104 protein-coding genes, 1 pseudogene and 1 riboswitch (1 of these 106 cut by a window edge) are annotated in these 113,403 nt (G+C 70.7%); of the genes and pseudogenes, 76 read left to right on the forward strand and 29 right to left on the reverse strand.

Going from position 1 to position 113,403, the window contains the following annotated elements:
* The first annotated feature begins 45 nt into the window (after nt 1–45).
* Nucleotides 46–651, forward strand: a complete 606-nt coding sequence (locus ACIBUY_RS29800) for a flavodoxin family protein (RefSeq protein WP_365572675.1) — start codon at nt 46–48, stop codon at nt 649–651.
* 27 nt (nt 652–678) lie between these two features.
* Here the strand turns inward: ACIBUY_RS29800 and ACIBUY_RS29805 are convergent, their stop codons facing one another.
* Nucleotides 679–1,812: a CAP domain-containing protein gene (locus tag ACIBUY_RS29805; RefSeq protein ID WP_365580501.1), complete on the reverse strand. Its 1,134-nt coding sequence runs from the start codon at nt 1,810–1,812 to the stop codon at nt 679–681.
* 134 nt (nt 1,813–1,946) lie between these two features.
* Here ACIBUY_RS29805 and ACIBUY_RS29810 point away from each other — a divergent pair, with 134 nt between their 5' ends.
* The 4 genes from ACIBUY_RS29810 (at nt 1,947) to ACIBUY_RS29825 (ending at nt 8,271) form a co-directional block, all read left to right on the forward strand.
* A complete protein-coding gene (locus ACIBUY_RS29810) occupies nt 1,947–2,228 on the forward strand; it encodes an acylphosphatase (protein WP_365580504.1) in 282 nt (93 codons plus the stop codon).
* Between the two features lie 391 nt (nt 2,229–2,619).
* Complete coding sequence (locus ACIBUY_RS29815) at nt 2,620–2,823, forward strand: hypothetical protein (protein ID WP_055551056.1); 204 nt, start codon at nt 2,620–2,622, stop codon at nt 2,821–2,823.
* 222 nt (nt 2,824–3,045) lie between these two features.
* Nucleotides 3,046–6,609, forward strand: a complete 3,564-nt coding sequence (smc, locus tag ACIBUY_RS29820; protein WP_399154259.1) for a chromosome segregation protein SMC — start codon at nt 3,046–3,048, stop codon at nt 6,607–6,609.
* A gap of 237 nt (nt 6,610–6,846) precedes the next feature.
* Nucleotides 6,847–8,271, forward strand: coding sequence for a sugar porter family MFS transporter (locus ACIBUY_RS29825; RefSeq protein ID WP_365580509.1), 1,425 nt, complete (start codon nt 6,847–6,849; stop codon nt 8,269–8,271).
* 119 nt (nt 8,272–8,390) lie between these two features.
* Here ACIBUY_RS29825 and ACIBUY_RS29830 read toward each other — a convergent pair whose 3' ends face one another.
* Both ACIBUY_RS29830 and ACIBUY_RS29835 read right to left on the reverse strand, forming a co-directional pair.
* Nucleotides 8,391–9,419, reverse strand: a complete 1,029-nt coding sequence (locus ACIBUY_RS29830) for an LLM class flavin-dependent oxidoreductase (RefSeq protein WP_399154260.1) — start codon at nt 9,417–9,419, stop codon at nt 8,391–8,393.
* 100 nt (nt 9,420–9,519) lie between these two features.
* A pseudogene (locus ACIBUY_RS29835) lies at nt 9,520–10,926 on the reverse strand (cytosine permease); the annotation flags it as partial.
* A gap of 184 nt (nt 10,927–11,110) precedes the next feature.
* On the opposite strand from ACIBUY_RS29835, the gene ftsY reads away from it, so the two are divergent.
* Nucleotides 11,111–12,334 carry a signal recognition particle-docking protein FtsY gene (ftsY, locus tag ACIBUY_RS29840; RefSeq protein ID WP_365580517.1) on the forward strand — a complete coding sequence of 408 codons (1,224 nt, stop codon included), beginning with the start codon at nt 11,111–11,113 and terminating at the stop codon, nt 12,332–12,334.
* 117 nt (nt 12,335–12,451) lie between these two features.
* On the opposite strand, the gene ACIBUY_RS29845 is transcribed toward ftsY, so the two are convergent.
* A complete protein-coding gene (locus ACIBUY_RS29845; protein WP_365575397.1) occupies nt 12,452–13,120 on the reverse strand; it encodes a bifunctional DNA primase/polymerase in 669 nt (222 codons plus the stop codon).
* Nucleotides 13,121–13,594: 474 nt separating this feature from the next.
* Here ACIBUY_RS29845 and ACIBUY_RS29850 point away from each other — a divergent pair, with 474 nt between their 5' ends.
* From ACIBUY_RS29850 to ftsH, 6 genes are all read left to right on the forward strand, one after another.
* Nucleotides 13,595–15,076: a hypothetical protein gene (locus tag ACIBUY_RS29850; RefSeq protein WP_399154261.1), complete on the forward strand. Its 1,482-nt coding sequence runs from the start codon at nt 13,595–13,597 to the stop codon at nt 15,074–15,076.
* Nucleotides 15,077–15,418: 342 nt separating this feature from the next.
* The gene (locus ACIBUY_RS29855) at nt 15,419–16,777 is read left to right on the forward strand and encodes an ammonium transporter (protein ID WP_365575403.1); all 1,359 of its coding nucleotides are present in this window, start codon (nt 15,419–15,421) and stop codon (nt 16,775–16,777) included.
* The gene (locus ACIBUY_RS29860; protein WP_116509391.1) at nt 16,774–17,112 is read left to right on the forward strand and encodes a P-II family nitrogen regulator; all 339 of its coding nucleotides are present in this window, start codon (nt 16,774–16,776) and stop codon (nt 17,110–17,112) included. Before ACIBUY_RS29855 ends, ACIBUY_RS29860 begins: the two co-directional genes overlap by 4 nt.
* A 32-nt stretch (nt 17,113–17,144) precedes the next feature.
* Entirely contained in the window at nt 17,145–19,601 is a 2,457-nt protein-coding gene (locus ACIBUY_RS29865) for a [protein-PII] uridylyltransferase (RefSeq protein WP_399154262.1), read from the forward strand.
* A 190-nt stretch (nt 19,602–19,791) separates the two neighbouring features.
* Nucleotides 19,792–21,351 (forward strand): signal recognition particle protein, encoded by a 1,560-nt coding sequence (gene ffh, locus ACIBUY_RS29870; RefSeq protein ID WP_365575409.1) that lies wholly within the window; start codon nt 19,792–19,794, stop codon nt 21,349–21,351.
* Nucleotides 21,352–21,494: 143 nt separating this feature from the next.
* Nucleotides 21,495–23,435, forward strand: coding sequence for an ATP-dependent zinc metalloprotease FtsH (ftsH, locus tag ACIBUY_RS29875; RefSeq protein WP_365575412.1), 1,941 nt, complete (start codon nt 21,495–21,497; stop codon nt 23,433–23,435).
* Nucleotides 23,436–23,466: 31 nt separating this feature from the next.
* On the opposite strand, the gene ACIBUY_RS29880 is transcribed toward ftsH, so the two are convergent.
* Nucleotides 23,467–24,330 (reverse strand): SAM-dependent methyltransferase, encoded by an 864-nt coding sequence (locus tag ACIBUY_RS29880; protein ID WP_365575415.1) that lies wholly within the window; start codon nt 24,328–24,330, stop codon nt 23,467–23,469.
* A 306-nt stretch (nt 24,331–24,636) separates the two neighbouring features.
* Between ACIBUY_RS29880 and proS the strand changes: the two genes are divergently transcribed.
* The 18 genes from proS to ACIBUY_RS29970 all read left to right on the forward strand — a co-directional run bounded on the left by proS (nt 24,637) and on the right by ACIBUY_RS29970 (nt 39,303).
* Entirely contained in the window at nt 24,637–26,052 is a 1,416-nt protein-coding gene (gene proS, locus ACIBUY_RS29885) for a proline--tRNA ligase (RefSeq protein WP_399154263.1), read from the forward strand.
* Nucleotides 26,053–26,277: 225 nt separating this feature from the next.
* The gene (locus ACIBUY_RS29890; RefSeq protein WP_365575421.1) at nt 26,278–26,874 is read left to right on the forward strand and encodes a hypothetical protein; all 597 of its coding nucleotides are present in this window, start codon (nt 26,278–26,280) and stop codon (nt 26,872–26,874) included.
* Nucleotides 26,875–27,073: 199 nt separating this feature from the next.
* Nucleotides 27,074–27,499 (forward strand): 30S ribosomal protein S16, encoded by a 426-nt coding sequence (gene rpsP / locus ACIBUY_RS29895; protein WP_365575424.1) that lies wholly within the window; start codon nt 27,074–27,076, stop codon nt 27,497–27,499.
* A gap of 2 nt (nt 27,500–27,501) precedes the next feature.
* Nucleotides 27,502–27,741 (forward strand): RNA-binding protein, encoded by a 240-nt coding sequence (locus ACIBUY_RS29900; protein WP_014176063.1) that lies wholly within the window; start codon nt 27,502–27,504, stop codon nt 27,739–27,741.
* Between the two features lie 80 nt (nt 27,742–27,821).
* The gene (rimM, locus tag ACIBUY_RS29905) at nt 27,822–28,379 is read left to right on the forward strand and encodes a ribosome maturation factor RimM (protein WP_365575427.1); all 558 of its coding nucleotides are present in this window, start codon (nt 27,822–27,824) and stop codon (nt 28,377–28,379) included.
* Nucleotides 28,376–29,197 (forward strand): tRNA (guanosine(37)-N1)-methyltransferase TrmD, encoded by an 822-nt coding sequence (gene trmD / locus ACIBUY_RS29910; RefSeq protein WP_365575430.1) that lies wholly within the window; start codon nt 28,376–28,378, stop codon nt 29,195–29,197. The genes rimM and trmD overlap by 4 nt, the downstream gene beginning before the upstream one ends.
* Before the next feature lie 132 nt (nt 29,198–29,329).
* The gene (gene rplS / locus ACIBUY_RS29915; protein ID WP_365575433.1) at nt 29,330–29,680 is read left to right on the forward strand and encodes a 50S ribosomal protein L19; all 351 of its coding nucleotides are present in this window, start codon (nt 29,330–29,332) and stop codon (nt 29,678–29,680) included.
* Nucleotides 29,681–29,725: 45 nt separating this feature from the next.
* On the forward strand, nt 29,726–30,430 hold the full coding sequence (lepB, locus tag ACIBUY_RS29920; protein WP_399154264.1) for a signal peptidase I: 705 nt from the start codon (nt 29,726–29,728) through the stop codon (nt 30,428–30,430).
* Nucleotides 30,423–31,538, forward strand: coding sequence for a signal peptidase I (lepB, locus tag ACIBUY_RS29925; protein ID WP_365575608.1), 1,116 nt, complete (start codon nt 30,423–30,425; stop codon nt 31,536–31,538). Before lepB (ACIBUY_RS29920) ends, lepB (ACIBUY_RS29925) begins: the two co-directional genes overlap by 8 nt.
* Entirely contained in the window at nt 31,426–32,400 is a 975-nt protein-coding gene (gene lepB / locus ACIBUY_RS29930) for a signal peptidase I (RefSeq protein WP_365575439.1), read from the forward strand. Before lepB (ACIBUY_RS29925) ends, lepB (ACIBUY_RS29930) begins: the two co-directional genes overlap by 113 nt.
* Before the next feature lie 90 nt (nt 32,401–32,490).
* Nucleotides 32,491–33,231, forward strand: coding sequence for a signal peptidase I (lepB, locus tag ACIBUY_RS29935; protein WP_365575442.1), 741 nt, complete (start codon nt 32,491–32,493; stop codon nt 33,229–33,231).
* Nucleotides 33,224–33,733, forward strand: coding sequence for an NUDIX hydrolase (locus tag ACIBUY_RS29940; protein WP_365575445.1), 510 nt, complete (start codon nt 33,224–33,226; stop codon nt 33,731–33,733). The genes lepB (ACIBUY_RS29935) and ACIBUY_RS29940 overlap by 8 nt, the downstream gene beginning before the upstream one ends.
* A 55-nt stretch (nt 33,734–33,788) precedes the next feature.
* Nucleotides 33,789–34,097, forward strand: a complete 309-nt coding sequence (locus ACIBUY_RS29945; RefSeq protein WP_005311352.1) for a DUF2469 domain-containing protein — start codon at nt 33,789–33,791, stop codon at nt 34,095–34,097.
* 148 nt (nt 34,098–34,245) lie between these two features.
* Nucleotides 34,246–34,620 (forward strand): YraN family protein, encoded by a 375-nt coding sequence (locus ACIBUY_RS29950; protein WP_365575448.1) that lies wholly within the window; start codon nt 34,246–34,248, stop codon nt 34,618–34,620.
* Entirely contained in the window at nt 34,620–36,239 is a 1,620-nt protein-coding gene (locus ACIBUY_RS29955) for a YifB family Mg chelatase-like AAA ATPase (protein ID WP_399154265.1), read from the forward strand. The genes ACIBUY_RS29950 and ACIBUY_RS29955 overlap by 1 nt, the downstream gene beginning before the upstream one ends.
* A complete protein-coding gene (gene dprA, locus ACIBUY_RS29960) occupies nt 36,236–37,441 on the forward strand; it encodes a DNA-processing protein DprA (protein WP_399154266.1) in 1,206 nt (401 codons plus the stop codon). The genes ACIBUY_RS29955 and dprA overlap by 4 nt, the downstream gene beginning before the upstream one ends.
* A gap of 361 nt (nt 37,442–37,802) precedes the next feature.
* On the forward strand, nt 37,803–38,642 hold the full coding sequence (gene whiG / locus ACIBUY_RS29965; RefSeq protein ID WP_365575472.1) for an RNA polymerase sigma factor WhiG: 840 nt from the start codon (nt 37,803–37,805) through the stop codon (nt 38,640–38,642).
* A 103-nt stretch (nt 38,643–38,745) separates the two neighbouring features.
* Complete coding sequence (locus ACIBUY_RS29970; RefSeq protein WP_365575611.1) at nt 38,746–39,303, forward strand: helix-turn-helix domain-containing protein; 558 nt, start codon at nt 38,746–38,748, stop codon at nt 39,301–39,303.
* On the opposite strand, the gene ACIBUY_RS29975 is transcribed toward ACIBUY_RS29970, so the two are convergent.
* Entirely contained in the window at nt 39,294–39,929 is a 636-nt protein-coding gene (locus tag ACIBUY_RS29975) for a M23 family metallopeptidase (protein ID WP_399154267.1), read from the reverse strand. The two genes, ACIBUY_RS29970 and ACIBUY_RS29975, sit on opposite strands and share 10 nt — an antisense overlap.
* A gap of 274 nt (nt 39,930–40,203) precedes the next feature.
* On the opposite strand from ACIBUY_RS29975, the gene rpsB reads away from it, so the two are divergent.
* The 11 genes from rpsB (at nt 40,204) to ACIBUY_RS30030 (ending at nt 51,353) form a co-directional block, all read left to right on the forward strand.
* Nucleotides 40,204–41,124, forward strand: coding sequence for a 30S ribosomal protein S2 (rpsB, locus tag ACIBUY_RS29980; RefSeq protein WP_365575478.1), 921 nt, complete (start codon nt 40,204–40,206; stop codon nt 41,122–41,124).
* Nucleotides 41,125–41,244: 120 nt separating this feature from the next.
* Nucleotides 41,245–42,081 carry a translation elongation factor Ts gene (tsf, locus tag ACIBUY_RS29985; RefSeq protein ID WP_365575481.1) on the forward strand — a complete coding sequence of 279 codons (837 nt, stop codon included), beginning with the start codon at nt 41,245–41,247 and terminating at the stop codon, nt 42,079–42,081.
* Between the two features lie 170 nt (nt 42,082–42,251).
* Nucleotides 42,252–43,022, forward strand: a complete 771-nt coding sequence (gene pyrH, locus ACIBUY_RS29990) for a UMP kinase (protein ID WP_365575484.1) — start codon at nt 42,252–42,254, stop codon at nt 43,020–43,022.
* 212 nt (nt 43,023–43,234) lie between these two features.
* Complete coding sequence (gene frr, locus ACIBUY_RS29995; RefSeq protein ID WP_255982473.1) at nt 43,235–43,792, forward strand: ribosome recycling factor; 558 nt, start codon at nt 43,235–43,237, stop codon at nt 43,790–43,792.
* Between the two features lie 32 nt (nt 43,793–43,824).
* Entirely contained in the window at nt 43,825–44,994 is a 1,170-nt protein-coding gene (locus ACIBUY_RS30000; protein WP_365575488.1) for a phosphatidate cytidylyltransferase, read from the forward strand.
* A gap of 105 nt (nt 44,995–45,099) precedes the next feature.
* A complete protein-coding gene (locus ACIBUY_RS30005) occupies nt 45,100–45,279 on the forward strand; it encodes a hypothetical protein (protein WP_365575491.1) in 180 nt (59 codons plus the stop codon).
* Nucleotides 45,280–45,317: 38 nt separating this feature from the next.
* Entirely contained in the window at nt 45,318–46,424 is a 1,107-nt protein-coding gene (gene rlmN / locus ACIBUY_RS30010; protein WP_365575494.1) for a 23S rRNA (adenine(2503)-C(2))-methyltransferase RlmN, read from the forward strand.
* A gap of 23 nt (nt 46,425–46,447) precedes the next feature.
* Nucleotides 46,448–46,565: riboswitch (TPP riboswitch) on the forward strand.
* A gap of 85 nt (nt 46,566–46,650) precedes the next feature.
* Nucleotides 46,651–47,742 (forward strand): thiamine ABC transporter substrate binding subunit, encoded by a 1,092-nt coding sequence (locus ACIBUY_RS30015; protein WP_399154268.1) that lies wholly within the window; start codon nt 46,651–46,653, stop codon nt 47,740–47,742.
* Nucleotides 47,718–49,442 carry an ABC transporter permease gene (locus ACIBUY_RS30020; protein WP_399154269.1) on the forward strand — a complete coding sequence of 575 codons (1,725 nt, stop codon included), beginning with the start codon at nt 47,718–47,720 and terminating at the stop codon, nt 49,440–49,442. The genes ACIBUY_RS30015 and ACIBUY_RS30020 overlap by 25 nt, the downstream gene beginning before the upstream one ends.
* Complete coding sequence (locus ACIBUY_RS30025; RefSeq protein ID WP_399154270.1) at nt 49,442–50,485, forward strand: ABC transporter ATP-binding protein; 1,044 nt, start codon at nt 49,442–49,444, stop codon at nt 50,483–50,485. The genes ACIBUY_RS30020 and ACIBUY_RS30025 overlap by 1 nt, the downstream gene beginning before the upstream one ends.
* A 10-nt stretch (nt 50,486–50,495) precedes the next feature.
* The gene (locus tag ACIBUY_RS30030; RefSeq protein ID WP_399154271.1) at nt 50,496–51,353 is read left to right on the forward strand and encodes a maleylpyruvate isomerase N-terminal domain-containing protein; all 858 of its coding nucleotides are present in this window, start codon (nt 50,496–50,498) and stop codon (nt 51,351–51,353) included.
* A gap of 87 nt (nt 51,354–51,440) precedes the next feature.
* On the opposite strand, the gene ACIBUY_RS30035 is transcribed toward ACIBUY_RS30030, so the two are convergent.
* The 7 genes from ACIBUY_RS30035 to ACIBUY_RS30065 all read right to left on the reverse strand — a co-directional run bounded on the left by ACIBUY_RS30035 (nt 51,441) and on the right by ACIBUY_RS30065 (nt 57,902).
* On the reverse strand, nt 51,441–52,094 hold the full coding sequence (locus ACIBUY_RS30035) for an LAETG motif-containing sortase-dependent surface protein (protein WP_365575503.1): 654 nt from the start codon (nt 52,092–52,094) through the stop codon (nt 51,441–51,443).
* A 186-nt stretch (nt 52,095–52,280) separates the two neighbouring features.
* Nucleotides 52,281–53,405, reverse strand: coding sequence for an LOG family protein (locus ACIBUY_RS30040; RefSeq protein WP_399154272.1), 1,125 nt, complete (start codon nt 53,403–53,405; stop codon nt 52,281–52,283).
* 36 nt (nt 53,406–53,441) lie between these two features.
* Entirely contained in the window at nt 53,442–53,849 is a 408-nt protein-coding gene (locus ACIBUY_RS30045; protein ID WP_365575509.1) for a VOC family protein, read from the reverse strand.
* A gap of 80 nt (nt 53,850–53,929) precedes the next feature.
* Complete coding sequence (locus ACIBUY_RS30050; RefSeq protein ID WP_399154273.1) at nt 53,930–55,090, reverse strand: hypothetical protein; 1,161 nt, start codon at nt 55,088–55,090, stop codon at nt 53,930–53,932.
* The gene (locus tag ACIBUY_RS30055) at nt 55,072–55,824 is read right to left on the reverse strand and encodes an ATP-binding cassette domain-containing protein (RefSeq protein WP_365575515.1); all 753 of its coding nucleotides are present in this window, start codon (nt 55,822–55,824) and stop codon (nt 55,072–55,074) included. Before ACIBUY_RS30055 ends, ACIBUY_RS30050 begins: the two co-directional genes overlap by 19 nt.
* A 195-nt stretch (nt 55,825–56,019) precedes the next feature.
* Nucleotides 56,020–57,399 carry an aspartate aminotransferase family protein gene (locus tag ACIBUY_RS30060; RefSeq protein WP_365575518.1) on the reverse strand — a complete coding sequence of 460 codons (1,380 nt, stop codon included), beginning with the start codon at nt 57,397–57,399 and terminating at the stop codon, nt 56,020–56,022.
* Nucleotides 57,384–57,902, reverse strand: a complete 519-nt coding sequence (locus tag ACIBUY_RS30065) for an Lrp/AsnC family transcriptional regulator (RefSeq protein ID WP_365575521.1) — start codon at nt 57,900–57,902, stop codon at nt 57,384–57,386. Before ACIBUY_RS30065 ends, ACIBUY_RS30060 begins: the two co-directional genes overlap by 16 nt.
* A gap of 189 nt (nt 57,903–58,091) precedes the next feature.
* On the opposite strand from ACIBUY_RS30065, the gene ACIBUY_RS30070 reads away from it, so the two are divergent.
* Nucleotides 58,092–59,543 (forward strand): gamma-aminobutyraldehyde dehydrogenase, encoded by a 1,452-nt coding sequence (locus tag ACIBUY_RS30070; RefSeq protein WP_365575524.1) that lies wholly within the window; start codon nt 58,092–58,094, stop codon nt 59,541–59,543.
* Nucleotides 59,540–60,025: a DUF1990 family protein gene (locus ACIBUY_RS30075; protein WP_399154274.1), complete on the forward strand. Its 486-nt coding sequence runs from the start codon at nt 59,540–59,542 to the stop codon at nt 60,023–60,025. Before ACIBUY_RS30070 ends, ACIBUY_RS30075 begins: the two co-directional genes overlap by 4 nt.
* A gap of 67 nt (nt 60,026–60,092) precedes the next feature.
* On the opposite strand, the gene ACIBUY_RS30080 is transcribed toward ACIBUY_RS30075, so the two are convergent.
* On the reverse strand, nt 60,093–60,719 hold the full coding sequence (locus tag ACIBUY_RS30080) for a hypothetical protein (protein ID WP_399154275.1): 627 nt from the start codon (nt 60,717–60,719) through the stop codon (nt 60,093–60,095).
* Between the two features lie 43 nt (nt 60,720–60,762).
* Nucleotides 60,763–61,167, reverse strand: coding sequence for a hypothetical protein (locus ACIBUY_RS30085; protein ID WP_399154276.1), 405 nt, complete (start codon nt 61,165–61,167; stop codon nt 60,763–60,765).
* A 152-nt stretch (nt 61,168–61,319) separates the two neighbouring features.
* Here ACIBUY_RS30085 and ACIBUY_RS30090 point away from each other — a divergent pair, with 152 nt between their 5' ends.
* Both ACIBUY_RS30090 and ACIBUY_RS30095 read left to right on the forward strand, forming a co-directional pair.
* Entirely contained in the window at nt 61,320–61,973 is a 654-nt protein-coding gene (locus ACIBUY_RS30090) for a response regulator transcription factor (RefSeq protein WP_365575536.1), read from the forward strand.
* A 5-nt stretch (nt 61,974–61,978) separates the two neighbouring features.
* Entirely contained in the window at nt 61,979–63,115 is a 1,137-nt protein-coding gene (locus tag ACIBUY_RS30095; RefSeq protein WP_365575539.1) for an ATP-binding protein, read from the forward strand.
* A 44-nt stretch (nt 63,116–63,159) separates the two neighbouring features.
* On the opposite strand, the gene ACIBUY_RS30100 is transcribed toward ACIBUY_RS30095, so the two are convergent.
* Nucleotides 63,160–64,170: an aldo/keto reductase gene (locus ACIBUY_RS30100; RefSeq protein WP_365575542.1), complete on the reverse strand. Its 1,011-nt coding sequence runs from the start codon at nt 64,168–64,170 to the stop codon at nt 63,160–63,162.
* A 201-nt stretch (nt 64,171–64,371) separates the two neighbouring features.
* On the opposite strand from ACIBUY_RS30100, the gene ACIBUY_RS30105 reads away from it, so the two are divergent.
* Together ACIBUY_RS30105 and ACIBUY_RS30110 are read left to right on the forward strand one after the other, a co-directional pair.
* The gene (locus tag ACIBUY_RS30105) at nt 64,372–65,253 is read left to right on the forward strand and encodes a helix-turn-helix transcriptional regulator (RefSeq protein ID WP_399154277.1); all 882 of its coding nucleotides are present in this window, start codon (nt 64,372–64,374) and stop codon (nt 65,251–65,253) included.
* Nucleotides 65,254–65,355: 102 nt separating this feature from the next.
* Nucleotides 65,356–66,558 (forward strand): PotD/PotF family extracellular solute-binding protein, encoded by a 1,203-nt coding sequence (locus tag ACIBUY_RS30110; RefSeq protein ID WP_399154278.1) that lies wholly within the window; start codon nt 65,356–65,358, stop codon nt 66,556–66,558.
* Here the strand turns inward: ACIBUY_RS30110 and ACIBUY_RS30115 are convergent.
* The 4 genes from ACIBUY_RS30115 to ACIBUY_RS30130 form a co-directional block, all read right to left on the reverse strand.
* Complete coding sequence (locus ACIBUY_RS30115) at nt 66,500–66,778, reverse strand: hypothetical protein (RefSeq protein ID WP_399154279.1); 279 nt, start codon at nt 66,776–66,778, stop codon at nt 66,500–66,502. The two genes, ACIBUY_RS30110 and ACIBUY_RS30115, sit on opposite strands and share 59 nt — an antisense overlap.
* Before the next feature lie 133 nt (nt 66,779–66,911).
* Nucleotides 66,912–68,060 (reverse strand): serine hydrolase domain-containing protein, encoded by a 1,149-nt coding sequence (locus ACIBUY_RS30120; RefSeq protein WP_365575554.1) that lies wholly within the window; start codon nt 68,058–68,060, stop codon nt 66,912–66,914.
* Between the two features lie 140 nt (nt 68,061–68,200).
* The gene (locus ACIBUY_RS30125) at nt 68,201–68,887 is read right to left on the reverse strand and encodes a glycerophosphodiester phosphodiesterase (RefSeq protein WP_365575558.1); all 687 of its coding nucleotides are present in this window, start codon (nt 68,885–68,887) and stop codon (nt 68,201–68,203) included.
* Nucleotides 68,888–68,930: 43 nt separating this feature from the next.
* Nucleotides 68,931–69,974 carry an adenosine deaminase gene (locus tag ACIBUY_RS30130; RefSeq protein ID WP_399154280.1) on the reverse strand — a complete coding sequence of 348 codons (1,044 nt, stop codon included), beginning with the start codon at nt 69,972–69,974 and terminating at the stop codon, nt 68,931–68,933.
* Between the two features lie 125 nt (nt 69,975–70,099).
* On the opposite strand from ACIBUY_RS30130, the gene ACIBUY_RS30135 reads away from it, so the two are divergent.
* Nucleotides 70,100–70,642 carry a DUF4190 domain-containing protein gene (locus ACIBUY_RS30135; protein ID WP_399154281.1) on the forward strand — a complete coding sequence of 181 codons (543 nt, stop codon included), beginning with the start codon at nt 70,100–70,102 and terminating at the stop codon, nt 70,640–70,642.
* A gap of 12 nt (nt 70,643–70,654) precedes the next feature.
* Here ACIBUY_RS30135 and ACIBUY_RS30140 read toward each other — a convergent pair whose 3' ends face one another.
* Nucleotides 70,655–71,203, reverse strand: coding sequence for an NADAR family protein (locus ACIBUY_RS30140; protein WP_399154282.1), 549 nt, complete (start codon nt 71,201–71,203; stop codon nt 70,655–70,657).
* Nucleotides 71,204–71,421: 218 nt separating this feature from the next.
* Between ACIBUY_RS30140 and ACIBUY_RS30145 the strand changes: the two genes are divergently transcribed.
* The 6 genes from ACIBUY_RS30145 to ACIBUY_RS30170 all read left to right on the forward strand — a co-directional run bounded on the left by ACIBUY_RS30145 (nt 71,422) and on the right by ACIBUY_RS30170 (nt 78,662).
* Nucleotides 71,422–72,927, forward strand: coding sequence for a gamma-aminobutyraldehyde dehydrogenase (locus ACIBUY_RS30145; RefSeq protein WP_399154283.1), 1,506 nt, complete (start codon nt 71,422–71,424; stop codon nt 72,925–72,927).
* Between the two features lie 78 nt (nt 72,928–73,005).
* Nucleotides 73,006–74,259 carry a spermidine/putrescine ABC transporter substrate-binding protein gene (locus ACIBUY_RS30150; RefSeq protein ID WP_365575572.1) on the forward strand — a complete coding sequence of 418 codons (1,254 nt, stop codon included), beginning with the start codon at nt 73,006–73,008 and terminating at the stop codon, nt 74,257–74,259.
* Between the two features lie 66 nt (nt 74,260–74,325).
* A complete protein-coding gene (locus ACIBUY_RS30155) occupies nt 74,326–75,489 on the forward strand; it encodes an ABC transporter ATP-binding protein (RefSeq protein ID WP_365575575.1) in 1,164 nt (387 codons plus the stop codon).
* Nucleotides 75,486–76,415: an ABC transporter permease gene (locus ACIBUY_RS30160; protein WP_365575578.1), complete on the forward strand. Its 930-nt coding sequence runs from the start codon at nt 75,486–75,488 to the stop codon at nt 76,413–76,415. Before ACIBUY_RS30155 ends, ACIBUY_RS30160 begins: the two co-directional genes overlap by 4 nt.
* Nucleotides 76,415–77,212, forward strand: a complete 798-nt coding sequence (locus ACIBUY_RS30165; protein WP_399154284.1) for an ABC transporter permease — start codon at nt 76,415–76,417, stop codon at nt 77,210–77,212. Before ACIBUY_RS30160 ends, ACIBUY_RS30165 begins: the two co-directional genes overlap by 1 nt.
* Before the next feature lie 22 nt (nt 77,213–77,234).
* Nucleotides 77,235–78,662: an NAD(P)/FAD-dependent oxidoreductase gene (locus ACIBUY_RS30170; protein WP_399154285.1), complete on the forward strand. Its 1,428-nt coding sequence runs from the start codon at nt 77,235–77,237 to the stop codon at nt 78,660–78,662.
* Between the two features lie 4 nt (nt 78,663–78,666).
* On the opposite strand, the gene ACIBUY_RS30175 is transcribed toward ACIBUY_RS30170, so the two are convergent.
* Nucleotides 78,667–79,038 carry a DUF4440 domain-containing protein gene (locus ACIBUY_RS30175; RefSeq protein ID WP_399154286.1) on the reverse strand — a complete coding sequence of 124 codons (372 nt, stop codon included), beginning with the start codon at nt 79,036–79,038 and terminating at the stop codon, nt 78,667–78,669.
* 170 nt (nt 79,039–79,208) lie between these two features.
* On the opposite strand from ACIBUY_RS30175, the gene ACIBUY_RS30180 reads away from it, so the two are divergent.
* Both ACIBUY_RS30180 and ACIBUY_RS30185 read left to right on the forward strand, forming a co-directional pair.
* A complete protein-coding gene (locus tag ACIBUY_RS30180) occupies nt 79,209–79,667 on the forward strand; it encodes a hypothetical protein (RefSeq protein ID WP_365575587.1) in 459 nt (152 codons plus the stop codon).
* A gap of 125 nt (nt 79,668–79,792) precedes the next feature.
* Nucleotides 79,793–81,622: a chitinase gene (locus tag ACIBUY_RS30185; RefSeq protein ID WP_399154287.1), complete on the forward strand. Its 1,830-nt coding sequence runs from the start codon at nt 79,793–79,795 to the stop codon at nt 81,620–81,622.
* Between the two features lie 62 nt (nt 81,623–81,684).
* On the opposite strand, the gene ACIBUY_RS30190 is transcribed toward ACIBUY_RS30185, so the two are convergent.
* From ACIBUY_RS30190 to gabT, 3 genes are all read right to left on the reverse strand, one after another.
* The gene (locus ACIBUY_RS30190) at nt 81,685–83,472 is read right to left on the reverse strand and encodes a DUF262 domain-containing protein (protein ID WP_365575593.1); all 1,788 of its coding nucleotides are present in this window, start codon (nt 83,470–83,472) and stop codon (nt 81,685–81,687) included.
* Nucleotides 83,473–83,559: 87 nt separating this feature from the next.
* A complete protein-coding gene (locus ACIBUY_RS30195) occupies nt 83,560–84,108 on the reverse strand; it encodes a phosphatase PAP2 family protein (RefSeq protein ID WP_399154288.1) in 549 nt (182 codons plus the stop codon).
* A 375-nt stretch (nt 84,109–84,483) separates the two neighbouring features.
* Entirely contained in the window at nt 84,484–85,818 is a 1,335-nt protein-coding gene (gabT, locus tag ACIBUY_RS30200) for a 4-aminobutyrate--2-oxoglutarate transaminase (protein ID WP_365575599.1), read from the reverse strand.
* Nucleotides 85,819–86,068: 250 nt separating this feature from the next.
* Between gabT and ACIBUY_RS30205 the strand changes: the two genes are divergently transcribed.
* From ACIBUY_RS30205 to ACIBUY_RS30220, 4 genes are all read left to right on the forward strand, one after another.
* The gene (locus tag ACIBUY_RS30205; RefSeq protein WP_399154289.1) at nt 86,069–88,180 is read left to right on the forward strand and encodes an ATP-binding protein; all 2,112 of its coding nucleotides are present in this window, start codon (nt 86,069–86,071) and stop codon (nt 88,178–88,180) included.
* A 138-nt stretch (nt 88,181–88,318) separates the two neighbouring features.
* Nucleotides 88,319–90,007 (forward strand): PucR family transcriptional regulator, encoded by a 1,689-nt coding sequence (locus tag ACIBUY_RS30210; RefSeq protein WP_399154290.1) that lies wholly within the window; start codon nt 88,319–88,321, stop codon nt 90,005–90,007.
* 240 nt (nt 90,008–90,247) lie between these two features.
* Complete coding sequence (locus tag ACIBUY_RS30215; protein WP_399154291.1) at nt 90,248–91,693, forward strand: aldehyde dehydrogenase family protein; 1,446 nt, start codon at nt 90,248–90,250, stop codon at nt 91,691–91,693.
* Nucleotides 91,694–91,941: 248 nt separating this feature from the next.
* Complete coding sequence (locus tag ACIBUY_RS30220; RefSeq protein WP_399154292.1) at nt 91,942–93,882, forward strand: acyl-CoA dehydrogenase family protein; 1,941 nt, start codon at nt 91,942–91,944, stop codon at nt 93,880–93,882.
* A gap of 1 nt (nt 93,883) precedes the next feature.
* Here ACIBUY_RS30220 and ACIBUY_RS30225 read toward each other — a convergent pair whose 3' ends face one another.
* Nucleotides 93,884–94,783 carry a LysR substrate-binding domain-containing protein gene (locus ACIBUY_RS30225; protein WP_365580612.1) on the reverse strand — a complete coding sequence of 300 codons (900 nt, stop codon included), beginning with the start codon at nt 94,781–94,783 and terminating at the stop codon, nt 93,884–93,886.
* Between the two features lie 178 nt (nt 94,784–94,961).
* Here ACIBUY_RS30225 and ACIBUY_RS30230 point away from each other — a divergent pair, with 178 nt between their 5' ends.
* The 9 genes from ACIBUY_RS30230 (at nt 94,962) to ACIBUY_RS30270 (ending at nt 104,572) form a co-directional block, all read left to right on the forward strand.
* Nucleotides 94,962–95,855 (forward strand): SDR family oxidoreductase, encoded by an 894-nt coding sequence (locus tag ACIBUY_RS30230; protein WP_399154293.1) that lies wholly within the window; start codon nt 94,962–94,964, stop codon nt 95,853–95,855.
* 24 nt (nt 95,856–95,879) lie between these two features.
* Nucleotides 95,880–96,245, forward strand: coding sequence for a hypothetical protein (locus tag ACIBUY_RS30235; protein ID WP_365580617.1), 366 nt, complete (start codon nt 95,880–95,882; stop codon nt 96,243–96,245).
* Nucleotides 96,246–96,280: 35 nt separating this feature from the next.
* Entirely contained in the window at nt 96,281–97,561 is a 1,281-nt protein-coding gene (gene dxr, locus ACIBUY_RS30240) for a 1-deoxy-D-xylulose-5-phosphate reductoisomerase (RefSeq protein ID WP_399154294.1), read from the forward strand.
* The gene (locus ACIBUY_RS30245; RefSeq protein ID WP_365580623.1) at nt 97,558–98,859 is read left to right on the forward strand and encodes a site-2 protease family protein; all 1,302 of its coding nucleotides are present in this window, start codon (nt 97,558–97,560) and stop codon (nt 98,857–98,859) included. Before dxr ends, ACIBUY_RS30245 begins: the two co-directional genes overlap by 4 nt.
* Before the next feature lie 149 nt (nt 98,860–99,008).
* The gene (ispG, locus tag ACIBUY_RS30250) at nt 99,009–100,166 is read left to right on the forward strand and encodes a flavodoxin-dependent (E)-4-hydroxy-3-methylbut-2-enyl-diphosphate synthase (protein WP_399154295.1); all 1,158 of its coding nucleotides are present in this window, start codon (nt 99,009–99,011) and stop codon (nt 100,164–100,166) included.
* A gap of 291 nt (nt 100,167–100,457) precedes the next feature.
* On the forward strand, nt 100,458–101,306 hold the full coding sequence (locus tag ACIBUY_RS30255; protein WP_399154296.1) for a GNAT family N-acetyltransferase: 849 nt from the start codon (nt 100,458–100,460) through the stop codon (nt 101,304–101,306).
* A 53-nt stretch (nt 101,307–101,359) separates the two neighbouring features.
* Complete coding sequence (locus ACIBUY_RS30260; RefSeq protein ID WP_365579128.1) at nt 101,360–101,929, forward strand: GNAT family N-acetyltransferase; 570 nt, start codon at nt 101,360–101,362, stop codon at nt 101,927–101,929.
* A gap of 89 nt (nt 101,930–102,018) precedes the next feature.
* The gene (locus ACIBUY_RS30265) at nt 102,019–103,719 is read left to right on the forward strand and encodes a proline--tRNA ligase (RefSeq protein WP_399154297.1); all 1,701 of its coding nucleotides are present in this window, start codon (nt 102,019–102,021) and stop codon (nt 103,717–103,719) included.
* Between the two features lie 343 nt (nt 103,720–104,062).
* Nucleotides 104,063–104,572 carry a GNAT family N-acetyltransferase gene (locus ACIBUY_RS30270; protein ID WP_399154298.1) on the forward strand — a complete coding sequence of 170 codons (510 nt, stop codon included), beginning with the start codon at nt 104,063–104,065 and terminating at the stop codon, nt 104,570–104,572.
* Here ACIBUY_RS30270 and ACIBUY_RS30275 read toward each other — a convergent pair.
* The 3 genes from ACIBUY_RS30275 to ACIBUY_RS30285 are packed head-to-tail and all read right to left on the reverse strand — an operon-like array spanning nt 104,569 to nt 106,504.
* Complete coding sequence (locus ACIBUY_RS30275; RefSeq protein WP_365579123.1) at nt 104,569–105,480, reverse strand: aminoglycoside phosphotransferase family protein; 912 nt, start codon at nt 105,478–105,480, stop codon at nt 104,569–104,571. The genes ACIBUY_RS30270 and ACIBUY_RS30275 overlap by 4 nt on opposite strands.
* A gap of 16 nt (nt 105,481–105,496) precedes the next feature.
* Nucleotides 105,497–105,982 carry a ferritin-like domain-containing protein gene (locus ACIBUY_RS30280; protein ID WP_399154299.1) on the reverse strand — a complete coding sequence of 162 codons (486 nt, stop codon included), beginning with the start codon at nt 105,980–105,982 and terminating at the stop codon, nt 105,497–105,499.
* Nucleotides 105,983–105,985: 3 nt separating this feature from the next.
* Nucleotides 105,986–106,504 carry a hypothetical protein gene (locus tag ACIBUY_RS30285; protein ID WP_399154323.1) on the reverse strand — a complete coding sequence of 173 codons (519 nt, stop codon included), beginning with the start codon at nt 106,502–106,504 and terminating at the stop codon, nt 105,986–105,988.
* 122 nt (nt 106,505–106,626) lie between these two features.
* On the opposite strand from ACIBUY_RS30285, the gene rimP reads away from it, so the two are divergent.
* The 7 genes from rimP to truB form a co-directional block, all read left to right on the forward strand.
* Nucleotides 106,627–107,148: a ribosome maturation factor RimP gene (gene rimP / locus ACIBUY_RS30290; protein WP_365579117.1), complete on the forward strand. Its 522-nt coding sequence runs from the start codon at nt 106,627–106,629 to the stop codon at nt 107,146–107,148.
* Nucleotides 107,149–107,150: 2 nt separating this feature from the next.
* Nucleotides 107,151–108,149 (forward strand): transcription termination factor NusA, encoded by a 999-nt coding sequence (gene nusA / locus ACIBUY_RS30295; RefSeq protein ID WP_365579115.1) that lies wholly within the window; start codon nt 107,151–107,153, stop codon nt 108,147–108,149.
* Nucleotides 108,150–108,251: 102 nt separating this feature from the next.
* The gene (locus ACIBUY_RS30300) at nt 108,252–108,530 is read left to right on the forward strand and encodes a YlxR family protein (RefSeq protein WP_365579113.1); all 279 of its coding nucleotides are present in this window, start codon (nt 108,252–108,254) and stop codon (nt 108,528–108,530) included.
* A gap of 146 nt (nt 108,531–108,676) precedes the next feature.
* A complete protein-coding gene (gene infB, locus ACIBUY_RS30305; RefSeq protein ID WP_399154300.1) occupies nt 108,677–111,778 on the forward strand; it encodes a translation initiation factor IF-2 in 3,102 nt (1,033 codons plus the stop codon).
* A gap of 141 nt (nt 111,779–111,919) precedes the next feature.
* Entirely contained in the window at nt 111,920–112,213 is a 294-nt protein-coding gene (locus tag ACIBUY_RS30310; RefSeq protein WP_019064765.1) for a DUF503 domain-containing protein, read from the forward strand.
* A gap of 47 nt (nt 112,214–112,260) precedes the next feature.
* Entirely contained in the window at nt 112,261–112,719 is a 459-nt protein-coding gene (gene rbfA / locus ACIBUY_RS30315; RefSeq protein ID WP_365579109.1) for a 30S ribosome-binding factor RbfA, read from the forward strand.
* A 2-nt stretch (nt 112,720–112,721) separates the two neighbouring features.
* Nucleotides 112,722–113,403 carry the 5' portion of a tRNA pseudouridine(55) synthase TruB gene (gene truB, locus ACIBUY_RS30320; protein ID WP_399154301.1) on the forward strand. Its footprint extends 224 nt past the window's final position, so 682 of the gene's 906 nt are visible here — the first part of the coding sequence; it begins with the start codon at nt 112,722–112,724; its stop codon lies beyond the right edge, outside the window.

Here is a 113,403-nt window from a genome sequence, read left to right on the forward strand (position 1 = left end):
GCTGCCGTCCCGCAGCGGTTCCCACCGATTCAGGAGTACGTCCCCATGACCACGTCCGCGTCCGTTCCCGCTCCCGTCGTGTCCATCGCCTACCACTCCGGCTACGGCCACACCGCCGTCGTCGCCGAGGCCGTCCGCACCGGCGCCGTCCAGGCCGGGGCCGAGGTGCACCTGATCAACGTCGACGAGATCACGGAGGAGGAGTGGGCGCGGCTGGACGCGTCCGACGCCATCGTGTTCGGATCGCCGACCTACATGGGCACCGCGTCGGGCGCCTTCCACGTCTTCGCGGAGGCCACGTCGAAGCGCTGGTTCGGCCACGCCTGGAAGGACAAGCTCGCCGCCGGGTTCACCAACTCCGCGTCCAAGAGCGGCGACAAGCTGCACACGCTGCAGTTCTTCCAGACGCTCGCCGCCCAGCACGGCATGACCTGGGTCAACCTCGGCCTGCACCCGGGCTGGAACAGCAGCCAGGGCTCCGAGGACGACCTCAACCGGCTCGGGTTCTTCTCCGGCGCCGCCGCGCAGACCAACAGCGACGAGGGCCCGGACGCGGTCCACAAGGCGGACGTCGCCACCGCCGAGCACCTGGGCCGCCGCGTCACCGAGACGGCGCGCGTGTTCCTCGCGGGGCGTGCGGCAGCGGCCTAGGGCCTGTCCGGGGCCCCCAGGCAGGCCCTAGTAACCGAAGTCCTGCGTCCACCAGGGGCCGCCGGAGCCGAAGTGCACGCCGACGCCGAGGGTCTTGAAGTCGCAGTTCAGGATGTTCGCCTTGTGCCCGGCGCTGTTCATCCAGGCGTCCATCACCGCCTGGGCGTCGGCCTGGCCGCGGGCGATGTTCTCGCCGCCGAGGTTGGTGATGCCGGCCTTCTTGGCGCGGTCCCACGGCGTCGCCCCGTCGGGGTCCGTGTGATCGAAGAAGTCGCGCGCGGCCATGTCCTCGCTGAACGAGGTCGCCAGTGCGGCGAGGCCGCTGTCGGCGGTCACGGGAGAGCAACCCACCTTGGCGCGCTCCTGGTTGACCAGCGTGAGGACCTGGGCGGCGGCCGCGCTCTCCGACGACGTGGCGGGCGCCTTGGACACCGGCGCCTGCGTCTTCTGGGGGGCCTTCGTGGCGGGGCTCGCGCTCTTCGTCCTGGCACTGTCGGCCGAGGACTTCGGGGCCGACGGCTTCTTCGAGGGCGCCTTGGACGGCGTCGCCGACGCGGACTTCGAGGGCGGGGCCGACGGGGTGGCACGGTCGGAGCCGCGGCTCGCGGCGGACGGTGCGCGGTCGTCGACCGCGCCGTCCGTACCGCCCTGCGCCTCGACGGTGGGCGAGCCGGCGGCCTGCACCTTGTTGCCGCCGTTGTCGCCGCCGAGCTTGAAGTTGTCACCGCCGGGGAGCAGCCCGGAGGCCACCGCGACCGCGCCCATGGCGACGGCGGCGGACACGCCGAGCAGTCCGGTGCGGACCGGGACGCCGCCGCGCTTCTTGCGGCGGTGGGTCCTGCCGTGCGACTGCCCGCCCGAACCACCGGCCGGGGATATGGAGCCGTACACCCCGGTCACGGTCTCGTCGTACGAGTGCTGCGTCTCGTCGTACGCGTACCTCTGACCCGGGTACGAGCCCGCCGGGCCCGCGCCGTAGAGGTCTGCATAGGCGTCGTCGTCCGCTTCGGAGCGGACGGAGGGCGAGTGCTCCAAGTACTCCGCGTACGCGGAGTTCGGGGCGTATCCGCCGTACGACGGGCCTTCGGGGCAGGTCTCGTGCGTGTCCGCGGCGCGGCCCGTGGCGGCGCGGCCGGCGGCGGAGCGTCGGTGGCGTCCCATGTCCTGGCCTTCCTCGTCCTCGCGGTCGTCCCTGTGACTCACCCATACGGGTGAGGCTCATCGGTCCGCGACGGTACCCCAAGACGCAAGGGGACGAAGTGCTCCGAGTGCAATTGGCCGGTTAGCGTGCACCCATGAACGAAGACGTACGGCTGGTCGCGTGGGTGCGAGGACGCGTCCAACGTGTGGGTTTCCGCTGGTTCACCCGCGCGAGGGCGCTGGAGATCGGCGGCCTGAGTGGTTTTGCTCTCAATTTGGAAGACGGTCGCGTACAAGTGGTCGCCGAAGGACCGCGTCCGGCGTGCCAGCAACTGCTCGACTGGCTGCACGGCGACGACACACCCGGCCGCGTCGACGGCGTCACCGAGATCTGGGACACACCCCGCGGCGGCTACGACGGGTTTGCCATCCGCTGAACCGTCACTGCAGGCGAGGCCCGGTGACGCCGCGCAAGAGGTGCCGCAGGCAACTGCGCGGGGCAGAAATGCCCTGGTGGTTGCCAACGCGGGGGACTCGTGGCAGGCTCCGAAGGAGCGGATGATCGCTACGCCCCCAGGGCCCCGAAGGTCAGGCCGCGCCGGACGATTCACGGCGCAGAGCCCCCGGGTTGCCCGCCAATACGGGGCGTGATCGTGTTGACCGTCAAACTTTTTGGTGAGACTCTGGAAGCCCCGCGCACCTTAGCTGTTTGGCATGTATGAACGGCAGCAAGACCACAGCAAAACAAGAGTGCCAAGCACCGCGGGTGCGATTCCCTCACGACCCACACCGCTTCGGTCGGTCACTCAGTGTGGAGGACCATCCATCATGGCAAAGGCGCTTCTCGGTTACGTCGGCGGCAGCGACCCGCGACTCCTCGCCGAGATGCGACGGCTCCAGCAGCGCGTCCAGGATCTTGAATCCGAGCTCGGCCGGATCCAGGCCGAGAACGACGCACTCGCGGCTGCCGCTTCTCACGAATCTCTCCTGGAGAGCATCGACGTACCCCAGGCGGAGCCTGCGCTCACCTGACCACATCCAGCGACGTACGTGGTCGGGCCGCTGCTCGTAACAGCCGCTTGATACAGATATGCAAGGGACGCTTCGGCGTCCCTTCTTTCTTCTGGCCGTGCTCCGGTCTCGACGCCCCCGCGCACCGAAGCGCTTTCTTAACGTCTGATGTGCCCTGCACCTTCATGGGTGAAACCGTGGGTTCATGGAGTGAGACAGGGGTGCCGGGTAGAGTCCGACGGCGTGCACCTCAAGGCTCTGACCCTGCGCGGGTTCAAATCGTTCGCCTCGGCCACCACCCTGCGGTTCGAGCCGGGCATCACCTGCGTCGTGGGTCCCAACGGTTCGGGCAAGTCCAATGTCGTGGACGCCCTGAGCTGGGTCATGGGCGAACAGGGCGCCAAGTCGCTGCGCGGCGGCAAGATGGAGGACGTCATCTTCGCCGGGACGACCGGGCGCCCGCCGCTCGGCCGCGCCGAGGTGTCCCTCACCATCGACAACTCCGACGGCGCGCTGCCCATCGAGTACGCCGAGGTCACCATCACGCGGATCATGTTCCGCAACGGCGGCAGCGAGTACCAGATCAACGGCGACACCTGCCGCCTCCTCGACATCCAGGACCTGCTCTCCGACTCCGGCATCGGCCGCGAGATGCACGTCATCGTCGGCCAGGGGCAGCTCGACGGCGTCCTGCACGCCGATCCGATGGGCCGCCGTGCCTTCATCGAGGAGGCCGCCGGTGTCCTCAAGCACCGCAAGCGCAAGGAGAAGGCGCTGCGGAAGCTGGACGCGATGCAGGCCAACCTCGCCCGCGTACAGGACCTGACCGACGAGCTGAGGCGGCAGTTGAAGCCGCTGGGCAGACAGGCCGCCGTCGCGCGCCGGGCCGCCGTCATCCAGGCCGACCTGCGCGACGCACGGCTGCGGCTGCTCGCGGACGATCTGGTACGGCTGCGGGAGGCGCTCAGCGCCGAGGTCGCCGACGAGGCGGAGCTGAAGCGGCGCAAGGAAGCGGCCGAGGCGGAGCTGAAGAAGGCCCTGTTGCGCGAGGGGCATCTGGAGGACGAGGTCCGGCAGCTCACCCCGCGGCTGCAGCGGGCGCAGCAGAGCTGGGTCGAGCTGTCGCAGCTCGCCGAGCGGGTGCGCGGCACCGTCTCGCTCGCCGACGCCCGGGTCAAGAGCGCGACGTCCGCGCCCGCCGAGGAGCGGCGCGGGCGTGACCCCGAGGACCTGGAGCGCGAGGCCGCCCGGGTGCGGGAGCAGGAGGCCGAGCTGGCGGCCGCGCTCGAAGCGGCGCAGACCGCGCTCGACGAGACCGTGGCCCACCGTGCCGAGCTCGAGCGGGAGTTGGCGGTCGAGGAGCGCCGGCTCAAGGACCTCGCCCGCGCCATCGCGGACCGGCGCGAGGGCCTGGCCCGGCTGCAGGGGCAGGCGAACGCCGCGCGTTCCCGGGCCGCGTCCGCGCAGGCCGAGATCGACCGCCTTGCCCTGGCCAGCGACGAGGCGCAGCAGCGGGCCGTCGCCGCGCAGGAGGAGTACGAGCAGCTCAAGGCCGAGGTCGACGGGCTCGATGCCGGGGACGAGGAACTCGTAGGACAGCTGGAGGGTGCCAAGAGTGCCCTCGCCGAGGCCGAGGCGGCGCTGTCGGGTGCGCGCGAGGCCGCGACGTCCGCGGAGCGCAAGCGGGCCGCGGTCGCCGCCCGGCACGAGGCGCTCGCGCTCGGCCTGCGCCGCAAGGACGGCACGGGCGCGCTCCTCGGGGCCAAGGAGCGGTTGACCGGGGTGCTCGGTCCTGCCGCCGAGCTGCTGTCGGTGGCGCCCGGGTTCGAGGTACCGGTGGCGGCCGCGTTCGGCGCCGCCGCTGATGCGATCGCCGTGGCCACCCCCGCCTCCGCCGCCGAGGCGATGCGCCTGCTGCGCAAGCAGGACGCGGGGCGGGCGGCGCTGCTGCTGGCGTCCGATGCCGCAGAGGCGCCGGCCGAGGTGACCCCGGGCAGTCCTCCGTACGCGGCCGAACTGGTGCGCGGGCCCGCCGAGTTGATGCCCGCGGTGCGGCACCTGCTGCGCGGCATCGTGGTCGTCGGGACGCTCGAGGACGCCGAGGACCTGGTGTACGCGCGGCCCGAGTTGACCGCGGTGACCGCCGAGGGCGATCTGCTCGGGGCGCACTTCGCGCAGGGCGGGTCGGCCGGCGCGCCGAGCCTCCTCGAAGTGCAGGCGTCCGTCGACGAGGCCGCCGCCGAACTGGAGCAACTGGCCGCCCAGTGCGAGGAGTTGGCCGAGGCGCAGCACTCCGCCGGGGACCGGCGCAAGGAATGTGCCGCGCTCGTCGAGGAGTTGGGGCAGCGGCAGCGGGCCATAGAGCGGGAGCGGTCCGGCCGTGCTCAGCAGCTGGGGCGGCTCGCCGGGCAGGCGCGGGGCGCCGCGGGCGAGGCCGAGCGCAGCGCCGCCGCCGCGGCCAAGGCGCAGGACGCCCTGGAGCAGGCCGCCATGGACGCGGAGGAGCTGGCCGAGCGGCTCGCCGTGGCCGAGGAGCAGACCCCTTACGGGGAAGACGAAGAGCCGGACACCTCCGTGCGCGACCGTCTCAACGCGGACGGCGCCAACGCGCGCCAGACCGAGATGGAGGCCCGGCTTCAAGTACGTACGCATGAAGAGCGGGTCAAGGGGCTTGCCGGGCGCGCCGACTCGCTGGACCGGGCCGCGCGCGCCGAACGCGAGGCACGCGCGCGTGCCGAGCGGCAGCGGGCCCGCCGCGTGTACGAGGCCGCCGTCGCCGAGGCCGTGGCGTCCGGTGCCCGGCAGCTGCTCGCGCACGTCGAGGTGTCCATCGCGCGGGCCGACGAGGAGCGCACCCTCGCCGAGCGGGCCAAGGCGCTCAGGGAGCAGGAGCTCGTCGCCGAGCGCGGGCGCGGCCGGGACCTGAAGGCGGAACTCGACAAGCTGACGGATTCGGTCCACCGCGGCGAGGTACTCGGTGCCGAGAAGCGGCTGCGCATCGAGCAGCTGGAGACCAAGGCGCTGGAGGAGCTGGGTGTCGAACCGGCCGGGCTCGTTGCGGACTACGGTCCGGGTCAGCTCGTGCCGCCCTCGCTCGCCGCCGAGGGGGAGGAGCTGCCGGACGACCCGGAGCACCCGCGGAACCAGCCGCGGCCGTTCGTCCGTTCGGAGCAGGAGAAGCGGCTGAAGGCCGCCGAGCGCGCCTACCAGCAGCTCGGCAAGGTCAATCCGCTGGCCCTGGAGGAGTTCGCGGCGCTGGAAGAGCGGCACAAGTTCCTCAGCGAGCAGTTGGAGGACCTGAAGAAGACCCGCGCCGACCTGCTTCAAGTGGTGAAGGAGGTCGACGAGCGCGTCGAGCAGGTCTTCACCGAGGCGTACCGGGACACGGCCCGCGAGTTCGAGGGCGTGTTCAGCCGCCTCTTCCCGGGCGGCGAGGGGCGGCTGATCCTGACCGACCCGGACAACATGCTCACCACGGGCGTGGACGTCGAGGCGCGTCCGCCGGGCAAGAAGGTCAAGCGGCTCAGTCTGCTCTCCGGCGGCGAGCGGTCGCTGACCGCCGTGGCGCTGCTCGTCTCCATCTTCAAGGCGCGGCCCAGCCCGTTCTACGTGATGGACGAGGTCGAGGCGGCCCTCGACGACACCAATCTGCAGCGGCTCATCCGCATCATGCAGGAGCTGCAGGAGGCCTCGCAGCTCATCGTGATCACGCACCAGAAGCGCACGATGGAGGTCGCCGACGCGCTGTACGGCGTCTCCATGCAGGGCGACGGGGTGTCGAAGGTGATCAGCCAGCGGCTGCGCTAGACCCCGGCCTCAACCGTGGCCTCCTAGTTGCATTCAAGACTTGAACGCAGGTCTCCACGCCCATGCCGGGAAATCCACACCAGGCCCCCTGTTGACTTCGAAACTTGAAGGCATAGTCTCTGCAACGTTGCTTTTACCTTCAGGTGGTGGGCGGCGTGAAGTTGTGCGCCACTGGAATCACTACTGAAGGGCTCGCCCCCACCCCCGGCAGCGAAGCCGGTGGCCCGAGGAGTACACGTGACCAGCACTTCGGCACCTTCGTCAGGAGCCAGGGACGCCCAGCCCGACCACCTCGGGCACGTCATCTTCATCACGGCGGCGGCCGCGATGGGCGGTTTCCTGTTCGGCTACGACAGTTCCGTGATCAACGGCGCCACCGTCGCGATCCAGCACAAGTTCGACGTCAGTGCCGACACCCTGGGCTGGATCATCGCGTCCGCGCTCCTCGGCTGTGCCGTCGGTGCGGCCATCGCCGGCCGGATCGCCGACCGGATCGGCCGTATCCGCGTCATGCAGATCGCCGCCGCGCTCTTCGCCATCAGCGCCGTCGGTTCCTCGCTGCCCTTCGCCGCCTGGGACCTGACGATGTGGCGCGTCATCGGTGGTCTCGGCATCGGCATGGCCTCCGTGATCGGCCCGGCCTACATCGCCGAGGTGGCCCCGCCCGCGTACCGCGGCCGGCTCGCCTCGTTCCAGCAGGCCGCGATCGTCATCGGCATCGCCATCTCCCAGCTCGTCAACTGGGGCATCCTGAACATGGCCGACGGCGACCAGCGCGGCAAGCTGGGCGGCCTCGAGGCCTGGCAGTGGATGCTCGGCGTCATGGTCATCCCCGCCCTGCTCTACGGGCTGCTGTCCTTCGCGATCCCCGAGTCGCCGCGCTTCCTGATCTCCGCGGGCCGCGAGGAGCAGGCCAAGAAGGTCCTCGCCGAGGTGGAGGGCGCCGGCATCGACGCCGACGCGCGCGTCCGCGAGATCGAGGCGGGCATGCGCAGCGAGCACAAGTCGTCCTTCAAGGACCTGCTCGGCAGCAAGGCCGGCTTCCTGCCGATCGTCTGGATCGGCATCGGCCTCTCCGTCTTCCAGCAGCTCGTCGGCATCAACGTCATCTTCTACTACTCGAACCAGCTGTGGCAGTCCATCGGCAAGGACCCCTCCAGCTCGTTCCTGTACTCGTTCGAGACGTCGATCGTGAACATCATCGGTACCGTCATCGCGATGGTCTTCGTCGACCGCATCGGCCGCAAGCCGCTCGCGATCATCGGCTCCGTCGGCATGGCCGCCGCCCTGTTCACCTGCGCCTGGGCCTTCTCGTACAAGACCGGCTCCGGTGACACCGTCTCGCTCCCCAACGCCCAGGGCCTGACCGCGATCATCGCCGCCAACGCCTTCGTCCTCTTCTTCGCCCTCTCCTGGGGCGTGGTGGTCTGGGTGCTCCTCGGCGAGATCTTCCCGGGCCGGATCCGCGCCGCGGCGCTCGGTGTGGCGGCCTCGGCCCAGTGGCTGGCCAACTTCGCCATCACCAAGACCTTCCCGAGCATGTCGGAGTGGAGCCTGAGCGGCTCGTACATCATCTACGGCGCCTTCGCCGCGCTCTCCATCCCGTTCGTCATGAAGTTCGTGAAGGAGACCAAGGGCAAGTCCTTGGAGGAGATGGGCTAGGCCCGAACTCCCCGCAAGACCCGGGGAGATGGAAACAAGACCCCGCTGCCATCTCCCCGTACATCCCCGTCGCCCCCGGCCCGGCACCCGCCCGGACCGGGGGCGACGTCGTGTCCGGCTCAGCCCTTCAGCGCGGGCACGACCCGCTCCGCGAACAGCTGCAGGCTGCGTTGGCCCTCCTCGATCGGCATGCCGCCGGACAGGGGGTGCAGTACGTAGTTGTCGAGGCCCTGGGCCAGGCACTCCTCGGGCGTGACGATGCGGTAGACGCCCTCGGCGCGCAGTTCCGCCACGGTCGAAGCCCCGGAGCGCACCGCCGACTTGATGTCCCCCGACTGCCAGGACGCGTACGTCCGCGCCTCGTGCAGGAAGTGCTCGCCGTACTCGGCCCAGGTGCGGTCCGGGTCCTCGGACAGGTGCAGGAGCGGCGTGGTCTTCGCGGGCATCATGGTCCAGCCCTCGGTGCCGTACTCGGCGAGCTTCTCCTTGTAGTACGCGTCCAGCTCCGGCAGGTGAGCGCTCGGGAAGAAGGGCAGGCCGAGCCGGGCCGCCCGGCGTGCGGCCGCCTGTGAGGAGCCGCCGACCAGGAGCAGGGGGTGCGGCTGGGTGAACGGGCGCGGGGTGACCCGCACCCGGCGGCCGCGGTAGGTGAACTCCTCGCCCGTCCAGGCCTTCAGCAACGTGTCGAGCAGCTCGTCCTGGAGCTTGCCGCGCCGCTTCCACTCCACGTCGAACTGGGCGTACTCCTCGGGCCGGTAGCCGATCCCGGCCACGGTCACCAGGCGGCCGCCGCTCACCAGGTCGAGGACGGCGATGTCCTCGGCCAGGCGCAGCGGATCGTACAGCGGGCCGATGATCGCGGAGACGGTGACGGCGATCCGCCCGCCCGTCGCCCGACCACCGCCCCTCAACGAGGCGCTTCGCGCCGCAGAATTTCCTTGAGTGGCGCCGAAGACCGCGCCCGCGAAGGTGAACGGCGAGGACAGCCAGTTGTTGGCGACGCCGTGGTGCTCCTCGATCTGGATCGTGTCGATGCCGCGCTCGTCGGCGTACGCCGACATCTCCACGGCCGCCTTGTAGCGGGCGCTGAGCGACTCGGGAGTGCCGGCCGGATCGACCAGATTGAACCGTACGACGGACACGGGCATACGACAGTCCCCCTTCGCGCGGGCCAGGGCTCGGGTGAAGGGGGACGGTAGCTGACGGAGCGTCAGACAGCCAGGGCTGCGGCCTCTTCGGCTTCCTCGGGGCCTTCGTGGTGTCCGCCGGCTTGGGCAGCGCCAGGTACAGCAGGCCCGAGACGACGATCGTGACGATCCAGCCGAGCCCGTACTCACCGATGAAGTTGTTCGAGGCGAGCGGGCCGCTGAACCAGGTCGAGGACGTGAACAGCAGGCCCGCGCCGAGGCCGACCGCCCAGGCGACGACGGCGGCGGGGGAGAAGCCGCCCTTGTACCAGTAGGCGCTGGTCCGGGTCGTGTCGAGCATGGCCTCGGCGTCGTAGTGCTTGCGCTTCAGCATGTCCGCGCCGAAGACGCCGACCCAGGCGGAGAAGGCGACCGCGAGCAGCGACAGGAATGCGATGAACGAGCTCATGAAGCTGGTGGCGACGAGCATCAGGATGCCGCCGAAGATCAGCGAGATCAGCGCGTTGATGGAGACCGCCCAGTGACGCGGCACCTTGAAGCCGAGGGTCTGCGCGGTGAAGCCGGCCGAGTACATCGACATCGCGTTGATCAGCAGCATGCCGACCAGGGCGATGAGGAGGTACGGCACCGCGATCCACATCGGCAGCAGGTCGCCGAGGAAGGAGACCGGGTCGGCGGCCGAGGCCAGGTCCGGGACGGAGACGGCCATGACCGCGCCCATCAGGACCATCGGCAGGACGACGATGCCGGCGCCGCCGACGGAGTTGCGCACGATCGCCCTGGAGGAGGCGGTGCGCGGCAGGTAGCGCGTGAAGTCGGGGGAGGAGGGGATCCAGCTGACGCCGCCCGCGGCGATCATGCCGATGCCCGCGACCATCAGCGACATCTTGCCCGCGGGCTGGTCGAAGACCTTGGACCAGTCGGTGTCGACGATCAGGTAGATCAGCACCATCAGCGTGAAGAGGCCGAAGAGGTAGGTCGCGTACTTGTTGCACTTCTGTACGGCGTTGATCCCGAGACCCGAGATCGCGAACGTGGCGACCACGAAGCAGAGCAGCGTGACGATCACCAGGAAGTCGTTCTGCTTGATGCCGAACAGGATGTCCAGGACGGTGAGCACGGCGTACGCACCCGTCACCGCGTTGATCGTCTCCCAGCCCCAGCGAGCGACCCAGATCAGCGAGCCGGGCAGCAGATTGCCGCGCTGGCCGAAGACCGCGCGGGACAGCGCCATGCCGGGGGCGCCGCCGCGCTTGCCCGCGATGCCGATCAGGCCGACCAGGCCGTACGACAGGACGGGCGCCGCGATCGCGACGACGATCGCCTGCCAGAAGTTGAGCTTGTACGCCACGACGAGGCTCGCGCCCATCGTGAGCAGCAGCACGCTGATGTTGGCGGCGACCCAGGTGGGGAAGAGCTCCCGGGTCCTGGCGGTGCGCTCGGCATCGGGGACGGGCTCGATGCCACGCGTCTCCAGAGCGCCTTCGGTTTCGGCGGTCTTGCTCATGCGGTGGGGTTCCGTGCCTCTGTGGGGTGGGGCGGGAAGAGGGGACGCGCTGGACTCTACGCGCGTTGATGCAACCTCCTCCATCGTACTTTAGTCCGAGTAGTTCCCTCCAGAGGCCTTTGTCCTTCGGAGGAAGCTACGAGAACGGCCTTGTCCGGGGCCCATGACTGATACTGGACGGGTTATGGAAATCGTCATCCTTGCTGTAGTCATCGCCGTGGTCCTGATCGGCGCGGTCAGCGGGCTGGTGGTCAGCGGTCGCAAGAAGAAGCAGCTGCCGCCGGCGCCCCCGTCGACCCCCGACATCACCGCCGCCCCGCCCACCGAGCCGCACGTCGGCGACGAGGCCGAGACGCCGCGCGACGAAGCGCGGCGCACGATCGAGGAGGTCGACCTTCCGGCCGCCGAGCCGGTCACCGAAGAGGAGCCCCCGGCCCCGGTCGTCGAGGAGCCCGCCGCTCCCGAGGTCGAGGTGCCGGAGCCGACCGCGGGCCGCCTGGTGCGGCTGCGCGCCCGGCTCTCCCGGTCGCAGAACGCGCTCGGCAAGGGGCTCCTCACGCTCCTGTCGCGCGAGCACCTCGACGACGACACCTGGGAGGAGATCGAGGACACGCTGCTCACCGCCGACGTCGGCGTGCAGCCCACCCAGGAGCTGGTCGAGCGCCTGCGCGAGCGCGTCAAGGTGCTCGGCACGCGCACCCCGGACGAACTGCGCGGCCTGCTGCGCGAGGAGCTGCTGACGCTGCTCGTCCCCGAGTTCGACCGCTCCGTGAAGACGGACGGGAACGTCAACGGGGCCACCCCGGGCATCGTGATGGTCGTCGGGGTCAACGGCACCGGCAAGACCACCACCACCGGCAAGCTCGCCCGAGTCCTCGTCGCCGACGGGAAGAACGTGCTGCTCGGTGCGGCCGACACCTTCCGTGCCGCCGCCGCCGACCAGCTGCAGACGTGGGGCGACCGCGTCGGTGCGCGTACGGTGCGCGGGCCCGAGGGCGGCGACCCGGCGTCCATCGCCTTCGACGCCGTGAAGGAGGGCATCGAGGCCGGCGCGGACGTCGTGCTCATCGACACCGCGGGCCGGCTGCACACCAAGACCGGTCTGATGGACGAGCTCGGCAAGGTCAAGCGCGTCGTGGAGAAGCACGCGCCGCTGGACGAGGTGCTCCTCGTGCTCGACGCGACGACCGGACAGAACGGCCTGGTGCAGGCCCGCGTCTTCGCCGAGGTCGTCGACATCACCGGCATCGTGCTGACCAAGCTCGACGGCACGGCCAAGGGCGGCATCGTCGTCGCGGTCCAGCGGGAGCTGGGCGTGCCGGTGAAGCTCGTCGGCCTGGGCGAGGGACCGGACGACCTGGCGCCGTTCGAGCCCGAGGCGTTCGTGGACGCGTTGATCGGCGAGTAGTCGTACGGGCAGGCGTCTCAGGCGTCGCAGGAGTCGCAGAAGTGCGGGGAACCGGAGCCGGTTCCCCGCACTTCTTTGCGTACGGGTGGCTTACGCGCTTCCTTGTCTGCGGGCGGCTTACGCGCCGGGCGACCGGTGCGCCACGTACGCCAGCGTCCCCAACAGCAGCCGCGCCTGCGGCGGTTGGGTCGCCGTGTCCAGGCACGGGGGGCGCAGCCAGGTCGCCGGGCCCAGGCCCGCGCGGTCCGACGGCGGGGCCGTGACGTGGGCGCCGGGACCGAGGGCGTGCAGGTCGAGGGAGGCGTCGTCCCAGCCCGTGCGGTAGAGCAGGGCGGGCAGTTCGGCCGCGGCCCCCGGTGCCACGAAGAAGTGGGCGCGGCCCTCGGGGGTGGCGATCACCGGGCCGAGCGGGAGGCCCATGCGCTCCATCCGGGTCAGCGCGCGGCGACCCGCGGCCTGCGGCACGTCGATGACGTCGAAGGCGCGGCCGACCGGGAGCAGGACCGCGGCACCGGGGAACCGGCCCCAGGACTCGGTCACTTCGTCGAGCGTGGCGCCGGCCGGGACCACCGCCGACGGGTCGAGCGGATGGGCGCCCGGCGCCGGGCAGTCGGCCCGGCCGCAGGAGCAGACCCCGCTCACCGCGCGGGCGCCGGGCACCACGTCCCAGCCCCACAGCCCGGTGAACTCCGCCACCGTGGTGCAGTCCGAAGCGCGGCCGGACGTGCGGCCGCGGCGACGTGAGCCGGAGCGCATCTCCCGGATGCCGCCGATCGTGAAGCCCATGCCCCCTCCAACGGGTCCTGCGCGCCGGTGGTTACGAGACGGAATCGGATCGTGACGTGGCGTGCCTGTCGCCCGGACGAGGCGGCGCCGCGTCGCGCCCGGGGGTGGTGCGCCCGGTGATGCACGCCCCGTCGCACACCGTTCCGCCCACTTCCGGCTGTCCTATGTCAAGTGAATCGTGTGTGGCCGTACCTGAGTTCATTCGAAGGGGTGGCGAATGGTGGCGTTTCCAGGTTCGCCCTCGCCGGAGGGGTGATCGTAGGATTACTTTCAGTGCACGAACCCTGAGGGTGTGTGCACCCGTGGGTATGCCGCAGGCAAGTCGGTTTCCTGTTCGAGGAGTGACAACTGCCGGACGGGAGGCCCTAGTTGACGGCATCCTGATAGGGCTTGCGGGCAACCCGGGCAAGTAAGAGTGGCCGACAGGACCGGACATTGAGTGTCTTAGATGGCTTCAGGGATGGGGGCGTTCCAGTGGGCGGCAGCGGCGGAAGCGTGACGAACGCTGAGAAGCGCCCGAACGAACTGCTCGGCTCGTGGTTCGTGCGCAGTGGCTGGTCGAAGGGCGAGCTGGCGCGTCAAGTGAACCGACGGGCACGGCAGTTGGGTGCGAACCACATCTCCACCGACACCTCACGGGTGCGGCGCTGGCTCGACGGGGAGAACCCGCGCGAGCCGATCCCGCGCATCCTCAGCGAGCTGTTCTCCGAGCGGTTCGGCTGTGTGGTCGCCGTCGAGGACCTCGGCCTGCGGGCCGCGCACCAGGCGCCCTCGGTGTCCGGTGTCGACCTGCCGTGGACGGGCCCGCAGACGGTGGCCCTCATCGGCGAGTTCTCGCGCAGCGACCTGATGCTGGCGCGCCGCGGCTTCCTCGGCAGCTCCCTCGCGCTCGCCGCGGGGCCCTCGCTGATCGAGCCCATGCAGCGCTGGCTGGTGCCGACGCCGGGCGGCGCGGCCCCCAGGGCGGAGGTCGACGCCGCGGCACAGCGCCGGGGGAACCGGCTGTCCAGGCCCGAGTTGGACCTGCTCGAGTCCACCACCGTCATGTTCCGCCAGTGGGACGCCCAGTGCGGGGGAGGCCTGCGCCGCAAGGCGGTCGTCGGCCAGCTGCACGAGGTCACCGACCTGCTGCAGGAGCCGCAGCCCGAGTCCACCACCAGGCGCCTGTTCAAGGTCGCGGCCGAACTGGCGGAGCTGGCCGGGTGGATGAGCTACGACGTGGGCCTGCAGCCCACCGCCCAGAAGTACTTCGTGCTCGCCCTGCACGCCGCGAAAGAAGCCGGGGACAAGCCGCTCGGCTCGTACATCCTCAGCAGCATGAGCCGGCAGATGATCCACCTCGGCCGCCCGGACGACGCCCTGGAGCTCATCCACCTCGCGCAGTACGGCAGTCGTGACTGCGCCAGCCCGCGCACCCAGTCCATGCTGTATGCGATGGAGGCCCGCGCGTACGCGAACATGGGGCAGCCCGGCAAGTGCAAGCGGGCCGTGCGCATGGCCGAGGACACCTTCACCGACGCCGACGACTGGGACGACCCGGATCCCGACTGGATCCGCTTCTTCTCCGAGGCCGAACTGCACGGGGAGAACAGCCACTCGTTCCGTGACCTCGCCTATGTCGCCGGCCGCAGTCCCACGTACGCGTCGATGGCCGAGCCCGTGATGCAGCGCGCCGTCGAGCTGTTCTCCAAGGACGCCGAGCACCAGCGTTCGTACGCACTGAACCTGATCGGGATGGCCACGGTGCACCTGCTCCAGCGGGAGCCGGAGCAGTGCACGGTCCTGGCGCAGGAGGCGCTGTCGATCGCCAGGAAGGTGCGCTCCGAGCGGGTCAACACCCGTATCCGCAAGACCGTCGACACCGCGGTCCGCGACTTCGGGGACGTGGCCCAAGTCATCCAGCTGACCGAGCAGTTGGCCCTTCACCTGCCCGAGACCGCGGAGGCCGCGGTCTGACACCGGTCCGTACGGACCCCCACTGCGCCGGCCGCGGCCGGTCGTCCCGAACAGCCCGACTCGGCTCCCCCACGCCAGGTCATCGCGGACGACCGTCGCGGCCGGTCTGCTGTGTCCCGGCCGTGTCGCCGCTTGGTTGCGCCACGATAACGATCGGCGGCCGCCCCATCCGGCAGTTCATGGACGCGTAACACCCACGACCTCTTCGTCACTGCGGCGAAACATCGAGGGGCACCCACGGAAACCGCGCTGCGCCAATCTCTTGGCGCATAACCGGCCCACCCCTCATGACCGCTTCAGGCTTCGCCCGCACGGGGCCGTACCAATGACGAGGAGACGCCGATGGCACCAGCCGCCATCACGCTTGCCGCAGAAGCGCCCAAGCTTTCTGCCGCGAACACAGGCTTCATGCTGATCTGTTCCGCCCTGGTGATGCTCATGACGCCGGGTCTTGCCTTCTTCTACGGAGGCATGGTCCGCGTCAAGAGCACCCTGAACATGCTGATGATGAGCTTCATCAGCCTCGGGATCGTCACGATCCTGTGGGTGCTGTACGGCTTCTCGCTCGCGTTCGGCACCGACAAGGGGTCGCTGATCGGCTGGGACGGCGACTACGTCGGTCTCAGCGGGATCGGCCTGACCCAGCTCTGGGACGGCTACACCATCCCGATCTACGTCTTCGCCGTCTTCCAGCTGATGTTCGCCATCATCACGCCCGCCCTGATAAGCGGTGCCCTGGCGGACCGCGTGAAGTTCTCGGCGTGGGCCCTGTTCATCGCCCTGTGGGCCACGGTCGTCTACTTCCCGGTCGCGCACTGGGTGTGGGGGACCGGCGGCTGGGCCTTCGACCTCGGCGTCATCGACTTCGCCGGCGGTACGGCCGTGCACATCAACGCCGGTGCCGCCGCCCTCGGCGTGATCCTCGTCATCGGCAAGCGCGTCGGCTTCAAGAAGGACCCGATGCGGCCGCACTCGCTGCCGTGGACGATGCTCGGCGCGGGCCTCCTGTGGTTCGGCTGGTTCGGATTCAACGCCGGTTCGTGGCTGGGCAACGACGACGGCGTCGGCGCGCTGATGTTCATCAACACGCAGGTCGCCACCGCCGCCGCGATGCTCGCCTGGCTGGCCTACGAGAAGCTGCGGCACGGCGCGTTCACCTCGCTCGGCGCGGCCTCCGGTGCCGTCGCGGGTCTCGTCGCGATCACCCCGTCCGGCGGCTCCTGCTCGCCGCTCGGCGCGATCGCCATCGGTGCCATCGCCGGTGTGCTGTGCGCCATGGCCGTCGGCCTCAAGTACAAGTTCGGCTACGACGACTCGCTCGACGTCGTCGGTGTCCACCTCGTCGGCGGTGTCGTCGGCTCCCTGCTCATCGGCTTCTTCGCCACGGGCGGCGGCCAGTCCGACGCGGCCGGTGTCCTCTACGGCGACCACACCTTCGACCAGCTGTGGAAGCAGTGCGCCGGTGTCGGTGCCGTCCTCGGCTACTCGCTGGTCGCCTCCGCGATCCTCGCCTTCCTCATCGACAAGACGATGGGCATGCGGGTCAGCGAGGACGACGAGGTGTCCGGCATCGACCAGGTCGAGCACGCCGAGACCGCGTACGACTTCAGCGGCGCGGGCGGCGGCACGGCGTCCCGCACGGCGGTGCCATCGCCGGTCGCCACGGGTACGGCTACGGACACGAAGAAGGTCGACGCATGAAGCTCATCACCGCGGTCGTCAAGCCGCACCGGCTCGACGAGATCAAGGAAGCCCTCCAGGCCTTCGGCGTCCAGGGCCTGACCGTGACCGAGGCCAGCGGCTACGGCCGCCAGCGCGGCCACACGGAGGTCTACCGTGGGGCCGAGTACACGGTCGACCTCGTGCCCAAGATCCGTATCGAGGTGCTGGTCGAGGACGACGACGCCGAGCAGCTGATCGACGTCGTCGTGAAGGCCGCGCGGACCGGCAAGATCGGGGACGGCAAGGTGTGGGCGGTTCCCGTCGAGACGGCCGTACGGGTCCGTACGGGCGAGCGCGGACCGGACGCGCTGTAACGAACTGCCTTGCAAGGGACGGGAGTCGCTGGGTGACGAGTGTGAACGACGTACGGACCGAAGCAGCGGACGAACCCAGCGGCTACGCGGCGGCCCGGCTGCGCCTCCTCCAAGGAGAGGCGCAGTCCGGGCCGCCGCGCCGTTCCGCCCTCGCGGAACTGACCGACGACTGGCTCACCGAGCTGTTCGGGGCGGGTGCGCCGGGCGTCTCCCTGATCGCCGTCGGCGGCTACGGGCGCGGCGAGCTCTCCCCGCGCAGCGACCTGGACCTGCTCCTCCTGCACGACGGCTCCGCCGACGCCGGGGAGGTCGCCGCCCTCGCCGACCGCATCTGGTACCCGGTGTGGGACCTCGGCCTCGCCCTCGACCACTCCGTGCGCACCCCCGTCGAGGCCCGCAAGACGGCGGGCGACGACCTCAAGGTGCAGCTGGGCCTGCTGGACGCGCGGCACATCGCGGGCGACCTCGGCCTGACGGCGGGACTGCGCACCGCCGTTCTCGCGGACTGGCGCAACCAGGCCCCCAAGCGGCTCCCCGAACTGCACGAGCTGTGCGAGGAACGGGCCGAGCGGCAGGGCGAGTTGCAGTTCCTGCTCGAACCCGACCTGAAGGAAGCGCGCGGCGGACTGCGGGACGCCACGGCACTGCGGGCCGTCGCCGCGTCCTGGCTGGCCGACGCGCCGCGCGAGGGCCTCGCCGACGCGCGCCGCCGCCTCCTCGACGTGCGCGACGCCCTGCACCTGACGACCGGCCGCGCCACCGACCGCCTCGCGCTCCAGGAACAGGACCAGGTCGCCGCGGAACTCGGCCTGCTGGACGCCGACACACTGCTGCGCCAGGTGTACGAGGCCGCGCGCACCGTCTCGTACGCCAGCGATGTCACCTGGCGCGAGGTGGGCCGGGTCCTCAAATCCCGTGCCGTACGCCCCCGGCTGCGCGCCATGCTGGGCGGCAGGCCCGCGCCCGCGGAGCGCTCGCCGCTCGCCGAGGGCGTCGTCGAGATGGACGGCGAGGTCGTGCTCGCCCGTGCGGCCCGGCCCGAGCGCGACCCCGTCCTCCCGCTGCGCGCCGCCGCCGCTGCCGCCCAGGCCGGGCTCCCGCTGTCGCTGCACGCGGTACGCAGGATGGCCTCGGCCGCCCGGCCGCTGCCCACGCCCTGGCCCGCCGAGGCCCGCGAACAGCTCGTGACGCTGCTCGGTGCGGGCCGCCCCACGGTCGAGGTGTGGGAGGCCCTGGAGGCCGAGGGGCTGATCACCCGGCTGCTGCCGGACTGGGAGCGGGTGCGGTGCCGGCCCCAGCGCAACGCCGTGCACACCTGGACCGTCGACCGGCACCTGGTCGAAACCGCCGTCCAGGCAGCCGAGTTGACCCGCCGCGTCGGCCGTCCCGACCTGCTGCTCGTCGCCGCGCTGCTGCACGACATCGGCAAGGGCTGGCCCGGCGACCACTCGGTCGCGGGCGAGATCATCGCGCGGGACGTCGCGGCCCGGATCGGCTTCGACCGGGCGGACGTGACGGTGCTCGCCTGTCTCGTACGCCATCACCTGCTGCTCATCGAGACGGCGACCCGGCGCGACCTGGAGGACCCGGCGACCGTACGGGCCGTCGCGGACGCGGTCGGCTCGGTCGGCACGCTCGAGCTGCTGCACGCCCTCACCGAGGCGGACGCGCTCGCCACCGGGCCCGCCGCCTGGTCGACCTGGCGCGGCTCGCTCGTCGCCGATCTGGTCAAGCGGGTCGCGGCGGTGCTCGCCGGGGACGAACCCGTCGACGCGGTGGCCTCCGTCACCGCCGAGCCCACCGCCGAGCAGGAGCGGCTCGCCCTGGAGGCGCTGCGCACGGGCGGCCCGGTGCTCGCGCTGCGCGCGCAGACGGAAGCGGTGCCGGACGGCTCCGCCGGCGAGGCGGGCGACCCGGAGCCGCTCGGCGTCGAGCTGCTGATCGCCGTGCCCGACCAGCCGGGGGTGCTGCCCGCGGTGGCCGGGGTGCTCGCCGTGCACCGGCTCGCGGTGCGCGCGGCCGAGCTGCGGGCCCTGACGTTCCCGGAGGCGGGGGAGGGCGCCGTCCTGCTGCTCGACTGGCGGGTCGCAGCCGAGTACGGGTCCCTGCCGCAGGCCGCCCGGCTCCGCGCCGATCTCGTACGCGCCCTCGACGGATCGCTCGACATCACCGCCCGCCTCGCCGAGCGGGACGCGGCCTATCCGCGCCGGCGCGGCGTGGTGGCACCGCCGCCCCGGGTCACCGTGGCCTCGGCCGCGTCCCGCCTCGCGACGGTCATCGAAGTGCGGGCCCAGGATGCGCCGGGCCTGCTGCACCGGATCGGGCGCGCCCTGGAGGCCGCCGACGTACGGGTGCGCTCCGCGCACGTGTCGACGCTGGGGGCGAACGCGGTGGACGCGTTCTACGTCACCGGGCCCGAGGGGGCACCGCTGCCGTCGGCGGAGGCGGTGTCGGTGGCCAGGGCGGTGGAAGGGGCGTTGCAGGTCTGAGTGGCGTGCGCCTGCGCAGCGTTGCTCGTCGTGCGGCCGGCGCCGAGGTTTCGCACGCGTCGTCCCCGCCTGCGCGGGGCGCTGTCCCCCGCCTGCCGGATCCGGCAGGCGGGGGCGCTTTGTTTCGCGCGCCAGATACCCTGGGGGGCGACTGCCCACCATCCGACGAACCTGAGGACCGACGAGCGCCGTGTTCGACACTCTCTCCGACCGCTTGGCGAATACCTTCAAGACCCTCCGGGGGAAAGGCCGTCTCTCTGAGGCGGACATCGACGCCACGGCACGCGAGATTCGAATCGCGTTGCTGGAAGCCGATGTCGCGCTGCCGGTCGTCCGGGCATTCATCAAGCAGATCAAGACCAGGGCTGCCGGCGTCGAGGTCTCCCAGGCGCTGAACCCGGCCCAGCAGGTCATCAAGATCGTCAACGAGGAGCTCATCGGCATCCTCGGTGGCGAGACCCGCCGTCTGCGCTTCGCCAAGACCGGCCCGACCGTGATCATGCTCGCGGGTCTGCAGGGTGCCGGTAAGACGACCCTCGCCGGAAAGCTCGGCAGCTGGCTCAAGGGCCAGGGGCACTCGCCGCTGCTCGTCGCCTGTGACCTCCAGCGCCCGAACGCGGTGAACCAGCTGAGCGTGGTCGCCGAGCGCGCCGGCGTCGGCATCTACGCGCCGGAGCCGGGCAACGGGGTGGGCGACCCGGTGCAGGTCGCCAAGGACTCCATCGAGTACGCCAAGTCCAAGGTGTACGACGTGGTCATCGTCGACACCGCGGGCCGCCTCGGCATCGACGCCGAGCTGATGCAGCAGGCCGCCGACATCCGCGACGCGGTCTCGCCCGACGAGGTCCTCTTCGTCGTCGACGCCATGATCGGTCAGGACGCGGTCAACACGGCCGAGGCGTTCCGCGACGGCGTCGGCTTCGACGGCGTCGTCCTGTCGAAGCTCGACGGTGACGCCCGAGGCGGTGCGGCGCTGTCGATCGCGCACGTCACCGGCCGCCAGATCATGTTCGCCTCGAACGGCGAGAAGCTGGACGACTTCGACGCGTTCCACCCGGACCGCATGGCGTCCCGCATCCTCGGCATGGGCGACATGCTCACGCTGATCGAGAAGGCCGAGCAGACCTTCTCGCAGCAAGAGGCCGAGAAGATGGCCTCGAAGCTGGCCTCCAAGAAGGGCCAGGACTTCACGCTCGACGACTTCCTGGCGCAGATGGAGCAGGTCAGGAAGATGGGCTCCATCTCCAAGCTGCTCGGCATGCTGCCGGGGATGGGTCAGATCAAGGACCAGATCAACAACCTCGACGAGCGCGACGTCGACCGCACCGCCGCGATCATCAAGTCGATGACCCCGGCCGAGCGCGCCGACGCCACGATCATCAACGGCTCGCGCCGCGCCCGTATCGCCAAGGGTTCCGGCGTCGAGGTCAGCGCCGTCAAGAACCTGGTCGAGCGGTTCTTCGAGGCCCGCAAGATGATGTCCCGCATGGCCCAGGGCGGCGGCATGCCGGGGATGCCGGGCATGCCCGGGATGGGCGGCGGCGCCGGCCGGACGAAGAAGCAGCCGAAGAAGGCCAAGGGCAAGCAGCGCTCCGGCAACCCGATGAAGCGCAAGCAGCAGGAGCAGGAGGAGGCGGCCCGGCGCGAGGCGGCCGCTCAGGCGGGCGGCGCGCTCGGCCTGCCCGGCGCGGACCAGCAGGCGGGCAAGGACTTCGAGCTCCCCGACGAGTTCAAGAAGTTCATGGGCTGACCTGCCCGGACACTGTCCGCGTACGTTTTTGAAGGGCCCGGGACCGATGCGGTTCCGGGCCCTTCGCGCGTCTCTTCCCCGGTGGCGGGCCCCCGTGATGTGTGCGCTGATGGGCCCAGGACCGGCGGCGAAGGAGAGAAGGCGTGGCGAACCCCGTACCCCCGCGCGATCGCACCGATCAGCCGTGGCGCTCCGAGGGTGCGCCGCCGCCCCCGCCCCCGCAGGCGCCCAAGCGCAAGATGCCCGGCGGCTGGGGCAGCCTCATCCTCACGGCGCTGATCGTCTACCTCATCGCCAACCTGGTCCTGTCCTTCTTCAACGAGGGCGACGAGCCGACGATCTCGTACACCGAGTTCAGCAAGCAGGTCGCCAACGACAACGTCTCCAAGATCTACTCCAAGGGCGACGCGATCCAGGGCCAGCTCAAGAAGGAGCAGCCCACTCCCGGCGACAGCGACAGCAGCAGCGACAACTACACCAAGTTCACGACGCAGCGGCCGTCCTTCGCCGACGACCAGCTGTGGGAGAACCTGGAGAAGCACGACGTGACGGTGACGGCCGAACCGGTCGTCCAGGAGCGCAGCTTCCTGTCCAACCTGCTCATCTCGCTCGCCCCGATGCTGCTCCTCGTCGTCCTGTGGATCTTCATCGCGCGCCGGATGAGCCAGGGCATGGGCGGGGCGGGCGGCATGCTGGGCCGCAAACAGCCGCCGAAACCGGTCGAGTTGGAGCCCGGCAAGAAGCGCACCACCTTCGAGGACGTCGCCGGCATCGACGAGGTCGAGGGCGAGCTCAACGACGTCGTCGACTTCCTCAAGAACCCCGACGAGTACCGCAAGATGGGCGCCAAGATGCCGCGCGGCGTGCTCCTCGCGGGCCCGCCCGGCACCGGCAAGACGCTGCTCGCGCGCGCGGTCGCGGGTGAAGCCGGGGTTCCGTTCTTCTCGGCCTCGGCCTCCGAGTTCATCGAGATGATCGTCGGCGTCGGTGCCTCGCGCGTACGGGAACTGTTCGCCGAAGCCCGCAAGGTCGCGCCCTCCATCATCTTCATCGACGAGATCGACACCATCGGCCGGGCCCGCGGTGGCGGCTCCGGCATGGGCGGCCACGACGAGCGCGAACAGACCCTGAACCAGATCCTCACCGAGATGGACGGCTTCACCGGCTCCGAGGGCGTCATCGTCATCGCCGCCACCAACCGCGCCGACGTCCTCGACCCTGCCCTGACCCGGCCTGGCCGCTTCGACCGCGTCGTCAACGTCTCGCCGCCCGACCGCGGCGGCCGCGAGGCCATCCTCAAGATCCACTCCAGGGAGATCCCGCTCGCCCAGGACGTCGACCTCGCCCAAGTCGCCCGTACGACACCGGGCATGACCGGCGCCGAACTGGCCAACCTCACCAACGAGGCAGCCCTCCTCGCCGTCAAGCGCAAGCAGAAGGAGGTCACGCAGACCGACCTCTCCGAGGCGCTCGAGAAGGTCCAGCTGGGCGCCGAGCGGCCCCTGGTGATGCCCGAGGAGGAGCGCCGCCGCACCGCCTTCCACGAGAGCGGTCACGCCCTCCTTGGCATGCTCCAGCCCGGCGCCGACCCGGTCCGCAAGATCACCATCGTGCCGCGCGGCAGGGCCCTCGGCGTGACGCTGTCCACCCCGGATGCAGACAAGTACGCGTACACGGAGGAGTACCTGCGCGGGCGCATCATCGGGGCACTGGGCGGCATGGCAGCCGAGCAGGTCGTCTACGGAGTCATCACCACCGGAGCCGAGAACGACCTCGAACAGGTCACCAACATCGCCCGCGGCATGGTCGCCCGCTGGGGCATGAGCGAGAAGGTCGGCCGTCTGTCGGCGCTGCCGAACGATGCGCAGCAGGCGTACGGACTCGCCGCCGCCCCGGACACCCTGGACACGATCGACGGCGAGATGCGCCGCATCGTGGACGAGTGCTACGCGGAGGCGTGCGACAAGCTGCGCGAGAACCGCGACAAGCTGGACGCGCTCGCTGCCGCGCTGATGGAGAGCGAGACCCTGGAGGAGGCCGACGCGTACCGGGTCGCTGGCATCACGCGCCTCACCAAGGACTGAGCGGGCGGCTCGTGCCTCACACCGTCCGGCCTCACACCGTCCGCGCGATCAGGTACCGGAAGACATTGGACATCCAGACCGTGCCGTCGCCGCGTACGTACGGCTGCAGCGCCTCCGTCACTTCCTTGTCCACCTGTGCCAGGTCGGTCGCCCCCACTGCCGCGTCGAACAGCCCGGTGGAGAGCAGGCCGCGCACCGCGCTCTCCGTGTCCGCGTACCCGAAGGGGCAGGCCACGCGCCCCGATCCGTCGGGCCGCAGCCCCGCTCGCTGAGCCACCTCTTCGAGGTCGTCCCGCAGGGCGGGCCGCCAACTGCCCGTACTACGGAGGGGGTCGGCGAGTTTCGCGGCCACCCGTAGGACGGACGACGTGGTGCAGCGCTCCGGAGGGCCCCATCCGACGAGCACCACGGCAGCGCCCCGCTGCGCCAGCGGCGCGGCCTCCGCCAGCAGCGTCGACAGACCGTCCGCGTCGCCGGCCGTGCAGCCGATCGGCTGGAAGGCGGTGATCAGGTCGTACGGGGTCCCGCCCGGGCCCGTGGGCGCCGTGCCGTCGTCGCCGCCGTCGGACAGGCGGGTGCCCGTGGGCCCGCGCTCCTTCCAGGCGGTGGGCAGCAGCCGCTCACGGGCCAGTGCCAGCCGCTCGGGCCGCTCGGCCTCGACGCCGGTCACCGAGGCGCCGCGCGAGGCCGCCATGAGCAGGGCGAGCCCGGAGCCGCAGCCGAGCGCCAGGAGGCGGGTGCCGGAACCGACCTCGAGCCGTTGGTAGACCGCTTCGTAGACGGGCACCAGCATCCGCTCCTGGATCTCTGCCCAGTCACGCGCGCGTGCGTCCCGGTCCGCGCGCGGTGCCGGTGCCGCGAGGGGGAGGTGTCGCCGCACGAGCGTAGGTGTCATCGAAAGTGCCCCAATCCACCGAGAGATGCCGAGAGTTGCCGAGATTCTTCGAGAGATGTCGCTCTGCCGTGCGATGTCGCTCTGCCGTGCCGACCGTGTCCGCGCGCTGCCCGCACGCCCCCCGTATGCCAGGGAACTCCGCATCGTCCGTCACGTCTAGGGGGTGTTTGGCAGGCGTGCCGACAATGCCCGCGCACACCGTCGTGCGCCCTCGGAGCGTCATATGACGGGCGCACGACGGTGCGCACGGGCATCCGGGCGAAAAGGATTCGGGGCACGTACGCCTCGCGCCGTAGCATGCGCGCCATGGCCAAAGCACCTGTTCTCACGCCCCAGGCGGAAGACTTCCCGCGCTGGTACCAGGACCTGATCTCCAAGGCCGAACTGGCCGACAACGGGCCGGTGCGCGGCACGATGGTCATCCGGCCGTACGGCTACGGCCTGTGGGAGCGGATGCAGCAGGACATGGACGCGCGCATCAAGGAGACGGGCACGCAGAACGCGTACTTCCCCCTCCTGATCCCGCAGTCCTACCTCGCGCGCGAAGCCGACCACGTCGAGGGTTTCGCGCCCGAGCTGGCCGTGGTCACGCACGGCGGCGGCAAGGAGCTCGAGGAGCCCGCCGTCGTCCGCCCCACCTCCGAGATGATCGTCAACGAGTACTTCGCCAAGTGGGTGCAGAGCTACCGCGACCTTCCCCTCCTCATCAACCAATGGGCCAATGTGGTGCGTTGGGAGCTGCGGCCCCGGCTCTTCCTTCGTACGACGGAGTTCCTGTGGCAGGAGGGCCACACGGCGCACGCGACCTACGAAGAGGCGCGCGACTTCGCGGCACGCATCCACCGGCACGTGTACGCGGACTTCATGGAGAACGTCCTCGCCATGGACGTCCTCCTGGGACGCAAGACCCCCAAGGAGCGCTTCGCGGGCGCCATCAACACCCTCACCCTCGAAGGGATGATGGGCGACGGCAAGGCCCTCCAGATGGGCACGAGCCACGAACTCGGCCAGAACTTCGCCAGGGCGTTCGGCACGCAGTACCTGTCGAAGGAAGGCAAGCAGGAGCTGGTCTGGCAGACGTCCTGGGGCTCGACGACCCGCATGATCGGCGCCCTCGTGATGATGCACGGCGACGACAACGGCCTGCGCGTGCCGCCCCGCCTCGCCCCCACACAGGTCGTCGTCCTCGCCATCAAGGGCGACGAGGCGGTGCTCCAGAAGGTGCGCGAGATCGGCGACGTATTGAAGGCGGCCGGAATCCGCGTGCACGTGGACGACCGTACGGACGTCCCCTTCGGGAGGCGGGCCGTCGACTGGGAGCTGAAGGGCGTCCCCGTACGGGTGGAGATCGGACCGCGCGACCTGGAGAACGGCACCGCGATGCTCGCCCGGCGCATCCCCGGCGGCAAGGAGGCCGTGTCCGTCGACTCCCTGGCCGGGCTGCTGCCGACGGTCCTGGAGGAGGATCAGGCACTGCTCCTGAAGCAGTCGCGCGAGCGCCGCACGTCCCGTACGAGCGACGTCACCACCGTCGACGAGGCCGTCGAGGCGGCCACTGCCGGAGGCTGGGCGCGCATCCCGTGGGCCGCCCTCGGCGAGCAGGGCGAGGCCAAGCTCGCGGAGCACGCGGTGTCCGTACGGTGTCTGCTCGCCGCGGACGGGTCGGTGCCCGACGCGGATGACGCACCCGGTAACGTCGCCGTGGTGGCCCGCGCGTACTGAGGCCGAAAACAGGACTTGTGCAACGGACGCCCCGGCGCGCGGCTCGCGTACACGCCGGGGCGTACGTGTTACTACGCACCACCTTGGTGTGAGCTGTGAAGCTTCTCCGCAGATCAGCGCACCCGCCCTCGTCAGGACGCATGAGCGGCAACTGACTGGTACGTGCAAAATATTTGGGATGCCCCGGAATAGGAACACAGAGGCACCCCGGCTCGTTGTCACGACGTGAGCACGACACCACCTGTTCTCGCCGCAGAGCTGGCAGGGGCGTGGGCCGACATTCAGCGGCACCACCCCGAACTGCCGGATCTTGCCGCGCCCGAATCCCTGATCGGGGAGTCGTCGTCCGCCTGCGGACACGAGCTCTCCTTCGAGCGACTGCTTCACGAGGCAGTCCATGGCATCGCAGCAGCGCGCGGAGTCCGCGACACCTCGCGCGCCGGCCGGTACCACAACCGCAGATTCCTCGCCATCGCCGAGGAGTTGGGCCTGGACCATCCCGATGAGCCGCACCCCAGCAGCGGCTTCTCGCTGGTCACGCTCAACCCGGAGGCCAAGCAGCGCTACCGGCAGACGATCGAGCGGCTCCAGCGCGCCCTCAAGGCGCACACCGTGGCGACCGCCGCGGACACCAAGCGCAGTTTCCGCGGCCCGGCCGCGCGCCACGGCTCCTCCGGGGGCGGCGTCCGCGTCAAGGCCGTCTGTGACTGCGGCCGCAATGTCCGCGTCGTGCCGTCGGTGCTCGCGCAGGCGCCGATCGTGTGCGGCGGATGCGGCAAGCCGTTCCGCATCCCGGAGGTCGTCGGCGTGGCGGCGGGGTGAGCGCTCAGCGCCTGGTGGGGTGGCCGGACGCGGGGTCGGTCGTCCCACCGGCGTATGGCACAATGGACAGCTGTACTCGACAGTCGCACAGGACCCCTCTCTCCTCCGGCTGACGCGTCCATCGGGCACTCGGGTACCGCAACCCCACGCGGCAATCTCGCCGTGCCCACCCACGTCAAGACCAGGAGACACCACTCCAGTGGCAGTCAAGATCAAGCTGAAGCGTCTGGGCAAGATCCGTTCGCCTCACTACCGCATCGTCGTCGCCGACTCCCGTACCCGCCGTGACGGCCGGGCCATCGAGGAGATCGGTCTGTACCACCCGGTGCAGAACCCCTCGCGCATCGAGGTCGACTCGGAGCGCGCGCAGTACTGGCTGGGTGTCGGCGCGCAGCCGACCGAGCCGGTTCTCGCCATCCTGAAGCTCACCGGCGACTGGCAGAAGCACAAGGGCCTGCCGGCTCCGGAGCCGCTGAAGGTCGCCGAGCCCAAGAAGGCTCGCCCGTCCTTCGAGGCGCTGGCCACGGCCGACGAGCCCAAGGGTGAGGCCATCACCCAGAAGAAGAAGGCTGAGAAGAAGGACGACACGGCCGAGGCCGCTGCGTCCGAGTCGACCGAGGCCTGAGCATGCTCGAGGAGGCTCTTGAGCACCTCGTGAAGGGCATTGTCGACAACCCCGACGACGTGCAGGTCGCCTCGCGCAACCTGCGTCGTGGGCGCGTGCTCGAGGTCCGGGTCCACCCCGACGACCTCGGCAAGGTGATCGGCCGCAACGGCCGCACCGCGCGTGCCCTGCGCACCGTCGTGGGCGCCATCGGCGGCCGCGGAGTCCGCGTCGACCTCGTCGACGTCGACCAGGTTCGCTGACAAGTTGAACACCGGCTCGGGCCGGGGAGGGCTTACGGGCCGTCCCCGGCCCTAGTCGTATGACAGGAGAGTTTCGCACCGTGCAGTTGGTAGTGGGGCGCATCGGCCGCGCCCATGGCATCAAGGGTGAAGTCACCATCGAGGTGCGCACCGACGAGCCCGAGCTGCGGCTCGGCCCCGGCGCGGTGCTCGCCACCGACCCCGCCTCCACGGGACCGCTGACCATCGAGTCCGGCCGGGTGCACAGCGGGCGCCTGCTGCTGCGCTTCGCGGGCGTACGCGACCGCACCGGCGCGGAGGCGCTGCGCAACACCCTCCTGATCGCCGAGGTCGACCCGGAGGAGCTGCCGGAGGACGAGGACGAGTTCTACGACCACCAGCTCATGGACCTCGACGTCGTCACCGTCGACGGCACCGAGGTGGGACGCATCACCGAGATCTCGCACCTGCCCTCGCAGGACCTGTTCATCGTGGAGCGCCCCGACGGCAGCGAGGTCATGATCCCGTTCGTCGAGGAGATCGTCACCGAGATCGACCTCGAGGAGCAGAAGGCGGTCATCGACCCGCCGCCGGGCCTGATCGACGACCGCGCGGAGGTCGCCTCCTCCCGCGACGCCTCGGAGGAAGAGTCCGCATGAGGCTCGACGTCGTCACGATCTTCCCCGAGTACCTCGAGCCGCTGAACGTCTCGCTCGTCGGCAAGGCACGCGCGCGTGGTCAACTCGACGTCCACGCGCACGACTTGAGGCAGTGGACGTACGACCGTCACAACACGGTCGACGACACCCCCTACGGCGGCGGCCCCGGCATGGTCATGAAGACCGAGCCGTGGGGCGACTGCCTCGACGACGTCCTCGCCGACGGGTACGAGAGCGGGGCGCACGGGCCCGTCCTGGTCGTCCCCACGCCCTCCGGGCGCCCCTTCACCCAGGAACTCGCGGTCGAGCTCTCCGAGCGCCCCTGGCTGGTCTTCACGCCCGCGCGCTACGAGGGCATCGACCGACGCGTCATCGACGAGTACGCGACCCGCATGCCGGTCTACGAGGTCTCGATCGGCGACTACGTACTCGCCGGCGGGGAAGCCGCGGTGCTCGTGATCACGGAGGCCGTGGCGCGCCTGCTGCCGGGCGTCCTCGGCAACGCCGCCTCCCACCAGGACGACTCCTTCGCGCCGGGGGCCATGGCGAACCTCCTGGAAGGGCCCGTCTACACCAAGCCGCCCGAGTGGCGCGGCCGGGACATCCCCGAGGTGCTGCTCAGCGGCCACCACGGCAAGATCGCCCGCTGGCGCCGGGACGAGGCGTTGCGCCGCACCGTGCGCCACCGGCCGGACCTGATCGGGCGCACGGACCCCAAGGCCTTCGACAAGAAGGACCGGGAAATGCTCTCGATCCTGGGCTGGGGCCCCGGCCCCGACGGGCGATTTGGGCCAACGCCCATGGCCGTGGAAGAATAGGCCGCTGCTGTACGTCCAGCCTGCGCCCCTGCCACAGGGGGAACGACGCAAGGCCCGACGCGATCAGCTACCGAATCTCATCGCATACCTCCCGCCGATGACCTGTGGCATCGGTGAAGAAAGCAGACGATCATGACTCACCTGCTCGACTCCGTCGACTCCGCGTCGCTGCGCAGCGACGTCCCGGCCTTCCGCCCGGGTGACACCGTCAACGTCCACGTCCGCGTCATCGAGGGCAACCGCTCCCGTGTGCAGCAGTTCAAGGGCGTAGTCATCCGCCGCCAGGGCGCCGGTGTCCGCGAGACCTTCACGGTCCGCAAGGTCTCCTTCTCCGTGGGCGTCGAGCGCACCTTCCCGGTGCACACCCCGATCGTCGAGAAGATCGAGCTCGTCACCAAGGGTGACGTGCGTCGCGCCAAGCTGTACTACCTGCGCGACCTGCGCGGCAAGGCCGCGAAGATCAAGGAGAAGCGCGAGAACTGATCTCGCGTTCGGGGTCACGAAGTCGCCGGATAGCATCTGGCCTCGATGGACACCGAAGCACAGCCTCTGGAGCGCGACCGCTCCTCCGAGCCCCCCGAGCACACCTCAGCGGGCGAGGAGGACCGGTCGCGCTCCTCTGTGCTGTCCGGGGTCGTCTCCTGGCTGCCCGGCGGCCGCATCACGCTCGCCCTGCTCCTGTGCATGGCGTTCCTGCTGGCGTTCAGCGTCTTCGTGATGCAGCCGTTCCAGATCCCCAGCAGCTCGATGGAGTCGACATTGAGGATCGGGGACCGCGTTCTCGTAAATAAGTTGGCGTACCGTTTCGGTGCCGAGCCGAAGCGGGGGGACGTCGTCGTCTTTGACGGCAGCGGCTACTTCGGCGACGCCGACTACATCAAGCGCGTCGTGGGCACCGGGGGAGACCACGTGGTCTGCTGCGACAGCAAGGGGAGGATCGCGGTGAACGGGCAGTCCGTCGACGAGCGCTCCGTGCTGCACGCCGGGGACGCCCCTTCGGAGGTGCCCTTCGACATCGAGGTTCCCGAAGGCTCCCTCTTCCTGCTCGGCGACCACCGCAGCGACTCCCGCGACTCCCGTGACTATCTGGGCGCGCCCGGCGGCGGGTTTGTCCCCGTCGGCCACGTGATCGGCAGGGCACAGTGGATCGCCTGGCCCGCCGGACACTGGCACTCCTTGTCGCGTGAAGACGTCTACGCGCGCGTGCCCGCACCCGGCGGTGCCCATGGGTAGGCGCGGCAAGATCCGCTCCGGCCATCGCGCGGACGACCGGCTGCCCACCGGGAGCCGGCCCACCAGCGGACCGCCGCTGCCCGGCCGCGCCGAGCGGCGCAGGCTCGCGCGCAAGGTGAAGCGACGCAGAAGGCGTTCCGCGATCAAGGAGATACCCCTCCTGATCGGCGTCGCCCTGCTCATAGCCCTCGTCCTCAAGACGTTCCTGATCCAGGCGTTCGTGATCCCCTCGGGTTCCATGGAGCAGACGATCAAGATCGGCGACCGGGTCGTCGTCGACAAGCTCACCCCCTGGTTCGGCGCGAAGGTGCACCGCGGCGACGTCGTCGTCTTCCAGGACCCGGGCAAGTGGCTCGAGCAGGAGACCGGCCAGAAGAAGGACGACCCCGTCGGGGTCAAGCAGATCAAGGAAGGCCTGACCTGGATCGGGCTGCTGCCGTCCGACAACGAGCGCGATCTCATCAAGCGTGTCGTCGGGGTCGGCGGCGACACCGTGAAGTGCTGCGACGCGCAGGGCCGCGTCACGGTCAACGGAACCCCGCTGAACGAGACGGCGTACATCCACCCCGGAAACGCCCCCTCCAAGTTCGACTTCTCGGTGAAGGTGCCCGAAGGGCGGCTCTTCGTGATGGGCGACCACCGGGCCAACTCCGCAGACTCGCGGTACCACTTGACGGAGAAGTTCAACGGAACGGTCTCCGAGAAGTCGGTCGTGGGCCGTGCCCGGTGGATCGTGTGGCCGATCGGGCACTGGACCGGGCTCGGCGAACCGGACACGTTCTCCGCAGTGTCCGACGCGCATGGCGACGGGTCGACCGCGGCTCCCGCCGCGTCGCATAGGCTGGCCACCGCGAACAGTGCCGTACCGGGTTCGAGCGCGTCGGATCCGGACGGATTGATCCCCCTCCCGAGCCCTGCGGAACTCCCGCTCGTTATGGGAGTGGTGGGCCTGCATCGCGTAGGGATCAGGCAGCGGCACGGACTGAGGAGTGGATGTGGGGGACTTGGCGGTCGGCGCACGGTCGGGGCACGAGCCCGAGAAGCAGCCCGGGCGATCCGACGACGCGGCGAGTCCCGCCGCGACGGACCACGTGCCCGAAGACGGTGAGGCCACGGCGCCGCCGCCCGGTGGCGACGCGGACTTGGGCGAGACGGCCGGGAGCAAGCCGAAGAAGCCCCGCTCCTTCTGGAAGGAGCTGCCGCTCCTCGTCGTCATCGCGCTCGTTCTCGCCCTGGTGATCAAGACGTTCCTGGTCCAGGCGTTCTCGATCCCGTCGGCGTCCATGGAGAACACGCTGCAGATCGGCGACCGCGTGCTCGTCGACAAGCTGACCCCGTGGTTCGGCTCCGAGCCCGAGCGCGGCGAGGTCATCGTCTTCCACGACCCCGACAAGTGGCTGGAGGGCGAGCCGACGGCGGAGCCGAACGCGGTGCAGCAGGTCCTCAGCTGGATCGGCCTGATGCCGTCGGCCAACGAGAAGGACCTCATCAAGCGCGTCATCGGCGTCGGTGGCGACACCATCGAGTGCAAGGGCACGGGCCCGCTCAAGGTCAACGGCAAGGCGCTCAACGAGCCGTACGTGTACGCGGGCAACACCCCGTGCACGGCGGACAATGCGGGCGGAACGTTCAAGGTGACGGTACCCAAGGGCAAAGTTTGGGTCATGGGTGACCACCGCCAGGACTCGATGGACTCCCGCTACCACCAGAGCGACAAGAACCACGGCTTCGTGCCGGTGGACAACGTCGTGGGCCGCGCCATCGTCGTCGCCTGGCCGCCCACGCACTGGTCGACCCTGCCGGTGCCGGACACCTTCGACCAGCCGGGCATCAACGCGGCGGCAAGCGCGGCTCCGGGCGCGCTCGGGCTCGCGGGCGCGGTACCGCTGGTCCTGTGGCGCAGGCGCAAGATCAACCGGCGTCTTACCGAGGGGAACACCAGGGTTTCTGCGACCGGTACCGCCGGGTAGGGTGCCGTCCCAGATCGCCGATCTTCCGTGGTCCGAGCCATGTCGGGCCGGGCCGCGAGATCGATTTCTCCGACGCGGGGAGCAACTGGGATGAGCAGGACACGTCGTGCGGCCGAGGGCCACGGCAAGGTCGGCAGCGTGCTGTCGGGCATAGCCGTGGCCCTCGGCTGTGTGCTGTTCCTCGGCGGGTTCGCATGGGGTGCCGTCGTCTACCAGCCGTACACGGTGCCCACCGACTCGATGACACCGACGATCGGCGCGGGCGACCGGGTCCTCGCGCAGCGCATCGACGGCAGCGAGGTCAAGCGCGGCGACGTCGTCGTCTTCCAGGACAAGACCTGGGGCGACATGCCGATGGTCAAGCGCATCGTGGGCATCGGCGGCGACAAGATCGCCTGCTGCACGGACGGCAAGCTGACCGTCAACGGCAAGGTGATCGAGGAACCGTATCTGCCGGCCGGCAAGAACGCCTCGCTCACCGGCATCAAGTCCACGACCGTGCCCGCCGGACGGATCTTCCTCCTCGGCGACGAGCGCATGGGCTCCCTCGACTCCAGCGTCCACCTCGGCGACGCCGAGCACGGCTCGGTGGCCCGCGACGCCGTGAAGGCCCGTGTGGACGCCGTGGCCTGGCCCATGGACGGCATGCTGGCCAAGCCCACCGGCTTCGAGGCGCTGCCCGGCGGGATCTCCCGGCCCGGGCCGCTCAGGCTGCTGGTGACCGCCGTGGTCGCGGGCGCCGTCCTGGTGCTGGCGGGGGCGGCCTACGGGCCGATCGCCGGGCGTCTTCGCCGACCGCGCACCAAGGCCGCGGAGCCGGCCCGTGCCTGAGACGGGGCGAGTACTGCGCAAAGTGGCCCGGGTCGTCCTGCTCGACCAGGAGAGCCGCATCCTGCTGCTGCACGGACACGAGCCGGGCGACAGCGCGGACGACTGGTGGTTCACTCCGGGTGGCGGCCTCGAGGGCGACGAGACGCGTGAGCAGGCGGCCCTGCGGGAACTCGCGGAGGAGACCGGCATCACGGAGGTGGAGCTGGGCCCGGTGCTGTGGCAGCGCGTCTGCTCGTTCCCGTTCGACGGGCGGCGCTGGGACCAGGACGAGTGGTACTTCCTGGCCCGCACGACGTCCTCCGCGGCGCTGCCCGAGATCAACGAGAAGGGCCTGACCGACCTGGAACGACGCAGCGTCGCCGGAGCGCGCTGGTGGACGTACCGGGAACTGGCCGAGGCGCATGAGACGGTGTATCCGACCAGACTCGCCGAGCTGCTGAACCGGCTGCTCGACGAAGGTCCCCCGAGCCGGCCTTTGGTCCTCGACACGGAAATCGTCTAGAGGTCCCAGAGGCTGGCGCACAATAGGGGGACGCACGGCTGAAGGGGAACATGCCATGAGCGCCGAGGACCTCGAGAAGTACGAGACCGAGATGGAGCTGAAGCTCTACCGGGAGTACCGCGACGTCGTCGGGCTGTTCAAATACGTGATCGAGACCGAGCGGCGTTTCTACCTCACCAATGACTACGAGATGCAGGTGCACTCGGTCCAGGGCGAGGTGTTCTTCGAGGTGTCGATGGCGGACGCGTGGGTGTGGGACATGTACCGGCCCGCGCGATTCGTGAAGCAGGTGCGCGTCCTGACCTTCAAGGACGTGAACATCGAGGAGCTCAACAAGAGCGACCTGGAGCTTCCGGGCAGCTGAGCCTGCCTCAGTCGTCTCGTCGTCTCGCCGTCTCGCCGGCTCCTGTCGCCCTGTGGGTGACGGGGTTTTCCACAACCCGTGAGTAGTTCACCAAGATCCACTTCGTGTGCGTCCGTGCGTCAGCGTGGACGTCGGAGGTGGTGCCGACGTGAACGCACGGGGCGCGATGGGGAAGTACGGCGAGGATCTGGCCGCGAGGCGGCTGACCGACGCCGGGATGACGGTGCTCGCGAGGAACTGGCGCGCGGGCAGGTCCGGTGAGATCGACATCGTGGCGCGGGACGGCGACGCGATCGTCGTGTGCGAGGTCAAGACCCGCAGGGGACAGCGCGGCGGTGGGGCCTTCGAGCACCCCATGGCCGCGATCACCCCGGTCAAGGCCCGGCGGCTGCGCGATCTCGCGGAGCGCTGGGTGCAGGAGCACGGGGGAGCGCCACCGGGCGGCGTCCGGATCGACCTGGTGGGAGTGGTGCTGCCGGAGCGCGGAGCGCCCCGTGTCGAGCATGTGCGGGGGGTGTCCTGATGGGATTCGCGCGTACGTGTTCCGTGGCCCTGGTGGGTGTCGAGGGCGTCGTCGTCGAGGTACAGGCGGACCTGGAGCCGGGCATCGCCGCGTTCACGCTCGTGGGCCTGCCCGACAAGAGCCTCGTGGAGAGCCGCGACCGGGTCAGGGCCGCGGTGGTCAACTCGGGGGCGGACTGGCCGCAGAAGAAGCTCACGGTGGGGCTCAGCCCGGCGTCGGTGCCCAAGGGCGGCTCGGGATTTGATCTTGCTGTCGCGTGTGCCGTGCTCGGTGCGGCCGAGCGGATCGATCCGAAGGTCCTCGCCGACATCGTGATGATCGGGGAGTTGGGGCTCGACGGGCGGGTGCGGCCCGTGCGGGGCGTGCTCCCGGCTGTCCTCGCCGCGGCCGACGCCGGGTACGAGCAGGTCGTGGTGCCCGAGTGCACGGCCGGCGAGGCGGCCCTGGTGCCGGGCGTCTCCGTCCTCGGGGTCCGCAGCCTGCGCCAGCTCATCGCCGTGCTCACCGACGAACCGGTCCCGGACGAGGACCCGCAGGAGCTCGGGCGCCCCGACCCGATGCTCGCCGGGCTGAGCATGCCCGGCAGCGGAGCGGGGACGGGGCTCGGCGGATCGCTGCACGACGGGCACGGGCTCGACCTGGCCGATGTCGTCGGGCAGCTCTCGGCCCGCACCGCGATCGAGGTCGCCGCGGCGGGCGGCCACCACGTGATGCTCTCCGGGCCCCCGGGCGCGGGCAAGACGATGCTCGCCGAGCGGCTGCCGGCCATCCTGCCGCCGCTCACCCGCGAGGAATCCCTGGAGGTGACGGCCATCCACTCGGTGGCGGGCATGCTGCCCCCGGGCAAGTCGATGATCGACACCGCTCCGTACTGCGCCCCGCACCACTCGGCGACCATGCAGTCGCTCGTCGGGGGCGGCCCCGGAGTGGCCCGGCCGGGCGCCGTGTCCTTGTCCCACCGGGGCGTGCTGTTCCTCGACGAGGCACCCGAATTCAGCAGCCAGGCGCTCGACGCCCTGCGTCAGCCGCTGGAGGCGGGGCACGTCGTGATCGCCCGCAGCGCCGGGGTGGTGAGGCTGCCCGCGCGCTTCCTGATGGCGCTCGCTGCGAACCCGTGCCCCTGTGGGCAGTACCGGGTGCACGGTGGGGAGTGCGACTGCCCGCCGGCCACCGTGCGGCGCTATCAGGCCCGGCTCTCAGGGCCGCTGCTCGACCGGGTGGACCTGAGGGTCGAGGTGGACCCCGTCACGCGCAACGAACTGTCGGGGTACGGGCCGAGGGGCGAGAGCACCCAGGTCGTCGCCGACCGGGTGCGCGAGGCGCGGGCGCGAGCGGCGGCGCGGCTCGCCGACACCCCGTGGCGGACCAACAGCGAAGTGCCGGGCCACGCCCTGCGGACCCGGTGGCCCGCGGCCCCGGGCGCCCTGGACGAGGCCGAACTGGACCTGGAGCGGGGCTTCTTGACCGCGCGCGGCCTCGACCGGGTGCTGCGGGTGGCGTGGACGGTGGCCGACCTCAGCGGGCGTGAGCGGCCCTTCGCGCAGGACGTGGCGCTCGCGCTGCAGCTGCGGACGGGGATCTCGCGCGGGGTGCCGATGACCATCGGGGCCGGATCGTGACAGCGGCCGGTGGGCCCGCGGCGGGGGTGCCGGACGCGGTGCGGCTTGCGCGGGCGCGGCTGACCCGGATCGTGGAGCCGGGCTGGGAGGTGGCGGGACGCTGGCTGTGCGAGTTCGGGGCCGTGGAGACGGTGCGGCGGATCGACGGGGCCACGGGGGACGCGGGGGGCGCGGAGGAGCCGTTGCCGTTGCCCGGGGTGCGGCCCGAGCGATGGGCGGGACTGGTCGCGCGGGCCCGTGAAGCGCCGCCGCCGGAGCGGGACTTGGACCGGGTGGCGAAGCTCGGGGCGCGGTTCGTCTGCCCCGGGGACGCCGAGTGGCCGGGGCAGTTGGACGACCTGGGGGATGCGCGGCCCCTGGGGCTGTGGGTGCGGGGCGGGACGAACCTGCGGATGTGGGCGCTGCGCTCGGTCGCCGTGGTCGGCGCGCGGGCCTGCACGGACTACGGGGTACGGATGGGCGCGACCCTCGGGTCCGGCCTTGCCGAGCGCGGCTGGGTCGTCGTCTCGGGCGGTGCCTACGGGGTCGACGCGGCGGCGCACCGGGGTGCGCTCGGGGCCAGGGGAGCCACGGTCGCCGTACTCGCCTGCGGGGTGGACCGCGTCTACCCGCGAGGGCACGCCCAGTTGATCGACCGCGTCGTGGAACAGGGGCTCGTGGTGGGCGAGTTGCCGCCCGGCGACCATCCGACTCCCAGCCGCTTCATCCTGCGGAACCGGGTGATCGCCGCGCTCACCAGAGGCACCGTTGTCGTGGAGGCGGCGTATCGGAGCGGGGCGCTGGGCACGGCCCGTTGGGCGGTGCGCCTGGGGCGGCATGTGATGGGGGTGCCGGGGCCGGTGACCAGCGCCGTCTCCGCCGGGGTGCACGAACTGCTGCGCAAGGAAGGGGTGCTGGTGACCGACGCGGAGGAAGTCGTCGAACTGGTCGGGGACATGGGGGAGCTGGCACCGGAGCGGCGTGGTCCCGTGCTGCCGCGCGATCTGCTGCCGCCGGACGCGGCACGGGTCCTGGCGGCGCTGCCCGCACAAGGGGCGCACGGCGTCGGGGAGATCGCGGTGGCGGCGGGGGCGGGGACGGACGAGACGATCGGGAGGTTGTACGAACTGCGCTCTTTGGGGTTCGTCGAACGACACGGCGATGGCTGGCAGTTGACACGCCAGGCGATCCGGTCGGTGTTTTCGGAAGGGGAGGTTCCCTGACGCGAGACGTTCCGCCGTCCGGATGACCCCCGATGACCTTGGCAATTCCGGTAGTTGGCGCTCCGGTCCGGTCATGTATGGGGCCGGAGGAGTCCGCGCAAGTCGCCCAAGGGAACGTATCTGCGCGCGTACGATCCCATACCCTTCGCACACCGCGACACTCCAGTCACGCTACGCTCACCAGGATTCGGGTTCGTCCCCACAATCCGGAATCAGGCAGGCGGCTCGGTACCAGTCACCACCAGACGGGCAACACGGCATCTTCACCAGCAAAGCGATCCCAGCGACCACGACGTCAGGCACCCTCTCCGATTCACTTTCCGAATCCCTCGGTGCGCAGCAGAACGGCACAAGGCGGCGCATGCCACAGCACACCTCCGGGTCCGACCGGGCGGCGGTCCCTCCCGCAGCCCGCGGCTCCAGCGTGCGGCCTCCGGCTCCCTCCTCCCTCGAGGAGCTGTGGAGGTCGTACAAGGCGACCGGCGACGAGCGCCTGCGCGAGCAGCTGATCCTGCACTACTCGCCGCTGGTGAAGTACGTAGCCGGCCGGGTCAGCGTGGGGCTGCCGCCCAATGTCGAGCAGGCCGACTTCGTCTCGTCCGGGGTGTTCGGGCTGATCGACGCGATCGAGAAGTTCGACATCGAGCGCGAGATCAAGTTCGAGACGTATGCGATCACCCGGATCCGTGGCGCGATGATCGACGAACTGCGGGCGCTGGACTGGATTCCGCGGTCCGTGCGGCAGAAGGCGCGGAACGTGGAGCGCGCCTACGCGACGCTCGAGGCCAAGCTGCGGCGCACTCCCTCGGAGAGCGAGGTCGCCGCGGAGATGGGAGTGGCGCTCGAGGAACTGCACGCCGTTTTCAGCCAGTTGTCGCTGGCGAACGTGGTGGCGCTGGAGGAGTTGCTGCACGTCGGTGGGGAGAGCGGGGACCGGCTCAGCCTCATGGACACCCTCGAGGACCAGGCGGCCGACAACCCGGTCGAGGTCGCCGAGGACCGGGAGCTGCGGCGGTATCTGGCGCGGGCGATCAACACGTTGCCCGAGCGCGAGAAGACCGTGGTGACCCTCTACTACTACGAGGGCCTCACCCTCGCGGAGATCGGCAATGTGCTCGGGGTCACCGAGAGCAGAGTGAGCCAGATCCATACGAAATCGGTGCTGCAGCTGCGGGCGAAGCTGGCCAGTTTTGGTCGCTGAGGGGCCCCTGGTGCTCCAGTGATGGTGAATCGTCCCTGCCGTGGCGGCGGCGCGGGCGGCGCGTCCGTAAAGTGGAGAGGTGCCAAGGATTCGAGCGGCCTCTGTGGCCGAGCACCGGTCGATGCAGCGCGGCGCCCTTCTGGACGCGGCGCGTTCCCTGCTGTCCGAGGGCGGGACGGAGGCGCTGACGTTCCCCGCGCTGGCGGAGCGGACGGGGCTCGCACGGTCGTCCGTCTACGAGTACTTCAAGTCCCGTGCGGCCGTGGTCGAGGAGCTGTGTGCGGTCGACTTTCCCGTGTGGGCCGCGGAGGTCGAGGCCGGGATGGCGCGGGCCGGGACACCCGAGGGCAAGGTCGAGGCCTATGTGCGCGAGCAGTTGGCGCTCGTCGGGGACCGACGGCACCGGGCAGTCGTCGCGATCTCCGCGAGTGAGCTCGATGCCGGGGCGCGGGAGAAGATCCGGGCCGCGCACGGCGGGCTCGTCGCGATGATCGTCGAGGCGCTCGGTGAGATGGGACACGAGCAGCCCCGGCTCGCGGCGATGCTGCTGCAGGGGGTTGTCGACGCGGCGGTGCGCCGCATCGAGCTCGGGGCGGCGGAGGATCCGGGCGTGATCGTGGACGCGGCCGTGGCCATGGCACTGCGGGGCGTTCAGGGCTGAACTCCCTCCTGTGCTGATGGGCCCCATGCCTGTGCTGGCTGATCCCACACCTGTGCTGATGGGCCCCACACCTGTACCGATGGGCCCCACACCGGCAGCAGCCTCGCCGGAGGCCCGTGCAGCAGTGACGGGTCCAGTAGGGACAGCGGGTCCAGGTAGGTGTCGCCCCTGAGCAGGCCCCAGTGCAGGCACGACGGAGATCGGGCGGGGCAGTGGCCCGTCGGGAGCTCCAGGACGCCGATCACGTCGCCGGGGGCCACCTCCTCGCCCGGCTCGACCGTCGCCGTCACCGGTTCGTACGTCGTGCGCAGCGGTGGGTCCCCCGTGTCCGACAGTTCCACCGACACCACGCCTCTGCCCGCGACCTCCCCCGCGAACGAGACCCGGCCGGGCCCGATCGCGCGCACCGGGGCGCCGATGGGGGCCGCGAGGTCGACGCCGCGATGGCCCGGGCCGTAGGGCGTCGCGGGCGGGACCCAGGGGCGGACCACCGCGGGGCGGTCGCCGGTCGGCCAGAAGCGGGCGTCGCCGGCGAACGCGGGTTGCGGCGCAAGAACGTAGAGGACGTAGAGGACGCATAGGGCGCAGGAGAGCCGCGTCGGCGTCACGCAGAGTGGTTTTCCCATGGCTCGGATGATCCTCGGGGCAGGGGTTCCGTGCGGATCATGGCCGGGAAACGTGGACTACCGGGCGGTTGTGGACAGCGGCGTCACCCGGTCCCTCGTGGGTCCCGTACACTTCATGTGGCGATCCGGGCCACCGGATCGACTTCGCACGCCCCGACACCGGACGAGAGTCCAGCGGTGCAGCGCCCATCGGTCCCGTACCAGCGAAAGCGACGTACGTGGCAGGCGCGGTGGGGCGTCAGGAAACAACCGAGAACACCAGAGGAGTACGGCCATGGCCGTCGTCACGATGCGGGAGCTGCTGGAAAGCGGCGTCCACTTCGGTCACCAGACCCGTCGTTGGAACCCGAAGATGAAGCGCTTCATCTTCACGGAGCGCAACGGCATCTACATCATCGACCTGCTCCAGTCGCTGTCGTACATCGACCGCGCCTACGAGTTCGTCAAGGAGACCGTCGCCCACGGCGGCACGGTCATGTTCGTCGGCACGAAGAAGCAGGCGCAGGAGGCCATCGCCGAGCAGGCGACCCGCGTCGGCATGCCCTACGTGAACCAGCGCTGGCTGGGCGGCATGCTCACCAACTTCTCGACCGTCTACAAGCGTCTGCAGCGCCTCAAGGAGCTCGAGCAGATCGACTTCGAGGACGTCGCCGCGTCCGGTCTCACCAAGAAGGAGCTTCTCGTGCTCTCGCGCGAGAAGGCCAAGCTGGAGAAGACCCTCGGTGGTATCCGCGAGATGTCCAAGGTGCCCAGCGCCGTCTGGATCGTGGACACCAAGAAGGAGCACATCGCTGTCGGCGAGGCCCGGAAGCTCAACATCCCGGTCGTCGCGATCCTCGACACGAACTGTGACCCCGACGAGGTCGACTACAAGATCCCGGGCAACGACGACGCGATCCGCTCCGTCACCCTGCTCACCCGCGTGATCGCCGACGCCGTCGCCGAGGGCCTCATCGCCCGTTCCGGCGTGGCCACGGGCGACCAGAAGCCGGGCGAGAAGGCCGCCGGCGAGCCGCTCGCCGAGTGGGAGCGCGACCTGCTCGAGGGCGAGAAGAAGGCCGACGAGAAGGCTGAGGAGGCCCCGGCTGCCGAGGCCCCCGCCGCCGACGCCGCCGTCGAGGCCCCCGCTGCCGAGGCGCCCGCCGCCGAGGCTCCGGCTGCCGAGGCTCCGGCCGCCGACGCCGAGCAGGCCTGACCCACACGGGTACCGGGTTCGTGAGTGACGGCGGGGGCCCCTTCGGCCCCCGCCGTTCACCCGTGACCCGCTTCAGACTTCGAGTCAGACTTCAGACTTCGTAGAGAGAAAACCAGGATCATGGCGAACTACACCGCCGCTGACGTCAAGAAGCTCCGTGAGCTCACGGGCGCCGGCATGATGGACTGCAAGAAGGCGCTCGACGAGGCCGACGGCAACGTCGACAAGGCCGTCGAGGCCCTGCGCATCAAGGGTCAGAAGGGCGTCGCCAAGCGCGAGGGCCGTTCTGCCGAGAACGGCGCGGTCGTCTCCCTCATCGCCGACGACAACTCCACCGGTGTCATCGTCGAGCTGAAGTGCGAGACGGACTTCGTCGCCAAGGGCGAGAAGTTCCAGTCGGTCGCCAATGAGCTGGCCGCGCACATCGCGAAGACGAACCCCGCCGACATCGCGGCGCTGCTCGCCTCCGAGATCGAGGCCGGCAAGACCGTCCAGGCGTACGTCGACGAGGCCAACGCCACGCTCGGCGAGAAGATCGTCCTGGACCGCTTCGCGCAGTTCTCCGGCGCCTACGTCACCGCCTACATGCACCGCACCATGCCCGACCTGCCCCCGCAGATCGGTGTCCTGGTCGAGCTGGACAAGGCTGACGCCGACCTCGCCAAGGGTGTCGCGCAGCACATCGCCGCCTTCGCGCCGAAGTACCTCTCCAAGGAGGACGTGCCGGCCGAGGTCGTCGAGTCCGAGCGCCGCGTCGCCGAGGAGACCACCCGCGCCGAGGGCAAGCCGGAGGCCGCGCTCCCGAAGATCGTCGAGGGTCGCGTCAACGGCTTCTTCAAGGAGGCCACGCTGCTCGGTCAGCCGTACGCCCTCGACAACAAGAAGTCCGTCGAGAAGGTCCTCCAGGAGGCCGGTGTCACCCTGAAGCGCTTCTCGCGCATCAAGGTCGGCATCTGAGTCCGTACCGCGACCGACGCGAGACCCCGCTAGGGTCGACAGCAGTCGTCCGGGTACGCGCCGGGCGACCGCAGATGTGACGAGGAGGCCATTGCCGCGCATGGGACGTGAACACCCCATCGGCAATGGCCTTCTTTGTATGTGTGCCAAGTAAAAGAGGCGAGACAGTCATGACCACCACCCAGGCCGACAAAGGCGACAAGAGCGACGACGGCAAAGGCGCGGGGCGCTTTCTGCTGAAGCTTTCCGGCGAGGCCTTCGCCGGGGGCGGGGGTCTGGGTGTCGACCCCGACGTGGTGCACGCCATCGCCCGTGAGATCGCGGCCGTGGTCCGCGGCGGGGCGCAGATCGCCGTCGTCATCGGCGGCGGCAACTTCTTCCGTGGCGCCGAGCTGCAGCAGCGCGGCATGGACCGGGCCCGCTCCGACTACATGGGCATGCTCGGCACCGTCATGAACTGCCTGGCCCTCCAGGACTTCCTGGAGAAGGAGGGCATCGACAGCCGCGTGCAGACCGCCATCACGATGGGCCAGGTCGCCGAGCCCTACATCCCGCTGCGCGCCGTACGTCACCTGGAGAAGGGCCGCGTCGTCATCTTCGGCGCCGGTATGGGCATGCCGTACTTCTCCACCGACACCACCGCCGCGCAGCGCGCCCTGGAGATCGACGCCGAGGCGCTGCTCATGGGCAAGAACGGGGTGGACGGGGTCTACGACTCGGACCCGAAGACCAACCCCGAGGCCGTGAAGTTCGACGCGCTCAGCTACAGCGAGGTCATCACCCGCGACCTGAAGGTCGCCGACATGACCGCGATCACCCTGTGCCGCGACAACAAGCTCCCCATCCTCGTCTTCGAGCTGCTCACGTCGGGCAATATCGCCCGCGCCGTGAAGGGTGAGAAGATCGGGACGCTCGTGGGCGACCAGGGCACCCGCGCCTGACCTGACACCCGTACCGTCCCGCGAGGGATGGACAATGTCCTGCCGGTCGGACACCGTGCAAGGACACCGCAGGAAACCTCGCAGGAACTTCGCAGGAAACCTCGTAGGAATCCCTCCCGGAATCCTCCTGGGATCCTCGTAGGCAAAGACACACGACGCAGCCGGCCGCCCCGTGCACGCCGGGCCTCACTCAAGACACGCAGGAGCAAGTGGTGATCGAAGAGACCCTCCTCGAGGCCGAGGAGAAGATGGAGAAGGCCGTCGTGGTCGCCAAGGAGGACTTCGCCGCGATCCGCACCGGTCGTGCGCACCCGGCGATGTTCAACAAGATCGTGGCCGACTACTACGGCGCGCTGACGCCGATCAACCAGCTGGCCTCGTTCTCGGTGCCCGAGCCGCGCATGGCCGTGGTGACCCCGTTCGACAAGAGCGCGCTGCGCAACATCGAGCAGGCGATCCGCGACTCCGACCTGGGCGTCAACCCGAGCAACGACGGCAGCATCATTCGTGTGACGTTCCCCGAGCTCACCGAGGAGCGCCGCCGCGACTACATCAAGGTCGCCAAGACCAAGGCGGAGGACAGCAAGGTCTCCATCCGCTCGGTCCGACGCAAGGCCAAGGACGCCATCGACAAGGCGATCAAGGACGGCGACATCGGCGAGGACGAGGGCCGTCGCGGCGAGAAGGAGCTGGACGACACCACCGCCAAGTACGTGGCCCAGGTCGACGAGCTGCTCAAGCACAAGGAAGCCGAGCTGCTCGAAGTCTGAGCCAGCGCGGAACATCGAGGTTCGAGGAATCCGTGAACGACTCTTCCTGGGGGGCGCCGCAGACCGGGCCCGGGTACTGGGGGCCCGCCGACCAGGGCAGTGCTCCAACGGGGCCCGCCTACGGTCAGGCGCCGTCGTACGACCAGGGGCGCGCTTCGGCGGGTCCCGCGTACGAACGGCACGCGGTTGAGGAGACTCGGCCCATGCCCATCGTGCCCGAAATGCCTGATGTGCCCGCCGGTGGCGGTGACCAGGACGATCCGGGGGCCGCTCGGCTGAGCGGCCCCCTGTTCCGCGACGAGACGACCCCGCAGACGCCGCAGGAGCCCATGTCCAGCGCAGCACCTCAGCCGGCCCCCGCCGCTCCTGCACCGCAGAAGCAGAAGAAGAGCGCGGGCCGTGACCTCGGGGCGGCGATAGGGGTCGGCGTCGGGCTCGGCGCGGTGATCATCGCCTCGCTGTTCATCCGCAAGCCCGTGTTCGTCGGCGTGATAGCGGTCGCCGTCGTCGTCGGCCTGTGGGAGCTGACGTCGCGGCTCGAGGAGCGCAAGGGCATCAAGGCGCCGCTCGTGCCGCTCGCCGTCGGTGGTGCGGCGATGGTCGTCGCCGGATACGTCCGGGGCGCAGAGGGCGCCTGGGTGGCGATGGCGCTCACCGCGCTCGCCGTCCTGGTGTGGCGCATGACCGAGCCGCCCGAGGGCTATCTGAAGGACGTCACGGCCGGTGTCTTCGCCGCCTTCTACGTCCCCTTCCTCGCGACGTTCGTGGCGATGATGCTCACCGCGGACGACGGGGCCTGGCGCGTCCTGACGTTCCTGATCCTCACCGTGGTCAGCGACACCGGGGCGTACGCGATCGGCTGGCGCTTCGGCAAGCACAAGCTCGCGCCGCGCATCAGCCCCGGCAAGACCCGCGAGGGCCTGCTCGGAGCGGTGTCGTTCGCGATGGTGGCGGGCGTGCTGTGCATGCAGTTCCTGATCGACGACGGCACGTGGTGGCAGGGCCTGGTCATGGGCGCCTGCGTCGCCGCCAGCGCCACGCTCGGCGACCTCGGCGAATCCATGATCAAGCGGGACCTCGGCATCAAGGACATGGGCACGCTGCTGCCCGGCCACGGCGGGATCATGGACCGGCTCGACTCGCTGCTGCCGACGGCGCCTGTGGTGTGGCTGCTCCTGGTGCTCTTCGTCGGATCGAGCTGACCCCGGCCGTCGCATCGAGCTGAACCGGGTCCTCCGGATCCTGTTGCCGATCTGGTACGAGCCCTCGCCCGCCGGGTGGGGGCTCGTCGGCATAAGGTCCAGTCCATGGGGAGGGCTCGACTCGAGAAGGACGGCACCTACAGCGGCGACATGCCCTGCAAGTGGTGCGACGCGTTGATCGACCAGGAGGGGCGGCGCAAACCGCGGCTGTACTGCCGGACGGGACACCGTTGGAAGACGTACGGGTCGCGGGTCGTCGGCGTGATCGGGGCGATCCTGGACTGAGCTGCGGCTGATCCGGGGCGTGCGACACTGGTACGGCCATGCCTAAGCCCGGAGAACTCACATTCGTCGCCCCGCGCGGAGCCAAGAAGCCGCCGCGGCACCTTGCCGACTTGACGCCCGCCGAGCGGAAAGAAGCTGTTGCCGCGATCGGCGAGAAGCCGTTCCGCGCCAAGCAGCTGTCGCAGCACTACTTCGCGCGGTACGCGCACGATCCGGCGGAGTGGACCGACATCCCGGCCGGGTCGCGGGAGAAGCTGCGCGAAGCGCTGCTGCCCGAGCTGATGACCGTCGTGCGGCATCTGTCGACCGACCAGGACACCACCCGCAAGACCCTGTGGCGGCTGTTCGACGGGACGCTCGTCGAGTCCGTGCTGATGCGGTACCCGGACCGGGTCACCATGTGCATCAGCTCCCAGGCCGGATGCGGGATGAACTGTCCGTTCTGCGCCACCGGGCAGGCCGGTCTCGACCGGAATCTGTCGACCGGTGAGATCGTGCATCAGATCGTCGACGGGATGCGGGCCCTGCGGGACGGCGAGATCCCGGGTGGGCCTGCCCGGCTCAGCAACATCGTCTTCATGGGCATGGGCGAGCCGCTCGCCAACTACAAGCGGGTCGTCCAGTCGATCCGCGCGCTCACCGATCCCGAGCCGGACGGTCTCGGGCTCAGCCAGCGCGGCATCACCGTGTCGACCGTGGGCCTCGTGCCCGCCATCCACCGGTTCTCCGACGAGGGCTTCAAGTGCCGCCTCGCCATCTCGCTGCACGCCCCGGACGACGAGCTGCGCGACACCCTCGTACCCGTCAACACGCGGTGGAAGGTGCGGGAGGTGCTGGACGCCGGATGGGAGTACGCGGCCAAGTCCGGTCGCCGGCTGTCCATCGAGTACGCGCTGATCCGCGACATCAACGATCAGGCGTGGCGCGGTGACCGGCTCGGGCGGCTGCTCCGCGGCAAGCCGGTCCATGTGAACCTGATTCCGCTGAATCCGACTCCTGGGTCGAAGTGGACCGCGTCGCGGCCCGAGGACGAGAAGGCGTTCGTCGAGGCCATCGCCGCGCACGGGGTGCCGGTGACCATCCGGGACACCCGTGGCCAGGAGATCGACGGGGCGTGTGGTCAGCTCGCCGCGACCGAGCGGTAGCCTTACGGCGTAAGTACATCTGCATATTCCGACAGGGGAGCGCCACAGCGCTGAGAGTGCGGCAGCCATACAGGGGCGGGCCGCAGACCCTCTGAACCTTGCCCAGGTCATTCTGGGTAGGAAGTTCGGACACCACTCAAGCTGTTGCGCCCTGCCCGGAAGCTTTGGAGACAAGGCTTCCGGGCAGGGCCGCGTCTCTTCCTGGTCACCCCCAGGAGGAAAACCAGTGAGCAAGAAGACGAAGGCAACGACGACGTACACAGCTGTTGCCGTGGGGCTCGGGCTCGTCGTGCTGTCCGCGTGCGGGTCGCAGTCCAGCGGGTCGGGCGGGTCCGACTCCAAGACCGTGACCCTCGTCAGCCACGACTCGTGGGCCGTCTCCAAGAACGTACTGAAGGACTTCGAGAAGAAGTCCGGCTACCAGGTGAAGGTCCTGGAGGACGGCGACGCCGGGCAGGCCGTCAACAAGGCGATCCTGTCCAAGGGCAATCCGCAGGGCGACGTCTTCTTCGGCGTCGACAACACCCTGCTGTCGCGGGCCCTCGACAACGGGATCTTCGCTTCCTACAAGGCCAAGGGCCTGGAGGACGTCGAGAGCCGGTACCGGCTCGATGCCGGGAAGGATCGTGTCACTCCCGTCGACACCGGCGACATCTGCGTCAACTACGACAAGAAGTATTTCGCGGAGCACAAGCTGACTCCGCCGGCGTCCTTCGCCGATCTCGCCAAGCCCGCGTACAAGAACCTGCTCGTCACCGAGGACGCCGCCACGTCGTCGCCGGGCCTCGGCTTCCTGCTCGGCTCGGCCGCGAGCTACGGGGACGACGGCTGGCAGGCGTACTGGAACAAGCTCGTCGACAACGGCGTGAAGGTCGTCTCCGGCTGGGACCAGGCCTACAACGAGGAGTTCAGCGGCAGCGCCGGCGGCAAGAAGGCCGGGGGAGAGCGGCCGCTCGTCGTGTCGTACGCGTCCTCGCCGCCCGCCGAGGCGATCTACTCGGACCCGCAGCCGGCCACGTCGCCGGTCGGTGTCGCGACCGGCACCTGCTTCCGGCAGGTCGAGTTCGCGGGCGTGCTCGACGGGGCGAAGAACGAGAAGGGCGCCCGGGCGTTCGTCGACTTCCTGATCTCCAAGGAGTTCCAGCAGGACATGCCGCTCAACATGTTCGTGGACCCCGTGACCAAGAGTGCCGTCGCGCCCGCCGATTACAAGAAGTACGCGGTGAAGGTCGACAGCCCCGAAACCATGAGCCCCCGCAAGATCGCGGACAACCGTGACGACTGGGTCAAGTCGTGGACCTCGATCGTCAGGAAGTGACCGCCAAGACCGCCAAGACCGCCAAGACCGCCAGGACCTGGGACGTGCCCCGGGTGCGTACGGGGAACGCGGCGCGGCTCGGCCTGATGGCCGTGCCCGTCGTGTTCTTCGCCGTCTTCTTCGCGTACCCGGTCGTCGCGATCGTGCGGCGCGGTCTGTACGTGGGCGGGGACTGGCAGGTGGGGCGCATCGCGGACGTGCTCGGGCAGTCGGACATCCGGCACGTGCTGTGGTTCACCGTGTGGCAGGCGCTCGCGTCGACTGCCCTGACGCTGCTGATCGCGCTGCCGGGCGCCTACGTCTTCGCCCGGCTCGACTTTCCCGGCAAGCAGGTGCTGCGCGCCGTCGTGACCGTGCCGTTCGTGCTGCCGACCGTCGTCGTGGGCTCCGCCTTCCTGGCGCTGGTCGGCAGGGGAGGGCTGCTCGACGACCTGTGGGGGGTGCGGCTCGACACCACGGTGTGGGCGATCCTCGCCGCGCACGTCTTCTTCAACTACGCCGTCGTCGTACGGACCGTGGGCGGCCTGTGGGGGCAGCTCGATCCGCGGCAGGAGGAGGCCGCGCGGATGCTCGGCGCCTCGCGGCTCGCGGCGTGGCGGAAGGTGACGCTGCCCGCTCTCGGGCCGGCCGTGGCGGCAGCCGCGCTCATGGTCTTCCTGTTCACCTTCACCTCGTTCGGCGTCGTGCAGATCCTCGGCGGGCCCGGCTTCTCGACCCTCGAGGTGGAGATCTACCGGCAGACCGCCGAGATCTTCGACCTGTCGACCGCCGCCGTGCTGACGATCGTGCAGTTCGCGGCCGTCGGACTCATCCTCGCCGTGCATGCGTGGAGCGTGCGGCGGCGGGAGAGCACGCTGCGGCTCGTCGACGCCGCGCACACCGCGCGGCGGCCGCGCGGGGCCGCTCAACGGACCCTGCTCGCCGGGGTGTTGGCGACCGTGGCCGTGCTGATCCTGCTGCCCCTTGGGGTGCTGGTGCAGCGGTCGCTGGACACGCCGGGCGGTGTCGGGTTCGCGTACTACCGGGCGCTCGGGAACGCCGACGGCGGCACCTTCCTCGTCCCGCCCGTCGACGCCATCTGGAACTCGCTCGAGTACGCCCTCGCCGCCACCGCCATCGCGCTCGTCATCGGCGGGCTCGCCGCGGCCGCCCTCACCCGGCGGGCCGGACGCCTGGTGCGCGGGTTCGACGCGCTCCTGATGCTGCCGCTCGGGGTGTCCGCCGTGACCGTCGGCTTCGGGTTCCTCATCACGCTCGACAAGCCGCCGCTCGACCTGCGGGCCTCCTGGATCCTGGTCCCGCTCGCCCAGGCACTGGTCGGCGTGCCCTTCGTCGTACGCACCATGCTGCCCGTCCTGCGGGCGGTCGACGGACGCCTGCGCGAGGCCGCGGCCGTGCTCGGGGCCTCCCCGCTGCGGGCGTGGCGCGAGGTCGATCTGCCCATGGTGCGACGGGCGCTGCTGATCGCGGCCGGGTTCGCCTTCGCCGTGTCCCTCGGCGAGTTCGGGGCCACCGTGTTCATCGCGCGGCCCGACAACCCGACCCTGCCGGTGGCCGTGGCGCGGCTCCTCGGCCGGGCCGGTGACCTCAACTACGGGCAGGCGATGGCCCTTTCGACCGTGCTGATGCTCGTCTGCGCGGTCTCGCTGTTGCTGCTGGAACGCATGCGGCCTGCCAAGGCCTCGACCGGGGAGTTCTGATGACGGCCCTGCTGACCCTGGACGACGCGACCGTACGGTTCGGTGGGCGCGCCGTGCTCGACACGGTGGACCTGGAGGTCGCCGAGCACGAGATCGTGTGCGTCCTCGGGCCGAGCGGCAGCGGAAAGTCGACGCTGCTGCGGGCCGTCGCCGGCCTCCAACCCCTCGACGGGGGGCGGGTGTTGCTCGGCGGCCGTGACCAGCGCGGGGTGCCCGCGCACAAGCGGGGCGTGGGTCTGATGTTCCAGGACCACCAGCTGTTCCCGCAGCGGGACGTCGGCGGCAACGTCGCCTTCGGGCTGCGGATGCACGGCGCACCGAAGGTCGAACAGGGCGCGCGCGTAAGGGAGTTGCTGGAGCTCGTCGGGCTGCCCGGGGCCGAGCGCCGGGCCGTCTCCGCGCTGTCCGGCGGCGAGCAGCAGCGTGTCGCGCTCGCCCGGGCCCTCGCGCCGCGGCCCCGGCTGCTGATGCTGGACGAGCCGCTCGGCCAGCTCGACCGGTCCCTGCGCGAGCGCCTCGTCGTCGAACTGCGGGAACTGTTCGGGGAGTTGGGGACCACCGTCCTCGCCGTCACGCACGACCAGGGCGAGGCCTTCGCGCTCGCCGACCGGGTCGTCGTCATGCGCGACGGGCGCATCGCCCAGTCCGGCACGCCGCTCGACGTGTGGCAGCGGCCCGCGGACGAGTTCGTGGCGCGCTTCCTCGGCTTCGACAACGTCGCCGAAGCCACCGTCTCCGGCGACGTGGCGGACACCCCGTGGGGCAAGGTGCCGGTGCCGGCGGGCACGGCGCAGGGCGTCGGCACGATCCTCGTCAGGCCCGCGGGCGTACGCCTCGTGCCCGCCGCCGACGCACAGGTGACGTGCACGGTGGCCGCCCGCACCTTCCGCGGGACGCACGTCGCACTGCAGTTGCAGCCCGAGGGCGCACCCCGGCTCGAGGCGGCGTGCGCGCTGCGCGAGGCACCCGAGCCCGGGGCGCGCGTCGGAGTAGCCTTCGACGCCGCGGAAATCGTGATGCTGGACGGCGCGACCGCTGCGTAGGGTCGGGAGCATGACCGAGCGCGTACCACCCGCGAGCCACCCCTTCCGCAAGCTCTCCGACGATCGCTCCCACGATCCCTCCCGCGAGCTCTCGCACGAGCGCTACTGCGCCGAAATCGTCGCCCAGACCGGCCTGTTGAGGGAACACCTGGCCGGGGCCGATCTCACCGCGACCGTCCCGACCTGCCCCGACTGGAGCCTGCGCGACCTCGCCGTGCACGTCGGCGCCGCCCACCGCTGGGCCGAGACGATGGTGCGCACCCGGGCGAGCGAGGTGCTCGACGAGGACGAGGTGCCGGACCGCGTGCCGCAGGGCGAGGACGCCGCGAGCCTCGACAGCTGGCTCGGCGCGGGGGCCGGGAGGCTCGCCGAGACGCTGCGGGACGCCGGGCCCGGGGTGCCCGTCTGGACCTGGGCGTGGCGGCAGGACGCGGCGTTCTGGGCCCGCCGGATGACCCACGAGACGGTGATCCACCGGGCCGACGCGGCGCTCGCCGCGCAGGCCGACTACGACGTGGCGCCCGACGTCGCCGCCGACGCGATCGACGAGTGGCTGCGCATCGTGCGCTTCGCCCAGGACACGGACGCCGCTGACGAGACACAGGAGTTGAAGGCGGGCGGCCGCACCCTGCATCTGCACGCCACCGACACCGCCCCCGACGTGGCCGCAGAGTGGCTGATCGAGCTGGCCGACGACGGCATCGTCTGGCGCCGCGACCACGCGAAGGCCGAGGTCGCGCTGCGCGGCCCGCTGACGGCCGTGCTGCTCGCGTTCTACCGGCGCGAGGCGCTCGACGGCGGCCGGGTCGAGGTGCTCGGGGACCGGGAGCTGCTCGACTTCTGGCTGCGGCGCGCGACGTTCGGCTGAGGACGCGGGAGGGCGTAGGAAGGACGCGGGCACGGGAAAGGGGTCGTACGGGCGGAAAACATCCCGTACGACCCCTCGTCCGTCAGGTCAGCGCTGAGCGGCGCCACGCTTGCGGAGCGCGAAGACCACGCCGCCGCCCGCGACCACGAGGGCCCCGGCGATGCCCGCGATCAGCGGGGTGTTGGAGCTGGCACCGGTCTCGGCGAGGTCCGAACCGCCCGCCGGGGAGGCCGAGTTGCTCGGGGCCGGCGCCGGGGCGGCGCTGGACTCGGAGGCCGACGGGGTCGGCGTCGCCGTCTCGGCCGGCTTCGACGTGCTCGGCGCCGGGGAGGACGGCGTCGGGGTCGGCTTCTCGGTGGCGCAGCCCTTGGCGGGCGTCGTGACGTCCGGCTTGATGTCCTCGTCGACCTGGTTGCCGGCCTTCACGTGCACGCGGTACGTGGCGTTCGGCGCCCAGTTCTCGTTGAACGTGATGGTGGTGCCCTCCGAGGAGCCCTTCACGTCCTGGGTGCCGACGAGCTTGTCGCCGAGGTAGACCGAGACGGTCGCCGGGGTGCCCGAGCCGTCCTTGTCGGTCACGGTGATGACGCCCTGCTCACCGGTGCAGGTGGCGGCGGCACTGAACTCGCGGATGTTGCACGCCGACGCGGAACCGGCGACACCGAGGGTGAGCGCCGTCGCGGCGGCCGCCACACCGGCGTAGCGAGCGACGCGGGAGGATATACGGGGGGTTACGGACACGGTTGTCCTTCACGGGATCAAGTGCGAAAAAGAGGCGGGCGCGGTGAGGGAGCTCACGGCTCCCGCCTCAGCGCCCTCACGGTCCCCTCACGTTTACAAGTACTGGTAACGCAGCGTCAATACACAGCGGTCCCTCAGAGTTCACTCTTGACCCGCGCTTGACCCACTCCGCGTTTCAGAACCCCGTCAGTTGTGCGTCAGGACCTCGCCCGCCTCCTCCACCGTGTCGACGAGCGTGATCCGGGACTCCATCGAGCGGCCGCGCGCGAGGGACTGCAGCAGCGGCCAGGCCGGGAGGCGCTCGGTCCAGTGCGTGCGGTCGACGAGGACCATCGGGGTCGGTTCGCCGCGGGACTCGTAGTAGTTGGGGGTGGCGTTGTCGAAGATCTCCTGCACCGTGCCGGCCGCGCCGGGCAGGAACACGACGCCCGCGTTCGACCGGGCGAGCAGGCCGTCCTCGCGGGTGGCGTTGGCGAAGTACTTGGCGAGGTGGGACGCGAAGGCGTTCGGCGGCTCGTGGCCGTAGAACCAGGTGGGGATGCCGACCGAGGCGCCCCCGTCGGGCCAGCGGCCGCGGACCTCGAACGCCGCGCCCGCCCAGTCCGTGACCGACGGCGTGAACGACGGTGCCTTCGCGAGGAGTTGGAGCGCCTCGTCGAGCATCGCGTCGTCGTGCGGCGCCGCGTACGCGCCCAGGTTCGCCGCCTCCATCGCGCCCGGGCCGCCGCCCGTCGCCACCGTGAGACCGGCCCGCGCGAGGGTCCGGCCGAGCCGGGCGGCGCCCGCGTACGCGTCCGTGCCGCGCGCCATCGCGTGCCCGCCCATGACGCCCACCACCCGTGCGCCTACGAGGAGTTCGTCGAGGGCGTCGGAGACCGAGTCGTCGTGCACGGCGCGCAGCATCGAGGCGAACACGTCACCGTCGGCCTTGGTCCGCTGGAACCAGTCGTACGCACGGGCGTCGGGAGTCGCCTCGTACCCGGTGGACAGTCCTTCGAAGAGCTCGTCCGGGGTGTAGAGGAGCCCCCGGTACGGGTCGAACGGGAGCCCCGGCACGGGCGGGAAGACGAGGGCGCCCGCCGCCCTGACGTGCTCCGCCGCGTGCTGCTCCATGGGGCAGCCGAGGAAGACGGAGCCTTCGACGACGGTCTCGCGCAGGACCTCGGTGCGGGCCGTCAGATCGACGGCCTGCACCCGGTACCCGGTGAGGGAGCGGCGGGCGGCGACGACCTCGTCGAACTCTTCGAGCGTCTCGATCTCGCGGTCGGAGGTGGTGCTGGGCAGGGCGGGGTCTGAGGGTGATGTCGACACCCGCCCAGCTAAGCACGTACCGCGTACGGGAGTTGGTCAGCCCTGGATGGCCGAGGGGTCCATCCACGCGACCTCGACCGTGTGCCCGTCCAGGTCGTCGAAGGCCCGGCCGTACATGAAGCCGTGGTCCTGCTTCTCGCCGTGCTCGGTGCCGCCCGCGGCGAGGGCGCGCTCGACCAGCTCGTCGACCTTGTCACGGCTCTCGGCGCTCAGACACACGAGCACCTCGCTCTCCTTGGTGGAGTCGACGATCGATTTGTGCGTGAAGCCCGCGTACTTCTCCTTGGTCAGCAGCATGAAGATGATGGTGTCGCTGACCTCCACGGCGGACCCGGTCTCGTCCGTGAACTGCTGGTTGATGGTGTAGCCGAGGTCCGAGTAGAACTTCTTGGCGGCGTCCAGGTCGTTCACGGCCAGGTTCACGAAGATCATCTGCTGGTACATGGGGTGCCGTCGCCTTCTGAGTCGGTTCGTTCGTACGTGTCATTCCGTACGCAGGGATAGACGTCAGTGGACGACAGAACTCATCGCTGTGCCAGCGGAATGGCCGAAAGTTCCGCCACGGCCCAGGTCAGCGGCCCGAACACGGCGAGCAGGGCGCCCGCGCGCAGGGCCGCCGCGCTGCGCAGCATCGTCGCGGGGGCACCGAGGCGCAGCAGCGCGGCCGTGGTGTGCCTGCGCTCCTGGCGGGCCTCGATCGCCGCGGTCGCCAGGGTCGCCACCGTGCAGCCGACGACGAGCGCGGCGCCGAGCGTGGACAGCGGCCCGGGGTCGGGCTCGGCCCGGTACAGCACGTTCGCCGCGTACGCCCCCGAGAACACCGCGCAGACCACGCCGAGCGGGCGCCCGATGCGCCGGGCCTCCTCCTGGAGCACGCGCCCGGCGAGCAGCCGCACGGCCCCGGGCCGTACCGCCTGCAGGGCCCGCCCGCACTGGTAGGTCAGGCCCGGTCCGGCGAGCGCCAGGCCCAGCGCGGTCAGCGCCCAGCCGGCCAGGACCCCGCTGGGGCTGCCGCCGAGGCCGCCCGGCATCGGGAGCCCGTCGCCGCCGCGCGCGTGGGAGGCGTACGTCTCCACGGCGAGCCCGGCGGCAAGGAGCGCGACGCCCCACGGCAGTCCGGTCGGCGCGGGGGCCGGGTCCTGCCCGGTCTCCGCTGCGGACTTGCCGGGCCTGACCGCCTTGGGCCGCAGCGCGACGGCGCTGGCCCCGGACGCGGCGAGCGGCACGAACGTGAGCAGGGTGAGCGCGGCGGCCAGGGGCAACGGCCGGTCGGCGGCGAGGAGTTGACGTGCCGCACCGTCGAACGGCAGCCCCGACAGGTCGCCCCGCAGATGCAGGAAGAACAGCAGCGCCAGCATCGAGCCGAGGGTGCAGGCGATCGCCGTGGAGATCGCCGAGATGAGGGTGAGGCGGGCCGGGCCGAGGCCGACCGCGGACAGGCCGGGCCGCGGCTTCGTGCCGGGGTCGGAGCGGGCCACGGAGACCGCGAAGTACACGGTGGCGGCGAGCGGGATCAGGCACCAGGCAAGGCGCAGAAGGGAGCCCGCGGAGGCGTCCGGGTGGCCCATCGCGTAGCCCAGCGTGCACAGCAGCAGGAAGCCGGTGCCCGCCGAGGCGGCGGCGACCAGGAGCCTGCGGAGCTGGACGAGGGGATGGGCGCCGCGGGCTAGACGGAGAGCGAGCACGCGGCCCGGCCTTCCGTGCCGTTCGGGTCGGTGAGCCCCGCGGGCAGGTGCACGGTGTTGACGCGGCGTCCGTCGAGCAGCGAGACCGTGCGGTCGGCGAGGGCGCTGACCTCGGAGTCGTGCGTGGCGAGGACGACGGTGATGGCGTGCGAGCGGGCCGCGGCCGTGAGCGTGCGCAGGACGTGGGCGCGGTCGGCGCGGTGCAGGGTGGCGGTCGGCTCGTCGGCGAAGACCACGTTCGGGGCGTGCACCAGGGCGCGGGCGATGGCGACGCGCTGCCGCTCGGCCATGCGCAGGGCGGCCGGGCGCTTGCGGGCGAGGTGGCCGACGTCGAGCCGGTCGAGCCACTCGTGGGCGGCGGTCTTGGCGGGGCGGCGGCCGGTGCCGCGGAGCATCAGGGGGAGCGCGGTGTTCTCCCAGACGTTCAGCTCCGGGACGAGCGCGGGCTCGGGGTCGATCCAGCCGAAGCGGTCGCGGCGCAGGCGCTCGCGCACCAGCGGGCCCATGGTGTGCACCGGGGTGCTGTTGAACCACACCTCGCCGCCGCGCTCGGGCAGCAGCTGACCCGAAAGGCACTGCAGGAGCGTCGTCTTGCCCGCGCCGCGCGGGCCGGTGACGGCGAGGATCTCGCCCTCGCGGACACCGAGCGAGACGCCGGTGAGCGCGGGCGAGCCGCTGTGGGAGAAGTGCAGGGCGCGTGCCCAGAGCACGTCGTTGTCCGGCGGGGCCACCATGGCGTACACCTCGGTTCAGATCAGAATGCCGGGAAGTTCCCGTCCCCCTTCCGGGGGAACGAAGGCAGGGCCGATCGGTCACTGGGCACGCTAGGTAGGTCAAGCGGGGACCGGGGAAAAGGACGCGGCCCGGCCGTGCCCATCTCACTCGGATGGGCGCAACCGGGCCGTTCCTCAAGCCAGTTGAGCAGGGGCTCAGATCTTGCTCCAGGCCTCCGTCAGGACCTGGCGGACGATGCCCTCGATCTCGTCGAACGTGGACTGGTCCGAGATCAGCGGCGGGGAGAGCTGGATGACCGGGTCGCCACGGTCGTCGGCGCGGCAGTACAGGCCGTACTCGAAGAGCTTCTTGGAGACGAAGCCGTAGAGCACGCGCTCCGACTCCTCGTCCGTGAAGGACTCCTTGGTGGCCTTGTCCTTGACGAGCTCGATGCCGTAGAAGAAGCCGTTGCCGCGGACGTCGCCGACGATCGGCAGGTCGTGCAGCTTCTGCAGCGTGTTGAGGAAGTTCGCTTCGTTGTCGAGCACGTGCTGGTTGAGGCCCTCGCGCTCGAAGATGTCGAGGTTCGCGAGACCCACCGCGGCCGACACCGGGTGGCCGCCGAAGGTGTAGCCGTGCAGGAAGGTGTTGTCGCCCTTGTAGAAGGGCTCCGCGATGCGGTCGGAGACGATGGCCGCGCCGATCGGGGAGTAGCCGGACGTCATGCCCTTGGCGCAGGTGATGATGTCGGGCACGTAGCCGAACTTGTCGCAGGCGAACATCGTGCCGAGGCGGCCGAAGGCGCAGATGACCTCGTCCGAGACGAGCAGCACGTCGTACTGGTCGCAGATCTCGCGCACGCGCTGGAAGTAGCCGGGCGGCGGCGGGAAGCAGCCACCGGCGTTCTGCACCGGCTCGAGGAAGACGGCCGCGACCGTCTCCGGGCCCTCGAAGAGGATCTCCTGCTCGATCTGGTCGGCGGCCCAGCGGCCGAAGGCCTCGGGGTCGTCGCCGTGTATCGGGGCGCGGTAGATGTTCGTGTTCGGCACCTTGTGCGCGCCGGGCACGAGCGGCTCGAACGGGGCCTTCAGGGCCGGGAGTCCGGTGATGGACAGGGCGCCCTGCGGGGTGCCGTGGTAGGCGACCGCACGCGAGATGACCTTGTACTTCGTGTGGTTGCCGGTGAGCTTGTGGTACTGCTTCGCCAGCTTCCACGCGGTCTCGACGGCCTCGCCGCCACCGGTGGTGAAGAAGACCTTGTTGAGGTCGCCCGGAGCGTAGTGGGCCAGGCGCTCGGCCAGCTCCACCGCCTTGGGGTGGGCGTACGACCAGATCGGGAAGAAGGCCAGCTCGGCGGCCTGCTTGGCGGCGACCTCGGCGAGCTCGCGCCGGCCGTGACCGGCCTGGACCACGAACAGGCCCGCGAGGCCGTCGAGGTACTTCTTGCCCTGGTCGTCGTAGATGTAGGTGCCCTCGCCACGCACGATGGTGGGAACGGGCGCGTTCTCGTACGACGACATGCGGGTGAAGTGCATCCACAGGTGGTCGTACGCGGTTCGGCTGAGGTCCTGGCTCACGGCTATCGGGTTCCCCACATATAGGTCTGCTTCTTGAGCTTGAGGTAGACGAAGCTCTCGGTGGAGCGCACGCCGGGCAGGGCCCGGATGCGTTTGTTGATGACGTCCAGAAGGTGGTCGTCGTCCTCGCAGACGACCTCCACCATCAGGTCGAAGGAGCCGGCCGTCATCACGACGTACTCGCACTCCGGCATGGCCGTCAGCGCGTCCGCCACGGGATCCAGGTCGCCCTCGACGGTGATGCCGACCATCGCCTGGCGCCGGAAGCCCACGGTGAGCGGGTCGGTGACGGCGACGATCTGCATCACGCCCTGGTCGAGGAGCTTCTGGACGCGCTGGCGCACGGCCGCCTCCGACAGGCCGACGGCCTTGCCGATGGCGGCGTACGGACGCCTGCCGTCCTCTTGGAGCTGCTCGATGATGGCGAGGGAGACGGAGTCCAGGGACGGGGTGCTCCCGCCGTTCCTCGAACTGGGTCCCTTGGGGTCTGCGCTGCGACTGGCCACGGCCTCACTGTGCATGAGGAGTCGTCCGTTTCGCAACCCTGGATCGATGAAATTCGTTGTTTACGTCTCCAATACTCACGGATTTCGTAGATCTGGAGGGGTGGGGGGTGTCGAAAGCGTCGGTGCTCGGACTAGGGTGGGCGTCTCAAGCCTTGGACAGCTGCAGCACCCGCTACAGCAACAGCTACTTCAGGAGGGCCGGCAGTGGGCACGAGTGAGCTGCGTCGTCTGCGGAACTACATCGACGGTGAGTTCCGGGACGCCGCCGACGGACGGACCACCGAAGTGGTCAACCCGGTCACGGGCGAGGCGTACGCGACCGCGCCGCTGTCCGGACAGGCCGACATCGACGCCGCCATGGCCGCCGCCGAGGCCGCGTTCCCGGCCTGGCGCGACCGGACGCCCGCCGAGCGGCAGAAGGCCCTCCTCAAGATCGCGGACGCGTTCGAGGAGCGGGCCGAGGAGCTCATCGCGGCCGAGGTCGAGAACACGGGCAAGCCGATCGGGCTCACGCGCAGCGAAGAGATCCCGCCGATGGTCGACCAGATCCGGTTCTTCGCGGGCGCCGCGCGCATGCTCGAGGGGCGCTCCGCCGGTGAGTACATGGAGGGCCTGACCTCCATCGTCCGGCGCGAGCCGATCGGCGTCTGCGCGCAGGTCGCGCCGTGGAACTACCCGATGATGATGGCCGTGTGGAAGTTCGCCCCGGCGCTGGCCGCGGGCAACACGGTCGTCCTGAAGCCGTCCGACACCACCCCGGCGTCGACGACCCTCATGGCCGAGATCATCGGCTCGATCGTGCCCAAGGGCGTCTTCAACGTGGTGTGCGGCGACCGTGACACGGGCCGCCTCATGGTCGAGCACCCGACCCCGGCCATGGCGTCGATCACCGGCTCCGTGCGCGCCGGCATGTCCGTCGCCGAGTCCGCGTCCAAGGACCTCAAGCGGGTCCACCTCGAGCTGGGCGGCAAGGCGCCGGTCGTCGTCTTCGAGGACCTCGACAGTGCGGCCATCGCCAAGGCCGTCGAGGACATCTCCGTCGCGGGCTTCTTCAACGCCGGTCAGGACTGCACCGCCGCCACGCGCGTGCTCGTCCAGGAGTCGATCCACGACGAGTTCGTGACCGCGCTCGCCAAGGCCGCCGCCGACACCAAGACCGGGCAGCCGGACGACGAGGACGTGCTCTACGGCCCGCTCAACAACCCGAACCAGCTGAAGCAGGTCTCCGGGTTCATCGAGCGCCTCCCCGCGCACGCCAAGGTGGAGGCCGGTGGCCACCGGGTGGGGGAGGTCGGCTACTTCTACGCCCCGACCGTCGTCTCCGGGCTCAAGCAGGACGACGAGATCATCCAGAACGAGGTCTTCGGCCCGGTCATCACCGTCCAGTCCTTCACGGACGAGGCGCAGGCCGTCGAGTGGGCGAACGGCGTCGACTACGCGCTCGCGTCGTCGGTCTGGACGAAGGACCACTCGCGTGCGATGCGCATGTCGAAGGTGCTCGACTTCGGCTGCGTCTGGATCAACACCCACATTCCGCTGGTCGCGGAGATGCCGCACGGCGGGTTCAAGAAGTCCGGCTACGGCAAGGACCTGTCGGCGTACGGCTTCGACGACTACACGCGCATCAAGCACGTGATGACGTCGCTGGACGCGTGACCCGTCTTACGTACACGGAGCTCGGCGCGACCCTGACGGACCGTGAACTTCCGTCGGCGTACGCCCACTTGGACCGCCGCGTCCGGCTCGGCTCGGGGCAGGAGTGCTTCGAGCGGGCCGGGGCGGCGGTTCTGTCGTGGGGCGCGCAGCGCGGGGCCGGGCTCCGGGTGACTCCGCCGGGCGACGTGCGCGAGGGCGCCGATGTGGTGCTGCGGGCGCTGGGGCTGCGGATTCCCTGCCGGGTGGTGGCCGTGGTCCGCGACGACAGCCGGATCGGCTTCGCGTACGGGACGCTGACCGGGCATCCGGAGCGCGGCGAGGAGGCGTTCCTCGTGACGCGGGAGGCGGACGACTCCGTCTGGTTCCGGATCCGGGCGTTCTCCCGGCCGGGGCGGTGGTACACGCGGCTCGGCGGGCCCGTCGCGCGCGCCGTGCAGAGGTGGGTCACCGGCCGGTATCTGCGGGCCGTGGCCACCGGCTGACATGGCCCGCGTGGCTGGGGCCGGGGTCGTGGTGACCCCGGCCCCGCCGCCGTATCCGTGGGGACGGTCAGGCCTTCAGGTCGGGGACGGTGCCGAACTCGGTGGTTCCGCCCTTGCCGCCGTCCCTGTACTCCTCGTGCGTGCCCGGCTTGTCGTGGTGCGTGCCCGGCCTGTCGTGCGGGGCGCCGGGTTTCGTGTCGCCGCCGACCCCGCCGCGGCCCGGCAGCGACGGCGGACCCGGGACGTTGCCGGGGGACGCCGGGAAGGTGATGCCGGCCTTCTTCAGGATCGGGGCGCACGCCTTCAGCGACTTCTCGTACGCCGATGACGTCGGGGCGAAGTCCTTGCTCCCCTTTCCTTCCTTGCCCCCCTTGGCCTGCATGCGGACCTTGAGGCCGATGCGGCCCTTGGCGTCCTTGGTCGCGTGGAAGCCGGGGAAGGCGGTCTCGCCACGGTCGCGCATGCACGCGGCGAAGTCGTCGTTCGCCGCGTTCACGTCGTCGGGGGCGTTCTTGGTGGGCCGGTATCCGATGCCGAAGCCGCCCATCTTCGGCGGGGCTTCGTGCGTCGCGGCGGGCGGTGTGTGCGTGCCGGTGGCCTGGGCCGCCGACGCGCTGATCGTGCCGAGCGTCACCGCCGTCACGGCGACGAGGCCGAGCGCGAGACGTCGCGGACGTGGGGTGCGTACGGGCATGAAGTCCTCCTGGGTGAGGGCGAGTTGAGCGGCGGCGTCGTGGTCAGTCCTTGTAGAAGACGGGCGGCTGGTCAGGGCCCTTCGGCGGCCGTACCGGGGTGCCGGGGAACGCGATGTGGCCGTGTTCCAGAACGCGGCCGCACGCGCGCACCCCGTGCCGGTAGTGCGCGCGGACCCGGTGCAGCGACGGCGGTTCCGTCGTGCGCAGCTCCAGGTGACGGCCGCCGTCGCGCTCCACGACCCGGTAGATGCCGAACTCCGGGAAGTCGCGCTCGCCCCGCTCGCGCAGGCACTTCTTGAAGTGGCCGACCGCGAAGGCCGCGGACGTGCCGCCCTGCCGCGGTGGCGTGTCCGACGCGGACGCCGTGCCCGCGCCGACGGCGCCGAGCGAGAGCGCGAGGGCGGCGATGCCGGTGACGGCGATCCGCCGGGGACGTCGCAGACGCATGGAAGACCGGTGCATGGAATACCCCCTGGGTGGTGCGGTGCGGTGTGGCGCGGCTTGGTGTCGCGCTGAACTCACTTCACCGGCAAGGGGGTTACGGCACGGGAACAGTCGCGCTTATCCGGATGTAACCCGGGCGCCGCCACACTGGCGGCATGCGTGTGCTGGTGGTCGAGGACCACGAAGAGCTCGCCGAGACCGTCGCCGCGGGGCTGCGCCGGCAGGGGATGGCGGTCGACGTCGCGTACGACGGGGAGGCCGCACTGGAGCGGGCGGGCGTGAACGGGTACGACGTCGTCGTGCTCGACCGCGACCTGCCGGGGGTCCACGGCGACCTGGTGTGCCGGGCCCTCGCCGAGGCGGGCAGTCGCGAGCGCGTGCTGATGCTGACCGCGTCCGGCACCGTCTCCGACCGGGTCGCCGGGCTCGGCATGGGCGCCGACGACTATCTGCCCAAGCCGTTCGCGTTCACCGAACTCGTCGCCCGCGTACGGGCGTTGGGGCGCCGGGCCCAGCCCGCGCTGCCGCCCGTCCTCGTCCACGGCGGCCTCTGTCTCGACCCGGCGCGCCGCACCGCCGTACGGGACGGGCGGCAACTGGCCCTCAGCCCCAAGGAGTTCGCCGTCCTGGAGCTGCTGCTCGCCGCGCGCGGTGCCGTGGTCTCCGCCGAGCAGCTCCTGGAGCGCGCCTGGGACGAGGCCGCCGACCCGTTCACGCAGACCGTGAAGGTGACGGTCAGCAGGCTGCGCCGCAAGCTCGGCGAGCCGCCGCTGATCGAGACGGTCGACCGGGCCGGGTACCGGGTGTGAGCGGCGTGCGCCGCAGGTGGCTCCCGGCGAGCGTGCGCTGGCGGCTCACGCTGCTGTACAGCGCCCTTTTCGTGTTCACCACCGCCCTGCTGCTGGCGCTCACGTACACCCTCTTCCTGCACGGCAGCGGCGCCGGAGGGCGGCAGAAGACCGAGCCTCCCCAGGGGCTGGCCACGGGTGCGCCCTCGGTGCAGGGCTATGTGGAGAGCACGTTGGAGTCGCAGCGCGGCGACCAGCTGCACACCCTGGTCATCGGGTCCGGGGTCGCCCTCGGCCTGATGACGGTCGCCTCGCTCGCCCTCGGCTGGCTCGTCGCGGGCCGGGTCCTCGCCCCGCTGCGCACGATGGCCGCGACCGCCCGCCGGATCTCCGCCGACGATCTGCACGAGCGGCTCGACGCCGGCGGCCCGCGCGACGAACTCAACGATCTGGCCGCCCAGTTCAACGGGCTGCTCGCCCGCCTGGAGTCCGCCTTCGAGGCGCAGCGCCGCTTCGTCGCCAACGCCTCGCACGAGCTGCGCACCCCGCTCACCCTGCAACAGGCCGTCGTGGACGTGGCGTTGGACGACCCGGACGCGTCCGCCGCGTCGCTGCGCGCCGCCTGCCTGCGGGTGCGGGCCGCGGGGGAGGAGCAGGAGCGGCTGATCGAGGCCCTGCTGACCCTGGCCCGCAGCCAGCAGGGCCTGGAGAAGAAGGAGCCCGTCGACCTCGCCGACGTCGCGCGCGGCGCCCTGCCCGGGCCGTCGTCCGGCGCCGGGCCCGAGGTGCACGCCGAGCTGAACGCCGCCCCGCTGCTCGGGGACCCCCGGCTCGTCGAACGCCTCGTCGTGAACCTCGTCGACAACGCCGTACGGCACAACCACGCGGAGGGGGAGGGGAGTTGGGTGTCCCTGTGGACCGGGTGGTGCGAGGGGAAGCCCACCCTGCGTATCGGGAACAGCGGCCCGGTCGTCCCCGAAGGGCAGGTCGCCTCGCTCTTCGAACCGTTCCACCGCCTCGGCGCCCGGCGCACCCGGCACCGCGAAGGTCTCGGCCTCGGCCTGTCCGTCGTCGTCGCCGTGGCCCTCGCGCACGGCGGACACGTGCGGGCCTGGCCGGGCCCGGACGGCGGCCTCCTCGTCGAGGCCGCCTTCCCGGCATAGCCCGGTACAGGGCCGGCATGGCCCGGTACAGGGGTGGTATCCCCTCAGCCGAGGTACGCCAGGTCCTCCGGCGTCAGGACCAGGCTCGCGGCCTGCGCCCAGTCCGCCACCTGCTCCGGCCCGCGCGCTCCCGCGATCGCCCCGGTCACCCCGCGTCGCGCGAGCGTCCACGCGATCGCGGCCGAGCCGACGGAGACGCCGTGCCGCTCGGCGACCGTACGCAGCCGCTCCACGATCTGCAGGTTGCGGTCCAGGTCCCGGGTGAAGTCCGGGTGCGTACGCCGCCAGTCACCGGCGTCGAGGCTCGCCGCCCGCTCCTTGCTGAACGTGCCGGACAGCAGCCCCGAGTGCAGCGGCTGGTACACGATCACGCCCGTACCGTGGTCCGCCGCCCAGTCGATCTCCGGCTCGGCGGCGCGGTTGATCAGGGAGAGCGGCGGCTGGATCGCGTCGACCGGGGCGACGGCCGCGGCCGCGGCGAGCAGCGCCGGGTCGTGGTTGGACAGGCCGATGGCGCGGACCTTGCCCTCCTTCTTCAGGTCGGCCATCGTCTGCCAGTACTCCTCGACGGGCGTGACGATCACGTCCGCCGCGGCACCGGAGCCGTCGCCGTCCCAGTCGAGCGAGGCGCCCGTGTCCGGCCAGTGCACCTGGTAGAGGTCGATCGTCTCGACGCCGAGCCGGCGCAGCGAGTCCTCGACCTCGCGGCGCACGCTGTCGGCCCGCATGATGCGCTTGGGTGCTTCGGCCGGGTTCTCGGGGTCCCAGACGAGACCCGCCTTCGTGAACACGAACGGCCGCTCGCTCTCGGGCAGTTGGGCGATCGCCTTGCCGACGACCTCCTCGGAGTGCCCGAGGCCGTAGACCGCGGCCGTGTCGATCCAGTTCACGCCGGCCTCGACGGCGGCGTGCACGGTCGCGATCGAGCGGGCGTCGTCCTGACCGCCCCAGGAGAAGCGCCAGCCCTCGCCGCCGAAGGCCCAGCTGCCGAGGCCGATCGGGGAGAGGTGCAGGCCGGTGGTGCCGAGTTCGCGGTGGGGGAGAGTGCGGTTCACAGTCATCTTCGTATGTCCTCAAGTGAAGGTCCCGAGAGTGGCTCTCGGGTTCGTCGTGCTGTCTGTCGTGGTCTGGCGTGCTGTCTGTCGTGCTGACGAGGAAGACTTTGCGCCCCGGGCAACACCCCCTGGCAGGCACAGCTGTGAGGGGGGAAAGAATGGACCACCCACGCGGCGCCCCGAGCGGTGATACTCGTCGCCATGGACTCCACTGGCTCCACCGACTCCGCCCACGCCGCGATCGAGCGCCGCGCCGAACTGAGCCAGTTCCTGCGCACCCGCAGGGCCCGCCTGCGCCCCGCGGACGTCGGTCTCGTGTCGTACGGGCAGCGGCGCGTGCCGGGTCTGCGGCGCGAGGAGCTCGCGCAGCTCGCGGGTGTCAGCGTCGAGTACTACGTACGCCTGGAGCAGGGCCGCAATCCGCACGTGTCGGACAGCGTCCTGGAGGCCGTCGGGCGCGCCCTGCGCCTGGACGCCGCCGAGCAGGATCACCTGCGCAACCTCGCCCGCCCCGACCGCGCCAGGCCCGCCGCCCGTGCCCGCTCCACGTCCCTCGCGCCCGAGCCCGTACGCCCCGCCCTGCAGCGCCTGATCGACGCCCAGCCGGGCCCCGCCTACCTGTGCGGCCCGCTCACCGAGGTCGTCGCCTGGAACGCGCAGGCCGTCGCGGTCTTCGGCGACTTCGGCCAACTCCCCGACGAGCAGCGGAACTTCGCTTACCTGATCTTCCTCGACGAGGCCTATCGGGCGCTCTTCGCCGACAGCTGGCAGGAGAAGGCGGAGTCGACGGTCGGCCTCCTGCGGGTCAGCGTGGGCCGGCACCCGGACGACCCCGCCCTCGCCTCGCTCATCGGCACGCTCGCCATGAAGAGCGAGGAGTTCGGCGCGCTCTGGGCCCAGCAGGACGTCCACGAGAAGGCGGCCGGACAGTACGCGCTCAGGCACCCCGTCGTCGGCCCCCTCGACCTCGACTTCGAGATCCTGCACCTGCCCGAGGCCGAACGCGTCCTGGTCAGCTACCTTCCGACGCCCGGCACGGACGCCGCCGAGAACCTCGGGCTGCTCGCCAGCTGGACCGGCTGAGCCCTTTTCGCGGCGCGGGATCGACAGGGTGTCGGCTGCGGGGCGGTGGGCTCGACGCAGCGTCCATTGCCCCAGGCGGCGGCGCGACGGCATCCTGCGTGCGTGCGAGCCAACCACCTTTCCCCCCAGGTCACCCGTCGTTCCCTGCTGCGCGCCCTGGGCGGTGGTGCGGGGGCGCTCGCGGTCGGCGCGCTCGCCACCGGCTGCGGCGTCCCGGCCGCGTACGTGGAGCCCGGCGACCGCGCGGCCCAGGACCTGTCCGCCTCCGACAAGCGGCTGACCTGGGCGAACTGGCCGCTCTACATCGACGTGGACGACGACAATCCGTCGAAGCGGCCGACCCTGGACGCGTTCCGGAAGCAGAGCGGGATCTCGGTCAAGTACACCGAGGAGATCAACGACAACGACGAGTTCTTCGGCAAGATCAGCCCGTCGCTGATGAACCACCAGAAGACCGGCCGCGACCTCATCGTCATCTCCGACTGGATGTGCGCCCGCTTCGTCCGCCTCGGCTGGGTCCAGGAGATGGACCGCGCCCGCCAGCCGAACGTCACCAAGTACCTGGACCCGCTGCTGCGTTCACCGGCCTTCGACCCCGGCCGCAAGTACACCGTGCCGTGGCAGTCGGGCATCACCGGCATCGCGTATAACAAGCGCAAGCTGGGCCGCGAGATCAAGCACGTCTCCGACCTGTGGGCCGACGACCTGAAGGGCCGCGTCACCCTCCTGTCCGGCCTCGACGAGTCCTTCGCGCTGCTGATGCAGGGCAACGGCGTCGACATCACCAAGTGGACCCCCGACGACTTCCACCAGGTCTGCGACCAGGTCGAGAAGCTCGTGAAGACGAAGCACATCCGCCGCTTCACCGGCAACGACTACATCAAGGACCTCTCCAGCGGCGACGTCCTGGCCTGCCAGGCCTACAGCGGCGACGTGATCCAGCTCCAGGCCGACGACCCGGACATCGAGTTCGTCGTGCCGGAGGAGGGCGCCGAACTGTGGGCCGAGTCCCTGATGATCCCCAACCTCGCCGACCACAAGGCCAACGCCGAGAAGCTGATCGACTACTACTACCAGCCCGAGGTCGCCGCAGAACTCGCCGCCTGGGTCAACTACGTCTGCCCCGTCCCCGCCGCCCGCGAGGTCCTCGCCTCCTCCAAGGACAAGGACACCGCCGAACTCGCCGAGGACCCGCTGGTCTTCCCGGACGACGCGATGCGGTCCCGGCTCGCGATCGCCCGCGACATCAAGGCCTCGGAGCGGACGGAGTTCGCGAAGCGGTGGAACGCGATCGCGGGGTTGTAGGCGGGTTCAGCCTCCGGCGCCGCAGGGCCCGCCCCATCAGCGCCGCCGACACAAGGCCCGGCCCCATGTGCACGGCCAGTACGCCGAAGAGGCTGGGGCCGCCCCAGTCGTTGCGGTACGACGCCGGGTCGGACCAGTCGACGACGAAGGGTTCCGCGATGCCGCGGACGATCAGATAGAGCCCCAGTACGGACGCCAGGACCACGCCGAGTCGCTTCATGACGGTCTCCTCGATCCCGGGGCCCGCCGGTGTGACCCCTCGTGATCGAGACTAGGAACGCGCCCGGCGGCGTACCAGGACGATTCCCTCCGTCCTCGCTGGGGGATATCCCCCAGCGCTCGGCCCGCCCCCGTCAGTGCGCGTTCTTCGCCGCCGCCAGCACGATGCGCAGGGCCGTGGGGTTCATCCCCTCGCCCTTGGCGTCGGTGGCGTTGACCGAGTAGACGACCGTCCTCGACAGGTCCCGGGTCGCGGCCATCGCGGCCGCATATCCGTAGCGCGAACCGGACTTGCCCCAGTACGCCTTCCCGTCGAGCTCGATCCGCTGCAGGCCCGCGCTCATCGTGGCCCCCTCGACGTGCGCGGGCAGCGTGAACATCTCCTTCAGCTGCGGCCCGGGCACGATCCGGCCCTGGAACAGGCGGGTGAGCAGCCGCTCCAGGTCCGCCGTCGTGGAGATCATGTCGCCCGCGGCCCAGCGGTCGGACTGCACCCAGTCCGTGACGTCCACGAACTTCCCGTCCTCCAGCTGGTAGCCGAGGTTGTGCGGGCCGTGCAGACGCGGGTCGTCGCCCGGGAAGTACGTGTGCCGCATGCCCGCGGGGCGCAGCACGAGCCGCGTCGCCACCTCCTCGTACGCGTGCCCGGTCACCTTCTCGATCAGGAGGCCGAGCACCGTGTAGTTGATGTTGAGGTAGTCCTGCTGCGTGCCCGGTGCGAACTCGGGGCCCTTGGCGAGCGCGGTGGCGACCACGTGCTCGGGTGTCATGACGTCGAAGCGGTGCGCGTACACGTCGGCGAACGCGTCGCCCCAGCCGTCGCCGGCCTTGATGCCGCTGGTGTGGTTGAGCAACTGCCGTACGGAGATGGGCCGGTGGAAGGCGGTGCCGCGGAAGAGGTCGGGCAGATAGCGCTGCACGGGCGCGTCCAGGTCCACCCTGCCGTCGGCCGCGAGCCGCAGCACGGTGGCCGCGGTGACCACCTTCGTGGTCGATCCCGCCCGGAACTCGGCGTTTTCCAGGGCCTTCGCGCCCGACGTCAGATCCCGTACGCCCGCCGCGCCGTGCCAGGAGCCGCCCTTGCCGCCGACGCGCACGAGGGCGGCGGTGGCGTCGTCGCTCGGCAGCCCGGCGAGTGCCTCGGTCAGTGCCCGTGCGTCGGGCGCCGGGTAGGCGTGGGCGACGGCGGCGGGGCGGGCCTGCGCGGGGATCGCGGTGAGCGGGACGGCGACCGCGCCGAGGGCGAGTGCGGTGGACAGAGCGAGGGCGACGCGGTGCTTCAAGGGAGCCTCCTGGTACGGGAGTTGACCCGGTCGGGCCGACGCTCACCATCCTTGGCGGCGCCCGCCCGGCGAAGATCGTCGCGGGGGAGGAGGCGGACCCTGGACCTGTCCGAGGGCGACCCCCTAGGGGGCCGCCGCTCTCAACCCTGAAGTTCGCGCAGCTCCGTGAGGACGTCGACGCGGTTGGTGGTGATCGAGTCGACGCCCGCGTCGAGGAGGCGCCGCATGGAGCGCTTCGTGTCCGGGGTCCAGGCCGAGACCAGGTAGCCCTCCCGGTGGACCGCGGCCGCCAGGTCCGAACTCACCAGCGGGAAACGGTAGTTGAGCCAGCGCGGGCGCACCGCCTTGAGCAGTGCGGCCCGCGGCGGGGCCAGGGTCGTCCAGGTCAGGGCGATCTCGGCGGCCCGGTCCGCGGCACGGACCTTCAGCATCGCCTCCGCGCCCGCGCAGTAGTAGGCGCGCTCCTCGGCGCCGCAGTCCCGCACGACACCGACGATCGTGCGGACCGCCCGGGCGTCCGCGCCAGGCAGGTCGACCATGATCCGGGCGTCGCCGGTCGCGGCCAACGCCTCGGCCAGCGCAGGGACTCCGCCCTCGGTCAGCCCGCGCACCTCGTCGGCGGAGAGCGCGGACAGCGGGCGGTCGTGCCCCCACAGGCGCTTGAGCGAGGAGTCGTGCAGGAGGACGGGGACGCCGTCGCGGGTCAGTCGGACGTCGATCTCCACCGCGTCCGCGCCCCGTTCGAGCGCGGAGCGCAGGGACGGGAGGGTGTTCTCGCGGACGCGGTAGGGATCGCCTCGGTGGGCCACGGCAGTCACGGTGCGCATGGCCATCATTGTGGTGCCAGGTGTGGCGTCAGGTGCGGTGCGGTTACGCGTCGGCGAGCCAGGCGTCGGTGTACGTGTCGATCTCCGTGGCGATCCGGGCCTGGCCGGGCTCGTCGAGGAACGAGGCGTGCACCGCGTTCTTCGCCAGCTCCGCGACGCCCCGCTCGTCCAGGTCGAGGAGGCGGGCCGCGACCGCGTACTCGGTGTTGAGGTCCGTGGAGAACATCGGCGGGTCGTCCGAGTTGATCGTGACCGTCACGCCCGCGTCCACGAACTGCTTCAGCGGGTGCTCCTCCAGCGTCTTCACGGCGCGCGTCGCGATGTTCGACGTCGGGCACACCTCGAGCGGGATGCCGTGCTCGGCGAGGTGCGCGAGCAGCTTCGGATCCTGGGCCGACGACGTGCCGTGGCCGATGCGCTCGGCACGCAGCTCGCGCAGCGCGTCCCACACCGTCTCCGGTCCCGTCGTCTCGCCGGCGTGCGGTACGGAGTGCAGGCCCGCCGCGATCGCCCGGTCGAAGTGCGGCTTGAACTGCGGCCGGGACACCCCGATCTCGGGTCCGCCGAGCCCGAACGACACCAGGCCCTCGGGGCGCAGCGTGTCGTCCGTCGCGAGTCGCGTCGTCACGTCGGCCGACTCCAGGCCCGCCTCGCCGGGGATGTCGAAGCACCAGCGCAGCACCGTGCCGAACTCGGACTCGGCGGCCTTGCGCGCGTCCTCGATCGCGTCCATGAAGGCACGCTCGTCGATGCCGACCGACGGCTTCACCGACGAGTACGGGGTGATGGTCAGCTCCGCGTACCGCACGTTCTGCCGGGCCATGTCGCGGGCCACCTCGTAGGTGAGCAGGCGCACGTCCTCCGGGGTGCGGATCAGGTTGACGACCGACAGGTACACGTTGATGAAGTGCGCGAAGTCCCTGAAGTTGAAGAAGTCCGCGAGGGCCTCGGGGTCCGTGGGCACCTTCGAGTCGGGGTGCCGGGCGGCGAGGGCCGAGACGATCCTGGGTGAGGCCGAGCCCACGTGGTGGACATGGAGTTCTGCTTTGGGCAGTCCGGCGATGAAGGTCTGCAGGCTCTGGCTCATGGATTCCTCCCCAGGAACTTCGGTGATCGGCTGATCGGGGTCCGGGTCATCGTATGAGGCCCGTACGATGCCCCGGAACGCGAGGCCCTTGAGGGACCGGGACGAAGGAACGGGCGGCGTGCCACATGGCTGACGACAGCACGCCGCAGGGAAGCGACCCCTGGGCGCCGCCGAGCATGAAGAAGGACGTGCACGAGCAGCAGACCGTGACGTCCATGCCGCAGACACCGCTGCCACCGCAGACGCCGTACGCGGCCGCGCCCGCTGCGGTGCCCGTGCCGCCGCCCCCGGTCTCGCCCGCGGGCCCCGGCCTGCCGTCGTACGGGGCCTACGTGGCACCCGGTGGTCAGCAGGGCTACGCGTACCCGCCGCAGCAGGCCGCGTACGGCTGGCCCGGCGGTGGGATGCAGATGCCGCCGAGCAACGGTCTCGGCACCACGGGGATGGTGACCGGCATCGTCTCCGTGGCCACGTTCATGGCGTGGCCGGCCGCCATCGTCCTCGGCATCCTCGGCATCGTCTTCGGCGCCATCGGCCACTCCAAGGCGAAGCGGGGCGAGGCGACCAACGGCGGCCAGGCGCTCGCCGGGATCATCTGCGGCTCCATCGGACTCGCCCTCGCCGTCGGGTTCTTCGGGCTGATCATCTGGTCCGCCGGGCGGGGCTGACACCGCCCCGCGTCAGCGCAGCCGCGCCCTGGCCTCCATCAGCGCGAACCCCAGCAGGTTCGGCCCGCGCCAGCGCTCCGGGTCCTGCGCGGCCGGATCGTCCGCGGTGAGCCCGATGCCCCATATCCGGTCCACGGGGCTCGCCTCGACCAGCACACGCTCGCCGGTGCCGACCAGGAAATCCCTGAGCTCCGGGTCCGAGCCGAACTTGTGGACGCTGCCCTCGACGACCAGCGCGAACCGCTCCCGCTCCCACACCGCGTCGTCGAACCCGCGCACGAGGCGCCCCGCATTCTTCGCCTGCGACGGGTGCCCGGCCTCGATCGCCTGCCGCTCCGCCTCGGCGTCACCGAAGAGCCGGGCCTTGCCCGCCATCATCCAGTGCTCCGCCGTCGCGTACTCCACACCCGCCACCGTGAACGGCGACGGCCACCACTGACTGAGACAGCTCGCCCCCAGCGAACCGTCCTTGTGCGGCGTGTGGCCCCAGAAGTGCAGGTACTTGATCCGCGCCCCCGCAGCCAGGGCCGCGACGAGCGCATCCCTGCTGTTGATCTCCATGCACGGCAGTGTGGCAGGCACCACTGACACTCCGTCCTGGGTTTTCCAGGAGGACTCGACACCTGGTCGACAGATTCCGTCGCGTAACCAAAAGGCAACAACGGAATCACTTGTTGGACTACCGGTGCTCTGTCAGGATCGGCACTCAAATCGAGCTGGAGCCACGCCGGTACCCGCCCAGCGGGACGTCGGCGGAGGAGAGCGAGAGCGAGAACCTGATGCACAACCCCTTCCCCGCGCAGGACCGGTTCGCCGACGGCGCGAACTTCATCGCCGGCCGACTGGCCCGGGGCACCTCGGGGCGCACCCACGCGGTCGTCGACCCGGCCACCGGCAAGGACGTGTACACGTACGAACTCGCGGGCACCGCCGACGTGGACGCCGCCGTCGCGGCCGCCCGTGACGCCTTCCCGGGCTGGGCGGGCGCGACGCCGGGCGAGCGGTCCGACGCGATGCACGCGTTCGCGGGGGTGCTCGCCGAGCGGGCCGAGGAGTTCGCGCAGGCGGAGTCGCTGCAGTGCGGCAAGCCGATCAAGCTGAGCCGCGAGTTCGACGTGCCGGGGACCATCGACAACACCGCGTTCTTCGCGGGCGCCGCCCGCCACCTGCAAGGCCAGTCGGCGGGCGAGTACAGCGGCGACCACACGTCGTACGTACGCCGTGAGCCCATCGGCGTCGTCGGCTCCATCGCGCCCTGGAACTACCCGCTGCAGATGGCCGCCTGGAAGGTGCTGCCCGCGATCGCCGCCGGGAACACCATCGTCCTCAAGCCCGCAGAGCTGACCCCGCTCACCTCTCTGCTGTTCGCGCAGGCCGCCACCGAGGCCGGCATCCCCGACGGCGTCGTGAACGTCATCACCGGCGCCGGCCGCGACGCGGGCGAGCACCTCGTCGGCCACCCCGACGTCGCCATGACCTCCTTCACCGGCTCCACCGGCGTCGGCAGGCGCGTCGCCGAGATCGCCACCGCCACCGTGAAGCGGCTGCACCTGGAGCTCGGCGGCAAGGCCCCCTTCGTCGTGTTCGACGACGCGGACCTGGAGGCGGCCGTGCACGGCGCCGTCGCGGGAGCCCTCATCAACACCGGGCAGGACTGCACCGCCGCCACGCGCGCGTACGTCCAACGCCCGCTCTACGAGGCGTTCGTCGAGCAGACGGCCGCCCTGATGGAGACCGTGCGGCTGGGCGACCCGTTCGCCGACGACACCGACCTCGGCCCGCTCATCTCGCACGCCCAGCGCGACCGCGTCGCCGCCTTCGTGGACCGAGCACGCGGCTACGCGCGCGTGGTGACCGGCGGCGAGGCCCTCGACCACCCCGGCGCCTACTACAAGCCGACCCTGATCGCGGACGCCGCGCAGGACAGCGAGATCGTCCAGTCCGAGATCTTCGGCCCGGTCCTCGTCGTGCTGCCCTTCGACAGCGACGAGGAGGGCATCCGCCTCGCCAACGACACCCCCTACGGACTCGCCGCCTCCGCCTGGTCGAGAGACGTCTTCCGCGCGAACCGCGCCACCCGCGAGATCAAGGCGGGCTGCGTCTGGATCAACGACCACATCCCGATCCTCAGCGAGATGCCCCACGGCGGCTACAAGGCGTCCGGCTTCGGCAAGGACATGTCCGCCTACTCCTTCGAGGAGTACACGCAGATCAAGCACGTCATGTTCGACAACACCGCGGTGGCCCGCAAGGACTGGCACCGCACGATTTTCGGGGACCGATAGCAAGTTGGCCGCCCGACCAGCGGCCGCCCTCCACATATGAAGGCTCCCGTAAGGGACTCCCGAAAGGGCACCACGCGCATGGAGCAGTACGAGCCAGACCGCCTCAGCCCCGCCCAACTGGCCGCCATGCAGCGCAGCTTCAGGAACGGCAGGGCCGCCCTGTCCCGCCGTTCCCTGCTGCGCGCCTCGGCGGGCGGTGCGCTCGCCGTCGGCGGTGCGGGACTGCTGAGCGGCTGCGGCATCCCCGCCGCGAGCACGTCCAAGGGCGGCGTCTCGTCCGAGGACCACTCGGCCAAGGAGAAGACGATCAACTTCTCCAACTGGACCGAGTACATCGACATGAGCGACGACGAGAAGCACCGGCCCACCCTCGACGCGTTCACCAAGCGAACCGGCATCTCGGTCAAGTACACCGAGGACATCAACGACAACGTCGAGTTCTTCGGCAAGATCAAGCCGCAGCTCGCGGCCGGCCAGGACACCGGCCGCGACCTCATGGTCCTCACCGACTGGCTCGCCGCCCGCCTCATCCGCTACGGCTGGGTGCAGAAGCTCGACCCGGCGCACCTCCCGCACGCGTACACCAACCTGGCCGGCCAGTTCCGCAACCCGGACTGGGACCCGGGCCGCGCCTACTCCTACCCGTGGACGGGCATCGCGACGGTCATCGCGTACAACACCAAGGCCACCGACGGCCGCGAGATCACCTCCGTCTCGCAGCTGCTCGACGATCCCAAGCTCAAGGGCAAGGTCGGCCTGCTGTCGGAGATGCGCGACACCGTCGGCATGACGCTGCTCGACCTCGGCAAGGACCCGCGCAGCTTCAAGGCCGACGACTTCGACGCGGCGATCGCCCGCGTGCAGAAGGCCGTCGACAGCAAGCAGGTGCGCCGCTTCACCGGCAACGACTACATAGGCGACCTCAGCAAGGGCGACCTCGCGGCCTGTCTCGCCTGGGCCGGTGACGTCGTCCAGCTCCAGGCGGACAACCCGGACGTCAAGTTCGCGATCCCGGACGCCGGTTACCTCACCTCGACCGACAACCTGCTGATCCCGAACCGCGCACGGCACAAGACCAACGCCGAGAAGCTCATCGACTACTACTACGAGCCCGCCGTCGGCGCCGAACTCGCCGCCTGGATCAACTACGTGACCCCGCTCGACACCGCCGTCGTCAAGCCCGAACTCGCCAAGATCGACAAGGACGTCGCGAACGACACGCTGATCGTCCCCGACAAGGCCATGGCCGCGAAGGCACACGCCTTCCGCTCGCTGAGCGCGAAGGAAGAGACGGCCTTCGAGGAGAAGTTCGCCAGGCTCACCGGCGGCTGAGCCGCACCCCATCCCCTCCAGGCCCCTGCCCCCAGACTCCTTGGACTCACCATGACGGTTTCTTCGATGCTCGAGAAGAGCGACCACGGCGGCGACGTCCGTCTCACCGGGATCAGCAAGACGTACGACAACGGCTTCCGGGCCGTCCAGCCGCTGGACCTCACCGTGCCCGAGGGCTCGTTCTTCGCCCTGCTCGGCGCCTCCGGCTGCGGCAAGACGACAACTCTCCGCATGATCGCGGGACTTGAGGAACCGACGACCGGCACCGTGATGCTCGGCGACCAGGACGTCACCAACCTGCCGCCCTACAAGCGCCCGGTGAACACCGTCTTCCAGTCGTACGCGCTCTTCCCGCACCTCGACATCTTCGAGAACGTCGCCTTCGGCCTGCGCCGCCGGGGCATCAAGTCGGTGAAGAAGCAGGTCGAGGAGATGCTCGACCTGGTGCAGCTCGGCGAGCACAAGCGCAAGAAGCCGCACCAGCTCTCCGGCGGCCAGCAGCAGCGCGTCGCCGTCGCCCGCGCCCTCATCAACCACCCCAAGGTGCTCCTGCTCGACGAGCCGCTCGGCGCCCTCGACCTCAAGCTGCGCCGCCAGATGCAGCTGGAGCTCAAGCGCATCCAGACCGAGGTCGGCATCACCTTCATCCACGTCACGCACGACCAGGAAGAGGCCATGACGATGGCCGACACCGTCGCCGTGATGAACCAGGGCCGCGTCGAGCAACTCGGCGCCCCCACCGACCTGTACGAGAACCCGGGCTCCACGTTCGTCGCCAACTTCCTCGGCACCTCGAACTTCATCGAGGCCGAGATCGCGGGCCGCGCGGGCGACGACCTCACGCTCAGGGCGGGCGACGGCAAGCTCGTCCTGCCCGCCGGGCGATGTACCGCCGCCACCGCCACCGGGGGCAAGGTCCTCCTCGGCGTACGCCCCGAGAAGATCTCCCTCACCCACGCCGACGACGCCGCGCGGATACCCGACGGCCGCAACCGCATCACCGGCCGCATCGCCGACTCGTCCTTCATCGGCGTCTCCACGCAGTACGTCGTCGACAGCCCGCTCTGCGACGCGTTCGAGGTCTACGCCCAGAACATCGAGCGCGACGCCCGGCTCGTGCCGGGGGCCGAGGTCGTCCTGCACTGGAACCCCGCGCACACCTTCGGCCTCGACGCCGCACAGGACGCAGAGGCGGGCGTGGAGAAGGTCTCGGAGGACGCCACCGCATGAGCGCGACACTCACCGAGGCACCCCCCGCGCCCGCGGAGGACGACAAGCCCCGCAAGACCAAGCGGCGCGGCCGCCTCGTCCCGTACTGGCTGCTGCTCCCCGGCATCCTGTGGCTGGTCGTCTTCTTCGCCCTGCCGATGATCTACCAGGCCTCGACCTCCGTACAGGAAGGGTCACTCGAGGACGGCTTCAAGGTCACCTGGCACTTCGCGACGTACTGGGACGCGCTGTCCGAGTACTACCCGCAGTTCCTGCGCTCGGTCCTGTACGCGGGCCTGGCCACGGCCCTGTGCCTGCTGCTCGGCTACCCGCTGGCCTATCTGATCGCGTTCCGCGCGGGCCGCTGGCGCAACGTCATCATGATCCTGGTGATCGCCCCGTTCTTCACCAGCTTCCTCATCCGTACGCTCGCCTGGAAGACGATCCTGGCGGACGGCGGCCCGGTGGTCGGCGCCCTCAACTCCCTGCACGTCCTGGACGTCACGGCCTGGCTCGGCATGACCGAGGGCGACCGCGTCCTCGCGACACCGCTCGCGGTCGTGTGCGGACTCACGTACAACTTCCTGCCGTTCATGATCCTGCCGCTGTACACGTCGCTGGAGCGCATCGATCCCCGGCTGCACGAGGCCGCGGGCGACCTGTACGCGTCCCCGGCCACCACCTTCCGCAAGGTGACCTTCCCGCTGTCGATGCCCGGCGTCGTCTCCGGGACGCTGCTCACCTTCATCCCGGCGGCCGGCGACTACGTGAACGCCGATCTGCTCGGCTCCACCGACACCCGCATGGTCGGCAACGTCATCCAGACGCAGTTCCTGCGCATCCTCGACTACCCGACGGCGGCGGCCCTTTCCTTCATCCTCATGGCGGCCATTCTCCTCATGGTCACCTTCTACATTCGCCGTGCCGGAACGGAGGACCTGGTCTGATGCGCTTGCGTTGGCTGCGGAAAAACCTGGTGGTCATTGCGGGCCTGCTCACGCTCGCCTACCTCCTCCTCCCGAACGTCGTCGTCACGGTCTTCTCCTTCAACAAGCCGAAGGGCCGCTTCAATTACGAGTGGCAGCAGTTCTCGCTCGACGCCTGGAAGAATCCGTGCGGCGTCGCCGACATGTGCGGCTCGCTCTCGCTGAGCCTGCAGATCGCGGTCTGGGCGACGATCGGCGCGACGATCCTCGGCACGATGATCGCCTTCGCGCTCGTGCGGTACCGCTTCCGCGCACGGGGCGCGGTGAACTCGCTGATCTTCCTGCCGATGGCGATGCCCGAGGTCGTGATGGCGGCCTCGCTGCTCACGCTGTTCCTCAACATGGGTGCTCAGCTGGGCTTCTGGACGATCCTCATCGCCCACATCATGTTCTGCCTGAGCTTCGTCGTGACGGCGGTGAAGGCGCGTGTGATGTCGATGGACCCGCGCCTGGAACAGGCCGCGCAGGACCTTTACGCGGGCCCCGTGCAGACCTTCGTCCGCGTCACGCTGCCGATCGCGGCGCCGGGTATCGCGGCGGGCGCGCTGCTCGCCTTCGCGCTCTCCTTCGACGATTTCATCATCACGAATTTCAACGCGGGCTCGACCGTCACCTTCCCCATGTTCGTCTGGGGTTCGGCACAGCGCGGGACGCCCGTTCAGATCAATGTCATCGGTACGGCCATGTTCCTGGTCGCCGTACTGTTGGTGCTCGCCGGAATGATCGTCGGCAAGCGAAAGAACAAAGTAAGTTCCTGAGCATTTCGAGGGAGTTGGAATCATGGCCGCTGGCGCCATGAATCGAAAGGCCGCGTCGTTGAAGTCTCTCGCCGACGCCAAGCCCGTCTCGTACTGGCTGGACGACCCCGGCCGCCCCGAGCCCCGCCCCGCCCTCACCGGCGACGAGCACTGCGACCTGCTGGTCGTGGGCGGCGGTTACAGCGGCCTGTGGACCGCGCTCATCGCCAAGGAGCGCGATCCCGGCCGGGACGTGGTCCTGGTCGAGGGCAAGGAGATCGGCTGGGCCGCCTCCGGGCGCAACGGCGGGTTCTGCGCCGCCTCCCTCACGCACGGCACGGCCAACGGCCTCGCGCGCTGGCCGAAGGAGATCAAGAAGCTGGAGGAGCTCGGCGCCGCCAACCTCGACGCCATCGAGGCCGCGGTCGCCCGCTACGGGATCGACTGCGACTTCGAGCGCACCGGCGAGCTGGACGTGGCCACGCAGCCGCACCAGGTCGAGGAACTGCGCGAGTTCCACGCGGAGTTGACCGAGGCGGGGCTCGCCGACGGCCTGGAGCTGCTGGACGCGGAAGAGGTCCGGGAGCAGGTCGCGTCCCCCACCTTCCTCGGTGCGCTCTACGACCGCGAGGGCGTCGCCATGCTCCATCCGGCGAAGCTCGCCTGGGGCCTCAAGCAGGCCTGCCTCGACCTCGGCGTACGCATCTACGAGCACACGCCCGCGACGAAGCTGGCCTCGAACGAGACCGGCGTTGCGGTCCGCACCCCGTACGGCCGGATCTTCGCCGACCGGGCGGCGCTCGGCACGAACGTGTTCCCGTCCCTGGTCAAGCGCGTGCGCTCGTACACCGTCCCGGTCTACGACTACGCGCTGATGACGGAGCCGCTGACCGCCGACCAGCTCGCGTCGATCGGCTGGAAGAACCGGCAGGGCCTCGGCGACTCGGCCAACCAGTTCCACTACTTCCGGCTGTCCGCCGACAACCGCATCCTGTGGGGCGGCTACGACGCGATCTACCCGTACGGCGGCCGGGTCCGCGAGGAGTACGACCACCGGCCCGAGACGTACGCGAAGCTCGCCGACCACTTCTTCACCTGCTTCCCGCAGTTGGCGGGCCTGCGGTTCACGCACGCGTGGGGCGGCGCCATCGACACGTGCTCGCGCTTCTCGGCGTTCTTCGGCACGGCCCACGGCGGGCGGGTCGCCTACGCCGCCGGATACACGGGCCTCGGCGTCGGCGCGACCCGCTTCGGCGCCGACGTGATGCTGGACCTGCTCTCCGGCGAGCGCACGGAGCGTACGGAACTGGAGATGGTCCGCTCCAAGCCGCTCCCGTTCCCGCCGGAGCCGTTCGCGTACACCGGCATCGCCCTCACGAAGTGGTCGCTGGCCCGCGCCGACGACAACGGGGGCCGGCGGAACCTGTGGCTGAAGGCGATGGACTCGGTGGGCCTGGGCTTCGACAGCTGACGCGTCACTCCTCGGTGAGCGTCCCCTGATGGAAATACAGCCGCCACCCGGCCTCCGGGTGGCGGCGCCACAACGAGCTGCGGTTGGACCGCCGCCCCTTGTAGTCCAGGTGGTACGTGAGGTGAACCACCCCGTCGGTGAGCAGCGCGCCCGTCATCCGCGTGACCTCGACGCTTCCCTCGGGCTCTTCGGACACCGCCCCTGTCACCTGGAGGATCGACGTGGCGTCCCACCGCGTCCCCGACGCCCCGAACTCGACGAACCCCGGTTCCTGCAGCGCGCGCACCGCCTCGTCGGACGCCCGCACGGCCGGGTCGAGCAGGCGCAGTTCGCCGTCGATCGCGGCCTGGATCTGAGCCTGCTCGTCCTTGTTCATGCGCCGAAAACTAGGTGATCACGCCGCCGGTGATCAACCGGCGTACGCCCTGGTGGGGCGGTGTGACCCGGTTCACTACCAACAAGTAGCCCGAACCCGCGTAATGCTCGGGCCCCGGCCCCCTCTCGCTCGTGACCAACAGTGTCGGAGTGGAAGAGGGAGGTCCCGCCATGACTGGCTCGGGGGCTAAGTCGGCGGTCGAATGGCTGGTGTCGGTGGCGCCGGATCCGGAGGCGTGCCGCTGGGAATGGGAACGCAATCCGCTCGGCGTCGCGCTGCTGCCCGCCGGAAAACAATGGGACGTGCTGATCCTGCCGGGCGAGCTGGGCTACCCCACGCTCGACGTCCTCACCCGCGTCATCGACCGCCCGGGCCCGGTGCTCGCCGACTTCGGCGACGCGCGGATGGGGTTCTTCGTGCCGTCGGGCACGGCGGCCCGCTGGCTCGGCACCGGGGTGCGCGGCGCGGGCCGCGGCACCTGGATCGTGGTGCCCTATCCGGGCCGCGCGACCGGCGGGGTCCGCTGGCTGGTGCCGCCGGACGGTTCGGGCACGCTCACGGATCCCGCCCTGCTGGAGCTCGCCATGCACGAGGCGGCGGCCCAACTGGCCAGGGACGCGGGGGAGTAGGCGTGACCGGAGATTCCGGGACCGGAGGAGGTGGAGGCGGCTGAGACCCTTGACAACCGAATTGGTCTGGACCAAGTTGGGCGCGCTCCACCGTGCCCGTTCCCCCGCCCTGCCCGGAGGCACCCATGGACCACCCCAGACCGCACGCCCGCATACGGGGCCGGCTGCTCAGCACGCTGACGGCCGCCGCGCTCGCCGCGACCGGTCTCACCGCCGTGTCCGCGGCGACGGCCCGCGCGGCCGACGTCGACCTGGCGCGCAACGGCGGATTCGAGTCGTCCCTCGACGGCTGGACGTGTTCGGCGGGCACCGGCAGGACCGTGAACTCACCTGTCCACAGCGGTAGTTCGTCCCTCCAGGCCACGCCCACGGCCGGCGACAACGCCCAGTGCACCCAGACCGTCACGGTCAAGCCGGACTCGGCGTACACGCTCTCCGGCTACGTCCGCGGCAGCTACGTCTACCTCGGCGCCAGTGGCACCGGCACCACCGACGTCTCGACGTGGACCCAATCGGCCCCGGACTGGCAGCAGTTGACGACCAGCTTCCGCACCGGCCCGGCCACCACCAAGGTCACGATCTACACCCACGGCTGGTACGGCACCCCGGCCTACAACGCCGACGACCTCACCCTGATCGGCCCCGGCGGCGGCACCCCGGCCCCGCCCACCGCGCCCACGGGCCTGACGGCCGGTGCGGTCACCTCGTCCAGCGTCGCCCTCTCCTGGACGGCGGTCCCCGGAGCGACGAGCTACGCGATCTACGCCAACGGCACCAAGTCCCTTACGGCAACGGGCACTTCGGTGACGGTCACCGGCCTGACGCCCGCCACGGCGTACGGCTTCCAGGTGGCCGCGGTGAACGACGCGGGCGAGTCGGCGAAGTCCGCGACGGTCACGGCGACGACGGCCCAGGGGTCGGGTGGCACAGGCTCGTCGGACCTGCCCACCCACGCGCTGGTCGGCTACCTCCACGCGAGCTTCGCCAACGGCGCGGGCTACACCCGCCTCGCCGACGTCCCCGACAGCTGGGACGTCATCGACCTCGCCTTCGGCGAACCCACCTCCACCACGTCGGGCGACATCCGCTTCAACCGCTGCCCGGTGACCGAGTGCCCGACGGTCGAATCGGACGCCGACTTCAAGGCGGCGATCAAGGCCAAGCAGGCGGCGGGCAAGAAGGTCCTGATCTCGATCGGCGGCCAGAACGGCCAGGTCCAGCTCACCACCACGGCAGCCCGCGACACCTTCGTCTCATCGGTCTCCAAAATCATCGACGACTACGGCCTGGACGGCCTGGACGTCGACTTCGAGGGCCACTCCCTCTCCCTCGACACCGCCGACACGGACTTCAAGAACCCCACGACACCGGTCATCGTGAACCTCATCTCCGCGCTGAAGACCCTGAAGGCCAAGTACGGCGCGAAGTTCGTCCTGTCGATGGCCCCGGAGACCTTCTTCGTCCAGAACGGCTACCAGTTCTACGGCACCGGCAAATGGGGCGGTCAGGACCCGCGCTGCGGCGCGTACCTCCCGGTGATCCACGCCCTGCGCGACGACCTGACGCTCCTGCACGTCCAGGACTACAACTCGGGCCCGATCATGGGCCTCGACAACCAGTACCACTCCATGGGCGGCGCCGACTTCCACATCGCGATGACCGACATGCTCCTCACGGGCTTCCCGGTCGCGGGCGACCCCAACAACGTCTTCCCGCCGCTGCGCCCCGACCAGATCGCGATCGGCATGCCCGCCTCGACGAACGCGGGCAACGGCTACGTGTCCCCGGCCGAGGTCACCAAGGCCCTGGACTGCCTGACGAAGAAGACCAACTGCGGCGGGTACCCCACCCACGGCACGTGGCCGGCGCTGCGCGGCCTGATGACGTGGTCGGTGAACTGGGACCGGTTCAACAGCTGGGAGTTCCAGAAGAACTTCGACGCGTACTTCGGCTGAGGCCTCTTGGTACATGAGGCCGGTTGGCTACACCTTGTTTGGTGCAGGCAACCGGCTCGTCGTCATCGAATGAAGCGCTTCGCTGCAGCTACGGCTTCCGATGTAGTCATCTTACGGAGGCCGTCTCCGTCCCGGACGTAGTAGTCGCCGTCGTACTCGGACAGGTCCCGCTGAGCGGGGATTCGGGAAACCACGTAGGAGCGGCCTGAGTAGGAGACGGTATCAATATTGGCTAGCACGTCTCCCTTGAATTGAGGTTGAAGAGGAGACGACTGGACGGCTTTGATGATGTGGCGGACGTATGTCCCCATGTCCATACCTAGAGCCTTCACCTCTCGTTCGACTCCGAACAGTGACTTCTTGGCCAGCGGGACGGGAGAGATGGAATCCAGCTGCTCAATCCGGGCAGCATCCTTCTCGTCGTCGGCAATTCCGAAGATGATGTAGCCGTCGGCCTCCGGCCCTGTGTTGGCAATCGCGGACATGATCTTAGGGAGTCGACTCAAGAGCTCCTTGTTGATCTGACGCTTGGGGCCGAGTGAGGCGATGCCCTGCTTGAATTCGTAGCGTGCGCTTTCAATAGGGGCTCGCCTGATCAGGTTGGGGAATTCGATCTCCATGGCAGGTCCGTGCGTGAGTGGACCTGACGGAGAGGTGGTGAAGAACTTCTCGATCAGCCCGCGGACGACATCGATATTCGATTGCCGTTGTTCTTCTGTGGTCGTGTTTCTGCTTGGAATCAGCTTTGCTGTCACACGGTTGATGGCGGAAAATGCTCCATGAGGATCTGTCAGCTGTTTCCCATGCCGAATCATAAGATCGAAAAGGGCCATAAACACCGCGTAGAACGGCGTCTTGGCCGAGTTCCAGCCGCTGATGTTCACGTGCGACCGGAACGCTCCCACGATGTTAGGTTTCGTGGAGTCCACCATGGTTTTCATCGCGCCGAGGACAATTTTGACGTCGGCTGCGAGCTGGGTAGTCCCATATGTGGCGAGATCCTCGGCCAGCGACTTGCTTTCGGTCGTCTCGATATCGAAATATTTGTCCAGCGCTTCCGAGCTCATGCTGAAGGTGTTGCCGCGCACTGCGGAGATGCAGATGTCCGCCAGGAGTTGTTCGTCCTCACTTTGCTGGAGCTGCCTTGTGCTGAGGATGCCGAGGCTACACCAGAAAGTCTCTTCCGCGGCGATTCCGTGGCCGAGCCGCTCCCGCGCGGAGTCGATGGATACCATGGGCATTTTACTCAGCGGTAGCACTTCGGGTGAACTGTCGTAGCGAAAATCGGAGGCGAGGCCTCTGAGGAGTCGCACGAAGTCGCTCATGACCCCAGCCTGCCGCTTCTCTTGAGCGCTCAGTTGGCGTCCGCCCGAATTGATTCGGCGAAATACTTCGGTGACTTTGTCTTCCTCGCTCGATCCGAAGATTGTGACGGCGAGTTGGTAGTCGAGAAGGTCTGCGCACTGAGCGGCGGTGATGAGGGCCGGGCCGCCAGGTTCACGAGAAAATACGCCAGCGTCGGCCAACTGCCGGGCGCGGGAGAACTCTGACAGATCGAAGAAGCGTCGGTTCTCGTCACCGTTCACGGTGAGTCCGTACCGCTGCTCAACGAAACCGAAGATTGCGTCGAGTCGCTGCATCCCGTCGATGATCTCGTAGTTCTGGTCTGAGGTTTCAGCGAGCAGAAATAGCGGAATGGGAAAGCCGCGCAGGATGCTATCGATCAGATGCGTCTTCTCGTCCACGCCCCAGACGAGCTTTCGCTGGTAATTGCGGTTGACGATCAGCTTTTCGCTCCGGAAGAGGTTGTATGCCTCCTGGATTGACATGCCGCGTGGTGTGATGGACACGTGTATCCCCTGGTCGCTCTACGTTCTGGGGCACGTAGCTTGGCGTGTTGGGGCAGGCTGGAACGCGGCATGTCAGTATTTGTTTGATCATGTTCGCGGTCGGGATCGCTGTCGCTGCGCGCGGGCCTGCGCGAGATGCAGGCCCATGAGCAGTACCACCGCCAGACACCAGCTCCCCACCACGTCGACCGGCCAGTGATACCCCTGCCGCACGAGCCCCAGGCCTACGGCCGCGTTCAACACGACGCAGCCGTAGGCCGGTTCGCGTCCGCGGAGTGCGGGACGCAGCAGGAGCGCGCACAGGCCGTACGCGACCGCTGCCGTTGCCGCGTGGCCCGACGGGTAGAAGCCCGTCTCCGGGGACATGGGCGGTGGGCCCGGGCGGGCGAGGAGGGACTGGAGCGGGGCCACCAGGGCCGGGACCAGGGCCATCGTGAGTGCCGCGGTCACAGCGGGGCGCCAGGTTCGGGTGCGGTAGGTGGTGTACGCGAGGGTGGCCGCCAGGATCGGCAGGGCCACCGTCATGTTGCCGAGGTCCGCGAAGAACTCCGCGAGGGGGGAGGGGATCGCGGTCGTCGTGCGGATCGCGTTGCCGAGGCGCTCGTCGGGGGAGAGGAGCGGGCCGTCGGCGGCCACCTGCCACGTGAGGGCGGCGAAGACGAGGGCCGACGCAAGCGCCAGGAAAATGGCCGGGCGCCCCGGAGCAGGGGGGGTAGCTCCGAGGCGCCCGATCTGATCGGGGTGCCGCGCGCCCCGGGGGGTTTGGGGCGGGCGACCGTCCGATCGGTGAGGAGTTCCGGAGCCGGAAGCTCCGGGTGTGTGCGCGAGGGCACGACCAGGGCGGGGCTGGGGAGGCTCCGTCCCGGTGTCGCCCACAGTCCCCTGTGGGCGGGGTGTTTCTCTCATCTGCAGAAACCGTACGTCAGGGGGTGGGGGCACAACAGCCGCTTCGGCAACATGCCATCGGCCCCCCACACGTTCTTCACATGGCCCGACTCCGGGCCGGAGTGCTCAGAGCGCCGCGAACGCGTTCTCGATGACGTCCAGACCCTCGTTGAGCAGGTCCTGACCGATGACCAGCGGGGGCAGGAAGCGCAGCACATTGCCGTAGGTGCCGCAGGTGAGGACGAGGACGCCCTCCGCGTGGCAGGCCTTGGCGAGGGCGGCGGTCGCCTCCGGGTTCGGCTCCTTGGTGGCGGGGTCCTTGACCAGCTCGATGGCGATCATGGCGCCGCGGCCGCGCACGTCGCCGATGACGGAGAACTTCTCCTGCATCGCCGACAGACGCGTCTTCATCGTCTGCTCGATCTCCTTCGCCTTCGCGTTGAGGTCGAGCTCCTTCATCGTCTCGATGGCGCCGAGCGCACCGGCGCAGGCCACCGGGTTGCCGCCGTAGGTGCCGCCGAGGCCGCCCGCGTGCGCGGCGTCCATGATCTCGGCGCGGCCCGTGACGGCGGCGAGCGGGAGGCCGCCCGCGATGCCCTTGGCCGTCGTGATCAGGTCGGGCACGATGCCCTCGTCCTCGCACGCGAACCACTGGCCGGTGCGGCAGAAGCCGGACTGGATCTCGTCGGCGACGAACACGATGCCGTGGTCGGAGGCGAACTTGCGGATCGCCGGCAGGAAGCCCTTGGCCGGCTCGATGAAGCCGCCCTCGCCGAGCACCGGCTCGATGATGATCGCGGCGACGTTCTCCGCGCCGATCTGCTTGGTGATCTGGTCGATGGCCTGGGCGGAGGCCTCGGCGCCCGCGTTCTCCGGGCCGGTCAGCCAGCGGTAGCCGTAGGCCACCGGTACGCGGTAGACCTCGGGGGCGAACGGGCCGAAGCCCTGCTTGTACGGCATGTTCTTCGAGGTCAGCGCCATCGTCAGGTTCGTACGGCCGTGGTAGCCGTGGTCGAAGACGACGACCGCCTGGCGCTTGGTGTACGCACGGGCGATCTTGACCGCGTTCTCGACGGCCTCCGCGCCGCTGTTGAAGAGCGCGCTCTTCTTCGCGTGGTCGCCCGGCGTCAGCTCCGCGAGGGCCTCGGCGACCTCCACGTAACCCTCGTACGGCGTGACCATGAAACAGGTGTGGGTGAAGTCCTGGAGCTGGGCCGAGGCCCGGCGGACCACTGCCTCGGCGCTCGCGCCGACCGACGTGACCGCGATGCCGGAGCCGAAGTCGATCAGACGGTTGCCGTCGACGTCCTCGATGATGCCGCGGTCCACGCGGGCGGTGAAGACCGGCAGCGTGGAGCCCACGCCCGCGGCGACGGCGGCGAGGCGGCGCTGCTGCAGCTCCTGCGACTTCGGGCCGGGGATGGCGGTGACGACGCGGCGCTCCTGCGGGATGTCGCTCATGCGGGGCTCCTGGTTCTGTTCCGGCCCGGCCACGGTGGCGCGGGGTGATTCGGGGCTTTCTCGCAGGTTAGGCGCGGGGTCGGGGCGTGGTCATGCTCCATTGGGGTGGGGTCGCGCGGCCCCGTTGTCCTCGGTGGACAGGTCGTGGCGGGTGCCGCCTGGGCGCGTAAGCGGTGAACTCCCTTGGCGCGGGCATTAAATTGAGGCGGATCCGCCGGGCGAGAGCGTGCGTTGAGCAGGGGGCAAGGTCATGGACACCGAGGGAACGAGCGGCTCCACCGAGGACCGGGCGGCGCCGGCCGCGGTGCCGCCGCCCAGGCCCGCCCACGCACCCGGACAGGGGCCGGTGCACGGCAGCGTCTCCGCGGGCACCACGTTCCTGACCTGGCTGCGCACGCCCCGGCCCGCCGCCGCCCCCGGTGTGTGGCGGTTCGGGCACCGGCCGAAGGCCGAGCAGGAGCCGGAGGTGACGCCGGTGCGGCAGCTGATCAGCGGCGCGGTGATCGCGTTCCTGGTGGGCTGGCTCGTCTGGTCGCTGCTGTGGAACGGCTACCTCGGCGGCTGGTGGCTGCTGCCGCTGTACGCGATGGTCCCGGACTCCTGGGCGTCCCCGCACTCGTTCACGTCCGTCGTGATCGTCTACCTCTACTACGCCGCCTTCGCGGTCGGGATCATGGTCGCCGTCGGACGGCTCGGCCGGTGGGGCGAGCTGTGGCGGCGCTTCGGCTATCCCGCCTGGCGCACGGCCGCACCGGTCCAGGCCGAGCGGGCGCCGGCCCCCGAGAAGGACCCCGCCCAGTGGCCCCAGCTGCGCGACGCCGGTGCCGTCGACGCCGCGGACCGGCTCGTCGCCGACGCCCGCGCCGGGCTGATGCGCGACGTCGACCTGGCCCGCATCGCCCGCGCCTGGCAGGGCGTCAAGCGCGGCCGGCACAGCCTCGCGTCCTTCAGCGCCGCGGTGGTCAAGGACGGCGCCGCCGCCTGCCCGCACCCCTCCGGTACGCGGGACCTGCCCGCCCGCGCCGCCCGCCACGACCTGGCCGTCGCCCAGGTCAGGATCGGCACGGCCGCCGACGACGCCCGCAACCCGTACGCGTACCGGGGCGTCGGAGTCGCCCTCGGCCCGGACCTGCTCGGCACCTCGCTGCTCGCCGTCGGGCCGCCCGGCGCGGGCAAGACCGGCAGTGTCGTGTGGCCGCTCGCGGAGTCGCTGTGCCTGGGGGCGCTCGCCGGACGGGCCGCCGTCGTCGTCGTCGGGGCGGCCGGGGCGGGGCTCGGCGCGCAGGACACGTACGACATCGTGGTCCGCGTCGGCCAGGCCGACTCCGTCTACGACCTCGACCTGTACGGCGGCAGCAAGGACCCGGACGAGGCCGCGGCCGTGCTCGCCGAGGCGCTCGTCGGCGACCTCGCCGACCCGCAGCCCGGCGGGGACAGCCGCCGCTCCACCACCGTCCTCGGCCAGCTCCTCGGCCCCTTCCACACGGTCCACCGGCGGTTCCCGTCCGTGCCCGAGCTGCGGCAGCTCCTCGACGGGGTGCCCGCCGCCCTCGACGCGCTGCGCAAGGCGCTCACCGAGGCGGGCCACGACGCGATGCTGCGCGAACTCGACGCCCGCGAGCGGCAGTTGGGGCACCCCGGTGACGTGGGTGCCGTCCTCGCCGACCGCATCGCCCTGCTCGACCGGCCTGCCTTCGCGCCCTTCTTCGACACCTCGGGCACGACCCGGCCGTTCTCGCTGCGCGCCCTCGACCACCCCGTGCGCGTACGGATCGACCTGCCGGAGCGCGGGCACGCGGACGCCTCCCGGATCCTCGCGCGGCTCGTACTCGCCCAGTTCATGGCGAGCGTGGCCGTCCGCGAGGACCGCTCTCTGTTCGCCTGCCTCGTCCTCGACGACGCCACCGGGGTCGTCACCCCGCAGGCCGTCCGCGGCATCCAGCGCCTGCGCTCGGCGAACGCCGGCGCCGTGTTCACCCTGCGCACCCTCGACGACGTGCCGCGCGCGCTGCGCTCCCCGCTGCTCGGCTCCGTCGGCTGCCGGATGGCGCTGTCCGGCCTTACCCCGTGGGACGGGCAGGACTTCGCCGAGGTCTGGGGCAAGGAGTGGACCGAGGCCCGCGACGTCACCGACCGGCAGATCATCGCCGAGACCCCGGCGGGCAAGGCGCTGCACGCCGTGCGCCGGGTGATCACCGGGCGGGCGCCGACCGCCCGCGCCGTCACCGTCCGCCAGGTCGAACGCGAACGCTGGTCCGCCTCCGACCTCGCCCACGCCGTCCCGCCGGGCCACGCCGTCCTCTCCCTCACCACCGTGCGCGGGGAGCACGCGCCGCCCCTGCTGGTGGACCTGCGGACGTGAGCTTGCGCTGAGAATCGCGGGGGCGGCCTTCCGGAGTACGTACGGTGAGGCAGAATCGGCACTGGTCCTTCATACGGACCGGCCAAAAGCTTCACACCAGCTTCCTCACGTACTTGTCCCCACGTATTTGAAGGCCCCATGCCGCCCACGCTCGCCTCGCTCGTCCACCACTCCGCGCTCAAGCTCACCGTGCGCGCGGGCGAGGGGCAGCTGGACACCCCCGTCCGCTGGGCGCACGTGAGCGAGCTCGCCGACCCCGTCCCGTACATGGAGGGCGGCGAGCTGCTGCTCATCACCGCCCTCAAGCTGGACGCCGAGGACCCCGACGCGATGCGGCGGTACGTGAAGCGGCTCAGCGGGGCGGGCGTCGTGGGCCTCGGCTTCGCGGTCGGCGTCAACTACGACGACGTACCCGAAGCGCTGGTGAAGGCCGCCGAGGAAGCGGGCCTCCCGCTCCTCGAAGTGCCCCCGCGCACCCCCTTCATCGCCATCAGCAAGGCGGTCTCCGCGGCCATCGCCGCCGACCAGTACCGCGCCGTCACCTCCGGCTTCGCGGCCCAGCGCGAGCTCACCAAGCAGGCCCTGAACGAGGGCCCCGAAGGACTGCTCGCCGTCCTCGCCGGACAGGTCGACGGATGGGCCGCGCTGTACGACGCGTCGGGCGCCGTCGTCGCCACCGCCCCCGAGTGGGCGGGACGCCGGGCCGCGCGCCTGACCCCCGACGTCGAACGGCTGCGGGAGCGGCCCGCCCCCGCCAGCGCCGTCGTGTCCGGGGGCGCGGAGAACGGGGTCGACCGGGTCGAGCTGCACTCCATCGGCACGGGGCGCAGGGCGCGGGCCGCGCTCGCGGTCGGCACGGCGGCGGCCCTCGGCACCGCCGAGCGGTACGCGCTGCACTCGGCCATCGCCCTGCTGACCCTGACCACCGAGCGCTCGCGCGCGCTGTACGCCGCCGAGCAGCGGATCGGCGCGGCCGTGCTGCGCATGCTGCTCGCGGGCGAACCCGACCACGCGCGGGCCGTCGCCGGTGACCTGTACGGGGCGCTGCTCGACGCGCCGTTCCGGATGGTGCTCGCGGAGACGGTGGCCCCGCCGCCGAGCGGGGTCGCGGCCCCGGCCGGGGCCGCCGCCGTGTCCGGGACCGCGCTGCTCCTCGCCGAAGCGGTGACCGGCGCGGGCGGCGCGTCCATGGAACCCCTCTCGGTGCTCGCGGACATCGTCGAGTCGGCCGCGGCGCGGGCGGGCGAGGCGGTGCTCGTCGTCCCCGACGGGGAGCGGCTCGTGCTGCTCACGGTCGACGGGGGCGCCGCGGCGGAGGCGTGCGTGCAGTACGCCGAGGTGCTCGAGGCGACCCGCGCAGACGGCTCCGCCGGTTCTGGTTCTGGTTCCGGTTCTGGTTCTGGGGACGAGCTCCTCATCGGCTTCTCGGCACCGGCCGGGCCGATCGCCGCCGCGACCGCGTTCAAGCAGGCCGAGCAGGCGCTGTCCGTCGCGCGGCGGCGCGGCCGGATCCTGGTCGAGCACGAGGACGTCGTGGCCGGGTCCGTGCTGCCGCTGCTCGGGGACGACGCGGTGCGGGCCTTCGCGGACGGCCTGTTGCGGGCCCTGCGGGACCACGACGCGACCGGCCGGGGCGACCTGGTCGCCTCCCTGCGGGCCTGGCTGTCACGCCACGGCCAGTGGGACGCCGCCGCCGCGGACCTCGGCGTCCACCGCCACACGCTGCGGTACCGGATGCGCCGCGTCGAGGAAATCCTGGGCCGGTCCTTGGACGACCCGGACGTACGGATGGAACTGTGGCTGGCGCTGAAGGCGACCGGGGGCTAGCCGCCCTTGCGCCGTAATCCCGCCGGTTCGTGTGCGGCTGCGGCGCCGTCGTTCCCCGCGCCCCTGAAGGCCGCAGGCCTTCCAGGGGCGCGGGGAACTGCGCGAGAAGCCCCACCGGCGTGCACCCGCCAACCGAACCCACGGAACTACGGCGCCTAGGCCAATCCGGCGAACGACCCGCACCCAACTACTCCGCCCCGTCCAAACGGTCCCGCCCCGCGTCGCGCATACCGTGGCCCCATGACCGACACCCACGCCTTCTGGCTCGCCGGCCGCCAGGCCACCGGAGACGTCACGTTCGACGTCCACAACTCCTACGACGGCCGTCTCGTGGGCACCGTCGCCGTTCCGACCGAGGCCCAGGTCGAAGAGGCCATCGCCGCCGCGCACGCCGTGGTGGACGAGTTCGCCGCGACCCCGGCACACGTGCGGGCCAAGGCGCTGAACCACGTCGCCGACCGCCTCACCGAGCGCACCGAGGAGATCGCGCAGCTGATCTCCGCGGAGAACGGCAAGCCGATCAAGTGGGCCCGCGGCGAGGTCGGCCGCGCGGTCAGCGTCTTCCGGTTCGCCGCCGAGGAGGCCCGCCGCTGGAACAGCGGTGACGCGCAGCGCCTCGACACCGACCAGGGCGGCACGGGCCGCCTCGCGCTGACCCGCCGCATCCCCAAGGGCGTCGTCCTCGGCATCGCCCCGTTCAACTTCCCGCTGAACCTGAGCGCCCACAAGGTCGCCCCGGCCATCGCGGTCGGCGCCCCGATCATCCTGAAGCCGGCGCCCGCGACCCCGATCTCCTCCCTCGTCCTCGGCGAGCTGCTCGCGGAGACGGACCTGCCCGCCGGTTCGTGGTCGGTCCTCACCGTGCCGAACGACCGCATGCCCGCCCTCGTACAGGACGAGCGGCTGCCCGTCATCTCCTTCACGGGTTCCGGACCGGTCGGCTACGCGATCATGGACAGCGTCCCGCGCAAGCACTGCACGCTCGAGCTCGGCGGCAACGGCGCGGCGGTCGTCCTCGGCGACTACGCCTCCGACGCCGACCTGGACTGGGCCGCGACCCGCATCGCCACCTTCTCCAACTACCAGGGCGGCCAGTCCTGCATCTCGGTGCAGCGCGTCATCGCCGACGCCGCCGTGTACGACCGGCTGCTCCCGAAGGTCGTCGCCGCCGTCGAGGCGCAGGTCACCGGCGATCCGGCCGACGACGCCACCGACGTGGGCCCGCTGGTGAGCGAGGACGCCGCGAAGCGCGTGGAGGCATGGGTCGACGAGGCCGTGGCCGCCGGTGCGTCGCTCCTCGCGGGCGGCAAGCGCGACGGCGCCACGTACGCGCCGACCGTCCTCGCCGACGTGCCGGGCGACGTGACGATCTCCTGCGAGGAGGTCTTCGGGCCGGTCCTGACCGTCAAGAAGGTCGACGGCGAGGCCGAGGCGTTCGCCGCCGTCAACGACTCCAAGTACGGCCTCCAGGCAGGGGTGTTCACGCACGACCTGCAGACCGCGTTCCGCGCCCACCGCGCGCTCGAGGTCGGCGGCGTCGTCGTCGGCGACGTGCCGTCCTACCGGGCCGACCAGATGCCGTACGGCGGTGCCAAACAGTCCGGCGTCGGCCGCGAGGGCGTCCGCTACGCGATGGACGACTACACGTACGAGCGCGTCCTCGTCCTGACGGGCCTCGCCCTCTAGAGCACGCATCGGACGGCCGGAGCCCACTGTGCGGGGGCTCCGGCCGTCCTTGCCGTGCCCGCACGGGGGATTCGAGGGAACTGGCCCAGGACCAAAGGGAGTTCATCGACTCGGCATCGCGCACAGCACGGACGACCCGGGGATGCGCGGGGACTGGTCGACATGGACCGAATCCGGTACATACGATCGAGTAGCACCGGTCGGTAACGGACCGGCCCGTGCACCCGACGCGCGGCGAGGTGAACCTCATGTCCGCAACACCACAGCCCGGGGCCAAGGTCTCCGAACGGGAGGCCCGGCAGGTCGCCGAGGCGGCCCGCGAGCAGGACTGGCGCAAGCCCAGCTTCGCCAAGGAGCTGTTCCTCGGCCGGTTCCGCATCGACCTCATCCATCCGCACCCGCTGCCCGCCGACGAGGACGCGCAGCGAGGCGAGGCGTTCCTCGCGCAGCTGCGCGACTTCTGCGAGACGAAGGTCGACGCGGCCCGCATCGAGCGCGAGGCGAAGATCCCCGACGAGACGATCAACGGGCTCAAGGAGCTCGGCGCCCTCGGCATGAAGATCGACCGCAAGTATGGCGGCCTCGGCCTCACCCAGGTCTACTACAACAAGGCGCTCGCCCTGGTCGGCTCGGCCAGTCCAGCCCTCGGCGCGCTGCTTTCCGCGCACCAATCCATCGGCGTGCCACAGCCGTTGAAGCTGTTCGGCACGCAGGAGCAGCGGGACGCGTTCCTGCCGCGGTGCGCGCGCACCGACATCAGCGCGTTCCTGCTGACCGAGCCCGACGTGGGCTCCGACCCGGCGCGCCTGGCGACCCTGGCCGTGCCCGACGGCGACGACTACGTCCTGGACGGCGTGAAGCTGTGGACGACGAACGGCGTGGTCGCCGACCTCCTCGTCGTCATGGCCCGCGTACCGAAGTCGGAGGGCCACAAGGGCGGCATCACCGCGTTCGTCGTGGAGGCCGACTCCGAGGGCGTCACGGTCGAGAACCGCAACGCCTTCATGGGGCTGCGCGGCCTGGAGAACGGTGTGACCCGCTTCCACCAGGTCAGGGTCCCCGCCGCGCACCGCATCGGCCCCGAGGGAGCGGGCCTGAAGATCGCCCTCACCACCCTCAACACCGGCCGTCTGTCGCTGCCCGCCATGTGCGTCGGCGCGGGCAAGTGGTGCCTGAAGATCGCCCGTGAGTGGTCGGCGGCGCGCGAACAGTGGGGCAAACCGGTCGCGTTCCACGAGGCCGTCGGCACGAAGATCAGCTTCATCGCGGCGACCACGTTCGCCCTGGAAGCGGTGCTCGACCTCTCCTCCCAGATGGCCGACGAGGACCGCAACGACATCCGCATCGAGGCCGCCCTCGCCAAGCTCTACGGCTCCGAGATGGCCTGGCTGATGGCCGACGAACTCGTCCAGATCCGCGGCGGCCGCGGCTTCGAGACGGCCGAGTCCCTCGCCGCACGCGGCGAGCGCGCGGTCCCGGCGGAACAGATCCTGCGCGACCTGCGCATCAACCGCATCTTCGAGGGCTCGACGGAGATCATGCACCTGCTGATCGCCCGCGAGGCCGTGGACGCCCACCTGTCGGTGGCGGGCGACCTGATCGACCCCGACAAGTCCCTCGCCGACAAGGCGAAGGCAGGCGCGAAGGCGGGCGGCTTCTACGCACGCTGGCTGCCGAAACTGGTCGCGGGCCCCGGCCAACTCCCGCGCTCGTACGCCGAGTTCCACCCGGCGGGCCACGCCGACCTCTCCGGCCACCTGCGCTACGTGGAACGCGCCTCCCGCAAACTCGCCCGCTCCACCTTCTACGCCATGTCCCGCTGGCAGGGCCGCATGGAGACCAAGCAGGGCTTCCTCGGCCGCATCGTCGACATCGGCGCCGAACTCTTCGCCATGAGCGCGGCCTGCGTACGCGCCGAACTCCTGCGCACCACCGAGGAGTACGGCCGCGAGGCCTACCAACTCGCCGACATCTTCTGCCGCCAGGCCCGCATCCGCGCCGACGAACTCTTCGACCGCCTGTGGACCAACACCGACGAACTCGACCACAAGGTCGTCAAGGGCGTCATCGGCGGCACGTACGCCTGGCTGGAACAGGGCATCGTCGACCCCAGCGGCGAAGGCCCCTGGATCGCGGACGCCACCCCAGGACCGTCCAAGAGGGAGAACGTGCACCGGCCGATCCGCTAGCTCACGCCTTCGACGCGGGTCCGGTCAGCCGGGCCCGCGCCAGGGAGCGGAACTGCGCCACGAGCCGACCGGTGTCGCCGGCCCGCGACGCCAGCACGACATGGCTCGGCTCGACCCCCTCGAGGGGCACCTCCACGATGTCCGGGCGCAGGCTCGCCGCCCGGATCCCGTACGCGGCAATGGCCAACGACCGCCCGGCGGCGACCAGTTCGAGCTTGTCCTCCATCGCCTGGATCAGCGGCCCGTCCGGCACCCGGCTGCCGTCGGGCCGCGGGTCGATCCGCCAGAACGCGTTCCACGCCGGGTCCTCGGGCACCCGCGGCAGCGGTTCGCCCGCGATGTCGTCGAGCGTGACGGACTCCCTCTCCGCGAGGCGGTGCCCGCGCGGCACGAGCAGCGTGCGCGGCTCGTCGTACAGCACGGCCACGTCCAACTCGGCGGTGGAGAAGGGCAGTCGGGCCAGCACGACGTCCACCCGGTGGTCGAGCAGCGCGGGGCGCGGCTCGTTCCAGGCCAGCTGCACCACCTGCACCTCGGCGTCCGGCCTGCGGCGGCGCAGCTCCTGCACCTCCGGCGTGACGAAGAGCCCCGGCAGATGCCCGACGACGAGCCGGGCGGGTTCGGCCGCCGCCCGTGTCTCCGCCGCCGCCCGCTCGGCCGACCGCAACAGCGCCTTCGCGCGCGGCAGGAACACCTCACCGGCCCCGGTGAGCCGACTGCCCTGCGGCGTACGGTCCAACAGGCGCGCCCCCAGCTGCTGTTCGAGCCGCCGGACCTGCCGGCTCAGCGACGGCTGCGTGGTGTGCAGGGCCTCGGCGGCACGGCCGAAGTGCCGCAGCTCGGCGACCACGGTGAAGTAGCGCACCAGGCGCAGATCCAGATCGGGCGCGGAATTACCCATACCGACAGGGTATGCCGACAGCGCCCGGCAGGAGTCGCCGATGACGTCACTGACCTGGCGTGATGCCTGATCCGTATTGCGTGATGAGGAACGGGCCTTGGACCGCGCGCACCCCCGCTCCCGACGATGGACCCACCACCGCACCAAGCGGTTCCACCCCGAACGAAGGAGCGCACTCATGCGTGTGTTTGTCACCGGCGCCAGCGGCTGGGTCGGCTCGGCCGTCGCCCGTGAACTGCTGTCCGCCGGCCACGAGGTCGTCGGTCTCGCCCGCTCGGACGCCTCCGCCGCCAAGCTGGACGCCGCGGGCCTCACGGTGCGCCGCGGCTCGGTCCAGGACCTCGACACCCTCGCCGACGCCGCGAAGGACTCCGACGGCGTCCTGCACCTGGCCTTCGACCACTCCTGGACCGACTACGCGGCCGCGGGCGCCGCCGACGTCCGTGCCGTCGAGGCGATGGGCGGCGCCCTCGAAGGCACCGGCAAGCCGCTCGTCGTCACCTCCGGGCTGTGTTTCGCGCCGGGCATCGTCGGCAGCGAGGACGACCCCGGCTCGCCCCGGGCCGCGGGCGCGATCCGCGTCCCGGCGGAGAACGCGACGCTCGCCCTCGCCGAACGCGGGGTCCGCGCCTCGGTGCTGCGCCTCGCCGGTTCCGTGCACGGCAAGGGCGATCACGGCTTCGTGGCCCGGCTCGTGGAGGTCGCCCGCGAGACGGGCGTCGCCGCGGTCGTCGGGGACGGCGCCAACCGCTGGCCCGCCGTGCATGTCGAGGACGCGGCACGGCTGTACCGGCTCGCCCTGGAAGCGGCACCGTCCGGCGTCCGGCTGCACGGCGTCGCCGAAGAGGGCGTGCCGACGCGGGACATCGCAGCCGTCATCGCGCGGCGGCTCGACGTGCCGCTGCGCGAACTCACCCCCGAACAGGCGGCGGAGCACTTCACCTGGCTGTCCCGTTTCGCGGGCACGGACATGAGCGCCACCAGCGAGCGCACCCGCGCCCTCCTCGACTGGCACCCCACCCGCCCGACGCTCCTCGAAGACCTGGAGGACCATTACTTCGCAACTTCCTGAGCAACCACACCATGGGGGGCCCTGATGGGCGACGACGCCAAGTACCGCAACGACCTCGAACGCCGCATGCTCGCCGAGGCACAGCGCCACCGCGCCCGCGGCCTGGGCCTGCTGTGGGCGGGCGGCCTGCTGTGGCTGTACGTCGCGCTCAGAATGGTCCTGCCGTGGTCGGTGCTCGGCGCGGACCCGGACTGCGGCGCCCCGCTCTTCGAGCGCTTCCACGTGTACTCCGACGGCAGCGCGAGCGACGCGTGCACCGTCAGCCCCTGGCCCACGCTCCTGACGGTGCTGCTCGTCTCCGTCCCCTTCCTCGTCACGGGCGCCGCCCTGTACGTACGCGGCATCGTGACCGCCAATCTCAGCCACTACGCCCGCTCCATGGCCCGGTGACCCGCACCACCGCCGGGCCACGCAACAATGGGGGGATGACCGAAAGCGCAGTCAGCCCATCCCCTCTCGCGGACCCGCACCTCGTCTTCGACCCGGCGCCCCTGCACGACACGGCCGCGCCCCGGGACATCGTCGTCCTGGGCTCGACGGGCTCGATCGGCACGCAGGCCATCGACCTCGTGCTGCGCAACCCCGACCGGTTCAGGGTCACCGCCCTGAGCGCGGCGGGCGGGCGGGTCGCCCTCCTCGCCGAGCAGGCGTACCGGCTGCGCGTGCGCACCGTCGCCGTCGCCCGAGAGGACGTCGTGCCCGCGCTGCGCGAGGCGCTCCGGGCGCAGTACGGGACGGGCGAGCCGCTGCCCGAGATCCTCGCGGGCCCGGACGCGGCCACCGAGATCGCGGGCCGCGGCGACTGCCACACCGTCCTCAACGGCATCACGGGCTCCATCGGCCTCGCGCCGACGCTCGCCGCCCTCGAAGCGGGCCGCACCCTCGCCCTCGCCAACAAGGAGTCGCTGATCGTCGGCGGCCCGCTGGTGAAGGCGCTCGCCGAGCCCGGCCAGATCATCCCGGTCGACTCCGAGCACGCGGCCCTCTTCCAGGCGCTCGCCGCCGGCACCCGCGCCGACGTCCGCAAGCTGGTCGTCACCGCGTCCGGCGGCCCCTTCCGCGGCCGCACGAAGGCGGACCTCGCGCACGTCACGGTCGAGGACGCGCTCGCGCACCCCACCTGGGCGATGGGCCCGGTCATCACGATCAACTCGGCGACCCTGGTCAACAAGGGCCTGGAAGTCATCGAGGCGCACCTCCTCTACGACATCCCCTTCGACCGCATCGACGTGGTCGTGCACCCGCAGTCGTACGTCCACTCCATGGTCGAGTACGTCGACGGCTCCTCGATCCTGCAGGCGACGCCGCCCGACATGCGCGGCCCGATCGCGATCGGCCTCGGCTGGCCCGAGCGGATCCCGGACGCGGCCCCGGCTTTCGACTGGACGAAGGCGTCGAGCTGGGAGTTCTTCCCCCTCGACAACGACGCGTTCCCGTCGGTCGGGCTCGCCCGGCACGTGGGGGAGCTCGCGGGCACGGCCCCGGCGGTGTTCAATGCCGCCAACGAGGAGTGCGTGGACGCCTTCCTGAAGGGCGGCCTGCCGTTCAACGGGATCATGGAGACCGTCACCCGGGTCGTCGAGGAACACGGCACACCGGAAACGGGAACTTCCCTGACGGTCGCGGACGTCCTCGAAGCGGAGACCTGGGCACGGGCCCGGGCCCGTGACCTGACGAAGACGACGCATGCGGAGGCTCGTGCATGACGACCTTGATGATGATCCTCGGCATAGTCGTCTTCGTGGTGGGCCTGCTCGTCTCCATCGCCTGGCACGAGCTGGGCCACCTGTCGACGGCGAAGCTCTTCGGCATCCGCGTCCCCCAGTACATGGTCGGCTTCGGCCCCACCATCTGGTCGCGGAAGAAGGGCGAGACCGAGTACGGCATCAAGGCGATCCCGCTCGGCGGCTACATCCGCATGATCGGCATGTTCCCGCCGGGTGAGGACGGCAGGATCGAGGCGCGCTCGACCTCCCCGTTCCGCTCGATGGTCGAGGACGCGAGGGCCGCGGCCTTCGAGGAACTGCAGCCCGGCGACGAGACCCGCCTCTTCTACACGCGCAAGCCGTGGAAGCGCGTGATCGTGATGTTCGCGGGCCCGTTCATGAACCTGGTCCTGGCGGTCGGGCTCTTCTTCACGGTCCTGATGGGCTTCGGCGTCACCCAGCAGACGAACACGGTGGAGTCCGTCTCGCCCTGCGTGATCCAGGCCAGCGCCAACCGCGACACCTGCAAGGCGTCCGACCCCAAGTCCCCGGCGCAGCAGGCCGGACTGCGGGCGAAGGACAAGATCGTGTCCTTCAACGGGGTGCCGACGGACAAGTGGAACACCCTGTCCGACGAGATCCGCGAGAGCGCGGGCAAGACCGTCCCGATCGTCGTCGAGCGCGACGGGCAGCAGAAGACCCTCACGGCCAAGATCGCCACGAACCAGGTGGCCAAGAAGGACTCCAGCGGGCAGATCACCGACGGCTACGTCAAGGCCGGCTTCCTCGGCTTCACCGCCGCCACCGGCGTCGTCCAGCAGGACTTCGGCGACTCCGTGACCTGGATGACCGACCGGGTCGGCGACGCCGTCGACTCCATCGTCGCCCTCCCGGCGAAGATCCCGGCCCTGTGGGACGCGGCGTTCGGCGACGGCCCGCGCGAGCAGGACTCCCCGATGGGCGTGGTCGGAGCGGCCCGCGTCGGCGGCGACATCGCCGCGCTCGACATCCCCGCCACCCAGAAGCTCGCCATGTCCCTGATGCTGGTAGCGGGCTTCAACCTCTCGCTCTTCCTCTTCAACATGCTGCCGCTGCTCCCGCTCGACGGCGGGCACATCGCGGGCGCGCTGTGGGAGTCGCTGCGGCGGAACCTGGCGCGGGTGTTCCGGCGCCCCGACCCGGGCCCGTTCGACGTGGCGAAGCTCATGCCGGTCGCGTACGTCGTCGCCGGGATCTTCGTCTGCTTCACCATCCTGGTGCTCATCGCGGACGTGGTTAACCCGGTGAAAATCTCCTGATTGACCAGGATTTACGACGGCCGGGCACGCTGTGTGTCCGGCCGTCCACCTTTGAGTGGAGTTACGGGGCGCGGTGTGCCCGGGCGCGCGCCGGTGACGTAATCTCGAAAGCCTCTGGACTCGATCCACACCTTGGGGTTGCACAGCAGATGACTGCGATTTCACTCGGCATGCCGGACGTACCGACCAAGCTCGCCGAGCGGCGCAAGAGCCGTCAGATCCAGGTCGGTACCGTCGCAGTCGGCGGCGACGCCCCGGTCTCGGTGCAGTCGATGACGACGACGCGTACGTCCGACATCGGCGCCACGCTGCAGCAGATCGCCGAGCTGACCGCGTCCGGCTGCCAGATCGTGCGCGTGGCCTGCCCCACCCAGGACGACGCCGACGCGCTGCCCGTCATCGCCAAGAAGTCGCAGATCCCGGTGATCGCCGACATCCACTTCCAGCCGAAGTACGTCTTCGCCGCCATCGAGGCGGGCTGCGCCGCGGTCCGGGTCAACCCGGGCAACATCAAGCAGTTCGACGACAAGGTCAAGGAGATCGCCAAGGCGGCGAAGGACCACGGCACCCCGATCCGCATCGGCGTGAACGCGGGCTCCCTGGACCGCCGCCTGCTCCAGAAGTACGGCAAGGCCACCCCCGAGGCGCTCGTCGAGTCGGCCCTGTGGGAGGCCTCCCTCTTCGAGGAGCACGACTTCCGCGACATCAAGATCTCGGTGAAGCACAACGACCCGGTCGTGATGGTCAACGCGTACCGCCTCCTGGCCGAGAAGTGCGACTACCCCCTGCACCTCGGTGTGACGGAGGCGGGCCCGGCGTTCCAGGGCACGATCAAGTCGGCGGTCGCCTTCGGCGCGCTGCTCTCCGAGGGCATCGGCGACACGATCCGCGTCTCCCTCTCGGCCCCGCCGGTCGAGGAGATCAAGGTGGGCAACCAGATCCTGGAGTCGCTGAACCTCAAGCCCCGCCGCCTGGAGATCGTCTCCTGCCCCTCCTGCGGCCGCGCCCAGGTCGACGTCTACAAGCTCGCCGAGGAGGTCACCGTCGGCCTCGACGGCATGGAGGTCCCGCTCCGCGTCGCCGTCATGGGCTGCGTCGTGAACGGCCCGGGCGAGGCCCGCGAGGCCGACCTCGGCGTCGCCTCCGGCAACGGCAAGGGCCAGATCTTCGTCAAGGGCGAGGTCATCAAGACGGTCCCCGAGTCGAAGATCGTGGAGACGCTGATCGAGGAGGCGATGAAGATCGCCGAGCAGATGGAAGCGGACGGCGTCGCCTCCGGCGAGCCCACGGTGGCCGTCGCGGGCTGACTCCGGCGCGGGCCCCATCACGCCTTTTCGCGCGCTCGTCTGCCGGGTCCTTCCGGCGGGCGGGCGCGCGTGTGTTGTGGCTGGTCGCGCAGTTCCCCGCGCCCCTGAAGGCCGCAGGCCTTCAGGGGCGCGGGGAACTGCGCGAGAAGCCCCACCGGCCGACAGTCGCCCACGAGACCCGAACCAGGCACGACGAGAGGGCGAGGGCCGCCGAAGGCAGGCCCAGTACACCCGCCCCCACCGGCAGGTACAGTGCGGAGATCAGCATCCCAGCCGAAAAGGCCCCCGCACGTGTTGACCCAGACCACCACCCGGGTCCTCGACCCGAGTGACCTAGACGCCGCGCTCGCCGTGCTCGACCGCGAGCCGGTCGTCAATGCCTTCGTGACGGCCCGCGTCCGCGTCGCCGGCCTGGACCCGTGGCGCCTGGGCGGCGAGATGTGGGGCTGGTACGAGGACGGGATCCTGGCTTCCCTCTGCTATGCGGGCGCGAACCTCGTGCCGATCTGCGCCACCGACCGGGCCGTACGCGGCTTCGCCGACCGCGCGCGCCGGGCGGGCCGCCGCTGCTCCTCGATCGTCGGCCCCGCCGAGCCCACCGCCCGCCTGTGGCAGCTGCTCGAACCGTCCTGGGGCCCGGCCCGCGACGTCCGCGCCCACCAGCCGCTGATGGTGGCCGACCGGATGCCCACGGACGTGACGCCCGACCCGTACGTGCGCCGCATCCGCAAGGACGAGATGGACACGATCATGCCCGCGTGCGTGGCGATGTTCACCGAGGAGGTCGGCGTCTCCCCGCTGGCCGGCGACGGCGGCCTGCTCTACCAGGCACGGGTGGCCGAACTGGTCGGCTCCGGGCGCTCGTTCGCCCGCCTCGACGAACACGGCAAGGTCGTCTTCAAGGCGGAGATCGGCGCCGCCACCGACCAGGCCTGCCAGATCCAGGGCGTCTGGGTCGCCCCCGAGTACCGCGGCCGCGGCCTCGCGGCCCCCGGCATGGCCGCGGTCCTGCGCTACGCCCTCGCCGACGTCGCCCCCGTCGTGAGCCTGTACGTCAACGACTTCAACACCCCCGCGCGGGCCGCGTACCGCAGGGTCGGCTTCGACGAGGTCGGCGCGTTCATGAGCGTCCTGTTCTGAGACAGGTCCTGACCCGCGCACACCCTTCGGGCACCCCGGGGTACCCTCCCCGCATGCCGCACCGGAACCGCATGGACGACGCAGATGACACAGCCGTCACCATCGGCCCCCTCGACCTGCGTACCCGCGTCGACGAGGCCCTCGCCGTCCAGGCGTACGCGTTCGGCCTGAGCGACGACGAGATCGCCGTACGCCGTCAGATCGTGCTGCGGCACATCACGTACCCGGGAGCCCGCGCGCTCGGCGCGACCACCGGCACGGGCCGCCTCGTCGGCTTCGTCTACGGCATGCCGAACGACCGCACCCACTGGTGGTCCACCGTCGTCGAGCCGTACCTGCGCAGCCGCGGCAGCGACGAGTGGCTCGACGACTCCTTCGTCATCACGGAGCTGCACGTCCACCCCGGTTTCCAGAACCGCGGCATCGGCCGCACCCTCATCACCACCATCACCGACGCCGCCCCGCAGCCCCGCTCGATCCTCTCCGCGATCGACTTCGACAGCCCGGCCCGTGGCCTGTACCACGCGCTCGGCTACGAGGACCTGGCCCGCCAGGTGCTGTTCCCCAGCGCCCCGCGGCCGTACGCGGTGATGGGCGCCCCCCTCCCGCTCAGGCGCCGCTGACCGCGGCCACGACGGGAACCGATTTCCGGCCGCGCCCGACCCCCGGCTAACCTCCTGGCATCACCCTTACGCAGCAGGAGTCGAGAAACATGGCCAAAGCCCAGGTCCAGCGCATGTCCCGGTTGATGGTGAAGACCTTGCGCGACGACCCGGCGGACGCCGAGGTGCTGAGCCACAAGCTCCTGGTCCGCGCCGGTTTCGTGCGCCGCACCGCCGCCGGCGTCTGGTCCTGGCTGCCGCTCGGCAAGAAGGTCCTCGCCAACGTCGAGCGCGTCGTGCGCGAGGAGATGGACGCCATGGGCGCCCAGGAGGTCACCCTCCCCGCCCTGCTGCCCAAGGAGCCCTACGAGGCGACCAACCGCTGGACCGAGTACGGCGCCGAGCTGTTCCGCCTCCAGGACCGCCGCGGCGGCGACTACCTCCTCGGCCCCACCCACGAGGAGATCTTCACGCTCCTGGTCAAGGACCAGTGCACGTCCTACAAGGACCTGCCCGTGATCCTCTACCAGATCCAGACGAAGTACCGCGACGAGGCCCGCCCCCGCGCCGGCATCCTGCGCGGCCGCGAGTTCCTCATGAAGGACTCGTACTCCTTCGACCTGGAGGACGAGGGCCTCGCCCAGTCCTACGCGCTGCACCGCGCCGCGTACCAGAAGATCTTCGAGCGCCTGGGCCTCGACTACCGCATCTGCGCCGCCACCGCGGGCGCCATGGGCGGCTCCAAGTCCGAGGAGTTCCTCGCCCCGGCCGCGGCCGGCGAGGACACCTTCGCCGACTGCCCGAACTGCGACTACGCGGCGAACACCGAGGCGGTCTCCTTCGCCCTGAAGCCGGTCGACGCCGACGGCGTCGCCGCCCTCGAAGAGATCCCGACCCCCGACACCCCCACGATCGAGACGCTCGCCGCGCACCTCGGCGTGCAGGCCTCCGAGACCCTCAAGAACCTCCTCGTGAAGGTCGACGGCGAGATCGTCGCCGTCGGCGTCCCCGGCGACCGCGAGGTCGACATGGACAAGGTCGAGGCCCACTTCGCCCCGGCCGCCGTCGAGTTGGTCACGGCCGAGGACTTCGAGGGCCGCGACGACCTCGTGCGCGGCTACGTCGGCCCGCAGGGCCTGGAGAAGGTCACCTACCTCGCCGACCCGCGCGTCGCCCCCGGCACCGCCTGGATCACCGGCGCCAACAAGGACGGCGTGCACGCGAAGAACGTCGTCGCGGGCCGTGACTTCGAGGTCTCCGAGTACGTCGACGTCGTCGTCGTCCAGGAGGGCGACCCCTGCCCCTCCTGCGGCACGGGCCTGAAGCTGGACCGCGCCATCGAGATCGGCCACATCTTCCAGCTCGGCCGCAAGTACGCCGACGCCTTCCAGCTCGACGTGCTCGGCCAGAACGGCAAGCCGGTCCGCGTGACCATGGGCTCGTACGGCATCGGCGTCTCCCGCGCCGTCGCCGCCCTCGCCGAGCAGCACGCCGACGACAAGGGCCTGATCTGGCCCGAGGAGATCGCCCCGGCCGACGTGCACGTGGTGGCCGCGGGCAAGGCGCTCCAGACCGAGCTCGCGCTCGAGGTCTCGGACCTGCTGGCCGAGGCGGGCGTCCGCGTCCTGGTCGACGACCGCCCGGGCATCTCGCCCGGCGTGAAGTTCACCGACTCCGAGCTCATCGGCGTACCGAAGATCCTGGTCGCGGGCCGCCGCTCCGGCGACCGCGTCCTCGAGCTGAAGGACCGCCGCACCGGTGAGCGCGAGGAGCTCACGGTCGAGGAGGCCGTGGCCCGCCTCACCGCCTGATCGCTCCGATCGATCCGATCGCCGGGAAAGCTCATTCCGGCACTACTGCCGGCTCACAGCTTTCTCATGGTCGCCCCGGACTCCTAGGGTCCGGGGCGATGCCTTTTCGTCGCCGGAGGCGAAAAACACGACGCGGGACACCACCTCGGGCGCATTCCACCATCCCGACGGCACCGTACGCCTCGTGCGCAGCGCCCTGACGGTCTTCTCCGGCGAACTCGACGCCCACGCCCGGGGGTTGTGCACCGCCCTGGGCTCCTCGCCCTGAAGATCGTGCCCTGAAGAACGTGTCCTGAAGAACGTGTACTGAAATTCGTTTGACGGTGCTGTCTATCTTGGCGCCATGCCCGAACTGCAGCTCCTGACCGCCGACCACGCGCCCGCGGTGCTCGCCTTCGAGCGCGAGAACCGGACGTTCTTCGCGGCGAGCGTCCCCGACCGCGGCGACGCCTTCTTCCGCGACTACGCCGCCCGCCACGCCGCCCTCCTCGCCGAACAGGACACGGGCGCCATCCGCTGCCACGTCCTGGTCGCCGACGACGGCGCGGGCGGTGAGATCCTAGGCCGCTTCAACCTGTACGACCTGGCCGACGGCAGTGCCGAACTCGGCTTCCGCGTCGCGCAGAAGGCCACGGGCCGCGGCCTCGCCACCGCCACGGTCCACCGCCTGTTCGCCCTGGCGGCCACGGAGTACGCCCTGACCCGTCTCACCGCCAACGCGGCGAAGGCGAACCACGCCTCCCGCGCGGTCCTGACCCGCACAGGCTTCCGCCCCACGGGCCACGAGGTCGACCTCCGCATGGGCGGCCCGGGCCTCGCCTACGAGCGGGACCTCAGCGACATCGGCGGCTAGAGCCAGCCCGCGAACTCCAGCAGGTTCTCGCCGTCCCGCTCCCGGCCCACGCGCAGCGCCCGCACCCCGGACTCCACCGCGCGGAACAACGTCCAGCCGCGCAGCCGCACCTGGTCCACGTCCAGCGACTCGGCAAGCCGCTTGACCCGGCGGCGCGTGATCGCGGGGCCCGACGGCGAGCCGATCAGGTCCTCCACCCGGTCACGCACCAGCCGTGCCAGGTCGAAGGCGCACTCGCCCACGACCGGGTCGGGCCCGACCGCGAGCCACGGCATCCGCTCGCCCGCCAGCACCTTGGACTGCCGGAACGTGCCGTGCAGCAGCCGCAGTTCGGGCGGCGCCGCCACCAGTTCGTCCCGGGCCCCGAGCGCCGCGTCGACCAGCGGCGCGACCTCGGGAAAGGCTTCCACGCTCGCCCGCATCGCCACGGCCTGGCGCCCCGTGCGCTCGGGCACCGTCTCGCAGTTGCGCCCGGCCGGCGGCTCGGTCCACAGCCGCCGCAGCGTCCCCGCCGCCTCCAGCAGCGCCTTCGCCTCGGGCAGCGTCCGCACGGAGACCTCGGGGTGCAGCCGCTCGAGCAGCAGCGCCCCGTCAGTGACCCCGGGGACCCCGGGGTCGAGCAGCCGTACCGCCCCCGACCCGTCCCAGTGCGTCAGCGCGGCCCGCTCCGCCTCCGGCCGGAACCGCTCGGGCGCCAGCTTGAGCACCGCGGGCGCCCCGTCGGCCGTACGGACATGGGCGACCAGAGAGCTGCGCCCGCCGGGCACGTGCACCCGCTCGACGCTCACTCCGCGTCGGGCCGCCGCCTCGTCGAGCAGCGCACCTACCTTGCCGAGCCAGGCGGACGCCCCGTCGTCGCGCACTTCGCCGAGCGCGTTCACCAGCCGCTGCGGCGGATCGATTGCCATGCGCGAGTGATTCCCTTCAGAAACTGCTTTGCGTACGAGGCGCGGACGACGTGGCGGAAGCGGAACCGGTCGGCGCCGCGGCCCGTTCGGCCAGCCCAGGGAAGGCTACGCTGCTGCCGCGCCAGCGCACGGCACGGACCGCCGCCTCCCGCAGCGCGTCCGCCGCTCCCCGCCGCCGCTCCCCGCTCGCGGCCCGTACGAGATCCGAGTACACCCCGGCGACCTTGTCCTCGATGTCCGCCGCGAGCCGTGCCGCCGCCGCCGAGTCCGGCACAGGGAAGGGCAGCGCGTACGCCCCCGCCGACTCCTCGGGACTGCCGCCCAGGTCGCGCACGGTCCGCCGCAGCGCGTCACGCCGGGCCCGGTGCGCGTCGTACGCGGCCTTCGCCTCGTCGCGCCGGCCCGCCCGGATCCGCCCGCCGACCACTCCGTACCCGTACACCGCCGCGTGCTCGGCGCGCAGCGCCGCCTGCACCGCGGAGAGCAGCCCGTCCTCGCTCATCCCTCATCCCTCCGTCAGCAGGTACGCGTGCCCGGCACCGGCCGCGGCCACCGACGCGAGCAGCCGCGCCAGCTCCGCGGGTGCGTCCACCAGCGCGCCGAGCCGCCGGTCGGACAACGTCCGCTCGGCCGCCGCCAGCGCCTTCAGTACGTCCTTCTCGCCGACCGGCGGCGTGGACGGAGCGGTCGACCCAGACGGCTGCGTCGGCCGCGTCGGCCGCGGTGCACCACCGAACGCCTTCACGTGCCGGTCGACCTCCGCGCGCAGCGGCGCGAGCCGGGCCGCGAGGGACGGCAGCGCCGCGAGCGCCTCGTCGTACTGCCCGAGCAGATCGGCGCTCTCCCGCGCGGCCAGCGCCCTGAGCCGCTTCTCCTGCGAGACGGACGGTGCGCCCCGGCCGCCCTCGGCGCCGTCGTCACCGCCGTCCGAACACCCGGTCAGCAGTGCGGCCCCGGCCAGCGAGGCGAGCAGAGTCCTACGGCGGGGCCCGGGGCGGGCCGAAGAGGTGGGCGGCACGATGATCACCGTACAGTCGCCCCTTGGCCGGTGGACGGCAACACCCCCCTGGAGCGGATACCCTTTGACCTGACGCGCACGGAAATGCAAGCCACCACAACAGCACACGCGGCCGAGGAGTCACCCGGATGAGCACCACCCAGAACGAGAGGCTGCGGGAACTACTGGAACCGCTCGTCAGCTCACAGGGCCTCGATCTCGAGGAGATCGAAGTGGCCTCGGTAGGACGCAAGCGGGTGCTGCGCGTCGTCGTCGACTCCGACCAGGGAGCCGACCTCGACCAGATCGCCGATGTGAGCCGCGCGCTCTCGGCGAAGCTCGACGAGGCCGCCCACAGCACGGTGATGGGCGACGGGGAGTACGAGCTGGAGGTCGGGACCCCGGGCGCCGAGCGCCCGCTGTCCGAGCACCGGCACTACGTCCGGGCGACGGACCGCCTGGTCAAGTTCCAGCTGACGGACGACAGCGAACTGGTCGCACGCATTCTGGAGGTCGACGACGAGGGTCTCGACCTGGAAGTACCGGGCGTGAAGGGCCGCAAGGCCACCGCCCGACGACTCGCCTTCACCGACATCGCCAAGGCGCGGGTGCAGGTCGAGTTCAACCGCAAGAACAAGAACGACAAGAGCGACGAAGAAGAGGAGGCGTAGCCGTGGACATCGACATGAGTGCCCTGCGGGGTCTGGTCCGGGAGAAGGAGATCTCCTTCGACCTGCTGGTCGAGGCGATCGAGTCGGCCCTCCTCATCGCCTACCACCGCACCGACGGCAGTTTCCGCCGTGCCCGCGTGAAGCTGGACCGCCAGAGCGGTCACGTGACGGTGTGGGCGACGGAGGACGAGCGGGACCTCGAAGAGGGCCAGGAGGCCAAGGAGTTCGACGACACCCCGTCGGACTTCGGCCGGATCGCCGCCACCACCGCCAAGCAGGTCATCCTGCAGCGGCTGCGCGACGCCGAGGACGACGCGACGCTCGGCGAGTACGCCGGGCGCGAGGGCGACATCGTCATGGGCCAGGTCCAGCAGGGCCGCGACCCGAAGAACGTGCTGGTGGACATCGGCAAGCTCGAAGCCATCCTGCCGGTGCAGGAGCAGGTGCCGGGCGAGGAGTACCCGCACGGGATGCGCCTGCGCTCGTACGTGGTTCGCGTGGCGAAGGGGGTGCGCGGTCCGTCCGTGACGCTGTCCCGCACCCACCCGAACCTCGTCAAGAAGCTCTTCGCGCTCGAGGTGCCGGAGATCGCCGACGGCTCGGTCGAGATCTCGGCCATCGCCCGCGAGGCCGGCCACCGCACCAAGATCGCCGTGCGCTCCACGCGCAGCGGGCTCAACGCCAAGGGCGCGTGCATCGGCCCCATGGGCGGGCGCGTGCGCAACGTGATGGGCGAGCTGAACGGCGAGAAGATCGACATCGTCGACTGGTCGGACGACCCGGCGGAGATGGTCGCCAACGCGCTGTCCCCGGCCCGCGTCTCCAAGGTCGAGATCGTCGACATGGCCGCCCGCTCCGCGCGCGTGACCGTGCCGGACTACCAGCTGTCGCTCGCCATCGGCAAGGAGGGCCAGAACGCCCGCCTGGCCGCCCGTCTCACCGGCTGGCGCATCGACATCCGCCCGGACACCGAGCAGCCGGCGGACGCCTCCGGGGAATAAATCCGGGCGCAGAGCGCTTGGATCACGACAGTATGTGACGAAGACGGCCGTTCGATTCTTGCCCCAAAGGGGTGAGGTCGGTACGGGGAGGTAGACTTAATCGTGTCTGGCCGGACGCAAGCCCGCGCCTGCCCTGAGCGAACCTGCGTGGGTTGCCGGGAGCGAGCGGCCAAGAGCGATCTGCTGCGGATCGTGGTGATCGAGGGCCGCTGTGTCCCCGATGATCGCGGTACGCTGCCCGGCCGGGGTGCGTATGTGCACCCCGCGCCGACCTGTCTCGACCTGGCGGTCCGCCGCCGGGCGTTCCAGCGGGCGTTCAAAGCCCCTGGACCGTTCGACACGGCGGCCCTGAGCCACCGCGTCGAGCAGGCAACACCGTAAGAAGCGCCGTGCGGAACCCCCGCGCGGCCCTGGTACCCCGCGAGTTGGAAGTAGGTCGAGATTGCGATGAGCACTCGATGAGCACGCGATGAGTACGCCCATGAAGTAGCAACGGTCCGGCGTAACCCGGACCTAAAAGGAGCGAAGTGGCTAAGGTCCGGGTATACGAACTCGCCAAGGAGTTCGGCGTGGAGAGCAAGGTCGTCATGGCCAAGCTCCAAGAACTCGGTGAATTCGTACGTTCGGCGTCCTCGACGATCGAGGCGCCGGTTGTACGCAAGTTGACTGATGCCCTGAATCAGGGCAATGGCGGCAAGCCCGCCGCAAAGAAGGCCGCGCCCGCCAAGCCGGCGGCGCCGCGTCCCACCCCTTCCCCCGCGCAGGCCGCGAAGCCTGCCGCCCCGCGTCCGGCTCCGGCTACGCCGAAGCCCGCCGCGGAGAAGCCCGCCGCCCCGGCTCCGGCCTCGGCGACCCCGGGCCCGCGTCCCGCCCCCGCGAAGCCGGCTCCCAAGCCCGCGACGCCGGCGCCGGCCGCGCCCGAGTTCACGGCTCCGCCCGCCGCCCCGGCCGCCTCGTCGGGCCCGGCTGCGCCGCGTCCGGCCGGTGCTCGTCCCGGTGCCCCGAAGCCCGGTGGCCGTCCGGCCCCCGGTCAGGACCGTGGCCAGGGCCAGCGCGGCGACCGTCAGGGCGCCCCGCGTCCCGGCGGCCAGGGTGCGCAGAGCGGTCCTCGGCCGGGCGGTGCCCGTCCCGCGGGTCCGCGTCCGGGCAACAACCCCTTCACCTCTGGTGGCTCCACCGGCATGGCGCGCCCGCAGGCGCCCCGTCCGGGCGGCGCACCCCGACCGGCCGGGGGCCACGGCGGCCAGGGCGGCCCCGGCGGCCCGCGTCCGCAGGGTGCGGGTCAGGGTGGCCCCCGTCCGCAGGGTCAGGGCGGTCAGCGCCCGACGCCCGGCGGCATGCCCCGTCCGCAGGGCGGTGCCGGTGCGGGCGGTCAGGGTGGTCCCCGTCCCGGCGGCGGTAACCGTCCGAACCCGGGCATGATGCCGCAGCGTCCCGCTGCCGGCCCGCGTCCCGGTGGTGGCCCCGGCGGTGGCCGTGGTCCCGGTGGCGGCGGTCGTCCCGGCGGCGGTGGCGGCGGCGGTCGTCCCGGCTTCGCCGGTCGTCCCGGTGGCGGCGGTGGCGGCGGCGGCTTCGCCGGTCGTCCCGGCGGTCCCGGTGGCGGCGGTGGCGGCGGCTTCGCCGGTCGTCCCGGCGGTCCCGGTGGCGGCGGTGGCCGTCCCGGCTTCGGCGGTCGTCCCGGTGGTCCGGGTGGCCGTGGTGGCACGCAGGGTGCGTTCGGCCGTCCCGGCGGGCCCGCCCGTCGTGGTCGCAAGTCGAAGCGTCAGAGGCGCCAGGAGTACGAGGCCATGCAGGCCCCGTCGGTGGGCGGCGTCATGCTGCCTCGCGGCAACGGACAGTCCGTCCGCCTGTCGCGCGGTGCGTCCCTCACGGACTTCGCGGAGAAGATCGGCGCCAACCCGGCCTCGCTCGTCGCCGTGATGATGAACCTCGGCGAGATGGTCACTGCCACGCAGTCCGTCTCCGACGAGACGCTGAAGCTCCTCGCGGACGAGATGAACTACATCCTCGAGATCGTCAGCCCCGAGGAGGAGGACCGCGAGCTGCTCGAGTCCTTCGACATCGAGTTCGGCGAGGACGAGGGCGGCGAGGAGTTCCTCGTCGCGCGTCCGCCGGTCGTGACCGTCATGGGTCACGTCGACCACGGTAAGACCCGACTGCTCGACACCATCCGCAAGACGAACGTCATCGCGGGTGAGGCCGGCGGCATCACGCAGCACATCGGTGCGTACCAGGTCACGACCGAGGTGAACGACGAAGAGCGCAAGATCACCTTCATCGACACCCCCGGTCACGAGGCCTTCACCGCCATGCGTGCCCGTGGTGCGAAGTCGACCGACATCGCGATCCTCGTGGTCGCGGCCAACGACGGCGTCATGCCCCAGACGGTCGAGGCGCTCAACCACGCCAAGGCCGCCGAGGTCCCGATCGTCGTCGCGGTCAACAAGATCGACGTCGAGGGTGCCGACCCGACCAAGGTGCGCGGTCAGCTGACCGAGTACGGCCTGGTGGCCGAGGAGTACGGCGGCGACACCATGTTCGTCGACATCTCCGCCAAGCAGGGTCTGAACATCGACGCCCTGCTCGAGGCCGTGGTCCTGACCGCGGACGCCTCGCTCGACCTGCGGGCCAACCCGGAGCAGGACGCGCAGGGTATTGCGATCGAGTCCCACCTCGACCGTGGTCGCGGTGCCGTCTCGACCGTCCTCGTCCAGCGAGGCACGCTGCGCATCGGCGACACGATGGTGGTCGGCGACGCGTACGGCCGAGTCCGCGCGATGCTCGACGACAACGGGAACAACGTCGAGGAAGCGGGTCCCTCGACCCCCGTCCTCGTGCTCGGTCTCACCAACGTCCCGGGTGCCGGCGACAACTTCCTGGTGGTGGACGAGGACCGTACGGCCCGTCAGATCGCCGAGAAGCGTGCCGCTCGCGAGCGCAACGCCAACTTCGCGCGCCGCGGCGTCCGGTTCTCCCTGGAGAACCTGGACGAGGCCCTCAAGGCCGGTCTGGTGCAGGAGCTCAACCTCATCATCAAGGGCGACGCGTCCGGTTCGGTGGAGGCTCTCGAGTCCTCGCTGCTCCAGCTCGACGTCGGCGAAGAGGTCGACATCCGTGTCCTGCACCGCGGTGTGGGTGCGGTCACCGAGTCCGACATCAACCTGGCGACCGGCTCCGACGCCATCGTCATCGGCTTCAACGTCCGGGCAGCCGGCCGTGCGCAGCAGATGGCGGAGCGCGAGGGCGTCGACGTCCGGTACTACTCGGTGATCTACCAGGCCATCGAGGAGATCGAGGCGGCCCTCAAGGGCATGCTCAAGCCGGAGTACGAAGAGGTCGAGCTCGGCACGGCGGAGATCCGCGAGGTCTTCAAGTCGTCCAAGCTGGGCAACATCGCCGGTGTGCTCGTCCGGTCCGGAGAGGTCAAGCGCAACACCAAGGCGCGCCTGCTGCGCGATGGCAAGGTCATCGCGGAGAACCTCAACATCTCCGGTCTGCGTCGCTTCAAGGACGACGTCACCGAGATCCGCGAAGGGTTCGAGGGCGGTATCAACCTCGGCAACTTCAACGACATCAAGGTCGACGACGTCATCGCGACGTACGAGATGCGCGAGAAGCCGCGCGTCTGACCGACGCGGTAAGCGACTGGGGCCGGTCGGCGGGACTTATTTCCGTCGATCGGCCCCGGCCGTTGCGTGTACGGTTCCCGTGTCGGCGTAACTGCGTAGCGCCCATACGAACCCGAACCGGCGGGACATCCGGACACACACATGTATGTGGGGACTCTGTCCTTCGATCTGCTCCTCGGCGACGTCCACTCGCTGAAGGAGAAACGCTCACTCGTCCGTCCCATCGTCGCCGAGCTCCAGCGCAAGTACGCGGTGAGTGCGGCGGAGACGGGCAGCCAGGACCTCCACCGCAGGGCCGAGATCGGGCTCGCGGTGGTCTCCGGGGACACGGGGCACCTCACGGATGTACTGGACCGCTGCGAGCGCCTCGTCGCCGCGCGGCCCGAGGTGGAACTGCTGTCGGTTCGACGCAGGCTCCACAGCGACGAAGACTGAACCAAGAAGCACCGAGCACGACAGTAGTGACTTAAGGAGACGGACCAGTGGCCGACAACGCGCGCGCCAAGAGGCTGGCGGACCTCATCCGAGAGGTGGTGGCCCAGAAGCTGCAGCGCGGGATCAAGGACCCGCGGCTCGGCACCCACGTCACCATCACGGACACCCGGGTCACGGGTGACCTGCGGGAAGCGACCGTCTTCTACACCGTGTACGGGGACGACGAGGAGCGGGCCGAGGTGGCCGCGGGCCTGGAGAGCGCCAAGGGCATCCTGCGTTCCGCGGTCGGCCAGGCGGCGGGCGTGAAGTTCACGCCGACGCTGACCTTCGTCGCGGACGCGCTGCCGGACAACGCCAAGACGATCGAGGACCTCCTCGACAAGGCGCGGTCCTCCGACGCCCAGGTGCGCGAGGCGTCCGCGGGCGCCACGTTCGCCGGGGAAGCCGACCCGTACAAGAAGCCGGAAGACGACGCGGCCGAGGACGAGACGGACGGCGACGCCTGAGCATGTCCGACCGCACCCCACCGCCCGACGGCCTGGTCATTGTCGACAAGCCGTCGGGCTTCACTTCGCACGACGTCGTGGCCAAGATGCGCGGGATCGCCAAGACCCGCAAGGTCGGCCACGCGGGCACCCTCGACCCGATGGCGACGGGCGTCCTCGTGCTCGGCGTCGAGCGCGCCACCAAGCTCCTCGGCCATCTCGCGCTGACCGAGAAGGAGTACCTGGGCACCATCCGGCTCGGGCAGAACACCCTGACCGACGACGCCGAGGGCGAGATCACCTCGTCCACCGACGCGTCCGCGGTCAGGCGCGACGCGATCGACGCGGGCATCGCCAAGCTGTCCGGCGAGATCATGCAGGTGCCGTCCAAGGTCAGCGCCATCAAGATCAAGGGCGTGCGCTCGTACAAGCGGGCCCGCGACGGCGAGGACTTCGAGATCCCCGCCCGGCCCGTCACGATCTCGTCCTTCGCCGTGTACGACGTCAGGGACGCCGTCGCCGAGGACGGGACGCCCGTGCTCGACCTGGTCGTGTCCGTGGTCTGCTCGTCCGGTACGTACATTCGCGCCCTCGCCCGTGACCTGGGCGCCGACCTCGGCGTCGGCGGGCATCTGACCGCGCTGCGCCGCACGCGCGTGGGCCCGTACAAGCTGGATGTGGCGCGGACCCTGGACCAGCTCCAGG

The sequence above is a fragment of the Streptomyces sp. NPDC050085 genome (assembly GCF_044460595.1).
Classification (GTDB): Bacteria; Actinomycetota; Actinomycetes; order Streptomycetales; family Streptomycetaceae; genus Streptomyces.

Bases quoted from the DNA above. Each gene is read 5' to 3' on its own strand.
- ispG (WP_399154295.1), top strand. From the start codon at position 99,009: ATGACTGCGATTTCACTCGGCATGCCGGACGTACCGACCAAGCTCGCC.
- ACIBUY_RS29900 (WP_014176063.1), top strand. From the start codon at position 27,502: ATGCTCGAGGAGGCTCTTGAGCACCTCGTGAAGGGCATTGTCGACAAC.
- ACIBUY_RS29880 (WP_365575415.1), bottom strand. From the start codon at position 24,330: ATGACACCTACGCTCGTGCGGCGACACCTCCCCCTCGCGGCACCGGCA.
- ACIBUY_RS30175 (WP_399154286.1), bottom strand. From the start codon at position 79,038: ATGAACAAGGACGAGCAGGCTCAGATCCAGGCCGCGATCGACGGCGAA.
- rplS (WP_365575433.1), top strand. From the start codon at position 29,330: ATGACTCACCTGCTCGACTCCGTCGACTCCGCGTCGCTGCGCAGCGAC.
- ACIBUY_RS30135 (WP_399154281.1), top strand. From the start codon at position 70,100: ATGGCTGACGACAGCACGCCGCAGGGAAGCGACCCCTGGGCGCCGCCG.
- ACIBUY_RS30170 (WP_399154285.1), top strand. From the start codon at position 77,235: ATGGCCGCTGGCGCCATGAATCGAAAGGCCGCGTCGTTGAAGTCTCTC.
- lepB (WP_365575608.1), top strand. From the start codon at position 30,423: ATGGGTAGGCGCGGCAAGATCCGCTCCGGCCATCGCGCGGACGACCGG.
- ACIBUY_RS30115 (WP_399154279.1), bottom strand. From the start codon at position 66,778: ATGAAGCGACTCGGCGTGGTCCTGGCGTCCGTACTGGGGCTCTATCTG.
- lepB (WP_399154264.1), top strand. From the start codon at position 29,726: ATGGACACCGAAGCACAGCCTCTGGAGCGCGACCGCTCCTCCGAGCCC.
- ACIBUY_RS30065 (WP_365575521.1), bottom strand. From the start codon at position 57,902: ATGCACAGTGAGGCCGTGGCCAGTCGCAGCGCAGACCCCAAGGGACCC.
- ACIBUY_RS30140 (WP_399154282.1), bottom strand. From the start codon at position 71,203: ATGGAGATCAACAGCAGGGATGCGCTCGTCGCGGCCCTGGCTGCGGGG.
- ACIBUY_RS30280 (WP_399154299.1), bottom strand. From the start codon at position 105,982: ATGAGCGAGGACGGGCTGCTCTCCGCGGTGCAGGCGGCGCTGCGCGCC.
- ACIBUY_RS30265 (WP_399154297.1), top strand. From the start codon at position 102,019: ATGGCCAAAGCCCAGGTCCAGCGCATGTCCCGGTTGATGGTGAAGACC.
- ACIBUY_RS29805 (WP_365580501.1), bottom strand. From the start codon at position 1,812: ATGGGACGCCACCGACGCTCCGCCGCCGGCCGCGCCGCCACGGGCCGC.
- trmD (WP_365575430.1), top strand. From the start codon at position 28,376: ATGAGGCTCGACGTCGTCACGATCTTCCCCGAGTACCTCGAGCCGCTG.
- ACIBUY_RS30025 (WP_399154270.1), top strand. From the start codon at position 49,442: ATGACGGCCCTGCTGACCCTGGACGACGCGACCGTACGGTTCGGTGGG.
- ACIBUY_RS30270 (WP_399154298.1), top strand. From the start codon at position 104,063: ATGCCCGAACTGCAGCTCCTGACCGCCGACCACGCGCCCGCGGTGCTC.
- ACIBUY_RS29810 (WP_365580504.1), top strand. From the start codon at position 1,947: ATGAACGAAGACGTACGGCTGGTCGCGTGGGTGCGAGGACGCGTCCAA.
- ACIBUY_RS30230 (WP_399154293.1), top strand. From the start codon at position 94,962: ATGCGTGTGTTTGTCACCGGCGCCAGCGGCTGGGTCGGCTCGGCCGTC.
- ACIBUY_RS29975 (WP_399154267.1), bottom strand. From the start codon at position 39,929: ATGGGAAAACCACTCTGCGTGACGCCGACGCGGCTCTCCTGCGCCCTA.
- ACIBUY_RS30180 (WP_365575587.1), top strand. From the start codon at position 79,209: ATGACTGGCTCGGGGGCTAAGTCGGCGGTCGAATGGCTGGTGTCGGTG.
- ACIBUY_RS30225 (WP_365580612.1), bottom strand. From the start codon at position 94,783: ATGGGTAATTCCGCGCCCGATCTGGATCTGCGCCTGGTGCGCTACTTC.
- rpsB (WP_365575478.1), top strand. From the start codon at position 40,204: ATGGCCGTCGTCACGATGCGGGAGCTGCTGGAAAGCGGCGTCCACTTC.
- ftsY (WP_365580517.1), top strand. From the start codon at position 11,111: ATGGAAATCGTCATCCTTGCTGTAGTCATCGCCGTGGTCCTGATCGGC.
- ACIBUY_RS30275 (WP_365579123.1), bottom strand. From the start codon at position 105,480: ATGGCAATCGATCCGCCGCAGCGGCTGGTGAACGCGCTCGGCGAAGTG.
- dxr (WP_399154294.1), top strand. From the start codon at position 96,281: ATGACCGAAAGCGCAGTCAGCCCATCCCCTCTCGCGGACCCGCACCTC.
- ACIBUY_RS30220 (WP_399154292.1), top strand. From the start codon at position 91,942: ATGTCCGCAACACCACAGCCCGGGGCCAAGGTCTCCGAACGGGAGGCC.
- gabT (WP_365575599.1), bottom strand. From the start codon at position 85,818: ATGAGCGACATCCCGCAGGAGCGCCGCGTCGTCACCGCCATCCCCGGC.
- ACIBUY_RS30165 (WP_399154284.1), top strand. From the start codon at position 76,415: ATGCGCTTGCGTTGGCTGCGGAAAAACCTGGTGGTCATTGCGGGCCTG.
- ACIBUY_RS29855 (WP_365575403.1), top strand. From the start codon at position 15,419: ATGGCACCAGCCGCCATCACGCTTGCCGCAGAAGCGCCCAAGCTTTCT.
- ACIBUY_RS29845 (WP_365575397.1), bottom strand. From the start codon at position 13,120: ATGGGCTTCACGATCGGCGGCATCCGGGAGATGCGCTCCGGCTCACGT.
- ACIBUY_RS29860 (WP_116509391.1), top strand. From the start codon at position 16,774: ATGAAGCTCATCACCGCGGTCGTCAAGCCGCACCGGCTCGACGAGATC.
- ACIBUY_RS30260 (WP_365579128.1), top strand. From the start codon at position 101,360: ATGCCGCACCGGAACCGCATGGACGACGCAGATGACACAGCCGTCACC.
- ACIBUY_RS30085 (WP_399154276.1), bottom strand. From the start codon at position 61,167: ATGCGTCTGCGACGTCCCCGGCGGATCGCCGTCACCGGCATCGCCGCC.
- ACIBUY_RS30205 (WP_399154289.1), top strand. From the start codon at position 86,069: ATGGACACCGAGGGAACGAGCGGCTCCACCGAGGACCGGGCGGCGCCG.
- rlmN (WP_365575494.1), top strand. From the start codon at position 45,318: ATGCCTAAGCCCGGAGAACTCACATTCGTCGCCCCGCGCGGAGCCAAG.
- ACIBUY_RS30310 (WP_019064765.1), top strand. From the start codon at position 111,920: ATGTATGTGGGGACTCTGTCCTTCGATCTGCTCCTCGGCGACGTCCAC.
- ACIBUY_RS30150 (WP_365575572.1), top strand. From the start codon at position 73,006: ATGGAGCAGTACGAGCCAGACCGCCTCAGCCCCGCCCAACTGGCCGCC.
- ACIBUY_RS30090 (WP_365575536.1), top strand. From the start codon at position 61,320: ATGCGTGTGCTGGTGGTCGAGGACCACGAAGAGCTCGCCGAGACCGTC.
- ACIBUY_RS29815 (WP_055551056.1), top strand. From the start codon at position 2,620: ATGGCAAAGGCGCTTCTCGGTTACGTCGGCGGCAGCGACCCGCGACTC.
- ACIBUY_RS30130 (WP_399154280.1), bottom strand. From the start codon at position 69,974: ATGAGCCAGAGCCTGCAGACCTTCATCGCCGGACTGCCCAAAGCAGAA.
- ACIBUY_RS30210 (WP_399154290.1), top strand. From the start codon at position 88,319: ATGCCGCCCACGCTCGCCTCGCTCGTCCACCACTCCGCGCTCAAGCTC.
- ACIBUY_RS30245 (WP_365580623.1), top strand. From the start codon at position 97,558: ATGACGACCTTGATGATGATCCTCGGCATAGTCGTCTTCGTGGTGGGC.
- ACIBUY_RS30160 (WP_365575578.1), top strand. From the start codon at position 75,486: ATGAGCGCGACACTCACCGAGGCACCCCCCGCGCCCGCGGAGGACGAC.
- tsf (WP_365575481.1), top strand. From the start codon at position 41,245: ATGGCGAACTACACCGCCGCTGACGTCAAGAAGCTCCGTGAGCTCACG.
- proS (WP_399154263.1), top strand. From the start codon at position 24,637: ATGGCCAAAGCACCTGTTCTCACGCCCCAGGCGGAAGACTTCCCGCGC.
- ACIBUY_RS30030 (WP_399154271.1), top strand. From the start codon at position 50,496: ATGACCGAGCGCGTACCACCCGCGAGCCACCCCTTCCGCAAGCTCTCC.
- ACIBUY_RS30125 (WP_365575558.1), bottom strand. From the start codon at position 68,887: ATGCGCACCGTGACTGCCGTGGCCCACCGAGGCGATCCCTACCGCGTC.
- ACIBUY_RS29800 (WP_365572675.1), top strand. From the start codon at position 46: ATGACCACGTCCGCGTCCGTTCCCGCTCCCGTCGTGTCCATCGCCTAC.
- rimP (WP_365579117.1), top strand. From the start codon at position 106,627: ATGAGCACCACCCAGAACGAGAGGCTGCGGGAACTACTGGAACCGCTC.
- ACIBUY_RS30055 (WP_365575515.1), bottom strand. From the start codon at position 55,824: ATGGTGGCCCCGCCGGACAACGACGTGCTCTGGGCACGCGCCCTGCAC.
- ACIBUY_RS30005 (WP_365575491.1), top strand. From the start codon at position 45,100: ATGGGGAGGGCTCGACTCGAGAAGGACGGCACCTACAGCGGCGACATG.
- ACIBUY_RS30080 (WP_399154275.1), bottom strand. From the start codon at position 60,719: ATGCCCGTACGCACCCCACGTCCGCGACGTCTCGCGCTCGGCCTCGTC.
- ACIBUY_RS29945 (WP_005311352.1), top strand. From the start codon at position 33,789: ATGAGCGCCGAGGACCTCGAGAAGTACGAGACCGAGATGGAGCTGAAG.
- ACIBUY_RS30145 (WP_399154283.1), top strand. From the start codon at position 71,422: ATGCACAACCCCTTCCCCGCGCAGGACCGGTTCGCCGACGGCGCGAAC.
- ACIBUY_RS30155 (WP_365575575.1), top strand. From the start codon at position 74,326: ATGCTCGAGAAGAGCGACCACGGCGGCGACGTCCGTCTCACCGGGATC.
- whiG (WP_365575472.1), top strand. From the start codon at position 37,803: ATGCCACAGCACACCTCCGGGTCCGACCGGGCGGCGGTCCCTCCCGCA.
- pyrH (WP_365575484.1), top strand. From the start codon at position 42,252: ATGACCACCACCCAGGCCGACAAAGGCGACAAGAGCGACGACGGCAAA.
- ACIBUY_RS30045 (WP_365575509.1), bottom strand. From the start codon at position 53,849: ATGTACCAGCAGATGATCTTCGTGAACCTGGCCGTGAACGACCTGGAC.
- ACIBUY_RS30235 (WP_365580617.1), top strand. From the start codon at position 95,880: ATGGGCGACGACGCCAAGTACCGCAACGACCTCGAACGCCGCATGCTC.
- ACIBUY_RS30215 (WP_399154291.1), top strand. From the start codon at position 90,248: ATGACCGACACCCACGCCTTCTGGCTCGCCGGCCGCCAGGCCACCGGA.
- lepB (WP_365575442.1), top strand. From the start codon at position 32,491: ATGAGCAGGACACGTCGTGCGGCCGAGGGCCACGGCAAGGTCGGCAGC.
- ACIBUY_RS29955 (WP_399154265.1), top strand. From the start codon at position 34,620: ATGGGATTCGCGCGTACGTGTTCCGTGGCCCTGGTGGGTGTCGAGGGC.
- ACIBUY_RS30105 (WP_399154277.1), top strand. From the start codon at position 64,372: ATGGACTCCACTGGCTCCACCGACTCCGCCCACGCCGCGATCGAGCGC.
- ACIBUY_RS29830 (WP_399154260.1), bottom strand. From the start codon at position 9,419: ATGCCCGTGTCCGTCGTACGGTTCAATCTGGTCGATCCGGCCGGCACT.
- ACIBUY_RS30185 (WP_399154287.1), top strand. From the start codon at position 79,793: ATGGACCACCCCAGACCGCACGCCCGCATACGGGGCCGGCTGCTCAGC.